Below are 115,343 nucleotides of genomic sequence, written 5' to 3' on the forward strand. Positions count from 1 at the left end.
TTGACCTCATTGGACACTTTCTGGCAGGAGTTGAAGGACAGCTACAAGCATGACCTCAATCCTGCCAGTTATGATGCTTGGGTAGGCAGTGCTAAGCCCTTAACATTGACAAATAATCAACTAACCATCGAAGTTACCAGTGATTTGCATAAAAACTATTGGGAAAAACATCTAGCTGCCAAAATCGTCGAGATCGGCTTCAAATTAACCGGCGACGAAATCATGCCGCTCTTCGTTACACCTGATGAGGCTCCACCAGTTAGTATTGTGGAAAAAGAAGAACCACCAAAAATAGAGTTAACCAAGCGGGCCTTACTGAATCCCAAATATACATTTGATACCTTCGTTATTGGGAAGGGAAACCAGATGGCTCATGCTGCCGCGCTAGTTGTTGCTGAAGAACCCGGTTCCATTTATAACCCGCTCTTCTTTTATGGAGGCGTTGGTTTAGGGAAGACCCATTTGATGCACGCGATCGGCCATCAAATGTTGGCAATCAATCCGCAAGCAAAAGTCAAATACGTTTCTAGCGAGACCTTTGCAAATGATTTTATTAATTCCATTAAAAATAAAACCTCGGAAGAATTTCGCCAAGAATACCGCAAAGTTGATCTGTTATTAGTCGATGATATTCAATTTTTTGCTGACAAAGAAGCAACTCAGGAAGAATTTTTCCATACTTTTGAAAACTTATATAATGAAAATAAACAAATTGTCTTAACTAGTGACCGTCTGCCAAATGAAATTCCTAAACTGCAGGAACGGTTGGTTTCTCGCTTTGCTTGGGGCTTATCTGTCGATATTACACCGCCCGATCTTGAGACTAGAACGGCGATTTTACGGAAAAAAGCGCAAGCTGAAAAACTGGAGATCCCAGACGACACCTTAAGTTATATTGCCGGCCAGATTGATTCAAATATCCGCGAATTAGAAGGTGCACTAGTCAGAGTGCAAGCTTTCGCTACGATGAATAACGCTGATATTACAACAAGTATCGCAGCAGATGCCTTGAAAAGTCTAAAAGGCACTAGCAATACACAATTATCCATCAGTAAGATCCAAGATGAAGTGGCTAAGTTTTATCACATTCAAGTCAAGGATCTAAAAGGGAAGAAACGAGTCAAAGCAATCGTTGTCCCACGTCAAATCGCCATGTATTTAGCTCGTGAAATGACTGAAAGCTCTTTACCTAAGATTGGTGCTGAATTTGGTGGTAAAGACCATACAACCGTCATCCACGCACACGAAAAAATCAGGCAATTAATGAAAAATGATAGCAGCACGCAACAAGAAATTGCCGAAATCAAAAATCTGCTGTTAGGTTAGCATGTGGAAATCCTAAACTAAAAGAGTCGTTTTATCCACACCTTATCCACAAGTGGAAAACCTTTTGCAGCAAGCTTTTATTCTTTTTTTCCACATGATCAACAGGCCCTACTACTTTTATTACTTATATAACTTAAATAAATAAAAAGGAGTTTCATTATGAAATTTACGATTAATCGTTCCCGCTTCATTCAAGAATTACAAACTGTTCAACGAGCTATTTCAACGAAAACGACAATCCCAATCTTAACTGGGGTAAAGATCGAATTAAATCAAGAAGGATTAAACTTGACCGGTAGTAATGCGGATATCTCAATTGAAACTTTTTTAGCTGCAGATGATGAAAAAGCTGAGTTACAAATCAATCAGACAGGAACGATTGTTTTACAAGCACGTTTCTTTAGCGAAATCATTCGCCGTTTACCAGAAAATACTTTTACGTTAGAAGTTCAGGAAAATCATCAAGTCTTGATTACTTCAGGCGCTGCTCATTTTACGGTGAATGGATTAGACGCCGATAATTATCCACATCTACCGGTTGTCGAAGAACAAAACCAATTAAAATTACCTGTCCACATGTTGACAAAATTAATTGGCGAAACGGTCTTTTCAGTTTCTCAACATGAAAGTCGCCCCATTTTGACCGGTGTTCATTTTACGATGTCTAACGGTCAGCTATTAGCAGTGGCAACAGACTCTCATCGTCTGAGCCAACGGGTCGTTCCAATTGAAAATGCGAATAATGATTTTGATATTGTAATTCCAGGTAAAAGCTTAGTTGAATTGTCGCGTTCGTTATCAGATGAAGAAGCGGAAGTTGAAATCAGCATCATGGAAAACCAAGTATTGTTTAAAACACCAACGATGTATTTCTATTCTCGTTTACTAGAAGGCAACTATCCGGATACCAATCGCTTGATCCCATCAAGCTTCAATACAGAACTGACCTTTTCTGTGCCAACTTTCTTAGCAGCGATCGAACGGGCTTCTTTACTTTCTCATGAAGGAAGAAACAATATCGTTCGACTAGCGATTGCGGATAACTCGGTCATCCTTTACGGCAACTCGCCTGAAATCGGGAAAGTGGAAGAAGAATTGGTTTACGAACAAGTTAACGGGGACCCATTAGAGATTTCCTTTAATCCTGATTATATGAAAGACGCGTTGCGGGCTTTTGGAGATATGAGCATCAAGATCCAATTTATTTCAGCGATCCGTCCATTTACGTTGGAGCCTAGTGAAGGGGACGTATCCTTTATTCAATTAATCACTCCAGTTCGGACAAACTAAGTGTTTTTTCAAGAGTTTCACAGATTTTTTGAAAAATATGAAACAATTGTGTAAACAAACAGAATTCAAGTAAAAGGTCTTAAAATCGATTTTAAGACCTTTTACTTTTTTTTGAGTAAATTAATTAAAATGCCTCAGAACTTCTTAAATCGAAAAATACAACGAGTTCATTTGTTTTCTTCCTTTAAAAAGGGTATAATGAAGAGGTGTTTCTGGAATGAAAATGAGGGATGAATGTGAAACAAAAAATTTTTTTGGAAACAGAGTTTATGACGCTAGGCCAGTTATTAAAAGAGATCAATTTGATCTCTAGCGGAGGACAGGCCAAATGGTTCTTGGCGGAGGAAACTGTATTTGTAGATGGCGAGTTGGAAAATCGCCGCGGCCGAAAGCTCTATCCGGGAATGATGATTGAGATTCCTGAGGTAGGAACTTTTTTTATGGTCAAAAATAAGGAAGAACAAGATGCGGCTGAATAAGCTTGAGTTGAGAAATTATCGCAACTATTCTGAGCTTTCACTAGCTTTTCCAAACCGATTGAATATTTTTCTAGGGGAGAATGCACAAGGCAAGACCAATCTCTTAGAAAGCATCTACGTTTTGGCTTTGACCCGCAGTCATCGAACCAGCAGTGAACAAGAATTGATCGGCTGGCACGAAGATTTTGCTCAGATCAAAGGGCGGATCGAACGGGGAACTAGCGAATTAGAGCTGGAGCTGCTGTTGACTAAAAAAGGTCGAAAATCGAAAGTCAATCACATCGAACAAAAGAAGTTAAGCAGCTACATTGGCCAGCTGAACGTCATTTTATTTGCGCCAGAAGATCTTTCCTTAGTCAAGGGTAGCCCACAAATGCGCCGCCGCTTTATTGATATGGAGTTAGGTCAGATCAATCCCGTTTATCTTTACGATTTGGCACAATATCAGCAGACCTTGAAGCAGCGTAACCTTTATTTGAAGCAGCTGTCTGAAAAGAAACAAACCGATGAAATTTATCTGGATATTTTGACGGAACAGCTAGTTGATTTTGGCAGCAAGGTATTGGCTAATCGTTTGCAGTTCATTAAAAAACTAGAATATTGGTCGAACGATCTCCATAGTAAGATTACGAATCAAAAAGAGACGCTGGCGATTCAATATGACGCCAGCATTCCTTTAGAGAGTGAAGCTGTTGAAGCGATTCGAACCGTATTCATGAATGAATTAGTAAAAAACCGTAAACGGGAAATCTTCAAGGGCAACACCTTTTTAGGGCCTCATCGAGATGACTTGATCTTTATGGTCAATCAACAGAATGTTCAGACCTATGGGTCGCAAGGCCAGCAACGAACGACTGCTTTAAGTGTCAAATTAGCAGAGATTGATTTAATGAAAGAAGAAACAGGAGAATATCCGATCTTACTTTTAGATGATGTCATGAGCGAATTAGATGATAGTCGTCAGATCCATTTATTAGAGACGATTGAAAATAAAGTGCAGACTTTTTTAACTACGACCACTTTAAATCACGTCAAGGGCAAAATGACGGTCCATCCGGATATTTTTTACGTCCAACAAGGGCAGATAGAAAGGAAAGAGACATAGATGACAGAAGAGGAAAAGAGTTTACTAGAACGGGCTCAAGAGTACGATGCTAGTCAGATTCAGGTACTAGAAGGGCTAGAAGCCGTTCGAAAACGTCCTGGGATGTATATCGGCTCCACCAGTACAGAAGGATTACACCACTTAGTGTGGGAAATCGTGGATAATTCGATCGATGAGGCCTTAGCAGGATTCGCGAAACATATCCATGTGGTGATCGAAGAAGATAACAGCATCACAGTCAGCGATGACGGTCGTGGAATTCCTGTCGATATCCAAGCAAAAACAGGTCGTCCGGCTTTGGAAACCGTTTATACGATTCTACATGCGGGAGGAAAATTTGGCGGCGGCGGCTATAAGGTATCCGGCGGACTTCACGGTGTAGGGGCTTCCGTAGTAAATGCGTTGTCACTAAGTTTAGATGTTCGGGTTTTCAAAAATGGTAAAGTCTATTTCCAAGAATATCGTCGCGGCGCGGTTGTCGATGATCTGAAAGTGATCGGCGAAACTGAGCAACATGGGACGACTGTTCATTTTATTCCAGACCCTGAGATTTTCACCGAGTCAACGGTGTTTAACTTTGATAAATTGGCTACTCGTGTCCGGGAATTAGCTTTCTTGAATCGTGGCTTAAAAATTTCGATTGAAGACAAACGTGAGGAAAAAACGGTTCTGCGTGAGTATCACTATGAAGGCGGGATTAAAAGTTATGTTGAACATTTGAACCACAATAAAGCGGTCATTTTTGATGATCCCGTTTATGTGGAGGGTGAACAGCAAGACATTACCGTAGAAGTAGCGATGCAATATACGGACGGATATCATACCAATATCTTGAGTTTCGCCAATAATATCCATACGTATGAAGGCGGAACCCATGAATTCGGATTTAAAACCGCATTAACTCGGGTAATCAATGATTATGCCCGTAAGCAAAAAATCATGAAAGACAACGATGAAAATCTTTCAGGTGAGGATGTTCGTGAAGGCTTGACAGCTGTTATCTCCATCAAGCATCCGGAACCGCAATTTGAAGGACAAACAAAAACGAAATTAGGAAATTCCGAAGTTCGTACTGTTACAGATCGTCTATTCTCAGAAAATTTCAACAAATTTTTGATGGAAAATCCTTCTGTGGGACGTCGAATTGTTGAAAAAGGGATGCTAGCAGCGAAAGCTCGTTTAGCCGCTAAAAGAGCTCGTGAAGTGACTCGTCGTAAAGGCGCGCTAGAAATCAGCAATCTACCTGGTAAATTAGCCGATTGTTCAAGCAATGATCCTGAACGATGCGAATTGTTTATCGTCGAAGGAGACTCTGCCGGTGGTTCTGCTAAACAAGGACGTAACCGGGAATTCCAAGCGATTTTACCGATACGTGGGAAAATCTTGAATGTGGAAAAAGCTTCAATGGATAAAATCTTAGCCAATGAAGAAATCCGTTCATTGTTTACTGCGATGGGGACTGGTTTTGGGGCTGATTTTGATGTCTCAAAAGCACGCTACCATAAATTAGTTATTATGACCGATGCCGATGTCGATGGTGCTCATATTCGGACATTATTATTAACGCTATTCTATCGTTATATGCGTCCAATTGTGGAAGCTGGCTATGTTTATATTGCACAACCACCATTGTATGGGATCAAGCAAGGGAAAAACATCACTTACGTTCAACCTGGGAAAAAAGCGGAAGAAGAACTAGCTCAAAAAATGTCCGAACTTCCAGCGTCACCAAAACCCAATGTTCAACGTTACAAAGGGCTAGGGGAAATGGATGATCATCAGTTATGGGAAACAACGATGGACCCAGAAAATCGCTTGATGCTACGAGTCAGTGTGGAAGATGCGATCGAAGCCGATCAAGTATTTGAAATGTTGATGGGGGATCGTGTAGAACCACGCCGAGCATTTATCGAAGAAAATGCCCATTACGTTAAAAACTTAGATATTTAGTGAGGCTATCGGCTTCTCCTACACGTTTACGTGTTTAGAGAAACGAGATAAGTGATGAGAACAAGCTTCATTTTTCGATTTAAGAAAAATGAATACCTTAATACGAGCTAGGATGTCAGTTCCGCTTTTTCCAGTGTATACCGAGGAGAAGTAAGCAGGGATTTAAAACAAACTAGGAAATCCCACTTTAGCGGAATGATATACGTGGTGAGAACAAGCTTCATTTTTCGATTTAAGAAAAATGAATACCTTAATACGAGCTAGGAGGATCAATTTGGAAGATCGAAGAGAGAACATACATGACGTCAATCTAACCAGTGAAATGCGTGAATCTTTCATTGATTATGCAATGAGCGTTATCGTAGCACGGGCGCTTCCCGATGTCCGGGACGGGCTGAAACCTGTTCACCGTCGGATACTGTATGGGATGAATGAATTAGGTGTAACACCAGATAAAGCACATAAGAAATCAGCGCGGATCGTCGGGGATGTTATGGGTAAATACCATCCCCACGGTGACAGTGCGATTTATGAATCAATGGTCCGGATGGCCCAAAGCTTCAGCTACCGTAATATGTTAGTGGATGGACACGGAAACTTTGGTTCTGTCGATGGTGACGGAGCAGCGGCGATGCGTTATACCGAAGCACGTCTAAGCAAGATTGCTATGGAAATGCTACGAGATATCAATAAAGATACCGTTGATTTCCAAGGCAACTATGATGATAGTGAGCAAGAACCGGAAGTTTTACCAGCTCGTTTTCCTAACTTATTAGTGAATGGGGCAACGGGGATCGCAGTCGGAATGGCAACCAATATCCCACCTCATAACTTGCGAGAAGTATCAGCTGGAATCGAATTGTTGATGGAAAATCCTGACGCAACAACTCAGGAGTTGATGGAAGTCATTCCTGGACCAGATTTTCCAACAGGCGGCTTAGTGATGGGGAAATCCGGTATTCGCCGGGCTTATGAAACAGGTAAGGGCTCGATCACTGTACGGGCGAAAGTTGAGATTGAGGAACAAAAAAATGGCAAGGAACGGATACTCGTTTCGGAATTGCCATATATGGTCAATAAAGCGAAATTGATCGAACGTATTTCGGAATTACACCGAGACAAACGGATTGAAGGAATCACAGATTTACGGGATGAAACGTCACGTGAAGGTATGCGGATTGTGATCGAAGTTCGTCGAGATATGAGTGCGTCTGTCATCTTGAACAATTTATACAAGCTGACTTCACTGCAAACCTCTTTCAGTTTCAACATGCTAGCAATTGAAAAAGGCGTTCCACGGATTTTAAATTTAAAACAAATCTTGGAAAACTACATCGAACATCAAAAAATCGTCATTACTCGTCGGACGATCTTTGATAAGAAAAAAGCGGAAGCACGGGCACATATTCTAGAAGGGTTACGAATTGCGTTAGACCATATTGATGAAATTATTGCGACGATTCGTAGTTCAGCTTCAGACGATATTGCTAAGGCTACTTTGATTGAACGGTTTGAATTATCGGATCGACAAGCCCAAGCAATCTTGGATATGCGTTTACGCCGTTTAACAGGCTTAGAACGCGAGAAAATCGAAAATGAATACCAAGAGCTATTAAAGACGATTAACGACTTAGATGACATTTTAGCGCGTCCTGAGCGTGTAGTGGAAATCATCCGCACAGAATTAGCGGAAGTGGCTACTAAGTTTGGCGATAATCGCCGTACAGAATTACTCGTCGGCGAAGTCTTGAGCTTGGAAGATGAAGACTTGATCGAAGAGGAAGACGTTGTTATCACGTTGACTAACAATGGCTATATCAAACGTCTTGCTTCAAGCGAGTTCCGTGCACAACGTCGTGGTGGCCGCGGTGTCCAAGGAATGGGCATTCATGATGATGATTTTGTGAAAACGCTGATCTCTTGTTCTACCCATGACACACTCCTGTTCTTTACTAACAGTGGTCGCGTATACCGGGCGAAGGGCTATGAAGTTCCAGAATATGGACGGACAGCTAAAGGGATTCCGATCATTAACTTGCTAGGAATCGATTCTAACGAAACAATTCAAGCAGTAATCTCAGTCAATGGGCAGGCCGAAGATGGTCATTTCCTATTCTTCGTAACGAAAAATGGAACGGTAAAACGGACGACTGTGACGGCCTTTTCAAACATTCGAGCCAATGGTTTGATCGCTATCGGTTTGCGTGAAGGCGATGAATTAGTCAACGTCATGTCGACAGAAGGCGATGAAACGATCATTATCGGTACGCACGATGGTTATTCTGCAACGTTTAAAGAACAAGCGGTTCGTGATATGGGCCGCACGGCCAGTGGTGTACGGGGAATTCGTCTACGCGATGAAGACTATGTGATTGGTTCAGCCGTTCTGAAAAAAGACCAAGAAGTCTTAGTAATTACCGAAAAAGGCTATGGAAAACGGACAAAAGCTGCTGAATATCCAATTAAAGGCCGTGGCGGTAAAGGAATCAAGACAGCGAACGTTAAAGAAAAGAATGGTCCGTTAGCTGGTTTAACAACAGTCAATGGCGATGAAGATATTCTTTTAGTGACCAATCGTGGTGTCATTATTCGTTTCAACGTAGATAGTGTTTCACAAACCGGTCGTGCAACCTTAGGTGTCCGTCTGATGAAGATGGAAGAAAATACGAAAGTTGCGACGATGGCAATTGTTGAAAAAGAAGAGGAAGTCGAAGCTTCTGAGAGCCAAGACGTACTTGAAGAAACGCCGAATGATACGGAAGAATAAGAATATTTGAAAGGCTGGGAGAAATCCCAGCCTTTTTTCGTAACTTATAGAAAAGAAACATTTGATTTTTGTAAGACGATTATGTATAATGAATATTTGTGAGTAGTCTATATATTTTTAGATCGCTCTCCTTGCTCTTAAAAAAATTTAAGAGCCTTATAGTCCATAGGGAGGTGAAAATCAATGAGTCAAAACACGAAGTATGAAATCACATACATCATTCGTCCGAACATTGATGAAGAAGCAAAAACTGCTTTAGTAGAACGTTTCGATACAATCTTGAAAGATAATGGCGCTGAAATTATCGATTCAAAAGATTGGGAAAAACGCCGTTTCGCGTACGAAATGAACGGATTCCGTGAAGGTATCTACCATATCGTCAATGCAACTGCACCAACAACAGCTGCTGCAGTTAACGAATTCGATCGTCTTGCAAAAATCAATGACGATATTATTCGTCACATGATTGTTAAGATTGAAGAATAATTGTTTCACGTGAAACAATTGACGAGAAGGGAGCTGGCTTTACTTTGATTAATAATGTTGTACTAGTTGGTCGTTTAACAAAGGATCCTGATTTACGTTATACTGCAAATGGGACAGGTGTTGCAACGTTTACTTTGGCTGTGAATCGTAATTTTACGAATCAAAGCGGAAATCGCGAAGCAGACTTTATCAATTGTGTGATTTGGCGGAAATCGGCTGAAACTTTAGCTAATTATGCGCGCAAAGGAACTCTTTTAGGTGTGACTGGCCGTATCCAAACCAGAAATTATGAAAATCAGCAAGGGCAACGTGTCTATGTGACAGAAGTTGTTGCTGAGAACTTCCAATTATTGGAATCTCGTTCTGCTAATGAACAACGTCAACAGAACCCAAGTTCTAATGATAGTTTCCAAGGCGGAGGGAATAATTTCAACAACAATAGTAATCAATCCTCTCAGTCAGCTAAGAACACTATGCCTGACTTCGATCGAGATTCAGATCCATTTAGTGGGTCCTCAATCGACATTTCAGATGATGATTTACCATTCTAACAATTGAATAGGAGGGAAACGGAATGGCACAACAAAGAAGAGGTCGCAAACGTCGTAAAGTAGACTATATTGCTGCTAATCATATCGAATACATCGATTACAAAAATATCGAATTATTAAAACGTTTCATTAGCGAACGTGGTAAAATTTTACCTCGTCGTGTAACTGGAACAAGTGCTAAAAACCAACGTAAATTAACGATTGCTATCAAACGCGCTCGTATCATGGGGTTATTAGCCTTCGTATCAGAAGAAGCATAATCAAATTATCACAAGAGACTTCAAATTTTTGGAGTCTCTTTTTTTGTTTCACGTGAAACATTCAATAAAGTCGCCTGCTAAAAGAGTTTGTGATAAAATTACACTGTTAGGAGGCCGAAGATGAAAAAGAATCCTCGTTTAAAGTGGTCCTTTTTATTATTCTGTTTACTGTTAATTCAATTAACGGCCATTTTTTTACTGCCCTTCACTGTTTTGACAGCGGCAATTGTTATAATAATCGATCTGTTACTATGGATTTATACCATTGCCTTACGTAATCGGATCGAATTAACCAATCAACAAAAAATCCAGTACGCTTCAAGCAAAGCACAAGAAGCAATGGATTATGTTTCTGTTGATATGCCCGTAGGAATCATTGCTTGGGATGAGTCGCAAAATTTTACTTGGATGAATCCTGCAATCACGGAAAAGGTGCAGCATTTGTCACAAGCAGATCAGCAAGATATGGTAAATGAATTATTGCAGCGAGCGGAAAAAGGCAAAAGTATTTATAAAATAGATGATATTCTCTATCATTTTGAGTTAGATAAGGAAAAACGGGTTGTCTATTTAATTGATATCACGAAGGAATATGCACTAGAAAACAAAGAGAAGCAGCAACAAGCGGTTGTTGGAATCCTGTCAGTCGATAATTATGATGATGTGATTGATCGTCGAGATGATAAAGAAATTTCAAATTTGAATTCATTTATTACAACGATCATTTCTGATTGGATGGATTCCTATCGAATTTTCTACAAACGCGTAAATGCCGAGCGCTTTTTCATTTTTGCACGGTATGATGATTTAGAAAAAATGATCGAAAATAATTTTGATTTATTGGAACATATTCGAGTGTCTGCCGAAAAGCAAGATATGTTGATTACTGTCAGCATGGGAATCAGCTATGGAACAGAGTCGTTGGAAGTAATCGGTGACGAGGCTCAGAATAATTTAGATATCGCTTTGGTTCGCGGCGGCGATCAAGTGGTGGTAAAAAATGCTGCTGAAGACCAAAAGCCAGTCTTCTATGGAGGCAATTCAGCCAGTGCCGCAAAACGGACAAGAGTACGCTCACGGGCGATGTCAACGGCCTTGAAAAACGTATTTAATCAAACGGGCAATGTTTTTGTGATGGGACATCGTTTTCCGGATATGGACGCGATTGGTTCAGCGTTTGGGGTGGCTTGTCTCGCTCGTTACCATGATAAAAAAGTACGTATCGTGATTAATGAAGAGGAAACCATTCCGGATGTGGAACGCTGTTTAGAAGAGATTCATGGGAATGGTGAACTAGAAGAACTATTGATCTCTCCGGATGCTGCTAAAAGATCGCGAAAACCAGGTGATCTGTTAGTGATGGTGGACTATCATCGACCGTCTTTATCGATTGACCAAGATTTGTATGAACAGTTTGAGAATATCGTGATTATTGATCATCATCGTAGAGGAGAAGAGTTTCCTGGGAATTCTTTGCTGACCTATATTGAATCATCGGCCTCGTCAGCTTCTGAACTAGTGACGGAACTGATCCAGTTTGAAAGTAATGAAGGGCAGCGGATGAGTAAGATGGAAGCTACTTTGCTACTTGCTGGGATCACCGTCGATACGAAGAATTTCGCCGTCCGAACGACTGCTCGAACATTTGATGTCGCTAGTTATTTAAAGACTTGTGGAGCGGATGCTTCTTTAGTACAATATTTATTGAGTACCGATATTCAATCCTATTTAGAGATTAGTAAGCTAGTGGGTGAAAGTGAATATGTAAGAGACGATATCGTGGTCGCTACAGGTACAGATAGCCAAGAATATGACAGTGTCACTGCAGCGAAAACGGCTGATACCCTTTTATCGATGGCGGACATCAATGCAGCGTTTGTTATCATTAAGCGAACGGATGGAGTCATCGCTATCAGTGCACGAAGCTCTGGGACGATTAATGTCCAAGTAGTGATGGAAATGTTAGGCGGCGGCGGTCATTTTACCAATGCGGCGACACAGTTATCCGATAGTACGATCGCTCAGGCAAAAGAGCAACTGCTAGAGGCTATTAATAAGCAATTAACGGAGGGGACAGAAGAATGAAAGTAATTTTTTTGCAAGACGTTAAAGGTAAAGGGAAAAAGGGCGATATCAAAGAAGTCCCAACAGGCTATGCACAAAATTATTTATTGAAAAATAACTTGGCGAAGGAAGCAAATAAAAGCAGTATTTCTGAGTTAAGTGGACAGAAGAAAGCTCAAGATAAAAAAGCAGCTGAAGTCTTAGCCGAAGCCAAAGAGCTAGCTGACTTTTTAGCAAAAGAAACAACCGTCGTTGAAATCAAAGCCAAAGGTGGCGAAGACGGCCGTTTATTCGGTTCGATCCCGTCAAAACAAATTGCTGAAGGCTTGAAGAAACAATTTGATTTGAAACTAGATAAACGCAAAATCGAATTGGAAAATCCAATCCGCACGTTAGGCTATACGAAAGTCCCTGTCAAACTTCATCCAGAAGTTGAAGGAATCATTAAGGTCCACGTGGTGGAAGAATAATCCATTAGCTGAGTAAATACTAAAGAGTATGAGTATTCCTGAATTTCAGAGAATCCCTCATACTCTTTGTTGTATTTAGGCGTTAGATTCTGTAAAATAGATGGACGTAGAGGAGCGTAAACAAACATGAGCGAAATGTTACAAGATCGTGTGCCACCCCAAAGCATTGAAGCCGAACAAGCGACTTTAGGCTCTATTTTTTTGGAGACTGATGCTTTGATTACGGCCATGGAGTACATAGTTCCAGAAGATTTTTATCGCCGCGGCCATCAGCTGATTTTTCGCGGAATGATTCAGTTAAATGATCGCAATGAAGCCATTGATGTGATCACGGTCAAAGAATTATTGGAACAACAGAATCAATTAGAAGATGCCGGCGGATTAAGTTACCTATCCGAATTGGCTTTAAGTGTTCCCACCGCGGCTAATGTCGGTTACTACGCGAAGATCGTGGAAGAGAAGTCACTGTTACGAAATCTGATTCAAACAGCTACGAACATCGTAACAGAAGGTTTCGAGCAAGGAGACGACGTTCAGACGATCTTAGACACTGCTGAGCGTAATATTATGGAAGTCTCCGAGAGACGCAATAAGAGCGGTTTTTTGACCATCAGTGAGGTCTTGAATACGGCGATCGAAAATATCGATCAATTAGCCCGCAACGATGAGGAAATCACCGGGTTACCGACCGGTTATGCGGCACTTGATAAAATGACCGCAGGACTGCAATCGGAAGAATTGATCATCCTAGCAGCTCGTCCAGCCGTAGGTAAGACGGCGTTTGCGTTAAATATTGCGCAAAATGTTGGGACTAAAACCGATAAATCCGTGGCGATCTTCAGTTTGGAAATGGGAGCGGAATCCCTTGTTAACCGGATGCTTTGCGCGGAAGGATCGATCGAGGCGAGTCATTTGCGAACCGGCCAACTTTCAGAAGAAGAATGGCAAAACTTGATCGTTGCGATGGGGAGCTTGTCGCGAGCCAATATTTTTATTGATGACACACCGGGGATCAAGATTTCTGAAATTCGAGCAAAATGTCATAAACTAGCGAAAGAAAAGGGCAATCTAGGATTGATCCTGATCGACTATCTACAACTAATTGAAGGAACCGGTCGCGAAAACCGACAACAAGAGGTTTCGGAGATTTCACGTCAGTTAAAAAAATTAGCAAAAGAATTAAAAGTACCGATCATTGCGTTGTCACAGCTTTCTCGTGGCGTAGAGCAACGTCAGGACAAACGTCCAGTTCTAAGTGACATTCGAGAATCAGGGTCAATTGAACAAGATGCTGACATCGTAGCCTTTTTATATCGTGATGATTATTACGAGCGTGAAGGTGAAGAAGAGGAAGATTCAGTTGCTAATCGAAATGTCATCGAAGTGATCATTGAGAAAAACCGGAGCGGTGCACGAGGAACGGTAGAATTACTCTTTATTAAGGAATACAATAAATTCTCGTCACTGTCACCAAGAGCAGAATTTTAATGTTAGACTTTTGTTATAAATGAAAAGCATTCTCCGTTAGTAGAAACTGGCGGAGTTTTTTTATCTTTACAGGAGTATAAGAGGTTAGCCTGATTGCTCAGCTGACTCCTAATTAGGGAATCATTTTTCCAAAAACAAAAAATGATTCTGATTATCGTTACGCCTACCTTTTTTCTAATCTCAATAAAGCGAGCAGAAAAACTGGTAAAAAGCTGAGCGAGCTCGTGTAGGCTTTCTCTTATCTTGAGTTAACCAGATTTTTTCTTAGTTTCAAAAATAATGTTCGTGATTTAGCCGTTTTTTAGAATCATTCAATTTTAATATTCGAATTTTCATTGAAAGATTGCGCTATTCTTGTTACAATGGTTCAGGATTAAATAAAATAAAATGAGGTGTTCAGATGTCATCTGTAGTAGTTGTAGGGACGCAGTGGGGCGATGAAGGAAAAGGAAAGATCACGGATTTTTTAAGTGAGAATGCGGAAGTCATTGCTCGTTATCAAGGTGGAGACAATGCAGGTCATACAATCAAATTTGACAATGAAACATATAAATTACACTTGATTCCGTCTGGTATTTTCTATGCGGATAAAACCAGTGTCATTGGAAATGGTGTAGTCGTCAATCCGAAATCATTAGTGACAGAATTAGCTTATTTACATGAACGCGGGATCAAAACAGATAATTTACGCATTTCTGACCGTGCCCATGTTATTTTGCCATATCATATTAAATTGGATCAATTACAAGAAGATGCCAAAGGCGAAAACAAGATCGGTACAACGATCAAAGGGATCGGACCAGCTTATATGGATAAAGCCGCGCGCGTTGGTATTCGGATCGCGGACTTGCTAGACAGAGAAATTTTTGAAGAGCGTTTGAAGATCAACTTAGAGGAAAAGAATCGTCAATTCGTCAAGATGTTTGAGGATGAAGCGATGAACTTCGATGATATCTTTGAAGAATATTATGACTACGGTCAACAGATCAAGCAATATGTGACGGATACTTCCGTGATCTTGAATGATGCACTGGACCAAGGCAAACGTGTCCTTTTTGAAGGGGCGCAAGGAGTTATGTTGGATATCGATCAAGGAACGTATCCTTTCGTGACATCTTCTAACCCGGTAGCCGGTGGAGTAACGATCGGTAGCGGCGTTGGACCAGCGAAGATCAATAAAGTGGTAGGCGTATGTAAAGCCTATACCTCACGAGTCGGTGACGGACCATTCCCAACAGAATTAAATGACGAAGTTGGAAATCAAATTCGTGAAGTTGGTCGTGAATACGGAACGACGACTGGACGTCCACGTCGGGTTGGCTGGTTTGATACGGTCGTGATGCGTCACTCTAAACGCGTTTCAGGGATCACGAACCTATCGTTGAATTCGATTGATGTCTTAAGCGGACTTGAAACCGTTAAAATTTGTACCGCTTATGAATTAGATGGTGAATTGATCTATCATTACCCAGCGAGCTTGAAGGAATTGAATCGCTGCAAACCAGTTTATGAAGAATTACCTGGCTGGAGTGAAGATATTACTGGTTGTCGTACGTTAGCGGACTTGCCGGAAAACGCTCGGAACTATGTGCGTCGGGTTTCTGAACTGGTTGGTGTTCGGATCTCAACCTTCTCAGTAGGGCCAGATCGGACACAAACGAATATTCTTGAGAGTGTCTGGGCACAAATCTAACATATTGTGAGACAAGCAACCGAATATCTAGTAAAATAGATTTACTATTATAAGCGGGTATTTGGAGGATTTTAAAAATGTATCAGATTCTGACGGATTCATGTTGTGACCTGCCATATACATTATTAGAAGAAATCAAGGTTGATTTTATTTCGATGTATGTGGAAGTTAATGGGACAGAGATGGCCGATGATTTAGGTCGTAATTTTAAGATTGACGAGTTCTATCAAAAGATCAAAGATGGCGCGATGCCGACGACTTCACAAGTCAATGTAGGGCGCTATGTTGAATTTTTCCGTAGCTACGCGGAGAAGAGTATTCCTGTTTTATATATTTGCTTCTCGTCTGGTTTAAGCGGCTCTTACCAAAGCGCGATGCAGGCAGTCGAAATATTGAAAGAGGATTTACCTGAGGCGGAAGTCTTGGTAGTGGATTCTTTGGCAGCCAGCGGCGGCGAAGGACTAATGGTCTATGAAGCGGCTCAAAAACAACAAGCAGGCATGTCGCTGCAAGAGTTGTATGAATGGCTGGAAGAGAATAAATTGACGTATCATCATTGGGTGACTGTGGATGATTTGCATCATTTACAACGAGGCGGGCGTATTTCTAAAACCAGCGCTGCGATTGGTGGTTTAATGAATATTAAGCCGATCATCACCGTTGATGTGGAAGGCAAGCTGCAAAATGTCGAAAAAATCCGAGGCCGCAAAAAGGCGTTGCAATTAGTCGCTGATAAAATCAGTGAAGCAACGACGGATCCAGCGAACCAAACGATTTTTATTACGACTAGCGCCGACCAAGTTGGGGCAGAAGAGGTTAAACGTCATCTAGAAGAGAGTATCCAACCAAAAGAGGTTCGGATCTTTCCGTTAGGGACCACGATTTCTAGTCACACTGGACTTGGTTGTATTGCCGTCTTTACTCGTGGTGAAAAACGCAACTAATAATAAAAAAACGAAGAAATTCCGTTAACGGATTTTTTCGTTTTTTTTATTGATGTCGTTTGTGCTGAATTCACGGATCAATTCAATTAATTGTGCGCGAATAGTAGAATCTAAAATTTGTTCTCGTTGAACCAGTGAGATCATAAAAGTAGGCTGTGGGCTATCGGTGATAGGGATCGTCACTAACTTATCCTCAGGCGAGATTGCCAGCTCCGCTAAAAAGCCAATTCCGATTTGTTCCCTGATCATGCCTTTTAAAATATTTAAATTGCTATTTTGATAAATAATTTGTGGTTCAAAATGCGCCTGCTGGGCCATTTTTTTAAAAGCGGTAGGGTGGACATAGTGTTCATTCAGTAGAACAAAGTGTTCATCTTTAAGTTCAGCAAAGGCGACTTCTTTGCGGGCTGCCAAAGGGTGCTGCGGGCTGACCACAATCATAAATTTCTTCTCGACCAGCAGTTCACTGGTTAATTCATCATCACGAATTGGCTGAGTAGAGCCTAAAAGGGCCAAATCGATCTTGCCGCGGCGTAAAAGACCGTAGAGATCACGGGAACCACCATCGACTAAATGGATGTGGCTCATCAAATTATTTTTAAAAAGGTAGGAGGACAATTTTGGAAAATAGAAATTACCAATGATCGGTGGCAGACCAAAATCCAAGGTTTCTTCCTTCAAGCGATCAATTTCGGTTACGGCGATCGTCAATTCTTTCAAGATATTTGAAATATGGCGAGAAAGAACTAAACCAGATTGAGTAATAATCAATTGTTTATGAGATTGGTCACGATAAACGAGTTCAGTTCCCAGCTCATCTTCCAGCCGTTTCACGGCGTAGGTAATCGTGGGCTGACTTACTTGAAAGGCTTTTGCGACTTTCGTAAAATTTTTCTCACGAACTAAGCGTTGGAAGTATTCTAAGTCTTTAAAATTCATAATAATCTCCTTTTGTGAAATCAGATTATCATATAAATAAAATTTATTACAATCATTTGTTTTGACTATAGCCGGCAAAGGCGCGTATTCTCCTAAGTGTAATCAATAAGGAGGAAGACAAAATGAGAGGAATCGAAATTTTAAACAATCCATTTTTAAATAAAGGTACTGCGTTCACGAAAGAAGAACGGAAACAATACGGTTTAACCGGCATGTTGCCAGCAAAAGTTCAAACACTCGAACAACAAGCCGTCCAAACCTACGGTCAATATTTAAGCAAGACGACGGATTTAGAAAAACGTCTCTTCTTGATGGAAATCTTTAACACCAACCGTACACTGTTTTACAAATTAATGGGCCAACACGTCGTTGAATTTATGCCAGTCGTTTATGATCCAACAGTGGCTGATTCAATCGAACAATACAATGAATTATTCGTTGAACCACAAGATGCGGCTTTTCTTTCTGTTGATGATCCTGAAAGTATCAAAGACAGCTTGAAAAATGCAGCCGCAGGTCGTGATATTCGTTTAATTGTTGTAACTGATGCGGAAGGAATTTTAGGCATCGGCGATTGGGGCGTGAACGGTGTCGATATCGCCATCGGTAAATTGATGGTTTACACGGCTGCTGCCGGAATCAATCCCGCCCAAGTATTACCGGTATCTATCGATGCAGGGACAAACAATCAAGAATTATTGAATGATCCATTGTATCTAGGTAATCAACATGAGCGTATCTACGGAGACAAATATTATGCCATGATTGATCAATTCGTCGAAGCAGTAGAAGATTTATTTCCTGAAGTGTTACTACACTGGGAAGACTTCGGTCGTTCAAATGCTGCAAAAATTTTAGAAAAATACCAAGATAGAATCACAACGTTTAATGATGATATTCAAGGGACTGGGATCGTTGTTTTAGCCGGTGTTCTAGGCGCATTGAATATTTCCCAAGAAGATTTGACGAAACAAACAGTCATGACCTTTGGTGCCGGAACAGCCGGTGTCGGAATCGCTAATCAATTATTGGATGAAATGAAACGTCAAGGCTTATCAGAAGCAGAAGCGCGGAAACATTTCTACATGGTGGACAAACAAGGGGTCTTGTTTGAAGACACAGAAGAATTGACACCTGGCCAAAAAGATTTTGTCCGTCAACGCAGTGAGTTTTCAAATGCAGATGAATTAACGAATCTAGCTGCCGCAGTCAAAGCGATCCACCCAACGATCATTATTGGGACTTCCACTCAACCAGGCGCCTTTACTGAAGAAATTGTGAAAGAGTTAGCGGCAAATACAGAACGTCCAATTATTTTCCCATTGTCTAACCCAACAAAATTGGCTGAAGCAACAGCGGAAGACCTAATCAAATGGACAGACGGCAAAGCGTTGATCGGAACGGGGATTCCGGCGGCTGACGTAGAATACAAAGGTGTGACTTATCAAATTGGTCAAGCCAATAATGCCTTGATGTATCCAGGCCTAGGTTTAGGGATCATTGCTTCAACGGCTACTCGTGTAACAGGCGAAACCTTGTCACAAGCCAGCCATGCGCTAGGCGGAATCGTTGATACAAGCAAACCAGGAGCCGCTGTCTTGCCACCTGTATCAAAACTAACCGAATTCTCTCAAACAATCGCTGAAGTCGTAGCAAAAAGCGTTGTGGATCAAAAATTAAATAAAGAAGAAATCAAAGACATCAAGCAAGCGGTAGAAGAGATGAAATGGTATCCAGAATACCAAGTGCTTGATGCTGAATAATTGAATAAATAGGGGGAAAAAAAGATGATTTTCTTTCAATCGATCCAAAGTGTCCTGAGTATCATCATTATGATCGCTTTAGGCTACATCTTAAAAGGTCAAGGTTGGTTTGATGAAAGTTTTGGTAAAAGTATTTCGTCATTAATTACACGTGTCGCTTTGCCAGCTTCCATCTTTGTCTCAGTTTTAAAGAATTTAACAAAGGAAAGCTTGTTCCAACTATCGGGTAGTTTGATCTACCCGGTTGGAGCGGTGATTATTTCTTATATTTTGGCATATGCTTTAGTCAAAATTTTGAAGATCCAACCAGGACGTCGCGGGATTTTCATGAATGCAGTCGTGAACGCCAATACGATCTTCATCGGTTTGCCTTTGAATATCGCCTTATTCGGTGAAAAATCACTGCCTTATTTCTTGGTTTATTATGTGACTAACACCGTTTCAACTTGGGCTTTTGGGGTCTTCTTGATCTCAAACGATGACCCAACGAAAGTGAAAGGCGAAAATAAAGCGAAGTTAAATTGGAAAAAATTATTGCCACCACCATTATTAGGATTCATCGTTGCGATCCTCTTCTTATTGATCGGGATTCCTGTCCCAGGATTTATCAATGCGACTTTAGGCTATGTTGGTAGTATCGTTACGCCGCTGTCCTTGCTTTACATTGGGATCGTCTTACATGATGCCGGATTGAAGAGTATTCGTTTCGATCGCGATACGGTCGTTGCTTTATTAGGTCGGTTCGTCTTAGCACCTGCTGTTTTGATTGCCTTGATTACGATCGGTAGCAAAACCTTCGGCACAGATTTGGCTCCTTTGTTGAAACAAACCTTAATTGTTCAATCAGCAACACCAATGTTGGCCGTCTTACCAATCTTAGCCAACGAAGCTCATGGTGATGTTAAGTACGCAACGAACTTGGTAACGACAAGTACGATTCTATTCGTGGTCGTTGTGCCAATCTTGATGCAGCTTGTACAATTTATTTAATCGCTTCCCCCACTCTTTATTGAGTGTTGCAATACTAAAAACCCTTGCGAAAAATTTTTCGCAAGGGTTTTTGCTTTACGCTAATTGCTTCATTTGTTTTTGAACTTCTGGATTCTCCAAGAATTCATCATAAGTTGTTTCTGCACGATCCACCACGCCATTTTCTGAAACGGCGATGATGCGATTGGCGATGGTTTGAATGAACTGATGGTCATGAGAGGCAAATAAAAGCGAACCTTTATAAGCGATCAAGCCATCATTTAATGCGGAGATCGATTCTAAGTCTAAGTGATTGGTTGGATCATCCAGCACTAAGACGTTTGATTTAGACAGCATCAATTTCGATAGCATACAACGAACTTTTTCGCCACCGGATAAGACATTGACGGGTTTCATGACTTCGTCACCTGAGAATAGCATCCGTCCTAAGAAACTACGCAAGAAGGTGTTGTCGTCTTCTTCTTTACTAGCGTATTGACGCAGCCAATCAAGGATCGGCATGGAGCTGTCAAATTCTTTCGTCGTATCTTTTGGCAAATAAGCTTGAGTGGTGGTGACGCCCCAACGAATACTACCGCTGTCAGGCTGTAAATCGCCCATAATAACTTTAAACAAGGTTGTGGTGATCAAGTCATTTTCAGCAACGAAGGCGACTTTATCGTCACGGTTCAAGGTGAAGGAGATATTGTCTAAGATTTTTTTGCCATCGATCGTTACGCTGACATTGTCAACTTGCAGTAAATCATTACCGATTTCTCGTTCCGGTTTAAATTGAACGAAGGGATAACGGCGAGAAGAAGGCTGGATGTCATCAAGGGTGATCTTATCCAACATTTTCTTTCTTGAAGTCGCTTGTTTGGATTTGGACGCGTTGGCACTAAAACGCGCGATAAAGTCTTGCAGTTCTTTGATTTGTTCTTCTTTTTTCGCGTTTTGTTGTGATTGTAATTTGGTTGCTAACTGGCTTGATTCTAACCAAAAGTCATAGTTACCAACGTACAATTTGATTTTACCGAAGTCTAGGTCAGCCATGTGGGTACACACTTTGTTTAAGAAGTGGCGGTCATGGGAAACGACGATGACGGTATTATCAAAATTGATTAAGAATTCTTCTAGCCAATTGATTGATTGGATGTCTAATCCATTAGTTGGTTCGTCTAGTAATAGTACATCAGGCTTGCCGAAAAGTGATTGCGCTAAAAGCACTTTGATTTTTTGTCCGGCCGTCAATTCGCTCATTTTTTGTTGATGCAGATCTTCAGGGATGTTTAATCCTTGCAGTAAAACGGCTGCTTCCGGTTCCGCTTCCCAGCCATCTAGTTCGGCGAATTCGCCTTCTAATTCAGCTGCGCGAATGCCGTCTTCATCAGAAAAATCTTCCTTCATATAGACAGCGTCTTTTTCCTGCATCACTTGATACAAGCGTTCGTGCCCCATAATAACCGTTTCAAGTACGGTATATTCTTCAAAGTCAAAATGATTTTGTTTTAAAACAGCCATCCGCTCATTGGGTCCTAAGGTAATAGAACCGGTGGAAGGCTGGATATCACCTGCTAAAATTTTAAGGAAGGTCGATTTACCGGCGCCGTTAGCACCGATCAACCCGTAACAATTGCCGGGAGTGAATTTAATATTTACGTCATCAAATAATTTACGATCAGGGAATTGTAAACTAACGTCACTTACTGTAATCAATGAATTTCCTCGCTTTATCAGTATTGGCTCAAGGCCTCTTTGCATTATATCGGGGAACATCTGAAGTTTCAAGTCAACCGTTAAGAATTTACTTGCGATTTAAAATAAGCTAAACTTAAGTCTCGAAGGGATGTGTCAGTATGATCGGGATAATTATCGCGACCCACGACCATTTAGCGGATAGTCTGTTAAAGACGGCGGAAGCCATTTTGGGTGAGCAAAGCTGTGTCGAAACAATAAATATCGAGCCGGGGGCTACCGGACTCCAAGAAAAAATAACGGATTTGGCCAATGATGTATTGATGAAGACAGACGAGCTTGTTTGGCTCGTGGACATTTTTGGTGGAACGCCTTTTCGCTATGCCAGTTATTGTGTGATGAACGATGATCGGCAAGCGTTAGTAACAGGGGCGAATTTGCCGATGGTGCTGCAAGCATTGGTCAATCGTGAGTTAACAGCTGACGAGCTGACGGAACAGTTGGAAAAAGAAACCAAAATGACCATCAGAAGAATGTAAAAAAAGTTGTGCCATTGGCACAACTTTTTTTTAATTCTTGAAAGAAAGTATAAAATTTTCACAGGAATAAATCGCTTTACAGCAGGTCTAGCCATGTCCGGCTTCGCGAAAGCCTTTCTTATGAATCAGCGTAGCTTGTCACGCTCTTTGATTATTTCAAGAGTTCACGCAAGGTTGGCATGTCGTGGACTTGATATTTTTCTTTGAAGGCCTTGATTTGTTCGGCTGAGAATTTTTCAGGCTCTAATTCCAACGCTTCGACTGGCAAAGGCCGTTCGTCTTTGATCTTGATATCGATCACGACTGGACGTTTGCTTTCCTTCGCTGCGGTAAACGCAGGTTCAAGTTGGCTGTATTCAGTGATGGTAAACCCATCAGCTCCCAGGGCTTCACCAACTTTACCGAAGTCCGCACCTTCTAGGAAAACGCCGAATTTTTGTTGTTCGGTATCTTCTTGTTCCGCTTCGATGAAACCAAAAGCATTGTTAGAAAAGACCACGTTGATGATTGGTAAATTGTATTTTACTTGGGTGATGATGTCTTGCATTTGCATAGCAAAGCCACCGTCACCACTGAAGGTAAAGACTTGTTTGTCTGGATAAGTCAATTGCGCAGCAATCCCGCCTGGTACGCCATTACCCATGGTTGCGAACCAACCTGAAGTGGTAAATTGTTGTTCGCCATTCATTTCTAAATGACGGATTGAATTGACCGTTACATTACCGACATCACTAACGTAGACAGCGTCTTTTTCGGCGATGCGGTTGATTTCTTTAAAGACCGGTTCTGCTCTTAACGGAGTAGAGTCATCGTTATAGAAGCTCTTGCGCCAAGCATGCCAGTTCTGAATGTTCTCTTGGTTGGCTTTCAACCAAGCATCTGCTGGACGTGCTTCACCCAGTTCCACCCAACGACGTAATGCAGTCGCTCCGTCACCTAAAACAGATTGGTCAACATTGTGGCGACGACCAAATTTTGTCGCATCGATATCAACTTGAATGAATTTTGCTTCCGGATTAAAGAAGTAACGGCCAAAGGGGAAGTCACTGCCGACAAAGACAATCAAATCCGCGTCAGCTAACGCTTCATTGGCTGGCTTGGTTGCGACACGGGCGGCAAAACCTAAGAAATTTTCATAGAGATCAGGAATGATCCCTTTGGCAAGTACGGCTGCTGCAACGGGCATTGAGAAATGCTCAGCGAAAGCTTTCACTGCATCAAAACCACCACGGACACCTTGACCAACGTAAAGCACCGGTTTCTTCGCTGCTTCAATTAAAGGAAGCGCGGCTTTAAGATCTTCTTCATCAGGCATGATAACGCCAGTTTTATGATTTTTCGCGGTTGCGATCTCGACTTCTTCGATCTCTTCAAAACCAAGGTCAACGGGAATCGTTACGACTGCGACACCTTTTTGTTGATAAGCCGCTTTAATAGCTTCATCAATGACATGAGGCAGACTTTCGGGAGTCATAACGGTCCGATTGTAGACACTGACATCCGCGAACATTGGATTTTCGTTTAATTCTTGGAAAGAGTTGTAGTTCATGGCAGTTGTAGCAACTTGACCTAATAACGCCAAAACAGGAACATTGTCCATTTGCGCGTCATAAAGTCCGTTGATTAAGTGGCTGGCACCAGGACCAGCAGAACCGAAGACGGCACCGACTTTACCAGTTAGTTTTGCATCTGCTGCTGCGGCTAAAGCGCCGGCTTCTTCGTGGCGTACTTGAATATATTTTACGGATTCGCGTTCGTGATATAGCGCATCCATTGTTGAATTGAATGAGCCACCGGGAATTCCATAAATATGATCGATTCCCCAAGCTTCAAAAACATTCACCATTGCAACGCCTGCATTAATTTTTGACATCTTCTTCACTCACTTTCTTTTTGTAAGCTTCCTACCTTGAAAGTATACCGCGTCTAAAAAAAACCGGCAAAGAAAGTGTCTTTTGAAAGTATACGGGCATGCCTAAAACATGATATTATTATGACAAATATTAAAATTAGCGATAACTACTGACACAATTCTTTGGATCTGCGTTACTTTTACGAAGTCAGTTACATAAATAAAAATTTTATGGGAGGTTTCTATGACGGAATGGCTACTAAGCCTTGCTGCCTGGCAGCAAGCTTTAGTTGGAACAATATTTACTTGGGGGATGACTGCCTTAGGTGCGGCAATGGTTTTCTTCTTCAAAAATATCAATCGCAATGTATTGAATCTCATGTTAGGCTTTGCTTCGGGGGTCATGATCGCCGCCAGCTTTTGGTCCTTATTAGATCCAGCGATCGCTGCGGCGGAGGAAAATGGTTCGATTCCGTGGCTAGTTGTCAGTATCGGTTTTGGCTTAGGCGGTGTGTTCCTTTATATCGCCGATAAGCTGATTCCCCATATGCACTTTGGCCCAAATAAAGAACGGGAAGGCTTACCCAGTCATTTAAAACGGACAATTTTATTAGTCTTTTCCATCACACTACATAATATACCTGAAGGGTTAGCGGTAGGGGTCGCTTTCGGTGCAGCTAGTGAAGCTGCCAATCCCACTGTTGCAGTCTTAGCAGCAATCTCGGTCTCACTGGGAATCGGTATCCAAAACTTTCCAGAAGGTGCGGCCGTTTCGATCCCCCTAAGACAAGAGGGATTGAGTCGGACAAAATCCTTCGTGTATGGTCAAGCATCGGGAATCGTTGAGCCTATTGCGGCCGTTATCGGAGCTTTGCTGGTTACTAGTGTTCAGCCGATCTTGCCTTATGCGCTGTCGTTTGCTGCAGGAGCGATGATCTATGTCGTCGTGGAAGAATTAATTCCAGAGGCTCAGGCGACGACAGACAGCAAGCATCATTTTGGCGTTTTTGGCGCGATGTTGGGTTTTATTATTATGATGATTTTAGACGTGGCACTAGGGTAGTGAAAAAATAAAAAGAGGACTTTTCGTTGCTAGAAAAGTCCTCTTTTTTAGATCAAATTTTATTAGTAGGTTCTGCGATCCCGACGTTTAGTCAACCAGTTGACTAGGAAATACGCGATCGCCAACGGAATCGCGATTCTAAAGAATAAACCGATCAAGCTGGAAATAACTGGAACAACAATACTCAAAATCAAACTAGCAACTAGGAAAAAGCCGATAACAGCTAAAATACGCACAACCATATGATATTCTTTCATCATTTTTAATTCCTTCTTTCCATTTGTTTTATCATAAACCTAGTGTAGCAAAAAAAAATTTGACTTTCGTCCAACTTAAGACGTATTTATGGCTAAACTTTTACTTGTTGTATTCTTTCAATTAATGAGAGCTAGCTGATAACTAGCTGGATATGATGGCGTTATTCTTGATATTTTGGTCGATTTTTTGTTTAATAGAAACGATAACGAAAAACTTATTTTTTGTTAGTAATAAATGCAGCGAGTTAGGGGTTAGAAAAAATGCCAAAATCACGAATTGAAGCTTTTACCGATGCAGTCATTGCAATTATTATGACGCTGCTAGTGTTAGAATTACATGAACCGAATTCACCTAATTGGTCCGCTTTCTTGAATATGGAGCATAAATTCATCGTTTATTTGATTAGTTTTGTTAGTCTGGCGATTTATTGGAACAATCATCATCATCTTTTTCAGTTGGTGCGAAAGGTCGATGGTTGGGTACTGTGGGCGAATAATTTTTTGATTTTAATGATGACGTTGTTTCCTTATGTGACCGCTTGGGTCGGGGATTATCCATTTGATTGGGCACCTCAAGCGTTGTATGGAATGATTACTTTGGGAACGGATATCGCCTATTATTTATTAGTGCGGGCGCTGGTACGAGCGAATGGTGAAGATTCAAAGATCGGCCAGTTGTTCAAGCATTATCCTAAATCGTATTTATCGATTGGATTAGCCCTCTTAGCGTTAATTTTAGGAAAATTGATCGCGCCGATCATGGTCTTGATCGTGAATGTACTGATCCTATTAATGTGGTTCATCCCAGAAAAAGCTATCGAAAAAATCCTGTAGTCTGCACAAGTTGCAGACTTTTTTTGCGAGTTTTTCTTCCTGCTTTGCCAGTTTTTCTAATTATGCTTTAGCATAATTAGAAAAATGGTATGTCATCGAAAACGAAAGATAAATTCTGAAAGTAATTTATCTACTTTTAACGAGTGATGGCCAGCAGGTTAGAAAAATCGTATGCGAAATGAGAATGGAATCAATTTTTTGTTTTGAAAAAATTGACTCCCTGAAGTGAATTAGTGTCAGTTATGCTTTTTGCAGGACTTGTAGTTTGAGAACTAAAATTGATGATTTTACTATTAAGAGTAGGGCTGTTTAGCATGATGATATGCCGACGAAGATGGGAATCAATTTTCTCAAAAATTGATTCTTCTTTTTAAACGGAGTCGGCTGCGAGTTTTTCTTTAGGCTTTAACTGAATTTGCTGTCCGTTATGTTTTCCTTTAGATCTGCCGCTAAAAAAGCTACATTAACGTTTAATTGTGTGATAGAGTTTAAGCAAAGGTTTTTGATGGAGGGTATTTATGTTAGAAGCAATCATTTTTGATATGGACGGCGTGTTAGTTGATTCAGAGTACACTTATTTCCAAAGTAAATCAGCGATTTTAGCTGAAGCGGGGCATCCAGTTGAGGAGAGTTACCATTTTCAATTTATGGGCACTACGAGCGAATATATGTGGGCGCAAATGAAGCAGGCGTTCGATTTGCCGTTGTCGGTACCAGAATATGTGGCTGAAATGACCGCTCGGCGTAGGGCAATGATTGAGCGTGATGGCGTTCGGGTGATTCCTCATGTCCAAAGTTTTGTCAAAAGACTGCATGAGTCTGGCTTAAAGCTAGCAGTAGCTTCTTCGTCTTCATTAGCGGAGATTAAGGAGAATTTGCTAGAAATCGGTTTAGCGGATTATTTTTCAGAAGTGGTCAGTACCGAGGAGGTCAAACACTCAAAACCAGCTCCTGATGTTTATTTAGCAGCGGCGGAGCGAATCGCGGTTGATCCTAAAAACTGTCTGGGAATCGAGGATACAAAAAACGGTACAGGCGCGGTGCGCAATGCGGGAATGGTTTGTGTGGGCTTCGCCAATCCAGCGTTTCCTAAACAAGATCTAGCTTTTGCGGATGTTGTTGTAACGTCATTTGTTGATTTGGATCAGCCAAAATTAAACGAGATTTATCAGAAGGTGCGTGAAATAGATGCTTAAAGCAGCAATTACAAGTAAAGTTTTTTTAATTGAAGGTGGCTGTAATGCCTGCGGATTGCAAAATACGGAGTCTTTGACAATTCATTTCGAAGATCGTCGGTCTGCAATGTTAGATCATTTTGATGTTCCCTCGCTTGTTCAAGTATTGGCTCAGAAAAATGGTTGGCGAGAGACCGCTGTTCCAGTTGGGATCGGGGAAGAAGAGCTTGTTTTTCAAAAAGGAACGGCTGTGGTCAAGCCACAATATTTAGGTGATCAAATGGTTTATCAAGCTGGGACTCAGCGAATTCAAACAAAGCAGCGATTTGAAGATGACGAAGAATTGTTTGATCAAGTCAATCAGATTTTAGTTCAGCTTTTTAAAATAGAACCTTATGAAATTAAACTAGCAGCAGAGTAAATCCTAGAAAATCTAGGATTTTTTTATTTTATTTTCATTTTGAGGAGTCACTTCTTTGTTATGATTAAGGAATAAACGAACGGGGAGAAACAATGAAACGAAGACTATTGATCGGACTGGGAATGTTTTTTTTGACAGGCTGTTCCGGAGTAAAAGAGCCAGCCGCAATCACCGTGACTTCCAATGATCCGGCGGAGGTTCGCAAAATAATTGCAGAGGATCAAGCAGAATCGACTAAAGACGATTACTTAAATCGCACCTATATGGAAGAAAATCCGGTCAAGTTTGATCCTCAGCAGGATTTAGCCACTTTATTGTTGAGTTATTCTTGGAATAATGAGTCTTACATTTTTACCTTTAAACCAGATTCAAAAATTAGAACCACTATGTTTCGTGGTTCAAAAGAGCAGCGTTGGGATACAGAAAACTTTGCTAACTATCAAGTTATTGATGATACGACAGTCAAATACCACATCAATGGAAATTTCAGCGAAAATGTGATGAATGACTATACTCTTACAGTCAAACGCTCGGCTGAGGGTCTTCAGCTAGAGGATGCAACAGTCAATCCGCCATATCGAATGGAGCTGAGTCCGGTTAAAAGGTTGGATTAAAAAAATAACTTATCAGACTACCTTGAGGCATTCATTTGCTTTTGGGTAGTTTTTTGAATTTAGAAATTAGTGTATTTTTTTTTTGAAGTTAAAAAAAAAGATGCTATTAATTATTTTTAGAAAGCGCTTTATACTCATCTTGTATCAATGAGGAGGAAAACAGATATGACAGATTGGTTAGGTATAGAAGACAAAAAAGTAATTGTTACTGGGGGATCATCTGGAATAGGTGCCAGTATTGTGGACGAATTATTAGCGGTAGGTGCGCAAGTCGCTAATTTTGATATCAAAGACGGCGAGAAAACCCATGAAAATCTATATTTTTTCCAAACAGATATTTCTTCACGAAAACAGGTAGAGGCAAATGTTGCGGCGGTCAATGAATTATTCGGGACAGTTGATGGGTTAGTTAACAATGCAGGAATCAATGTTCCAAGATTATTAGTGGATGAGCAAATGCCACATGGAAAGTTTGAATTATCGGATGGGGTTTTCGACAAAATTTTCGAAATTAATCAAAAAGGACTCTTTCTAATGACCCAAGCAGTTGCTAGAATAATGGTGAAAAACAAACGCGGAGTAATTATCAATATGTCTTCTGAAAGTGGTGTCGAGGGTTCGGAAGGGCAAAGTCCTTACGCAGCGACCAAGGCAGCAGTGAATAGCTATACACGCTCTTGGGCGAAGGAGCTAGGCAGACATGGGGTTCGTGTTGTAGGTATCGCACCTGGAATCATGGAAGAGACAGGTCTACGGACGATCGAATATGAAACAGCCCTAGCTTATACTCGAAACATAACGATTGATGAATTACGTAAAAACTACAGTAAAACAACTACGATTCCATTGGGAAGAAGCGGAAAGCTAAAGGAAGTCGCTGATTTGGTATGCTATTATTTATCTGATCGTGCAAGCTATATAACAGGAGTAACGACAAATGTTGCAGGTGGTAAAACAAGAGGTTAATTGAAAGCGGGTGGTAATAAGATGGCATTAGTCAATCGTTGGTACCAAGTATTGCAACATTTTATTACGCATGATCGCCTAAGTTTAGAAGACTTGAAACAAGTCACCGACACTAGCACCCAAACGGTGAAAAAGACGATTCAATTATTGAATGAACAACTGGAACATGTATTGAAAATTGTTGATATAGGAGGTTTTTATCAATTAAAAGTGATTGATCCCACACAGTTTGATGAAGTGATGGATGGAAGTTTGAAGCAACAGATGGACTTTAATTCTAGTTCTAAACGGATGGCGGTCCTAATCAACTGCTTTATTAATCAGACGGAGCATATCATGATCGATGATCTCTCTGAACTGTTGGATGTCAGCCGTTCTACAGTGAACAAGGATCTAAGAAATTTAAAGCATGTATTGGCAGCTTTTGAGATTGCGTTGATTGGCACGCCGAATAAGGGATTGATCATTCATGGAAAAGAGGAAAATCTAAGGCTTGTATACCTTTATCATGCCTACGACTATTTAGAGAATCAACCGTTATTTGAAAGTAGTCTTGCCCTGATTCAAAAAATTTGCTTAGCGAAAAAATTGGATTTTAGAACTGCCGGCTTGCTAAAGAAAGTGATTGTTCTAACATTGGACCGGATACGTCAAGGAGCGTTGTTGCTTGAACGAATTCCTTTTTATGTCAATTATTTTTCGGAGGATCCGCTATTAGAGGAGCTGCGAATTGCCTTAGAGGAAGACTACAGTGTGACCCTTAGTCAGGCGGAATTTGATTTCCTTTGTTTTCCTTTAAATATTTTCAATAACAATATGGTAGCAGAAAACAAAGGCGACCATGAAGTCGTTCAGAAAATGTTTAAGCTGATGATGCGAAAGATCCACGAAGCCGTAATTATCACAGTCGATGAATCGGAATTATTTAATAATTTACATGCGCATTTTATGTTCCTGATTAATCGAATTCTGTTTCATGTGAAGACTTATGATATTTTTGGTTCGGATTTTAAAAACAAACATGCTTTTTCATATGAGTTAGCGGATATTGGTATCCAGGCGCTGGCAGATTTCTTAGGAAAACCAAAACCTGCTACTGAGGTTTCTTATTTGGCAATTTATTTTGAATTGGCACTAAAGGTCGAAAAAAGTGATTCGACAAAAGAAATTGCGGTCGTTTGCAACACCGGAAAAGGAACTGCTTTAATGATTAAACGACAGCTTGCCAATGTATTGGGGCCAAATGTCCAAATAGCCCACTACTCAGAGGATGAATACCGAACGAAGGACTTGGATCGGTATTTTGCAATTTTTACTACGATCCCTTTAAAAGAGACGGAGGTACCGACGACCCTTATCAAGCTGACGGATCTGTTCAATGATTATTGGCTGTTGAGTGAGTGGAAGAGAATAATAGCCTCTAAAGCCGCATCTTTTGATACGATCCACCTTACCTTTGAACGACTGGATGCGGAAAAGTCTTATGAGGAGAATCTGTCTCAAATGTTGATGCAATTACAACAAAAGTCCTTAGCCAATGATGCATTCAAAAATTATATTTTGAGAAAAGCTCAAGAGGAATCGGCCGTGATTGAAAACGGCATCGCTTTTCCTCATGGCATCAATACGCAAAGTGATCAAATCATCGTCACAATCGGCTCCTACCAGCAACAGACCTCCATCGAAGAGATTGAACTAGTCTTTTTAGTGGCTATACCTGCTGAATTAACATTGGAAACGGAAGACGAATTATTAAGTTTTTATGATACGATTTTTACTATTTCCTCAAACCCTCGTTTAAGAGAACAAGTAAAGGTTATTGCTTCAAAAGAAGACTATACACGATTGTTGATGGAAGGAGAGGTTTAAAGGTGAACATTCTATTTTTAGGAATCATTGCAATTGCCGCTTATATTATCCAAACATGTTTAGGATTAAAACAAATTAAAAATTTCAGTATGGTCTATGCTCGCTTACGAAAAAAAGGCAAGGTGGCGATTGGCCGTCGACCTGGAAAGCTGACGTCAGGAACAATTTTGATGTTTTCAGTTAATCAAATGGGCCTAATCGATGAAGCGGAAATGATGCAGGGTATTACGATCCTAGCTCGTTTTAAGCCGAAAAAACAATTTGTCGGTTTGAATATCCGTGAGTTAAACGAACAGCATCCGGTGTTTGAGAAGGAGAACAGATTGACAAGACAGGCTGCTTTGAATGCGAAAAAAATCTATTTAGAAGTGGAAAAAGGCAATTATCAAGATACGAAGCCTGTATCGCCAGTGATGAATGTGGGGCTTCACCTCTCAATGCTTAAACAATCGATTCAAACAAAATTTTCTAAAGGAAGTGTTTAAAAATGGAATTTCTTATTAAATTTGCGGAAGGCTTTATGGGGCTTTTCCAAACAGGTGCAGAAACATTTATCAGCTGGATGACGGGGATCGTTCCTGTCGTATTACTTTTAATGGTGGCGATGAATACGTTAATTGCCTTCTTGGGTGAAGATCGAGTGACGAAGGTTGCGAAGGCGTCTTCAAAAAATCCATTGACTCGTTATTTGGTTTTGCCGTTCATTTCAGCTTTCATGTTAGGAAATCCGATGTCATTTACGATGGGCCGCTTTATTCCTGAATACTACAAACCAAGCTACTATGCTTCTTTGGCTCAGTTTTGTCATACAAGTAACGGTGTATTTCCTCATATCAATCCAGGGGAGTTGTTTGTTTGGATGGGGATTGCTCAAGGAATTACCGCATTGGGGTTGAACTCGATGGAGCTGGCAATTCGTTACATGTTAGTGGGATTAGTGATGAACTTTATTGGCGGTTGGATCACCGATTTTACCACCGCATTTGTCTGCAAGCAGCAAGGGGTAGAATTGAGCAAAACAGTCAAAATGGTAGACTAATTCGAAAATTTGGAGGGCGAAAAAATGACCTATAAAAGTATCAAAGTTGTAAAAGGGAATGGTGGATTCGGTGGACCGTTAATCATCACACCGACCGAAGAAAAACATAAATTTATTTATGTGACGGGTGGTGGAGAAAAGCCGGCAATCGTTGATAAGATCGCTGAATTGACAGGTATGGAGCCGGTCAATGGCTTCAAAACCTCTATCCCTGATAATGAAATCGCTTTAGCGATCATTGATTGTGGCGGTACATTACGTTGCGGTATCTATCCGAAAAAAAATATTCCGACAATTAATATTGTTCCCACCGGAAAAAGTGGTCCTTTGGCGCAATATATTACCGAAGAAATCTATGTTTCGGCTGTTGGCGCGGACCAAATCACCTTAGCAGATGAGAATGAAACTACTTTCAGTGCAACGGCTGCACCGACGGAAGAAAAGAAGTACAAATATTCTACAGATAAAAAAATTACCGAACAACGTGCCGAACAGCAAAGTTTTATCGCTAAGATCGGTATGGGTGCAGGGAAAGTTGTAGCGACCTTCAATCAGTCAGCTCGTGAAGGTGTCCAAACCATGATCAATACCGTGATTCCATTTATGGCCTTTGTATCCTTACTGATTGGGATCATTCAAGGCTCTGGAATCGGAACAGTTTTCGCCAACATGATGAAACCTCTTGCTGGTAATATTGTTGGTTTAGTGATCATCGGCTTTATCTGTTCCTTGCCATTCTTGTCGCCATTGTTGGGGCCTGGCGCGGTTATCAGTCAAATCTTAGGGACCTTAATCGGTGTGGAAATCGGTAAAGGAAACATTCCTCCGCAACTTGCCTTGCCGGCATTGTTTGCTATCAATACTCAAAATGCGGCGGACTTTATCCCGGTTGGATTAGGACTAGAGGAAGCGGAAGCGGAAACCGTAGAGGTTGGCGTTCCGTCTGTATTGTATTCACGGTTCTTAAATGGTGTTCCACGCGTGATTGTAGCATGGTTGGCAAGTTTCGGGATGTATAGTTAAAATAGAAAGAAATGCAGTCGTTGGGAGAGATGAAAATGATTTATGAGACACAAGTGACAAAAATTGGACCCGAAGCGGAGATGTTTCAGGCAGAAGGAATGTTGATTTTCTTTGGAGATGAAGCGCCGGATACATTAGCCGATTACTGTTACAATATCGACTTGATTCCGTCGACTGGGGAAATCCTTCCAGGGATGAATTTTTTCTTTGACGATCAAGTTTTTGAGATTACGGCGGTGGGAGATGTCGTTAAGAAAAACCTTGATGATTTAGGGCATATTACGTTGCGCTTTGATGGTTCGACATTAGCAGAACTGCCAGGGACACTCTATGTAGAAGAAAAGACAATGCCAACAATCCAAATTGGAACGAGGATTGGCATTCAATAAATGATAGCCTTCTTTGAAACGTTTGATCCATTCAATCAGATTTTATCTTATCTTTTAAGGCGGAGTGCTATGAAAGAAAATTATCAGCAGTGTAAGACTTAGTTAACATTAGGATTTTCATTAAGAAACAAGAGGAGACGCGAGGGTGTCTCTTTTTTTGAGCCTATTTTTTGCCTTTTGTTGAAAGCGTATTCTATGATGAAAGGATAGAGAGGTGGAGAATATGGAAAAACGATTCGAAAATCAGTTTATTGGCGGAGTTTGGCAACGAGGGAATGACTCAGAGCATGTAAATAAAGATCAGAATCCCTACACACAAGAAACGATTCTGAAGATCCAAGGTGCGAACTCGGAAGATGTTGATGCAGCCTATCAAGCGGCTCAAAAAGCACAAAAAGAATGGATGGCTAAAACACCGCAAGAGCGCAGCACGGTCATGGAAAAAGCGGCGGCACTAATCGAGGAGCAGCAGGCTGAAATCATTGAGTGGCTGATCAAAGAAGGTGGCGCCACGAAGATTAAGTCCGGGCTGGAGGTCAGTTTAGCAAAAGGGATCACCGAGGAAGCTGCCAGCTTTCCGATGCGATTAGAAGGCCAGCTTTTACCTACCAATACGCCAGGAGAGGAAAGTTTTGTGACCCATCGTCCCGTTGGGGTAATCGGGATCATTAGTCCATGGAATTTTCCCTTTCACTTGACGATGCGTTCCTTAGCGCCTGCGCTAGCTGCGGGAAATGGTGTGGTGATCAAGCCAGCTAGTGACAGCCCGGTAACTGGTGGACTGCTGCCAGCTAGAATTTTTGAAGAAGCCGGTGTTCCGAAAGGTTTGGTCAATGTAACTGTCGGCAGCGGTAGTGAAATCGGGGACTATTTCGTCGGTCATCCGATTCCTGGTTTTATTTCCTTCACGGGTTCAACGCCAGTCGGTAAAAACATTGCCAGTCAGGCCATGAGTGGTGAAAGAATCAAACAGGTTGCTTTGGAATTAGGCGGGAACTCGCCGTTTATTGTATTGGAAGACGCAGATCTTGAAGAGGCCGCTCATGCATTAGTCGTAAGTAAATTCATGCATTCAGGCCAAATTTGCATGGCTGCCAATCGAGCAATTGTGGTTGATGCAGTCTTTGATGAATTTGTTCAAAAAGTAGTAGCGCGAGTCAAGGCGTTAGTCACGGGAAATCCTGCAGAGGAAAGTACAATCGTTGGACCAATTATTAATCAAAAGCAAACAGATCAGATTCAAAAAATCATTCAAACAGCACAGCAAGCTGGTGCTAAATTTTTAGTCGAAGGAAAGATCAATGAGCAATTAGTGGAACCTTTTGTATTAGTATCAGAAGATGCGGCGTTAGAAATTTTCCACGAAGAAATTTTTGGTCCAGTTCTGCCAATTTTGAAAGTCAAAGATACGGAGGCTGCGATCAAAGCTGCCAATGATACAGAATACGGCTTATCTAGTGCATTGTTCACGAAGGATTTAGACAAAGGAAGAACAGTGGCTAATCGGATCGAGGCAGGGATGTGTCATATCAACGGCTTGACCGTGGATGATCAACCCAACGCACCTTTTGGTGGAGAAAAAAATTCTGGGATCGGACGCTTCAATGGGCAGTGGGTCTTAGAAGAATTTACTCGGGTTCAATGGGTGACGACGAAATCAGGAAAAGGCCAGTATCCATTTTAAAGAATGTAAAACTAAGGGGACAAAAGAACGATTTATTGGTTCTTTCGTGCTCTTTTTTTATGTAATAGCCAAGATTACTAAAAAAAAACAGTAAAGTCTTACTTACATAAAGAACAGACAAATAATGGGACTCCTGTTAAAATGAGTGAAGAATTACAGTACCAAGTTGCATAATAATTAGTGAAAAACCAGAATGCAATGTTTGATTTTTACTAGTATTCAAATGTTTTTGAAGCTTGCTTCTTTTTTTTTGTGAAAAATTGTATTAATCAGTATCAAGTTGCATAAAAAACACTGAATTATTTGGGAACAAAGAAGCTACCAATGTAAGCGTTTTTAGTTTAAATTGAGGATGTAAAGAGGGATGACAATGAATTTAGAAGAACGAACCAATCAAATTTTTGTTGAGCTGATCAACAACCCCCAGATTACTAGCAAGATGTTATGTAAAAAATTTGATTTGACGCGAGGCCAATTGAATTACGCCTTGAAGAAAATCAATGATTCGTTGTTGGATGAGAAGCTGAGTGAGATTAAGCGTACGAAAAATGGTCATTTTCTAATTGCTAATGAAATTCTTTCAATCTATAAGGGTGGTGATGAGGCGTTAGGGGAGGCGACAGAGGATTATGTCTTTTCAAGTAAAGAACGCGCAGCTTTGATCCAGCTGATGTTACTGAGTAAAGAAGATTATCTATCTTTGAATCATTTCATTGATGAATTGAAAGTCAGCCGTAACACAGTTCTACGAGATTTAAAGGAAGTGACGCAAGCGATTCAGGGCTATGAGCTTGATTTGAAATACACCCGTCAGAAAGGCTATTTCATTCATGGTGATGAGTGGAACAAACGCAATTTACTGTCGGACTTATTGAACAATTTAGCGACGACCTATAATGGAATCCAGTTGATTATTCAGTTTGCCAACATAGATGCCCAGCAGATTCAGACCTTTAACAAACGGGTAGAACTGGTTGAGGAAGAACTGGAAGTTCAGTTTACGGATGAACGCTTAAAGACCTTGCCATTATTGATTATATTGATGATTCGGCGGGCACAGCGAGGGAAATTGATTTCTTACAGCTTTAAGATCAATTATCGCGAACTGACCGATACGAAGGAATATTTAGCAGCGGATCGCGTGATTTGGGATGTCGATGGCTTAAGTGAAAATGAGCGCGTCTACCTGACAATGCTGCTGCTAACGACGAACTTGTCGCGAGGCGATATCCTTTCCGTTAAAGAGATCAATAAAATGAAGGAAGCACTGGAAGGCGTCATCGCTAATTTTGAAAAAATCGCCGGTGTGAGTTTGGAAGACAAAGAAAAACTGTTAGATCGTCTGCTGGTCCACATGCGGCCGGCCTACTATCGAATCAAGTATCATTTGAATCTGCAAACGAAGTTTTATCAGGAGAACAAGGATGCCAATCTTTTTTCACTCTTTTATCTAGTGAAAGAAGCCAGTGGTCCGTTGGAACGATTTTTTGAGCAACCGATTCCGGATACCGAATTATTTTTCATTTCCTTGTTTATCGGCAGTCATATCGTAGAAAGCAGTGAGATCATTCATCCAGAAAATCGTAAACGAGCGATTATCGTGTGTCCGAATGGTATCTCAATCGCGGTCTTGTTGGAGAATACGTTGAAAAATCTATTGCCGGAAATTGATTTTGTCGCAACCATGTCAGCACGGGAATTTTATCGTACAGAGCATGAAACGGAATTTATTTTTTCGGCAGTACCGCTAAAGACAGAGAAAAAAGTCTTTGTAGTTAGTAACTTTTTATCTGAACAAGAAAAGCGCCAACTAAGAGAACGGGTCTTACGTTCTACAGCAATTGTCCAATCCGAGATTGTGACGCCAGAAAAGATTTTAGCGGTGGTAAAGAAACATGCTGAGATTATCGACGAAGCAAGTTTTTACGAAGAGCTATTGGATTTATTCGCACCGAAAGAGTCGAAGATTTTAGAAAAGAAGCGGCCACATTTGATTGACCTGTTAAAAGGAGAAACGATCCAAATTTTTGAAGAGGCTATCAGCTGGAGCGACGTCTTAGATGCGTTGGCTATACCGCTGGAGCGCCAGCAAATCATTACAGAAGATTATATCCAAGCACTGAAAAAAGAAATGCCGTCGTTGCCGCCGTATACGGTTTTAAGAAATAAAATAGCCTTGCCTCATACGGTATCAGAAGCGGGGGCAATCGGTGTCGGAATCAGTTTAGGGATTGTAAAAAAAGGCATACCAACTGAAGATGGCGGAAAAATTCATACGGTAATCTTGCTAGCTTCGAATGATAAGGAGGAGCATTTAGATTTGATTTTTGAAATGATGAGCCTGGCAGGAGAAGAACAGTTGGTAGCTATGGAAGAGGCAAAAACAAAGGAAGACATTCGTAAAGCGTTGAAGAAATTCAACGATGACTATTGGAGGGCGAAATGATGGGAGAAACGACACTAAGTTCGTATGTGAAGGCACCATTGGTTTTCACACAGGAAAATTTTTCTTCCCGAGATGAGCTATTTGAGCAGATTGCTGCCAAAGCTTCAGATCTTGGTTGGGTGCGGGAAGACTTTTTAGAACGAATTAAAAAACGAGAAGCGACTTTTCCAACCGGAATTCAGTTAGTGAATTTTGGTGCGGCGATTCCACATACAGATGCCGAGTGCATCTTAGAAGAATTCGTTGCGGTGATTACCTTGCAAGACCCAGTGAGTTTTTACAGCATGGAGGACAATAATCAACAAGTCAAAGCACAGATCGTCTTTGTCTTAGGACTAAATCAACCCCATGCGCAACTGGAAATGTTGCAATCTTTGATGGGACTTTTACAAAATGAAGCCGTTTTAGCAGAGCTATTATTGGCAACAACAGAAACTGAATTAATCACGATCATCGAAAAAAAACAGTTATAGTTGAACCACTTTTTTAACTGAAAGAAAAATACATTAAAAAGAAAAGGTATTTCAGTCCAACTTTTCGCAGTTAACTAAATAACAAAAAGAAAAAGGAGATATTTATCATGAAAAAAATTCGCGTATTAGTAGCTTGTGGAGCAGGAATTGCAACATCAACGGTGGTAATGAAAAAAGTCGAGGATCTATTTGCTAGAAATCAAATGCCAGTGGAAATTATGCAGATCAAAATTTCCGAAGCAGCCTCTAAACAAGATGAAGCAGACATGTTGATCTCAACGACGATGTTGCCGACTGAGTATAAGATTCCAGCAATCAAGGCGATGGCGTTTTTGACAGGAATCGGTGCGGATAAAGTGGAAGCACAAATTATTGAAGCCGCAAAGGCCATTCAATAAATGAGTAATTTCTCACGTTTAACGTGGGAAATTGCGGCCTAAAAACAGGTTCAAAAAAATTAATTTATAGCATAGGAGGAAAAATGTATGGATGGTTTAATGGATGTGGTACAGAGTATTTTAGGTGCCGGACCCAGTGTGATGTTGCCGATCATTATTTTTATCGTTGGACTCATTTTTAGAGTGTCAGTCAAAAAAGCAATTATTTCGGGGATTACAGTAGGGATTGGAATGATCGGGATCAACTTGGTCATTACCGTCTTGACCACCAATGTTGGTCCCGCTGCGCAGGCGATGGTTGAACGATTCGGTTTGAATCTAACGATCATTGATGCTGGCTGGCCAGCAGTCTCAGCCGGGACTTGGGCGCAACCAATCGCGGCTGTGATGATTCCAGTGATTTTAATCGTGAATTTAATTATGTTGGCGTTGAACCGGACCAAAACATTAAATATCGATATCTGGAACTACTGGCATGTTAGTTCTGTGGCAGCAACTGGTTATATTGTAACAAAAAGTTTTTTCTTTGGCATCCTGTGCGGGATCTTGTTTACGATCATCATCCAAATCATCGCTGACAAAACCGCACCAAAAGTCCAAGAATATTATGGTTTAGAAGGGATCAGTATCACGACTGGATCAGCGCAAGGATACGCCATTTTAGCATTACCAGTTGGTTGGTTAGTAGATAAAATCCCTGGTATCAATAAATTAGATGTAAAACCAGAAACGATTCAAAAACGCTTTGGTATTTTCGGCGAACCGATGATCATGGGGATTATTATCGGGATGTTCTTAGGTTTATTAGGGGGCTACGATCTGATTGGCATTCTGCAAATCGGAATGAACATGGGTGGTGTGATGTTCTTAATGCCACGGATGGTTAAAATCTTGATGGAAGGTTTGATTCCGATCCAAGAAGGCGCGCAAAAACTGCTACAAAGTCGTTACGGCGATCGCGAAATCTATCTAGGAATGGATGCCGCTTTAGCAACAGGTTCCCCGGCGGCCTTATCTACAGGTCTGTTGATGGTACCGATCACTTTATTCTTAGCGGTCATTTTACCAGGAAACCGTGTCTTACCTTTTGGTGACTTAGCAACAATTCCATTCTTCGCAGCGTTGGTGGTGCCAAGTCGTAAGGGAAATATTTTACACTCAGTTATTTCATTGACCGTCGTTATGGCAGCAGCGTTATTGATGGCAACGAACTTTGCGCCAGTTATTACGGAAATGGCTCAAGGAATCGTCAAATTCCCAGAAGGCGCTGCTGAAATCACTAACTTAGATACCGGCGGAAACTTCTTAAAATGGATCTTCTTGAAATTCTCAGAATTAGTTGCACAAGTAATGTAGGGGGCTTATTGAAATGAGTAAAATGATGAAGGGCGTCTCGAAACAAGCGCCCGGTTATGACCAAATGGAATTTATCGACTTACCAGTACCAGAGGCAGCAGACGACAAAGTACTAATCAAAGTCGCGTATACCGGTATCTGTGGGTCAGACATCCATACCTTTAAAGGTGAATATAAAAATCCAACGACACCGGTTGTCTTAGGTCATGAATTTTCTGGTGAAGTCGTTGAAGTCGGAGAAAAGGTCACAAAAGTCAAAGTAGGCGATCGAGTAACTAGCGAAACAACGTTCTATGTCTGTGGCGAATGTGATTACTGTAAAGAAAAACAATACAATTTATGTCCTCATCGTAAAGGAATTGGTACGCAGCAAAATGGCAGTATGGCAAATTATGTCTTAGCTCGCGAAGAAAGTATCCATCTTTTACCGGATCATTTAAGTTTTGAAGGTGCGGCTATGAGTGAACCCTTGGCTTGCTGTGTCCATGCGATGTATCAGAAGAGTCACTTGGAATTACGAGATACGATCATTATCATGGGGCCTGGACCAATTGGCTTGTTCTTACTGCAGATCGCCAAGGAAATCGGTGCCTTCGTTATTATGACTGGGATCACAAAAGATGCCCATCGTTTGGAATTGGCAAAGAAACTCGGTGCGGATATCATTGTGGATACAATGAAGGAAGATTTAGCAGCGATGGTCAACGAAGTGACCGATGGCTACGGCGTCGATAAAGTTTATGATGCTTCAGGTGCCGTGCCGGCCGTTAACGCCAGCCTGCCGTTGATTCGGAAGCAAGGTCAATTCGTACAAGTCGGACTTTTTGCCAACAAAATGGTGGATCTTGATACGGAGTCGATCATTCAACGTGAGATCCAATATATTGGCAGCCGCTCACAAAATCCTTATGATTGGCCGATCGCGATTCATTTATTGGCTAAAGGTGCGATTAATATCGATGAGATGATTACGAAAAAATACCCATTGGAAGAATGGCGGACAGCCTTTGATAAAGTGATGGAAGGCAACGAGATCAAAGTCATGATTGAGTCGAATCCGGGAGAATTTTAAAAGTAAGGAAAGAGATTGGGACAGAAGTGTTCAACTTATTTCCGAAGAAGCTACTTCTGTTCCACTGTTTATACGTGAATAGGAGCTGAGACAAATGAATGTCCCAGTTCCTTTTTTGTTGCAATTTTTTTCGGTACAAGTATCGACCAAATAAATCAAAAGTTATTTTTGAACGTTTAAAAAAATAAAAAAGGTACGCATTTGCCTGAAAACTTTCGTTAATACTAATGAAGAGAAAAAAGGCGGTGACGACTATGCAGGAACATCCATTTACAGCGAAGCAGTTATTTAGCTTAAAGCCCCAAACGTTGGAAAAAAGAATTACGTTGTATTACCAGGTCAGCAAAAATAAAAACTGCGTGATCAAGCTGGTTCGTGTATTGCAGATTCGTGACCAATTAGGGACAGAAGCGCTTAAGACCCCGTGTCGCGAATTGATTCGTACACTTTATATAGATGCACCCACAAGCAGTATGAAACGCTATTTTTACTATTTTCGAGAGTATTTTTCCTTGGCAGAATGGGCGTTGTTACTGCTACACATTTTTAGCAAGCAGCCAGTGTTTCGTAATTGGAAAACAGCAATCATTCAAAAAATTTATCGAGAAATAAGGTATTATGGGACCGTTCCGTAAATCTTTAAAAATAACAAAACATCGTTATTTTAAGCATTTGAGCAAAAAAGAAACCGTTTACTATTCTTAACATTCAAGCTAGACTAAAAGAAAAATTGGATAGGAGGATAGCCAATGGAGTTAGATAATCGCAGTGTACAAATTTTACAAGCGGTGGCCTCAACCGTAAAGATATCTTCAAAGGAACTCTTAGAAAAGTATGCTTTGACCCGGAATCAATTGGATTATGCAGTGAAGAAAATCAATGAATACCTCCGTGGGAATCAATACCCGCCAATTATTCGATCACGGAATGGCAGCTTTATTGTCGATACAAAGGTTGTGGATGCCTTTTCCGGAATCATGAATAATGAAAGTCAGCTGAAGGCAGATGAGACTAGTTATTTGGATGAGGAGCATCGCTTACTAGTTATTTTACTATTGATTTTTTCAGCGGACTATCTTTCTCTTTACCATTTTTCAGAGAGTTTGGAAGTGAGTAAGAATACGATTATTTCTGACATCAAAAAGTTGAAGCAGCAATTAAGAAAATACAAACTGACGATTGATTATTCTCGAAAGGAAGGCTATTATTTCCGTGGAAATGAAGAAATTATTCGTGGACTGATCTTAGGAGTGACGGATCAGGTGATGGAGTCTATCTATAATCGGGTAATTTTTGAAAAGTACTTATCGATTGCTTCAGTAGAGGTGAATCATCAGCGGGATGTCTTACAACAAGTCGAGGCTGAGCTACATGTACAATACACAGATAATCGTATCCAAACAGCTCCTTATTTTTTGGTCTTACTGAATCGGCGAGTTCAAAACCGACATTACATTGAGCAGCGTTTTGGACTTTTAGCGAAGGAAATCATGGATACCAACGAATATGCTGCGATCGTTAAAGTACTGGCAGGTCAAAAGAAACTGCCTAAATCGTATACGGAGCATCTTTACTTATGTTTGTATATGCTTTCTCTAAAGATCACTGACTTAAGTAATACTTTCTCTCTTAATACAGATGCTTTACGGAAGCAGATTGAAGCTTTTATTACGGTTTTAGAAAAGAATACGATCATCCAATTAAACGATAAGACACAGCTGATTGAGAATCTAGCACTACATTTGACTCCGGCCTATTATCGGATCCGTTATGGTTTGACTTCGGATTATACGATCACGGATATGGTTAAGCATCAACTGGACCCGCTGTTCTTTATCGTAAAGTCTTCCATTGCTCCCTTGGAAGAATTTTTTGAAGAACGGATTCCGAATGACGAGATTTATTTAATTACGATGTTTATCGGAGCCTACATGCAAAAGGAGAAGCCCATTAATTTGGATAATACGGTGGTCAAGGCGGCGGTCGTTTGTCCCAATGGCATCATCAGCTCGAAATTATTGGAAAACACCCTAGATAATTGGTTTCCGATGATTCATTTTGTCAGCTCTTTTTCGATTAGAGAGTTTTATGAAAAGGAACGAGAATTAGATGTCCAACTGATTTTTTCGACGAATCCTTTAGAGACCCAGCTTCCCGTAATCGTAGTAGGGAATGATCTTTCCAGTATGAATAAGACGTTGATCGTAAATGAAGTCATTCAATTGATTTACAAAATCGACAGCTATAAATTGCAGCCAGATCATATTTTGGCGATTGTTAAAAAGCATTTACCAATGGATACAGAGATTGAAGAAAAGATTCGTAAAGAATTGATGATCTCCTACAACTCAATTTTTCAGATTCAGGATCAAGAGGTATTGACCAATGAAATGAAATTGAATTTAGCCGATGTCGTAAACGCAGAGAGTATCTTGATTTTAGACGAGGCGTTGGATTGGCCCCAGGTATTGCGGCTAACGACAGAAAATCTAATTGAGCGAGGGATCGTTGAACCAGGCTATTTGGCCCAGCTTGAAGCGCAATTTCCTGAAGTAACGCCAAGTATTTTATTAGGAAATCGAATCGTCATCCCTCACACTGTTCCAGAGCATGGTGCTCGGAGTTTAGGTATGTGCTTTGCGAAGATTACTCAAGGCTTTGTCAGTCAAAACCAGCGATATTACTATGTGGTGGTTATTTCCGCGACTGATCGCAAGCAGCATATCCAACCAATGATGCAGCTACTGAAAATCGCCAGCGATCCTAAAATAATTGAACGATTGGATCAAGCGAAAAACAAGCAAGCTATTTTAGCAATCATTGAGGAAAGCAAGAAAAAATAGAATCCATTAGGCGGTTGGGCCAGAAGTGTTCGGCTTATTTCCGAAGAAGCTACTTCTGGACCACTGTTTATCCGTAAAAAGAGTTGGGACTATATTAATGTCCCAGCTCCTTTTTTGCATAGAAAATAGGAGTTAAAAAGCTTGTGTAATCAATGTTTTCAGCAAGTCATCCAAGTGTTCCGGAATCGGTTCAGTAAAAAATGAGTTCAAAAGAAATTTAAAAGAAAGCGGTTCCGTGCTATCTTTTGATTAGCAAGAAGCAATAAAGAGATAGAGTAGGAGGGATAGAGTGATCAAACGCGAGTTGCTTTTTAGCAAGTTAAAACCACAAGATTACCAAGAAATGATTACTTTTCTAGGAACCCGCATGGAGGAACTGGGCTATGTTAAAGAGACCTATGTTTCAGCGGTACTGGAAAGGGAAAAAGGCTTTCCCACGGGATTGAAAATGGGTGATTATGGAATCGCGATTCCCCATACGGATCGCATTCATGTTCATCAGTCGGTCTTAGCGATCGCCACCTTAAAAGAACCGATTGCTGTTCATTCCATGATTGATCCGACGGAAGTGGTTCCTGTTTCATTGGTTATCTTGATGGCGGTTGAAGACCCAGATGGGCAAGTGAAAATGTTGAGTAAATTAATGGGCTTATTTCAAGATGTCGAGACGTTAAAGAGATTGGAGAAGGCGAAGTCAGCTACTGAGATGTACGAGATTGTTGCAAAAATGGAATTAGAAAGTGTCTAGAAGGAGGAAATGGAAATGAGAAATTATCATGTTTTATCAGTTTGTGGGTCAGGAACCGTGACGTCATCCATGGTGGCGGAGAAATTAAGAGAAACGTTGGAGGAGAAGGGCTATGCAGTAGCGACGACAGAAGCAAACCCTAATGAGGCACTATCATTAGCGAAAACCGGCAAGTTTGATTTTATCACCTATACGAGCCCTTTACCTGACGGTGATTATGGCATCCCAGTTGTGAATGCAATCGGCTTTTTGACTGGTTTCGGCGAAGATGAATTTTTGGAAGAAGTAGATGGCGTACTAATGGCATTGGAAAAATAGGCATTCACTAATTTGAAGAGGGTTCAATCGATTTTTCAAAAATAAAGACATTAAAACGAAAAAGGAGTAATGAGATGTTAGAAACCTTAAAAAGCGTGTTTGATACGTTTGGATCGGCAGTCTTTGTTCCGGTAATGATTTTTGTTGTGGCAAAAGTGTTAAAGGTTAAGACGCAAAAAGCTTTCTTGTCCGGCTTGTACGCAGGGGTGGGGCTGATGGGCTTCACATTGATCTTGAACTCATACACCCCGATTATTTCTAAAGTCGTTCAGCAAATGGTCGATCAAACGGGAATTAATTTACCAGCCTTCGATGTAGGGTGGCAGGCGACAGCTTTAGTGGCCTACTCGACCGAAGCCGGAATGATTTATCTAGTGATCGCCTTGGTATTACAAACAGTACTGTTCTTAGTGAAATGGACCAATGTTTTCCAACCATCGGATTTGTGGAACAATTATTCCTATATGGTGTGGGGGTCAATGGTGTATCTGGCAACTAGAAATATGATTTTAGCCGTTGGCTTGATGTGCTTGCTAAATATGTACAGTTTGTTGTTATCTGAAATGTTAGCTAGAAGATGGTCCAGTTATTATCATTATCCCAATTGTACGATTATTGCGATGCACAATATCGAGCCCGGAATTTTTGCGATGTTGATGGACCCGATTTGGAACATGCTTGGTCTGCATAAAGTTCGGTTGAACCCACAGGGATTGCAGAAAAAATTAGGCTTCTTGGGCGAACCGATTTCACTGGGATTGTTCTTAGGGTTGTTTTTAGGAATTCTAGGAAATCTTAGCAATGTGACTGAATTATCTGCTTGGGGACAAATTACTGAAGTAGCAATCGCAACCAGCGCTGTGATGGCGATCTTCCCGAAAGTAGCGGGGATCTTCTCACAAGCCTTCAATCCGATTTCACAGGCGGCTAGTAAAAATGTACGGGGCAATAACGAAGGCCGGGAATGGTATCTGGGCGTGAATGATGCTACTGGTTATGGTGAGCCGGCAACCTTGATTTCGGGGATCTTATTGATTCCGATCATGGTCTTTATCGCAATGATCTTGCCAGGCAACCAAACGTTACCGGTAGTGGATTTGCTAGCGATTCCTTACATGGTTCAAGCGTTAGTCTGCTTATCCAACGGTAATATCGCCAAGACGTTGATCAATGGTGTGATTTGGTTCAGCTTAGGATTGTATATGTGCTCTTATACGGCGCCAATGTTTACGGAAATTGCTCAAACAGTCGGTGTAACCTTACCAGCGGGTGCGTTGATGGTCACTAGTTTCAATATTTTAGGAAAACCAATCTTTGGTCTGATTTTCTTGGCCTTTTTAAGTCAAAATCCATTATGGATCGGTTTGACGATCCTTGCTTACTTTGTAGTTTACTTCTTGTTCCGCAAAAATAAAGAAGCCTTTTACGACTACATCGAACGCTCAGCGGCTAAGAATAATGGTGAAGTACCAGAAGTCAAGACAAAGGTAGCTTAATAAAATGGAGATGGAACGATGACAAAAAAGATGAAAGCAAGTGTGTTAGTAAAACCTGGCGTGTTGGAAGTGCAAGAAGTGGATATTCCCGAAATTGAGGCAAATGAAGTATTAGTCAAAGTAGCTTACGCGGGGATCTGTGGCTCAGATGTGCCCCGCGCAAACCTAGAAGATGGTGCAAGAATGTATCCGCTCATTTTAGGACATGAATTTAGTGGAACCGTTGATCGGGTAGGATCACAGATTACTAAAGTTCAAGTCGGAGACAAGATCGCAGTCGCACCATTGATCCCCGATCCTAATTCCGAATATACAAAAGAAGGATCATACGGGCTTAGTGATAATTATAACATAATTGGTACCGGCAGCAACGGCGCCTTCGCGGAATACGTTAAAGTTCCGGAAGAGCATTGTGTAGTGATGCCTGAAGATTTAGATCTATTGTCTGCGGCTGGGTTAGAACCAGCGACGATCAGTTGGCATGCCTTGCAGCGTTCAAACATGAAAGTTGGCGATACGGTAGCCGTTCTGGGCTGCGGACCAATCGGACAGTTCGCCATCCAGATTGCCAAAATATTCGGAGCGAAAAAAGTGATCGCCGTTGATATTTTTGATGAAAAATTGGCCTTGGCCCAAAAACTAGGAGCGGATGTAACGATCAATAGTCAAACACAAGACTTGGAAGCAGCCATCAAGGAAGAAACGGGTCTTGGTGTCCATGTAGTGATCGAAACGGCCGGCAGTAAATTTACTCAAAAACAAGCGCTATTAATCACTCGCAAACACGGGACCATCGTATTGGTGGGGATTTCTCACCAAGATTTACCTTTATCTGAACAAGAGGCGGAACGAATTATGCGAGCGGAGTTAACCATCACCGGTTCATGGAATTCTTACACAGCGCCGTATCCCGGCCGTGCTTGGGAAGCGACGCTAGAGGAAATGTCTAAAAGCCGGATTAAATTCAAAGAGATGGTGAGTAATGAGATTTCATTAGCCGAGCTCAGTGATGTGTTGCCTAAAATGTTTAAACGGGAAGTTGCCTACAACAAAATTGTCGTAGCTGTCAATCCCGAGTAAGGAGCCGAAATTATGTTAGAACAACTAAAAGAGGAAGTTTTCCAAGCGAATCTCGCTTTACCGAAACATGGATTAATCAAATATACTTGGGGCAATGTCAGTGCTTATGATCCTGAAACCCAATATTTTGTCATCAAGCCCAGTGGTGTCAGCTACGAAGAAATGACAGCGGCTGATATGGTAGTGGTTGATTTAGACAACAAAGTGATCGAAGGGGAAATGAATCCCTCATCAGATACACCGACTCATGCAGTTTTATACAAAGCTTTCCCAGAAATCGGCGGAATCGTCCATACCCATTCTACGTGGGCGGCGGCTTGGGCTCAATCAGGCCTAGATGTTCCAGCGATGGGAACGACTCATGCGGATACCTTTTACGGGTCAGTCCCCTGTGCGCGTTTTTTATCCCAATACGAGATCGACGAAGGTTATGAGCACGAGACCGGTAGCGTGATTGTTGAAACTTTCCGGGAAAGAGAATTGAAGCCGTTAGAGGTACCCGGCGTGCTGCTTCATGGACATGGTCCCTTTACTTGGGGAAAAGATGCCCATAGTGCCGTCATGAATGCTGTAGTTTTAGAGGAAGTCTGCAAGATGAACTTGTTGACTCGTCAATTAAATAGCTTCGCGGAAGAACTGCCACAACGGGTGCTGGACAAGCATTATTTACGAAAACACGGTGCAAATGCCTATTATGGGCAAAAATAAGTGAAGCGAGCTGAGGTTGGGACAGAAGTATTCAGCTTCAAGAAATTTCGGTTTATTTCCGAAGCAGCTACTTCTAGACTGCCGTTTATCCGTAAAGCGGGGCTGGGATTGTATTCATTTCCCAGCTCTGGCAGGTATTAAATTAAAATAGAATTCAAAAAGGAGGATTCGTATGATCAGCGATTTGTTTATTTTGATTGGATTGGCTTTTTTTATCAAAGTCTTTTTTGATGGTGCCAAAAAATTGGTTATCGGGGCTGACGGTGATGTAGTAAAAACTAAAACATTCATGATTCATGGCGTGCTGGGTATTGCATTTATGATTGCTGCTCGTTTGCTCACGGTCCTCCTTTAATAGCTGAATGAAGGAGAGATAAAATGGCATTGCATGATATCACTCAGGCTCCTTTTATAACAGAAATATGCGAGGCGGCTAGTCAGTTGTGGTCCTATGGTTGGGCTGAACGCAATGGCGGCAATATTAGTTATCGGCTACCGTCAGAAGAAGTAAAGCAGTACTTAGATGTAACCCACGTAAAGCGAAGAGAGGCTTTAAATTTTACGATCGAATCGCTGGCAGGAGAAATCTTTTTAGTCACCGGTTCGGGAAAATACTTTAAGCATCTGCATAGAAATCCGGCGGCTAATTTGGCGCTTATTCGGGTCACTGAAGATGGTCAATATTATGAGCTGTTGTGGGGATTAGAGGGCGGCGATTTACCTACTAGTGAACTAGCTTCTCATTTGGAATGTCACAGGGTTCGTTTAGCACAAGATCCTCAGCATCGCGTGATTCTCCACACCCACGCAACCGCGATTTCGGCGATGACCTTCATCCATGAATTGGAGGATAAAAAATTTACTAAAACCTTGTGGCAAATGATCACGGAATGTTTGGTAGTCTTTCCTGACGGTGTGGCAGTGCTGCCATGGATGGTAGCGGGGACCCAGCAGCTAGGAAAAAAATCGGCTGAAAAAATGAAAGACACCCGGATCGTTATCTGGGCGCATCATGGGATCATGGGCGCTGGTCAAACGATGGACGATGCTTTTGGGCTAGTGGAGACCGCAGAAAAAGCGGCGGCGATTTACTTGCAAATCTGTTCTACTAGGCAAGCAATTCGGCAAAGCATTACCGATCAGCAGTTGTGGGAATTAGCGGATGCCTTTCAGGTTACACCTAGAGAAGGGATTCTAGCGCCGCGGGAGGTAGGTCATGAGTAAGGTATTAGTGATCGGCGATCCTTTTGTCTCAGCAGAAAACTTAGCAAAAGCAGCTGCAAAGTTAGCGATTGACCCGCCGATTGATATTTATCAGTTTGATTGGTGCCCTGAGTTGTCCCGATCTGAATTTAGAGAAATCATTAAAAAACTAGAGCGGAATGGTCCGTCAGGCTTCGAATTGCCAGCGGGTGTACTAGAGGTGCTACCACAAGTGGAGTATTTGCTAGTCCATTTGGCTCCAATCTCAGCAACAACGATTGCCAAAGCGGAGCGTTTGAAAATGATCGGCACTTGTCGCGGCGGATTGGAACATCTTGATCTAGCAGCGATTCGAGAAAAAAAGCATATTCCCATCATCAATATTATTCGTAACGCGGAACCAGTCGCTGATTTTACGATCGGTTTAATGTATGCAACGGTTCGAAATATTGCGGCGGCGGCTATTCAAGTCAAGCAAGGCAAATGGCCACAGAATTTTGCGAATGACAGCTACAAATCCTCCTTCTCTAATATGAAGGTAGGCCTGGTCGGCTTGGGTCATATCGGAAAAATCGTGGCAAAAAGATTAAACGCCTTAGGAATGTCCGTTAGTGCTTTCGACCCATTTGCTAAACAAGCTGATCTAACTGCGGAAGGCTGCCTAGTAAATTTATGCAGTCTGGAAGAGCTTTTTCAAAATTCTGATGTCGTCTCTTTGCACCTGCGAGTCGTTCCTGAGACAGAAAATTTAATAGATGCTTCTTTATTAAAGCTAATGAAGCCAAGTGCGTATCTAATCAATACGGCGCGACCAGAAATCTTGAATCAAAAGGATTTTATTGAAGTACTCCAGACTGGAAAAATTGCCGGTGCGGGGATCGATGTCATGTGGCAGGAGCCAATCGCTCCAGATGATCCGCTGCTTTCATTGGATAACGTCGTAATCACATCCCATATCGCAGGAGATACCGTTAATGCGATCGAACGGTCGCCGCAGCTTTTACAAAGGGCGATTAATCAGTATTTGGAAAAACCGTAGTTAAGAGAATCAAATCAAAATCTCAAGTCATTGAGTACTCAACAAAAAGAGGCATGGCATACTAAAAAGCTCACTTCTTGGAGGTATTGAAATAAAAACAGCGCAACGAGAAAATCCTCGTTGCGCTGTTTTTATTTCATATACGTCTCCAAAAATTCAGTGACTTTTTCCTGATACATAGCCGGATCAGTACTCAAGGCTTCGGCATGTTTCGCGCCGTGAACGACATATTTTTCTTTGGGTCCTTTGGTCGCTTCGTAGACTGTATCCAGCATTGAAAAGGGCACAAAGGCATCCTTGTCTCCATGAATGAAGAGCATCGGTTTCGTATTATTGTGGAGCTGCTTGACGGCATTGGCTTCACCAAAGAAGTAGCCTGCACGGATTTTTGTAATTAGACTGGTTACGGGAATCAATGGAAAGGCTGGCAAGTTGAACATATCCTTTAGCTGATAGCTCAGTTCATCTTTAGCAGAGCTATAGCCGCAATCCTCGACGAAGGCTTTGACATTTTCTGGTAACTTTTCGCCGCTAGTCATCATGACTGTCGCTGCCCCCATGCTGACTCCGTGAAGGACGATTTCTGACTGGCTGTCACCCTTAACGATGCGATCGATCCATTGAAGATAGTCTTTTCTTTCGGGCCATCCAAAGCCGATATAATCGCCTTCGCTCTTACCATGACCACGAGCATCGGGCATCAGGACATTGTACCCGAGGTCATGATAAATTTTAGCGTATTGCGGCATATCGCTGGCTTGTCCCATATAGCCGTGAGCGATGATAGCGGTTTTGTGCTGATCTTTTTGTGCGGGTAAATAGTACGCGGATAATTTCAGTCCGTCTTTTGATTGCAGCTGCCATTCACTGCGGTTATTTTTATCGTTGAACCAGTCTTCGGCTGCGACCAATTCAGCCGATTTTTTCTCTGAGCTGTCAGATAAAAAATCCTTTTCTGTTGGAACGACGGCGTAAGAGTAAAAATAATTTCCGGCAGCAATTAGAGCGATAACTAATAGTAAGATGATTCCTAAGATAATTTTTGTTTTTTTATTCATTCTTTCACTCCTATAAACGTATCATAAGCAGTATAGAAAAAATATCTCGGAATGGCAAGTTCACAGCGAGTGTATTTACAGGAAAACTCTTTCGTGAGAAAATGTAGCAGAGTTTAAAGCAGGAGAGAATTAAATGACAAATAAAAAAATTACGATTAAAGATGTTGCGAAACAATCGGGAGTCTCAATCGCAACGGTTTCCCAGATTCTAAATGGAAATGACAGCAAATTCAGTCCTAAAACGGTAGAGAAAGTTTTAGCCGCGAAGCAGGCATTGAATTATGAGCCGGATTATTTTGCGCGCCGTATGATCATGAAAAAAAGTAAGACCATCGGTGTGCTAGTCCCAGATATTACGAACCCTTTTTTTAGTCGATTGATTCGCGGGATTGAAGGTGTATTGTATCGGGAAAATTTCGTGACCTTGTTATGTAATGCAGATCTGGACTCAAAAAAAGAGATTGATTATTTAGAAGAGTTGAGTCGTCGGGGCGTAGATGGTTATATTATTGCTAGTTCGGCGATCTCGAATCAAGCCATTAACGAAACGTTGCGAGCAAAAAATCTACCTTTTATCGTATTGGACCAAAAAAAAGCAGAAGGCTTCAGCGATGCAGTCTTGACAGATGATTATACCGGCGGGAGACTCGCAGGCGAGTACTTACAAGAGCTGGGACATCAAAAAGTTGCTGTGGTCTTACCTGAAGGTGCCACTGAAAACATTGCGACTCGATTGATTGGTTTTCGTGAAATTTTTCCTGAGATAACGTTGATTCACAGTGAGTTATCAAAGCAAGGCGGGCGTCAAGCTGCTAAAAAAATTATTGAGACAGATATAACTGGGATTTTTGCTATTAATGATGAACTGGCATTTGGGCTTTATTTAGGTTTAGCAGAAGCGGGCAAGAAAATTCCGCAAGATTATAGCGTGATCGGCTACGACAATATCGACATGTGTGAATACGTCACACCACAGCTAACGACGATTGCTCAGCCAATCTATGAGTTAGGTCAGACCACCGCAGAATTATTGTTAAAAAGAATCCAAGAACCTGAAAAAGACTGGGAAGAAAGAATGCTTTCGGTTCAACTAGTAAAACGTTTTTCAGCAGCACGCTTGAAATAGCTTTCAAGCTGTGCTATATTTTTGGTGTCGAATTAAAACGTTTTAATAAAACGTTTTAATCTTTTGTAAATTGAGTGAACTTTAAGACTACGAAACGGAGTGAGCAAAATGAATACGATTACAGTAATTGGCAGTATCAACCTTGATCGGACGATCCGAGTGAAACAAATGCCCAAGCCTGGAGAGACGATGCATACGAAAGAAATTTTTTCAGCAGGTGGCGGAAAAGGTGCCAATCAAGCCGTAGCAGCGAAACGGGCGGAAGCGAAAACAAATTTCATCGGTGCAGTTGGCAACGATGAAGCAGGTGAAATGATGCTAGAGCTTTTGAAAGAAGAAGGTATCGGATTAGCTGGTGTAGAAACGTTAGAAAAGCAAGCGACCGGCCAAGCCTATATCATTGTTGATGATCAAGGGGAAAACAGCATTATGATTCATTCAGGTGCGAACAATGCCTTTACCCCTGAGCATGTAGAAGAATATAAAGAGCTGATCGAAGCCAGTGATTTTGTGATCGCGCAATTTGAAAGCACCTTAGAAAGTACGATTGAAGCCTTCAAAATTGCCCGTAAAGCCAATGTAAAAACGATTTTAAACCCAGCTCCAGCCTTAGAAAAAGTACCGACTGAATTATTGGAAGTGACCGATATGATCGTTCCCAATGAAACAGAAACTGAAATTTTAACGGGAATCAAAGTAACCGATGAAGCCAGTCTAAAGGAGGCAGCAGATCAGCTGCATCAATTAGGAATCGAAGCCGTAATTATCACGATCGGCAGTAAAGGAGCCTTTTATGACGTAGCAGGTCACAGCGGAATCGTACCGGCCTTCAAAGTGCACGCGGTTGATACGACAGCTGCAGGCGATACCTTTATTGGTGCCTTGAGCAGTGTATTGAAAAACGATTTCAGCAACTTAGCTGAGGCTATTAAATTTGGAAATCAAGCATCTTCCTTAACCGTTCAACGCTTTGGTGCCCAACCATCGATCCCTTATAAAAACGAATTAGTGTAGAGAAAGGATTTTTTACTATGAAAAAAACGAAAGTCATCAACTCAGATATCTCACGGGTGATTGCCCAAATGGGTCACTTTGATCAATTAAGTATTGGAGATGCTGGCATGCCAGTTCCTAAGACGACAGAAAAAATCGATCTTGCCGTCGATAATGGTATTCCAAGTTTTATGGATGTTTTAAATAATGTTTTGGAAGAATTAGAAGTTCAACGAATTTATTTAGCGGAAGAAATCAAAACAGAGAATCCAGCTATGTTGAAAAAAATCCAAGACCGCTTGCCAGAAACACCAGTGACGTTTATTCCTCATAGCGAAATGAAAGCTAATCTAAAAGATAGTCATGCTTTTATTCGAACTGGAGAAATGACGCCTTACGCAAATATTCTATTGGAAAGCGGCGTTGTTTTTTAAGCAGGCTAAAAAGGAGGAAGTAACATGAATGCAACAGCAATTTTGATCGGTCTAGGACCGTTACTTGGTTGGGGTCTCTATCCAACCATCGCTTCAAAAATCGGTGGGCGACCGGTCAATCAAATTCTAGGCTCCACCATCGGTACCTTGATCTTCGCATTAATTTTTGCCATGATCAATGGTATGGGTCTGCCAGGTGGCATGGATCTAGTCTTCTCCATTCTCTCTGGTGTTGGTTGGGCGACGGCACAGATCATTACGTTCCAATCGTTTACCTTGATCGGCTCATCACGGGCGATGCCGATCACTACCGCTTTTCAACTGTTAGGCGCGTCGCTTTGGGGCGTGTTCGCGCTAGGGAATTGGCCAGGAATGAGCGCTAAATTATTAGGCGGCTTCGCGTTGATCTTAATCATTTTAGGTGCGTGGATGACGGTTTGGACAGAGGAAAAGACGCAGGAAAAAGCGAGTATTTTGAAAAAAGCCGTCCTATTGTTAGCTGTCGGTGAAATTGGTTATTGGGCTTATTCAGCTGCTCCCCAAGCGACTTCGATCAATGGGATGCAGGCTTTCTTACCACAAGCGATTGGAATGCTACTAGTCGCTGTCGTTTACTCGGTATTTCTAGGCTTCAAAGATAAAGAAAAATCGGCCTTTACTGAAGTGGTTTCATATAAACATATATTTTCTGGCTTCTTCTTCGCCTTTGCGGCGTTGACCTATTTGATCTCTGCTCAACCAGATATGAATGGCTTAGCGACCGGCTTCATTTTATCGCAAACCTCGGTGGTACTAGCGACCTTGACGGGTATCTGGTTCTTAGGACAAAAGAAAACTAAAAAAGAAATGACTATTACGATTATCGGCTTAGTACTAATCTTAGCTGCTGCGGCGATTACTGTGATGATTTAAAAATAAGAAAAAGGCTGGGGAAAATCGATTCCTCAGCCTTTTTTGAGATTAAATTAGCTAAGAAATGACCTAGTGAATGCTATAATAATCCTAGAAAAGAGGAGATGTTATGAAGCTGACGATCTCAATGGATCTTTTGGAAGAGATGTTTTATTATGTTTCTCCCGTGAAGCCTGTGTCCACGGTTCCTTTGATCTACGCGACCTTCTTGGCAAGCAAGGATCAGCTCGCCTATACGACGGAGAATGAAGCGAAGTTTGCGCGAAAAATTGAGCGCTCATTCAAGGCGGCGTTTCACGAGGTAATTGAAAAAAACCGAGCTTATGGCGAAATGCTTGATCAAGATACGCTGTTATCACCACAGGAACATGGCAATCAGCAAGGGAAATTGATCAACTCGATCATAGTCGCGCTTCAGCAATATTCTGAGTTAAAGTTGATTCGCTTAGAGTTGGCGGGGAGTTGGCCACTGTTTCAAACCGAAGCGGGCCGGTTAGATTTAACAGAGTAAACAGGGTTATTTAGTAAATGAATGACAAAAAGATTAAGAGCATTTGAAAGGGTGAAGAAAATGGAAATGACATATTTTGAAGGACAGGCAGCTTTTTTTAAGGATTATCAAAAGGTCGCAAAGGCAGAAAAAATAGATCAGCAGCAGGTGATTGATGCGGTCATGAATGACTTGAACAAGCCGACACCAGATGACAGCTTATCCTATATTTTACCGGGATCTGAAACAAAAACAGGGCACTCGGTACGCTTTCCTTTCCGCAAAGAATTAATTGCAACGGACAATGAAGCGACTGTTTCCACTCAATTTTTCTATGAAGGTTCGCCTTATGAGTATGAAGTATTGGAAGATGAACAATTATAAGCGCAGTCGCGCCGAATAATCAAAAGGGATCAGGTCTGTATTCAGCCCTGATCCCTCTTTCATTTTAAAAAATCAAACCCGTGATAATCGCGCTTAAAAAGCTGACGAGACTTGCACTTAATAGAATTTTCAAGCCGTGCTTGGCTACCAGATTGCCTTTTTCTTCATTCAAACCTTTCATCGCACCGGAAATGATCCCAATCGACGAGAAGTTTGCAAAGGAAACTAAAAAAACGGAGACGATGGCAGTCGTCCGTGGGGAGAAATGCCAATTGCCTTTGGCTAATTCGGTCATGGCGACGAACTCATTGGTGACTAATTTAGTCGCCATCAAGCTACCGGCATCAACGGCTTCTTTCCAAGGAATCCCAGTAATGAAGGCCAATGGGGCGAAGACATAACCAAGAATCTCTTGGAAAGTCAGTCCTGTGATCTTAGCGAAAATGAAGTTGATCATCGCGATCAAGGCGACAAATCCGATCAGCATTGCCGCAACGGTAACTGCGACATGGAAGCCGTCTAAAATATATTCCCCGAGCATTTGGAAAAAGGTTTGTTCTTTGTCCTCTTCAATCACTAATTCATCGTTCTCCAATTGATAAGGATTAACGATGGAGGCGATGATAAAGCCGCCGAATAAGTTCAACACTAAAGCCGTAATGACATAGCGTGGTTGAATTAAAGCCATATAAGAACCAACGATCGACATGGAGACTGTTGACATTGCTGAGATACTCATCGTCGTTAGGCGTTGTTCTGACAAGGTCGGTAATTCCTTTTTGATGGAGATAAAGACTTCCGACTGTCCTAAAATCGCAGAAGCGATTCCGTTGTATGATTCCAGCTTGCCCATGCCGTTGATTTTACTTAATGCCAGACCGACAGCTTTCATAAATAACGGCAAAATTTTAATGTAACGCAAGATTCCGATGATCGCAGAAATAAAGACGATCGGCATCAGAACGTTTAAGAAAAAGGGGAAGCTGCCTTTGTTGGCAATTCCGCCAAAGACAAAGTCCACACCTGAACCGGCAAAACTTAGCAAAGCATCAAAAACGCTGGCCAAACTACCAACGATCTTGGTTCCCACTGATGTACGTAGTAAAATAAAACCTAATAAAAATTGCAAGACCAGCATGATCAAAAGTGGCGTAAAACGAATCTTTTTCCGATCATTGCTGATTAGAAAACTTAACGCCAGGACCAATACCAACCCAATAATACCCATTAAAAAATGCAAACAATCACTCCTGTTTCTATTTAATTTTTTTAGCGCTGAATAGATCGGCACAAAAAATAATCTGAACCAGTCTAGCCTTTTTTTGACAAAAAGGCGAAAGATAGCAGCGAAAAAAGTGCTTCTATGAAAAAAAACTAAAAGAAAAAGCACTAACATCTTCATTTAAGCGGTCATAGAATGGTTACAGCTTTTCTAAAAAAAATATGCTATGCTTGAAAAGAATTCTGCAAAAAAAGGTCAGTTCTGTTTTTCGCAGTGTGCAGTTCTAATAGGCTGTTCTATAGTAGTTAGTCTGACGGCGTTTGCCGCTTTACCGGAAGGATCGATCCGGTAAGAATCAGACTCATTTTTTGAAAAATAGAAAATATTTAGACGAACTAGGAGGGGTCGAAATGGAAGGGGAAAACAAGAAGCGGGTCTTACTGCCTCGGTACCAACAAGTAGCGGTGGAGATCGCCGAGCGGATCGCGGACAATCGCTATCGAGTAGGCGAAAAAATTCACGCTCGTTCTACGCTGGCTAGTAATTTCAATGTTTCACCAGAGACAGCTAGAAAAGCCATCAATGTCTTAGTTGACCTTGGCATCATGGAAGTTCGTCATGGCAGCGGCGCTTATGTACTTTCGCGAGAAAAAGCCAAAGTCTATTTCGAAAAATATCAAGACGTTCAATCCGCCCAAGAGATCAAAAATGATATTCAAACCAGTATTGAAAATCAAAAACAAGAATTAAATAATATGACGCAATTATTGGATCAATTATTTGCGCAAACCAAGCGGGTTCACAACGTCGCACCCTTTGTTCCTTACGAGCTGACTTTAACAGAAGCAGCGGAACATTTAGAACAGACCGTCAATGAATTAAATATTTGGCATGAGACGGGCGCAACCATTATTGCGATTCAGCAAAAAGAACAGCTGCTGCTATCACCAGGCCCCTACGCCAAAATTTGCGCAGGCGACACTTTGTTTTTTGTCGGTAATGAGCTGGTGCTGCAACGCATGCAGCATTTATTTTATCCAGATAAATAAAGCTAATAGAACCTGTGACAAAACGTTTGTCACAGGTTCTATTTACGCATAAACGGGGAGAAGAAGCTTCTTCTTCAATAAGTCGAAATTTCTTGAAGCTGACCACTTCTGCCTCATTCTCCGGTAGCTTATTTTGTTCAAAGGGCAAAATATTAAGAAATGATAACGCTTTCTTAATTACAAAAGTTATTTTTTTACTATTGGTTCTCTCCATGAGACACTTTGTTAACCCCTAATAACTTTTTGAATTTACGAACGGAGGATTTACCATGGAGAAAAAACTAACAGAATTACCACATTCACTGAAGGATGTTGCAGTATTTCCAGAAGACCCTCGCTATGATGATGTTCGTTCAAACGATTATAAAGTAGGTCAGCCCAAAATTGTCATTTTAGCAGAGAACGAAGAACAAGTCCGAGACGCGATCACCTATGCTGCTAAGATCAAGCAAGGGGCAGACTTTCCCTTTTCTGTCCGCTGCGGTGGTCATGGACTATCCGCGACTTCCGTGAACGACCAAGGAATGATCTTAGACCTCTCCCAGATGAATCAGATTCAAGTGATTGATAAAGAAAAAGGCATTGTTAAAATCCAAGCCGGTGCCCTCTGGTCAGATGTAGCGACCAAGCTGCTAGCCGATCAATTAGTGATTTCAAGTGGGGATCATGGTGATACCGGTGTCGGCGGCTTGGCGGTATCCGGTGGGATGGGGATCATTTTACGTTCTTTTGGCTTGACGATCGATCGGGTCATTGGCGCGACACTGATCACGGCGGACGGTGAACGACGTGAGCTTGATGACCTGAATGAGCCGGAACTTTTTTGGGGCATTCGTGGAGGCGGCGGACAATTTGGTGTAGTAACGGAATTTCTTTTTCAAGCGGATAAAGTGACCACAACCGATTCGGAATTTTCGATTCCTATGGTTGTTCAAACCATCAATTATACGATCACGGATCTTTATGGCTTTACGCAAGCGTGGCATGCATGGTTCAAAAATTCTTCAAATAAATTGACAAGTATTCTTTTGCTTAACAAAGGTGCAGATCAAACGATCACGGTACAGACGAGAAACTTTTGGTACGGCGAGGAAACTCCTGAAGCAAGAGCGGTGCTGGCTGAGGCTCTTCATTTAGGCAACGTTTCCGCTAAAACAGAAGTAGCGATGAACTACGCCGATTTCTTTCCCGATGAGCATGCCCGTATCGATGGAAAAAATACGGCTTTTGGGAAAAATACGTTGGTAACAGATATTCCGCAAGCAATAGCGGCCGAAATGGAAAAACTGCTGGAGCCGCCTTTTGTCTATGGCGTAGAATTGCGGGCGCTCGGCGGAGCGATGAATGATAAAGCCGCCGATTTCAACGCATGGTCTTTTAGAGAAGCAGAGATTATGATTGCCTATTGGGTGAATCAAGCACATGCGGATGAAGCGCTTCGGCTTTTCCAACCGATCCAGGAATTTGGTCAAGGTATTTATGGCGCCTATTCAAGCGATACGAGTACGGCGGAAAATCTCCGCGTTTGGTCCAACCAAACCGCGACTAGATTAAAAAAAATGAAACAAGTATACGACCCGATGCATTTCTTTACTCAAAATCGAGAAGTCTAGCTAATCCTTGTAGCGAAAAAATCTAAGCAGAAAAGCTTAGATTTTTTTTGCTTTGAATTTGTTTTCCTGAAAACTTTCTGCATCATTTTTGACAAAGTGACCACACCGTGTTAGTGTTGTATGGTCACTTTTTCAGTGAGAGCATTTTTTAATGCAGATGAAATTTGGTTTCGCGAACGAGGTTCGTAAAGCTTTTTAATAAGGAGGATACATTTTGAGTAAAGTTAAGGTTGAACATCTGACGAAAATCTTTGGCAAGAAGCAGCAACAAGCCCTTGCGATGATCCAAGAGAATCGCAGTAAGAACGAGATCGTCGAGCAAACGGGTGCGACAGTTGGTGTGTATGATGCCAGTTTTGAAGTCAATGAAGGAGAAATATTTGTTATTATGGGGCTTTCCGGTAGCGGAAAATCCACGATGATTCGTTTGTTAAATCGGCTTATCGATCCAACTTCTGGTGAGATTTATATTGATGGTGAGAATATTGCCCAAATGGATAAAGAAGCACTGCGGGAAGTGCGCCGCCATAAAATCAATATGGTCTTTCAAAATTTTGGATTGTTTCCACATCGAACGATTTTAGAAAATACGGAATACGGACTTGAAGTCCGGGGTGTACCGAAAGCGGAACGTCAAGCCAAGGCGGAGCAAGCCTTAGACAACTCCGGTTTGCTGACCTTTAAGGATCAATACCCTGATCAATTATCCGGTGGGATGCAGCAGCGGGTCGGTTTGGCGCGGGCCTTAGCCAACGATCCAGAAATCTTATTGATGGATGAAGCTTTCTCAGCGTTAGATCCATTGATTCGCCGTGAAATGCAAGATGAGCTATTGGATTTACAATCAAATGTGCAAAAAACGATTATCTTCATTACCCATGACTTGAATGAAGCCTTACGGATCGGTGATCGAATCGCCTTGATGAAGGACGGACAAATCATGCAGATCGGTACGGGGGAAGAAATTTTGACCCATCCAGCCAACCAATATGTCCGCGACTTCGTGGAAGACGTGGATCGTTCAAAAGTCCTGACTGCGCAAAATATCATGGTACCGGCTTTGACGACCAATATCGAAGTCGATGGTCCAAATGTGGCCTTGAACCGAATGCGGAAAGAAGAAGTCAGCATGCTGTTAGCCGTTGACCGCAAGCGTAAATTAAAAGGCAGCCTGACGGCGGATAAAGCCTTAGAAGCTCGGAAAAATAATCTAACCTTAAAAGAAGTCATTGATAAAAATGTCCGCCGCATTCCTAAAGACATGCTGGTGACCGACATTTTTAATCTGATTTTTGATTCGCCAGCTCCTTTAGCTGTGGTTGAAGGCGACCGCTTAGTCGGCGTCGTGATTCGCGGCAGTGTCTTAGAAGCGTTGGCAAATACAGAAGAAGAGGTGACGACGAATGTTTAGTTTTTTACAACAAGCTTTACCCGTTGCAGATTGGGTTGAAAATTTCACCGACTGGTTAACTAGCACCTTCGCAGGATTATTTTCAGCATTGCAACAGGCCGGACAATTTTTGATGGATGGCATGACGGGAATCTTAACAATGATTCCGCCACTCTTATTTATTTTAGTTTTGACAGTTGCCGCATTTTTCATCTCCAATAAAAAATGGGGATTAACCAGCTTTACCTTTATCGGACTATTATTCATTTATAATCAAGGGTTATGGGCGGATTTAATGAGTACCGTTACGCTTGTGCTTTTATCTAGCTTGCTATCGATCATCATCGGGGTACCGTTAGGGATCTTGATGGCGAAAAACGAGACGGCGAAAAAGATCATTACACCGATTTTGGATTTCATGCAGACGATGCCTGGTTTTGTTTATTTGATCCCAGCCGTTGCCTTCTTTGGAATCGGCATGGTGCCAGGGGTCTTCGCGTCAGTGATTTTCGCCTTGCCACCAACGGTCCGCTTTACTAACTTAGGGATTCGTCAAATTCCAAAAGAGTTAGTCGAAGCTTCTGATTCATTCGGTGGTACTGCCAAACAAAAATTATTCAAATTAGAATTGCCGTTAGCTAAAAGTACTATTTTAGCCGGGATCAACCAAACAACGATGTTGGCTTTATCAATGGTAGTAATCGCCTCAATGATCGGTGCTCCCGGTCTAGGACGTGGGGTCTTATCTGCCTTGCAACGAGCACAAGTCGGAAATGGGTTCGTCAATGGTTTAGCACTAGTTATTTTAGCAATCATCATTGACCGCTTTACCCAAAATATCAATAAACCGAAACAACAAGCCGCTGAAAAAATGCCGAAGAGCAAGAAGAAAAAATTGGGCATTGCAGCCGGTGTGGTCGCTGCTGTTGTGTTGTTGGCGTCATTTGGTTTTGGCGGGGCGTCTGAGAAAACCAAAGGTACAATCAATCTTTCTTACGTGGAATGGGATACCGAAGTCGCTTCAACCCACGTTGTGGGAGAAGTATTGAAAGAAATGGGCTACAAAGTCAACACGACCCCATTAGATAATGCGATTATGTGGGAATCCGTTGCAAAAGGCGAATCGGATGCAATGGTTGCAGCTTGGTTGCCAAATACCCACAAATCACAATATGCTCAATATAAAGATCAAGTCGATGATTTAGGCGTCAACTTGAAGGGTGCCAAAGTTGGGATCGTTGTACCGGATTATATGGATGTAAATTCCATCGCAGATCTATCCGACCAAGCCAATAAAACCATCACCGGGATTGAACCTGGTGCGGGCGTCGTCAACGCGGCAGAAAATACGTTGAAGGCTTATCCAAACTTAGCGGATTGGAAAGTTTCAACCTCTTCTTCTGGAGCTATGACCGTAGCTCTAGGCCAAGCAATCAAAAACAAACAACCCATCGTAATCACCGGCTGGTCACCCCACTGGATGTTTGCAAAATATGGTTTGAAATATTTAGAAGATCCTAAAAATGCAATGGGCTCAGCCGAATCGATCCACACTATGGCTCGTCAAGGTCTAAAAAAAGACCAGCCCGAAGCTTATAAAGTATTAGACAACTTCCACTGGACCCAAAAAGATATGGAAAGTGTTATGTTAGCAATCAACGAAGGTGAAGATCCATCGCAAGCAGCGAAGGACTGGATCAAAGATCATCAAAAAGAAGTTGATGAGTGGAAAGAATAGAATCCAAAAAAATTGCTGATCGATATGATCAGCAATTTTTTTGTGACTAATTATTTCTTTCCTAGTTCCTCATCTTTTCGAATCGTCGCATCGATTCCTTTAATAACGGTCGAGATAAAGGCGTTGTCTTCTAACTCCACGATCCCTGCGACTGTCGTTCCGCCTGGTGAGCTGACCCGATCGATCAAGGTCCACGGATTTTCTTGACTAGTGGCCAAAGTTTGAGCGCTGCCTAGAATGGCTTGGGTCGCCATTTCTAGAGCGAGATCCTTTGGCAAGCCATTCTTCACTGCAGCCCGAGCGATTGAGTCGATAAATAAGAAGGTATAGGCTGGTGAGCTGCCAGCGATCGCAGTAAAGATGGAGAAATATTTCTCTTCTAAAGGCCAAGCTTTCCCTACAGCGTTGAATAGATCAATGATTTGTTTAACATCTTCCTCAGTCGCGGCACTGTTTCCGCAGACTGCCGCCGCCCCTTCACCAACCATTGCGTTCATATTCGGCATGACTCGGACGATGCGGATCGGCTGATCGGTCTCGAAAACGTCATATAACGCAACTGTGCTAGTTCCCGCTGCGATAGAGACGATCAGTGGATCATTGGCAATGATCGCTTCTTTGGCTGCTAACAAGATGCCTTTAATGACATTCGGTTTGACTGCTAGGATCAACGTGTCGACAGTTTGAATAACAGCTTGTGGATCTTTCAGCGCATGCGCGCCGATTTTTTCCGCGAAGGCTTGGACTTTCTCCGTTGCGATATCATATAAATAAATGTCTTCTGGCTTGCTGAAGCCCTTTTGTACGATTCCTTCCACGATTGCCGTAGCCATGTTGCCGGCACCGATAAAACCAATTTTCATAATAAATCCCCCTTAGAAGTGTTTGAATCTAATGTAATGAAACGCTAAAAATGCTACAATCAATAAAGAAATTATATGCTGATAAGCAGCTGTTTGAAATAGTGTAGATAAAGAAAAAAGTGTTCGATTCTAAGGTGGTGGAAAAGTGAAGGTAACGGAGCAGCAATACGATCAGTTTTATCAGTTTTTGGAAACATTGGATTGCTATCTTGCTGAGGATAAAGAAATGAAAAACGAGGTCCGGCAGTTTGCGGAAAATCCCAAGCGTGAGATCGCGGCTTTTGTAACGCGTAAGAGCGAACAGCGGATCGAAGTTTCTTCGGAATTTATTCGGGTGTTCTATGTACTGAAAGGCTCGGTTGAGGTGAAACTTGATACCTCTGAAAGACGGCTTGATGTGGGTGGATTAATCTTGATGAATGGCGCGGCGCGACTTTCTTTTCAAGGAGACCAGAACGCGGAAGTCATCACGTTTTATTTTAAGGCTAGCTATTTCACCGATTCATTATTAGGTCAATTTTTTGAAGAACCACTGTTGTATCGCTTTTTTATCGAGGCAATAAGTTCAGAATTTCTAGGAGTTAGCCGTTATTTGGTGTATGATTTTGCGACATTAACGGATGTTCATTTTTATGCGTTGCTGTTGTTAAAACAAGTGGTCAAGATGGCTTATTTCAATAATAAGGTAACGAAGGCGGCCTTTGTGCTGCTGATTGTTGAGATCAGTCAGGCCGAGACGGGACATCTTGTCGCCAGAGACAGCTTCGTGTCCAGCGGTCAATTAACGGAAGAAATTTTAGCCTATATCGATGCTCGCTTGGAGCAAGTGACACTAGAAGAGGTCGCTCAGAAATTTCATTTTCACCCGAATTATTTGTCGAGCTTATTAAAGGAAAAAACGGGGCAGGCCTTTACGGAGATCGTATTGCTGCGCCGCATCCAGCGCTGTAAGCTCTATTTAGAGCAAACAGATCTGACTATCCAAACAATTGTCGAACGCTTAGGCTACAAAGATAAGGCCTTTTTCTATAAACGTTTCAAGCAAATCGAAGGCCTTACCCCGCGTCAATATCGAAAAATTCAGGAGGAAAAAACCAATGTATGAAGATATTTTTGCTGACGTTCAACTGACCGTCGTAGAACAACCGATCGAGTGGCTGGAAAACTTGCCCCTTTATCGCGGTCATTTGAAGGAACTGCCATTTATTACTGGCGAAGGTTCTTCGAAAAAAGCGCTGTACCGTCAATTAGCGGAGCAGTACCAAGAATATGTCGCGTTGAATCAAGTGGAGGAAGAAAAGGACGAAGAAATGACCTCTTCTTTATTAACGGCAGATCAATTATTGAAATATTATGATGGCGAGACCTTTGACGGCTTTTCTTTAGGGGAGAACGTGAAGGAAGAATAGAGCAGTTTTGTATCCCTTTTCAGTCTTTTCCGCTAGACTAAAAGAAAAAAGGATGTGAAGCGATGACAGCAATCGAAGAATATATCAATGAGGCTGAAAAAGATCAGCAGCCAAAGCTAAAAGAAATTTATCAAGTAATTAAAGAAACGGTTCCACCCGAAACGAAAGAGAAGATTTCTTACCAGATGCCCACCTTTTATTTAAAAGAAAATCTGGTTCATTTCGGGGCAATGAAAAAGCATATCGGCTTTTATCCGACACCTAGCGCTATGGAAGCTTTTGAAAAACAATTAAAGGACTACAAGACCTCTAAGGGAGCCGTTCAGTTTCCTTATGACCAAGATTTGCCAATTGATTTGATTAAAGAAATGGTGCGCTTTCGTTTGCAAGAAGTCATGGAAGATCAATAAATGAAAAGCTGTAAGGAGGTTGGGACAGAAGTGTTCAGCTTCAAGAAATAAGAAGGAATTTCCGGAAATTGCTCCTCAAATTTTTGTGAAATTTCGGCTTATTTCCGAAGAAGCTACTTCTGTCACACCGTTTATACGGAAAAAGGAGCTGAGACAAATTAATGTCCCAGCTCCTTTTTTTGTGTGAAGCTTAGCACTTTTTATAAGATTTATTTGACGAATATCATCAAATTGTTATTTAATTTCAGTCAAAAAGTATGTGAATTGTTGTACCATCTTTACAGGTAAAAGAGCTTTCATTCAATTAAATATTCAAAGGAGAGAATTATGGTACAGATTTTATTGGGACTTTTAGCAGTCCTCTTGGTTTACTATCTTTTTTATTTTATTCGCGATTTGGTTGCGGAGCGAAAAAATTTAGGCGGCGGGAATTGGCTTGTTGCCGGGTTGATCGGCTTGGTGACGGACGCGATGGACACGCTGGGAATCGGGAGTTTTGCACCGACGACGATGCTATTAGAAACGACGAAGCAATTAGACAATGACCGTCAATTACCGGGAACATTGAATGTTTCTCACACGGTACCGGTGATTATTGAAGCGTTCATTTTTATTACGGTGGTAAAAGTAGCGCCGTTGACTTTATTTTCGTTAGTCATTGCCGCAATTGTCGGTTCTTACATTGGTTCGAAAACGGTCAGCAAGCTACCTGAGAAAAAAGTCCAATTTTACATGGGAATCGCCTTGATCGTCACAGCCGCACTAATGGCGCTAAAACAATTAGGGTTATTGGATCTATTAGGAACCGGTAATCATTTAACCGGTTTGACGGGTTCAAAATTAATCATTGGTATTATAGGTAATTTTATTTTGGGTGCCTTGATGACGATTGGTGTAGGACTTTACGCACCGTGTATGGCCTTGGTTTATATGCTCGGCTTAAGTCCATTGGTAGCTTTTCCAATTATGATGGCTTCATGTGCGGGTCTAATGCCAGTTGCTGGTACAAACTTTATTAAATCGGGGGATTATTCTCGTAAAGTTAGTTTGGGGATTACGATCGGTGGGATTATCGGAGTGATCATCGCGACGCGCTTTGTCACCGGTTTGAACATGAACGTTTTGACATGGATTGTTATCGTAGTCGTGCTTTATTCCGGCTTTACCTATATTCGTAAAGGGAAGCAGGCCTTTGCGGGGAATTTGAAGAAGAGCTAAAAACGAAGCCACTGAAAAGTTCACTTTTCAGTGGCTTTATTTTTTTAATTAATAACACTTCGCACAGGCGGTTAATCCGCGACCTTGTGCTTCCTCTAGTGTAGCGGGGCTGTAAGTGCCGTTGCCGCACTTGTGCGTATGATATTTGCTGCCTGTCGGTGTGACATAAACGGTCTGACCTTGAGCCGGCTGGGCTGCTTGCTGAAGCTGTGCTTCTTGTTGGGCACGAGCATCCGCCTCTGCCTGTGCTTGAGCCGCGACTTGTTGCTCTTCGGCTTGTTTTTTTGCGACCGCTTCTTGTGCGACGCGCTGTTCTTCCATCTTACGAGCTTCTTCCGCAATTCTTTTTTCCTCGGCCTGTTTGGCAGCCTCAGCTTGTTCAGCTGCTTGTTTCTCGGCGGCAGCCTGAGCTTCTTGTTCTTTGCGTTGCTGTTCTTCTTCGGCTTTCTTCGTATTGGCTAATTCCCTTTGTTTTTGCTCTTGCTCGGCGTTCTGTGCTTTTTCTTCTTCGGCTTTTTCTTTTTCAAAAGGATCCACGGTTTTCTCTAAAGATGAGACCGTCGCCTTTAAGTCTTGATTGCTTTTTTCCAGCGAGCTAATTGTTTGTGATTGACTGGTAGTTGTTTCGTTAGTGGCATTGTCACCACAACCGCCAAAAGTCAATCCTAACGCGAGAATCAGTCCTAACTTAATAAATTTATTCATATCCGTTCCTCCTAATCTGATTTTTTTCGGGGAAAATAATGATCAAACAACAAAAAAAGTTTTATTATAAATAAATTATACTATAATTAAGTTTTTGTTAGAAATAAAAATGATTTTAGATGGATTAAATACAATGAACGATATTTATTTAGGAAGAATGAGTTTTTCTTCAACCTAGAATAGGTTAATAAAGTTAGAACTCTAATTTTTAGAAAACGAATCTTTTCCGTTGACTTTTATTTTAACGGCGTGTATATTCTTTTCGAACAGTTAGATATCTAATAGTTAGCGAGGAGGAATTCTTTTGGATAGAATGGTCGTTTCCAATCTACTGCGCTCGATTATGCACAAATCTCGTGAATTGATGAAAGATCGTGCGGAATCGTTAGGTGTCAGTCCGCAACAAGCTCGAATGATTGCGTATATTGCGCAGAACGAAGACAAAGGCTTGATCCAAAAAGATTTAGCGGAAGTCTTTCAACGACGCGGTGCCAGTATTACCAGTATGCTGCAAGGCTTAGAAAAAAAAGGGTATATCGAACGTCGAATTCCAGCCGATAATGAGCGGCAAAAAAATATTTATGTTCTTCCTAAGGGAAAAGCGATCGTCAATGAAACCAATGAGGCGTTTTATGCGGCGGAAAAAGAATTGGTCAAAGCGCTAGACCCGGAAGAAGTGCAAGAATTGACCGAACTGCTTAGAAAAATCGACCGCAGTTTATAAGAACAAGCAGCGCAAAACTGCTTGCACCTAAATAGTTAGAATTCTAACTATTATAAATGAATAGAAGAAGGTAGTATCATGGAAGAATTTGAAGTCAACGAATCGAATATTTATTATTTAAAGGAAAGTCCCATTCGCAAAGCCATCGCCCATTTGTCGATCCCGATGATGGTGGGGATCTCAGCCACGACGATCTACAATTTGATCAACGCTTATTTTATTGGTCGGATCCATGACACGAATATGATGTCGGCGATTACGTTGGCGATGCCGATCACGATCATTTTGATGGCGGTCGGAAATATGTTTGGTGTCGGTGGCGGCAGCTTTATTACGCGGCTATTAGGCAGCGGGGATACTCAGAAGGGGAAGAAAGTCGCTGGCTATTCCTTTTACACAAGCATTATTCTTGGGTTGGTTATCGGAGCAGTCGCTATCTTATTTATGACACCGTTTGTTCACTTACTTGGCGCCGACGGACAAACACTGCTTTACACAAAACAATATTCAACGATTTTATTTGCTGGTGGATTTGCCTTTATTCTGAACTTTGCCTTGGAGCAAATGGTTCGCTCAGAAGGCGCCTCAAAGGAATCGATGTATGGAATGTTTATTAGTGTGGCTGTTAGTATTGCGCTGGATGCGCTATTGATCTTGGTTTTTAACCTGCATGTGATTGGGGCCGGAATCTCAACAGTTATTGCCAATTTGGCTTCCACCGCTTATTATGTTTGGTTTTTAGAAAATAGAAGCGAATCCTTGAAGGGCTTCTTGAAACATTTCAAACTTTCTTTCAGCGATCAATTAGAAGTCTATAAAATCGGTGTTTCAGAACTGTTTAAATCAGCCTTTATGATCGTAACGACGTTATTGTTGAACAATTTTTCAGTTGAATACGGCGATAATGTTGTCGCCAGCTTTGGGATCGCGGTACGGATTACACAGTTGCCTGAATTTTTGACGATGGGCTTATTTTTAGGCGCCATGCCGTTATTTGCTTATAGTTTCTCCGCCCACAATACCAAACGTCTAAAAGAAGCGCTGAAAGAAGTTTCTTTATGGATCGGCGGTATCTCAATCATTTTCGCGGTCGCCGTTTATCTCTTCCGAGTGCCCGTATTAAGCTTATTTACTAGCGACCCTCGCGTGGTACAAGTTGGTTTAACGATTTTAGCAGCACAATTAGTTTCTTCCGTCTTTAACGGATTCTCTGGTTTATTTACCGGAATCTTCCAATCCTCAGGTTTTGGCGCTCAAACGGGAATCATGTCTACGATCCAAGGAACCTTTTTCATTCCAGTCGTTCTTTTGCTGCACCATTTTTATGGTTTGAACGGCTTGATTTGGTCCATGACTATTACCGAAGGGATCGCCTTTATCGCTGGTGCAATCATGATGATCCCTTACTTGAATAAATTAAATAAAAACGAATTACCGGCGATGCAAGAATAATCAACGGTTGAATAAAAAAAGAACGTGCTATTAAAGGAAAAGAGATCCTTTAGTAGCACGTTCGTCTTTAAAAAATTATTCTGTCTCGTCATTTTTTTCTGACCAATGCAAGGCGAGATAGTATCCAGTAATTCCCATACCTAGCAAAAAGCAGGCTGCATCAAAGCTATTGATGTCTGGCTTGAAGAGCGCAAACAAAATAATCACCACTAACCAATTCGTGATCGCCCACAAAACATTCGTTGGAGCGGATGCGAATGTTTTCCAAGGAACAGGCCATTTTTCTGCGGTAATCCCTTTGACAAAATGGGGGATGCCGTTTGCGAAGATCATTCCTAGAACGATACAAATAATTGAATCCATCGCCATCTTCTCCTCTCATTGCTATTCAATTTGTAGTATACCTCTTTCTTACTTTTTTTTCTGCCGATCTAAGAAAAAATTGCTTACGCTGAGCAGAGAATTTAACAAGGCCAAGAATTTGGGGGTAAGGTGGAATGGTGATGAGAAGATACACTTAAAAATGAGTATTTTTTTACCTTGTGGAAGGATAAATAAAAATTAGGAGGAATTTGCTGATGACTGCACCATTGATAACATTGAATGACGGACATTTTTTACCGGCTGTTGGACTGGGAACCTATCAAATCCGAGGAGGTCAAGGGGTGGATCAAGTGTTGACAGCGATCCAAGATGGCTATCGCTTGTTAGACACGTCAACGAATTATGACAGTGAAGGAATTGTGGGGGAAGCGATTCGCCGTTCTGGACTTCCTCGTTCGGAATTTTTTGTAACGACGAAGCTACCAGGAAAATACCACCATTATGCTGATGCCTTAATGATGATTCAAGAATCCTTATTTCGGATGGGCTTAACGTATTTTGATCTGTATTTGATTCATTGGCCATTACCTAAGCGGGGTCTGTATACTGAAGCGTGGCAGGCATTGGTTGATGCACAAAAGTTAGGCTTGATTCGCTCGATTGGTGTTTCTAATTTTGAGCCAGAGCATTTGGATAAAATTATCGAAGCAACAGGTGTGACACCGGCGGTCAATCAAATCGAGATCCATCCTTACTGGGTCCAAGAACGAATGGTTGCTGAAAATAAAAAACGTGGCATTCTAACAGAGGCTTGGAGTCCGTTAGGCCGCGGCAATGACGCGCTAACGGAATCGGTGATTCAAGAACTCGCAGAAAAATATCACAAGACTCCGGCGCAAATCGTTTTACGTTGGCATCATCAACGTGGAATTGTGCCGATCCCAAAATCGCGCAACTTGCAGCATCAACGGGAGAATTTAACGATCTTTGATTTTGAATTGTCGCAAACAGAGCTTGAAAGAATCAATCTATTAGAAAAAGCAAACGGTCGAATCGACGATCAAGACCCAAATGAATACGAAGAATTCGAGTAAAAAACACAGCTAAGAACCCTTACAGGTTTTTAGCTTTTTTTGATTCAGTCAAAGCCTATTTATCGAGAAAGACTGCTTTTCATTCAAAAACGCTTTCAATTATGGCATACTAATAATAAACAGAATCGTTGGAGGCGGATTGGATGAAAAAAATTGCAGCGCTTGTTGTTGTGTTAGCAGCCGTTTTACTCTTTTTTTGGTTTGATCAGAAGGACCAAGTCGCGGTCGAACCGACGACGGAGTTTTCACAAACCGAGCCAGAGGAGCGAATGGAGGATTTTTTCACGAATCGCGATCTCAATGAGTTGGAGGCCGTCGTTTATCCAGAGTACAAAGCGTTGATGGATGATTTAAGCGGCGAAGGTGATGTAGTCAGAAAATCAACTCAAAAAACCTTCGTAGGAGCAAAGGTCAATGAAGAAGATCGCTCTTGGACGGGGTATTTTGAAAAGTAGCATTTAACTATAAAAGAAGGGACAAACTCGATGAACGATGTTTGCCCCTTCTTTTTTTAGCTTCCACCCATTAGGAAGTCTAGAATATTCCAACCATCCGACGTTGCTCCGCGATAGAGTTCGGTGTAGCCGCATTGTTTGCAGCTGATAGTCGTGAATTTTTTATTTTGTACATCGAAGATCTTTGCGAAATTTCCCCCCGTTGCTTGGAATTGGTCAGATGTATAATGCTGGCATCCGCACTTATCACAAACATATTGTTTTCTTTCCATCTTTCATTCTCCTTATCTGACAGTACAGCTAAATCATTTCCGACTGAAAAAGTAACGAACAGCTGTTGTTATGTCTAAAAGTATAGCAAATTCTCAAATGACGTCATCCGTCTTTAGAAGTATCTCACAAGAAAATTTTTGACAAAGAAGACTTTCTTTGGTTAAATAAGAACATACGTTCGGTGAAAAGGAGGGTTTTCGATGGAGCTGGAAAGAAAAATTGAAATTTTGGCTGAGTCAGCGAAATATGATGTTTCCTGTTCCAGCAGTGGTGTGGAAAATAATACGCGGCAGGGGACGGTAGGTAGCACGCAAGTCTCTGGGATTTGTCATTCCTTTACGCCCGATGGACGGTGCGTATCGTTATTAAAATTATTGTTCACTAATGCCTGCATCTTTGATTGTCATTATTGCATCAATCGAAAATCGAATGCGATTCCGCGAGCGACTTTCACGCCGCAAGAGGTGGCCGATTTGACGATGGATTTCTATATGCGTAATTATATCGAAGGCCTGTTTTTGAGCTCTGCAATTATTAAGAATCCGGACTACACTTGCGAGCTCTTAATCAAGACGCTAAAAATTTTAAGGGAAGAAAAAGGCTTTCGTGGCTATATCCACGTTAAGGCGATTCCTGGCGCGGATGAAAAATTAATCGAAGAACTTGGTTTTCTGGCGGATCGAATGAGCGTCAATGTTGAACTACCTTCCCGCGAAAGTCTAAAATTGCTGGCTCCAGATAAAGATCCCTTTGACTTATATAAGCCGATGAAGCAGATTACGACGGTAAAAAAAGAACAGGAATTCTTACCAATGGTGCGGAATGCACCAAGTTTTGTGCCAGCCGGACAGTCAACCCAGATGATCATCGGAGCTAGCCCTGAGAGTGATCGCTCGATCGTGAAGATTTCGGAGAATTTATATCAAAAATATCAATTGAAGCGGGTCTATTATTCGGCCTATATTCCCGTCAATCAAGATAGTTTATTGCCGGCAGTGACGACAGATCCACCACTATTAAGAGAACATCGCTTGTATCAGGCGGATTGGTTGCTGCGCTATTACAAATTTACCGCGGACGAGATTTTGTCTGAGGACAAACCAAACTTTAATTTGTATCTCGATCCGAAAGCCAATTGGGCGGTCCAAAATTACCATCGCTTCCCCGTTGACGTCCAGACGGCATCCTACGATCAGTTGTTACGCGTTCCTGGGATTGGGCCGAAAAGTGCGCAAAACATCGTAAAAGCAAGAAAATATTATCGATTGCATCTAAACGATTTAAAAAAATTGGGTATCGTAATCAAGCGGGCGCAATATTTTATCGCCTGCAATCATGAAACGCCTGCCGGATTGATCAAAGATCCGGAATGGATCATCACCTCGTTGATTTCTTCAAAGCAATATGAGGTATTAAAGAAACACAACACGCAATCCACCAGTGAACAGCTATCCTTATTTGATGTGGAACGTTTTGAACATGCGAAAAGTAGGTGAGTTTCATGGAAGAATCCGCGGACCATTGGGAATATGACGGCAGCTTTTTAGGGTTTATGACCATCGTGGATCGTAGCTTTCGGGAGAAAAAGTTTCCGACACTGATCTTATCACCGGAGACAGCGGTCGAAAATTTATTTTTGGCGGAGTGGATCGAAACCGACGTGCTGAGAGGGGAAAAAATCTATCGCCGTCTGCGTCAACGCTTGCGATCAGAAAATTTTCAATTTATTCAAAATGGTTTTTACGCCACACTAGAGGGGAAAGAACGCTATTTATTAGAAGCGATCGAGATTGCGTTACAAACAAAGGATCTATTAGAAAACCATTTAGGGCACCCTGCGATCCTAGCGTTAGCCAAAAGTATTCGGACTCTGCTTGGAGAAAATCATGCATTGACGGGGTTTGTTCGGTTTGAATATGTTGGCGACGTGTTATTTAGCAAAATCCATCCAAAGCACTATGTCATGCCTTATCTGTGTCCTCATTTCGCTGAGCGTTATCCTCAAGAAAAAATCATGATTTATGATGAGACACATGAGCTTTTGGGCATCATTGATCAGGGGGACATCCATTTGATGGAAAATACTAGCTGTCCCGAGTTTTCGGAAGCCAGTGATGAACAGGATATTCGCCAGCAATGGAAGACTTTTTTACGAGCAGTGACGATTGATGAACGAGCCAATTATCGGGCTCAACGAAATCATTTGCCTTTGCGTTTTCGCGGGGATATGACCGAGTTCAAGGCTTAGTCAAAAAGATGCCTTTTTGCGCCAGATTCAGCAGACATTCTGTTAGATAATCTTCATTATGTTCGGGATAGATCGGACGAGTGAGGGCCAATGGCTGGATCGCTACTAAAGGAGATAAGTTTTTCCCGCGGTACAGCGGATCGAACCATAAGGAATCAGGCTTGTAGCCACGGCGCTTCATTTCCTCCAGAACCAACAAATGAAATTGATACAATTTGTAATAAGGATGAGTGAAAACATAATCCACCGTGGCGTGCTTTTTGCCCCAACCTTTGCCCCGCAACGCCGCAACTTCGCGATGCTGTCCTAATAATTGTTGTCGCGGAAGCGCGGGTATTAGTGCTTCATGCCATAGACGCATAAAAATCCCTCCTAGCTTTCTTTTGATTTTTCCACAATTTAGCTTTAAAGACGAGCGATTTGCTTCACGAAAGGAAAGAGATATGTTTTTATGATTTTTCCTTTCTGATTTATAATAGATACAATCAGGAAGTGAGTGAATCAAATGGAAGAGAAAAAAACGCAAGGGTCGATGGCCGTATTGGCTGCGCTATTAGCGAATATTTTAGTAGCAGTCAGCAAATTTGTCGGCTATATGCTTAGCGGTAGTGCCGCAATGATGAATGAAAGCATCCATAGTGTGGTGGATTGCAGCAATCAAATTTTATTATTATTCGGCAATCGCCGGGCGAATCGGGGCCAAAGTGAGCTGCATCAGTTTGGTGAAGGCCGGGCCAAATATTTCTTTAGTACCATTGTAGCAACAATGCTGTTTTTTGGTGGGGGTGCTTTAGGGATTTGGGAGGCCGTGGAAAAATTGTTCCATCCTAGCCATGAAGTAGAAAATCCTTTAATCATCTTAGCAATCCTCGTTTTCGGGATTCTAGTTGAAGGCAGTTCGTTGCGGGTTGCGATCAAGGAAATTCATGAGCTGAATACGGAAAAGCTGCCGCTATTCCAATTTTTACATGAAAGTCGTCACAGTGAAATCTTGATTATTTTCACAGAAGATTTTTGTGCGGTGATCGGGTTAGTTTTAGCGATTATCGGAACTATTTTAACGATGCTGACTGGCAACCCGATGTTTGACGCATTGAGTGGGTTGTTGATCGGGATGATGCTTTTGTTTGCCTCAATCTTTTTAGCACGAGAATTTTACAGCTTGATTATTGGCGAAAGTGTTTCAAAAGCAGACCTGTTGAAAATTCAAACGGCCTTCAACCGCGAAGAAGTCAAAAAAGTCATCGACATCAAAACGGTGCATTTAGGCCCAACTGAAGTGATGATCGCCGCCAAGATCGATATCGCGGATTCTTACGAAGGTGTCAGTTACGATGTCGTCAATCAGATCGAGCGAGTGATCCGCCAAGCACTACCAGATAAAAAAGCCTATATTTATATCGAAACCGACGAATTTGATCCCAACTACGATCAAAAACGCCAAGCCCAATCGGACACATAACCATTCTGTGCCCGATTATTCTTGTCAGTCCAACTTTTCGCAGTTCTTAAATTTCAATTTCAATACTAGGATTTGAATGAAAATAATAGTATAAGCTGTTTAGTTGGATGATATGCGTACGAGGATCACCTTTCTTTTTCCGATTTTGGAAAAAGAAAAACCATAAAACGAGTTAGCGGTCAGTCCAACTTTTCGCAGTTCTTAAGTTTCAATTTCAATACTAGGATTTGAATGAAAATAATAGTATAAGTTGTTTAGTTGGATGATATGCGTACGAGGATCACCTTTCTTTTTCCGATTTTGAAAAAAGAAAAACCATAAAACGAGTTAGCGGTCAGTTATGCTTTTCGCAGTTGCTTAAAGTGTTTTATCTTTATTAAGGAGGGATGCAGAGTGTCTTCACTTCGGTTTTTCTTTACCTATTCACGGGAATTTCTGCGTCATTGGGGCAGCTATATTCTTTTGATTGTTGGTACGAATATTGTTTTAGAGATGCTGGTAATTCCCGTGGTCCAATTTTTAGTGGCCTTTATTTTACAACGGGGCAATATTCCTTATGTTTCTAACACAAATATTTTAACGATCATCACGAAGCATCCAGCCGTCTTGATTGCGTTGCTCTTGTTGCTTGCTTTAGTTTTGACCTTAGTTTTTTTACAATTTACGTTTCAATTATTTGGTATCAAAAGTATTCAAACGAAGGAAGATCGGTCGCTGTGGGGGATTTTTAAGCAATCGCTCTATCACATGCGGCATCTACGTCCAGCGACGTTCTTTTTCTTTCTATTTTATTTTCTCTTGATTTTGCCTTTTGCTAATGCAATTTTTCGAACGCCTTTATTAAGTAAAGTCACGATTCCGGTTTTTATTTTGGAATATTTGAATGAAAATGTGGTTTTCGCCCTTTTACTAGTAGCGGGCTCGATCGTAGTGTCTTATATCGGAATACGATTATTATTTGTCTTGCCGTTAATGATTTTCTCTGACGAAAGACCAAAGGCTGCGATTGAAAAAAGTTTAAAACTAACACATCATCGGTTCTGGCACTACGGTTGGCGTATTTTTATTTTGACGATGTTCTTGACCTTTATTTCTTATGTTGGTTACGGATTCAGCTATCTTTGTCAAACAATCTTTGATTTATTGCCCGCACCTTTTCCAGCGGTGGGAGCGATGCTGACTTTGACGAGTATTCAATTTTTTAGTCAATTAATGCTGGCTTGGGCGACAGTCCTTTACTTCAGTATCTTAGTACAAAAATTTTATCCGCTGATGATTAGCGGCGAACGGCCTTTGCGCTTGATTCGTCCGAGTCTTTGGACGCGAATCGCAGCCGGAGCATTGTGCCTCTTTTTTGGCGGTTCGATTCTAATCAGCAATGCCCTTTATCTCACTGGTTTGGCTGATGCGATTCCGCTAACCATTTCTCATCGAGGAGTGGATGATGGAAACGGTGTTCAAAATACGATTCCCGCGATGGCTGAAACAATCAAAGAAAAGCCGGATTATATTGAGATGGATATTCAAGAAACCAAGGATCATCAATTCGTTGTGATGCATGATAAAAATCTGAAAAATTTAACTGGGCAAGACAAAACGACCCATGACTTGACCTTAGTGGAATTACAGGATTTGTTTGCGACGGAAAATGGTCATGTGGCACCGGTGGCAAGTTTTGACGATTATTTAGCTTATGCCAATCAGCATCAGCAAAAATTATTGATTGAAATCAAAACAAGCGCTGCAGATTCGAAAGATATGGTGAAAAATTTTGTCAAAAAATATCAAAAAAATATTTTGACCCACCATCATCGCATTCATTCGTTAGACTATGATGTAGTGGTAGATTTGAAAAAGGAAGCGCCAAAGTTGTTTGTCAGCTACATCCTGCCGTATAATTTAGTATTCCCTCAAACAGTGGCGAATGGTTATACGATGGAGGAAACGACACTGACGAGTGATTTTGTTCAACGAGCCCATCAGGAGAAGAAGAGCGTCTATGCTTGGACAGTGAATGATGCGGATTCAATGGATCGAATGATCTCGTTAAACGTGAATGGCATCATAACAGATGATTTGGGAACATTGAAGAATCAAATCAAAACGTATGAGGAAAAACCTTCTTATGCGAAGCGGATCGAGATGTATATTAATCGGATTCCGGCACTGGATCAACGGATCAGTGAAAATTAATAAAAAAGAAAAAAATCATTAAATTTACCCAGAGTTTTCGTAAAAGAATGACGAATCCAAAGGCTCACTATGTTAAAATAGCTATATGTTTCACAAAGAACGAGCGTCTTATTTTGACCAGAGTTTCTTTAGGTTTTCGGACGATTCGTTAAATCGTCTGAGCAATGATCAAAAAAGCATTTTTGTTTTTAAAAAAAGGGAGTCTAACATGACAGTAAGAGGGTTTGAAATTACAACCGCATATCAAGCTAAAGGCATCAATTTGCCAATACGGGCAACAAAAAATGCCGCTGGCTATGATTTTGAAGCGGCAGAGGATATCGTTATTCCGGCAATTTGGAAGCAAGTGATCCAACATTTCACGAAAGGCGCAGAAGCTTCAGCGAAAATCCTTAAGCCAGTTTTGGTCCCAACTGGAATCAAAGCTTATATGGGCGAGGATGAGTATTTGCAGTTAGCCAATCGCTCTAGCAATCCGTTGAAACGTTTCATTACCTTAAGCAACGGGATCGGCGTGATCGATAGTGATTACTACAACAATCCTGATAACGAGGGTCACATCATGTTCCAATTTTCGAATTTTGGTTTAACTGATGTAAAAATTAAAAAAGGTGAACGCATCGGCCAAGGCATTTTCTTGCCATTTCTTAAAGCGGATAATGACCGGGCTGAAACGCTTCGGACTGGCGGATTTGGTTCATCTGATCAACAATAAAATTTAATCTGAGTGAGGCGAAAGTTTTGGCAAAAAAATCCAAGACGCAATTTATCTGTCAAGAGTGCGGTTATGTTTCGCCTAAATATCTGGGGCGCTGTCCCAACTGTGGCAATTGGAATACGATGGTGGAGGAAATCGAACAAAATCATCCAGAAGATCGCCGCAACCGGGTCAGTTTAACCGGTGAACGAGCACAACCAACCAAATTAAAAGACGTGGTCTTCAAAAAGGAGACGCGTGTTCAAACGGAGCTCGCCGAATTGAACCGCGTGCTGGGCGGTGGCGTGGTACCAGGTTCGCTCGTCTTAATCGGTGGTGATCCCGGAATCGGGAAGTCGACACTGCTTTTACAAGTTTCGCATCAATTAGCGGCGACTGGCGGTACAGTTTTGTATGTGTCTGGTGAGGAAAGCGCGCAGCAAATTAAGTTGCGGGCAGAACGTCTAGGTTCTAGCGATACTGATTTTTACTTGTATGCCGAGACAGACATGGGAGAAATCAGCCGTACGATTGAAAATCTGAAGCCGGATTATGTGATCATCGACTCGATCCAAACCATGACCCAGCCAGACATTACCAGTGTGGCGGGTTCGGTCAGTCAAGTGCGAGAAACGACCGCGGAATTATTGAAGTTAGCGAAGACCAATGGCATTGCGATCTTTATCGTCGGTCACGTAACTAAAGAAGGAAACATCGCTGGTCCGCGAATGTTGGAGCATATGGTGGATACCGTGTTGTACTTTGAAGGCGAGAAGCACCACAGCTTCCGTATCTTACGAGCGGTGAAAAATCGTTTTGGTTCGACTAATGAGATCGGAATTTTTGAAATGCGAGAAAGCGGCTTAGTTGAAGTGGCCAATCCTTCGCAGGTTTTCTTAGAAGAACGCTTGGAAGGAGCTACCGGTTCGGCGATCGTCGTCGCCATGGAAGGCAGCCGACCAATTTTAGTGGAGGTCCAGGCCTTAGTCACGCCAACGGTTTTCGGCAATGCTAAACGGACGACGACGGGACTCGATTTTAATCGCGTTTCATTGATCATGGCGGTTCTAGAAAAACGGGCCGGCCTACTGCTGCAAAACCAAGATGCCTATTTGAAAGCCGCTGGCGGCGTCAAGCTGAATGAGCCGGCGATTGACTTGGCGGTAGCGGTAGCGATTGCTTCCAGCTGCAAAGAAAACGGTACGGAGGCCACCGAGTGTTTTATCGGTGAAATTGGTTTGACCGGCGAGATTCGCCGCGTTAGCAGTATTGAACAACGTGTCAAAGAAGCAAGTAAATTAGGCTTCAAAAAAATCTATTTACCGAAGAATAATATGGGTGAATGGACACCGCCGAAGGGTATCGAATTGATTCCAGTGGCGACCTTAGGGGAAACCTTGAGAAAAGTATTTCGTTAATCACGGGTGTGGAGATCTTTCTCCGCACCATTGAATAATTTTTTAGGAGGGATGGCATGCAAAAACGTGTGTTGACAGTGATCGTTACCATTGTTGGGATTAGTTTAGGGATTACCTTATTACCCATAGCATGGTTAGCGGTCGGTTATGCAAACAACATGTGGTTGAATAATTCATTTACGAACGGCCTGATCGGTGCAATTATTTTTTATCTTATTTCTTTGGCGATCGTAGAACCAATCACAGTTGGTGTAAAGAAAATCGAAAAACAATTAAATGAACTGAGCTTAACTTATATCTTATTTGGAGTGGTCGGTGCGATCTTAGGATTGACGCTAGGATTGATTGGTACGACGCCGTTGTATCAAATCCCGATCCCCTTCATTAATAGCGCGTTACCGATCTTGATTATGCTGCTATTAGGTTATTTAGGTTTTCGGATGGGGACGACCCGGATCGATGAATTAAAAAAATTCTTCGGTGGCCGGAATAAAAAAGCCGAGACGAACGATGGAGAAGTGTTAGAACGTAAAGCCGATGATCATTTTCATAAGTACAAGATCTTGGATACTAGCGTGATCATCGATGGTCGAATCTACGATATTGCGAAGACTGGTTTTTTAGAAGGCGTCTTGATGATTCCGAATTTTGTCTTATATGAATTGCAATATATCGCGGACTCTGGTGACAGCTTGAAACGTGTTCGTGGGCGTCGCGGGTTAGATATCTTGAACGCTTTGCAAAAAGAAGAAGGCATCGCTGTTGAAATGTATGATGGCGATTTTGAAGATATTAGCGAAGTCGATAGTAAATTGATTAAATTAGCAAAATTGTTAGATGGTGTGATCGTAACCAACGATTATAACTTGAATAAAGTATCCGAATTTCAAAATGTCGCGGTCTTGAACATTAATGCCCTAGCCAATGCGGTGAAGCCGGTTGTGATTCCAGGGGAAAATATGAATGTCTTAGTCGTCAAAGCCGGAACAGAACGGCAACAAGGGGTCGCTTATTTAGACGACGGTACGATGGTAGTGGTAGAAGATGGTCAGCATTACATGAATGAGCATATCGAAGTCGTCGTGACTAGTGCCTTGCAAACAGCCGCTGGACGGATGATTTTTGCGAAACCTGCCCATTCGAGTCGCAATATCAAAGACGATTCACCTGAAAAGAAATTAGATTATACCAATGATAAGACAGCAAAGTAACGCTGTGACTTTACTAAACAATGGATTGATTGTACAATTTGAGCTATGGAGCAGACGTTTCGTTTGCTAAAAAAGCGGGAAAGAGGAACCAAATATGTCAAAAATTCGTGTACGTTATGCACCAAGTCCAACTGGACACTTACACATCGGAAATGCTCGAACAGCATTATTCAATTATTTATTCGCTCGTCACAATGATGGAGAATTCATCATTCGGATCGAGGATACTGACTTGAAACGCAACATTGAAGATGGTGAAAAAAGTCAGCTAGAAAACTTGGCATGGTTAGGGATCGACTGGGATGAATCACCAGCAAATCCAGGAGAATACGGACCTTACCGTCAATCTGAACGCAGAGAGATTTATCAACCATTGATCGACCAATTACTGGCTAGTAATTTGGCTTATAAATGTTATTGCACCCCAGAAGAATTAGAAGCCGAACGTGAAGCACAACGCGCTCGTGGTGAGATGCCTCATTATGGCGGCAAATGTGCCAACTTAACACCTGAACAACAAGCTGAAAAAGAAGCACAAGGTTTAGAACCAGTGATTCGTTTCCGAGTTCCTCGCAATACTAGCTTTGCTTTTGACGATATGGTCAAAGGCGAAATTAGTTTTGAATCGGATAATGTCGGTGGCGATTTTGTTATTCAAAAACGTGATGGCATGCCAACCTATAACTTTGCGGTAGCCGTGGATGATCACTTTATGAAGATCACACATGTATTACGTGGGGACGATCATATCGCCAACACACCAAAACAACTAATGATTTACGACGCTTTCGGTTGGACACGTCCAACCTTTGGTCACATGACGTTGATCATTAACAGTGAAACAGGTAAAAAATTAAGTAAACGTGATGAAAGTATTCTACAATTCATCGAACAATACCGTGAGTTAGGTTATTTGCCAGAAGCAATGTTTAACTTCATTACTTTACTAGGCTGGTCTCCAGTTGGCGAAGATGAAATCTTTTCTCAAGAAGAATTGATTAAGCTGTTCGATACAAAACGTTTAAGCAAATCACCAGCGGCCTTTGATCCGAAGAAACTAGAATGGGTCAATAATCATTACATCAAAGCAATGGACTTAGACAAATTAACTGAAATGTGTCTGCCATTCTTGATCAAAGCTGGCAAAGTTGAAGAAAATCCAACACCTGAACGCAAAGATTGGGTGAAACGGGTAGTCAGTTTGTATCAACCACAAATGAGCTACACCGCAGAAATTACGGAAGTCTCAAACTTATTCTTTGAAGAACACCCCGTTTTGGATGACGCTGCTAAAGAAGTTTTGGCGGAAGAAGATGTACCAACGGTATTGAAGGCTTTTAAAGCCCAATTAGAAGCAATGGAAATTGTGGATGCAGCGAATGTTTTGGCTGCGATCAAAGCTGTTCAAAAAGAAACCGGCGTTAAAGGGAAAAAATTGTGGATGCCGATTCGTGTAGCCGTCAGCGGCGTGACCCACGGACCTGAATTACCTGAAACTGTTGAATTATTAGGCAAAGAAAAAGCCTTAGCACATTTAAATCAAGTTATGTAAACACATAGAAGAGAAGAAGTAGCAACGAAGGATTTTTCAGAGAGACTGCGGCCGGTGCAAGCAGTCAAGTCAACCGTTGTGAAATGCATCTCGGAGTGGCCTTAGCGATACGTAGCTAAGGACGATTCACAGACGTTACCTGTTTCAAGGCAAGCAATTGCAAACAAAAGTGGGACCACGTCTAAGCGTCTTTTGAGGAAACTCAAAAGACGCTTTTTTTGCCAGTTCCACTTCGCGTCTTTAAAGCGACTAGAGGAATGGTATGCGAAGTGAGAATCAGAATTATTTTTCGAATTTTGAAAAATAATTACTGTATAGTGAGATAGCTGCGAGTTGGACTTTTTGCAGTGTATTTTTTTAAAGATTAAGTTGATTATATTAAGACTAAAAATGAACAGAAATGTTTAGTCCAATCGTATGCGCTGTGAAAATCCATTACATTTTTCTGTTTTTCAGAAAAATGAGTTCATACAAACGAAATAGCTGCCAGTTCCACTTCGCGTTTTTAAAGCGACTAGTGGAATGGTATGCGAAGCGAGAATCAGAATTGTTTTTCGCAGTTTACTTGGTTCAAAAATAAAAAATGAAGGTTGTTACTCAAGGCAAGGCGCAAACGTTGGGAACGTGGCGCCGCTCAGAAAAGGAGTTGAGGTTAATGGGATGGTGGCAAGAAGCGATTGTAGCAGCAAAACGTAATGATCCAGCGGTTCGTTCAGGTGTTGAGGTAGTCCTTACCTATCCGGGTGTCCACGCGTTGTTCTTTCACAAGTTTTCGCATTTTCTCTATCGACACAAGCGGTTTTTGTTGGCACGGATTCATTCGCAATTTTGGCGTTTTTTGACCGGAATCGAGATCCATCCTGGTGCTAAGATTGCTCCCGGTGTTTTTATTGATCACGGAATGGGTGTCGTGATTGGGGAGACAGCGGAAATCGAACGGGATGTGGTATTGTTCCATGGCGTAACGTTGGGTGGAACCGGCAAAGACACCGGCAAGCGGCATCCTACCGTTCGGCAAGGGGCGTTTATTTCCGCCAACGCACAAATTTTAGGACCAATCGAGATTGGTGCAAGGGTCAAAATTGGTGCTGGTGCCGTCGTATTGAAAAGTATACCAACAGATGCAACAGCCGTGGGTGTCCCAGCAAAAGTAGTAAAAATAAATGGAAAGAAGGTTCCTCATGATTAAAATACACAATACATTAACACGAGAGAAAGAACTTTTTAAACCAATCGAAGAAAATAAAGTTCGTATGTATGTCTGCGGACCAACAGTGTATAACTATATCCATATTGGTAATGCCCGTAGCTCAATCGCTTTTGATGTGATTCGCCGCTATTTTGAGTACCGCGGTTATGAAGTGAATTATGTTTCGAATTTTACCGATGTGGATGACAAGATCATCAAAGCAGCAAAAGAATTAGCAGTCACCGCACCAGAGTTGGCCGATCGTTTTATCGCCGCCTTTGAAGAAGATACCGCCGCTTTGAATGTCAAACCGGCGACACTGCATCCTCGAGTAATGGATCATATTCCAGATATCTTGTCCTTCATTGAAGCCTTGATTGAAAAAGGCTATGCCTATGAAGTGGCTGGTGATGTCTATTACCGGACACGCAAATTTGAGCATTATGGTGAGCTAAGCGACCAATCGATTGATGAACTAGAAATCGGTGCTAGCCAACGAACGGGCGTGGAGCAAGCAATCAAAGAAGATCCCTTGGACTTTGCTTTGTGGAAGAGTGCGAAGCCAGATGAAATCTCGTGGGAATCTCCGTGGGGCGCTGGTCGTCCAGGCTGGCATATCGAGTGCTCGGTAATGGCAACGAAGCATTTAGGTGAAACCATCGACATTCATGGCGGCGGCCAAGATTTAGAGTTTCCCCACCATGAAAATGAGATCGCCCAAAGTGAAGCGAAGACCGGCAAACGTTTCGCCAATTATTGGATGCATAACGGTTATGTGACGATTGGTGAAGATGACGCTAAGATGAGTAAATCTCTAGGCAACTTTGTCACGGTTCATGATCTAGTGAAAGAGATCGATCCGCAGATTTTACGTTTCTTTATGGCGACGACTCAATATCGCCGTCCGATCCGTTATAGCGAAACGACGATGAAGGATGCACAAGCAAATCTACAAAAATTGCGCACGGCTTTTGAAAACGCGACTTTCCGGCAAGCGACGGCAGAAAATGAATTAGCTGACGATCAAGCAAAATTAGTTGAACTGCGCACCTTGAAAGATCGTTTTATTGAAGAGATGGACGATGATTTCAATGCAGCCAATGGAATCACTGTGGTTTATGAAGTAGCAAAATGGTTGAATCACTACAGTGAGCAAGACCAAGTTTCGGCGGCGGTCTTGACTGCAGCGTTGGAAGAATTTACGAAGCTTTTGTCTGTTTTTGGCATCGAGTTTCAAACGGCTGGTTTATTAGATGAAGAAGTTGACCAATTGATCGAAGAACGGAATCAAGCGCGGAAAGATAAAAATTTTGCCCGCAGCGATGAGATTCGTGACCAATTGAAAGAACAAGGAATTATTTTAGAAGATACCCCACAAGGTGTCCGTTGGAGAAGAGCCTAATGACTGATTACAAACAATTAAATGCCTTAGCATTAGCCTACGTAGGCGACGCGATTTATGAAACGTACATTCGCGATCATCTCGTTCGTTCGGGACAAACCCGTCCGAATAAATTGCATCATTTGGCGACTCATTATGTTTCAGCTAAGGCGCAAGCAATGTTGATCCAAAAAATGCTGGAAGATGATATGCTGACAGAAGAAGAAGCCGGCATTTATCGGCGCGGACGAAATGCGAAAAGCTATACCTCCGCTAAAAATACCGATATCATGACCTACCGGATGTCTACGGGCTTTGAAGCCTTGATGGGCTATTTACATTTATTGGAACAAACAGAGCGTTTAGAAGAATTAATCGCTTGGTGTATCGAGAAAGCGGGTGAAACAATTGAAGGATAAAAAACCACGTCGAAGCTATGATCGTCGGAATCAACGAAAAAATGATCGGCCAAAAGAGCGACGGGTCGAACCAATCGTACCAACGGAATCAGAAGAAAATAATTTTGTCTTTGGTCACCATGCCAGTGTGGAAGCATTGCAAGCTGGCCGCGGTAATAAATTATTTATGCAAGAAGATGCCCACGGTGATAAAATCGATCAGTTAAAAAGCTTAGCTAAAGAGCAAGCTGTACCGGTGAAATGGGTACCAAAGCAAAAATTAGACACGTTAAGTGACGGTGGTGTCCACCAAGGGATCGTTTTAGGCATCACGCCTTATGAGTATTTAACGTTGGATGAGCTACTAGGAAAAACGTCTGCCGAAGAAGCGCCTTTTCTGTTGATTTTGGATAGCTTGGAGGACCCACATAATTTTGGGTCGATCTTGCGAACCGCAGACGCTAGTGGCGTCTCTGGCGTGATTATTCCCAAACATCGTTCTGTCGGCATTACACCGGTGGTGACGAAGGCTTCAACAGGCGCGGTGGAATATGTACCGATCGCGCGAGTGACGAATCTCGCTCAAAGTATCAAGCAATTGAAAGATGCCGGTTATTGGATTTTTGGTACCGACATGGAAGGAACAGATTATCGTCAGTGGAAAGTGACGGGACCGATCGCGTTGATCATCGGAAATGAAGGCAAAGGCATGAGTGCCGGCTTGAAAAAAGATGTCGATGAAATGCTGACGATTCCAATGACCGGGCATGTCCAAAGTCTAAATGCCGGTGTGGCAGCGGGGCTTTTGATGTATGAGGTGTTCCGAAAGCGAAGTGAGCTCTAATGAAAAAGCAATTACTGATCGTGGATGGCTACAATATGATTGGTGCTTGGCCGGAGCTCGTGAGCTTGAAAAATCAAGATCGTTTGGAAGAAGCTCGTGAAGCCTTGCTATTCCGCTTGTCGAATTTCGCGAAATACCAAGGCTTGGAAATCATCATTGTTTTTGATGCGCAATTTGTTCCCGGTGTGACTCAAAGCTATAAGAAATATTTGCTGACAGTGGTCTTTACAGAAGAAGGCGAAACCGCGGATAGCTATATCGAACGGGTCGCCGGAGAATTAAATGATCGGTTGACGCAAGTGACTGTGGCGACTAGTGATTTGGCTGAACAGTGGACGGTTTTTTCTCAAGGAGCCTTACGAACCTCTGCGCGGGAGTTGTATAAAACAGTGCAACAAACCGAAGCATTGATCGCTGGTGACACAGAAGATACGCATTATCAAAATTTTCGCCGGAATTCTCCTTGGAATAATGCACAATTACAAAAATTGTCGCAAAAATTGGACGAACTTAGTCGAAAAAAATAAATTTCCCGAATATACTCCTCTCTTATTTTAGTTACGTGTATGCTTTTACGTGACGAGAGGGGTGTAAAAATGGAAAACGTTGAGTATCTGGAAACAATTGATAGTATGGTCTTTGAAGAAATGTTTCAACAGTATGTGCCGATCATTTATAAAATGGAGTCTCGCTATCTTATTCGGGACTTTGAACATGATGATTGGTTGCAGGAGGGCCGAATTGCTTTGAACAGTGCGTTGAGGAGCTATCGCGAGGATCGCGGAACAACATTCGGTCTCTACTACAAAATGATTCTAGAAAATCGGATTCGGTCACTTTTACGACGTCAGCAGGCGAAGAAACGCCTTGCTCAGCAGCAGGCTGTGTCGATTGAAAAAGTCGGCAGCGAGACCTTCAGCGAATATTTTCACTACCACCAACAGTTGGAGGAAAGTCTTTCAATTAGCGAACTCCTATTGAAGGGCGAAATTACCTTGTCTCAGTTAGAAACGTACGCGCTTTATTATTATATTAGAGGCGAAGAACCTTTTGAGATCGCCAAGCGCTTGGGAGAAACGGAAAAAGCGATTCGTAATGCCTTGAATCGAACCAAGAACAAAATCAAGAAAGAGCTAGCTGCGGAGCTTTCATAAAATGAAAACTGATTCTTTTTAACGACGCCATTAAAATCAAAAATAATAAATCATAGTCCAGATCTGTCGCTAACAGATCTGGACTATGATTTTTTTTAAGCCGTTTTCGAATATGTTACAATTATTGTATGGAAGCGATTGCGAATAAAAAACTAGCTTCTCCAAGAAAAATAGTGGAGCTAGTGATGTTGATGCCGTAATTAGTCAATTGAAGGATAACAAGTGAAATTGTAAACAAGCGGAAGAATGCAAGATTAAAAATGGCTGCTGAATAATCGTAGAAGACAAAAGGGAGTAAATGTATGGAAGTGAAGAAGGTTGGTTTTACTGAGACTGTTTTACGAGACGCCCATCAAAGTTTGATGGCGACTCGCATGTCGATTGAAGACATGCTGCCGATTTTGCCGGTATTAGATGAAATTGGTTTCGATTCGGTGGAGTGTTGGGGCGGTGCGACGTTTGACGCCTGTATTCGTTTTTTAAATGAAGATCCGTGGGAACGATTGCGAGTGATCAAAAAAAATATGCCTAAGACGCCGCTGCAGATGCTGCTACGGGGACTAAACATTTTAGGTTATCGCCATTACGCAGATGATGTTGTTGAAAAATTTGTTCAAGCCTCAGCTGAAAATGGGATCGACATTTTTCGTATATTCGATGCCTTAAATGATTTAAGAAATTTAGAGACCGCATTGCGAGCCGTAAAAAAAACGGGAAAAGAAGCTCAGCTGGTCTTAGCCTACACAATCAGTGAAGTGCATACTATTGATTATTTTGTGGAATTGGCTCAAAAAATGGAAGTGATGGGAGCGGATTCCATTTGCATCAAAGATATGGCGGGAATTTTGACGCCGGTCAAAGGCGCTCAGCTAGTCCGTCGCCTGAAAGCAGCTGTGGAGGTGCCAATCATCGTGCATACCCATTGTACTAGCGGAGTGGCAGCCATGACTTATCAAGCTGCCGTTGAAGCCGGCGCGGACCGGATCGATACGGCTCTTTCTCCTTTTAGCGAAGGAACTAGCCAGCCTGCCACCGAAACGATGGCGATGGTTTTGCAGGAGGAAGGTTACCATGTTTCTTTAGACTTGGAAAAGCTAGAAGAGGCAGCCAGCTATTTCCGAAAAATCAAAGATCATTATTTGGAGGCAGGTATCTTAGATCCAAAGATGCTGTCACCAGACCCCCGCGCGTTGATCTATCAAATTCCTGGCGGCATGCTGTCTAATATGTATTCACAGCTAAAAAAAGCGAATGCGGTAGATAAGTACGAAGCCGTTTTAAAGGAAGTCCCTCATGTTCGTGCAGCTTTGGGCTATCCGCCATTAGTGACACCATTGAGTCAAATGGTAGGCACACAGGCGGCGATGAATGTAATTACCGGAACGGCCTATTTAATGGTCTCCAATGAAATCAAAGCTTATCTCGCAGGAGAATACGGCAAGCCGCCGGTCCCGATTGCGGATGATTTTCGCCGCAGTATCATCGGGGATAAAAAAGTGATGACGGATCGTCCCGCCGATCATTTGAAACCTGAGTTCGCTGTCTTGCAATCAGAGATTGGCTCATTGGCTAAAAACGAAGAGGACGTCTTAATCTACGCACTATTTCCAAAAGTTGGCAAAGAATTTTTAACGGCGCGCACAATGCTGAAAAAAAATGATTCGGTCATTAAAGTAGCGGGCTTTTTATAAAAAATGATGAGTTGAAATGAGGGAAATTAGATGCACTATTCATTAATAGAGGTTTTAAGATTAACGGTATTTTCGATGGCGGTCGTTTTTCTGATCTTGTTAGGCATCATGGGCTTAATGATGCTCAGTGCCAAGTTTTTCGCTGAAAAGCCAGCAGAAGATGCACAGACGTCCTTTAGTGAAGAGGCGACTGAGCTATCAACGAAGGAACTATTTGCCCAAGATCCGTTAGCCAAAGCTGCGGCGATTATTGCTTTGGCCGAAGCTAGCGGCGAGAAGGATGGGAAAAAATTTAAAATTCAAACGATTAGAAAGATTAAGTAAGCGGAGGCGAAAACATGACGATGAAAAAGTATGAAGTAACCATTGAAGGACAAGTGTATCAAGTGACGCTAAAAGAATTAACCGCTGAGGAAGCAGAGCAAATGCCGCAAACAGCAGCTCCTTCTGCGGCTCCCGTGGAAAAGCCGGAGGCCGCTTCAACGGGTTCACCGGTTGTTGCGCCGATGGCAGGTACGATTTTGTCTATTAAAGTGAAGCTGGGAGAAACCGTTAAAAAAGGCGATACCTTGTGTGTGTTGGAGGCGATGAAGATGGAGACACCGGTCTTGGCCCCAGTCGACGGTAAAGTTGCCAGTATTGAAGTTTCTGAAAACCAAACGGTCGAATCCAATCAGCAGCTTTTAGCGATTTAGGAGGTAGCATATGAGTGAAATAGTCCAGCAATTGATTGATACCTCAGGTTTTGCCAACCTAACCTTCAATAATTTATTTATGATTGTGCTGGCTTGCTTTTTTCTTTATTTAGGAATCAAGAAACAGTACGAGCCGTATCTAATGATTCCGATTTCTTTTGGAATCTTATTGGTGAATCTGCCTTTGGCTAATTTGATGGCTAGTGGCTCGGAAGGGACACCAGGAGGCTTATTATATTATCTTTATCAAGGAACCAATTTAGGGATTTATCCACCGTTGATCTTTTTATGTTTAGGGGCATCAACGGATTTTGGTCCGTTATTGGCCAATCCCAAAACGATTTTGTTAGGCGGTGCGGCACAATTTGGGATTTTTGCGGCTTTCTTCTTAGCGGTAGTTTTAGGCATGACTCCTAACGAAGCCGCCTCGATTGGAATCATCGGTGGGGCAGACGGACCGACGTCGATCTTTTTGACGACTCGCTTAGCTCCTCATCTGCTTTCGGCGATCGCTTTAGCCGCTTATTCGTATATGGCGCTGGTGCCGATCATTCAGCCGCCGATCATACGTTTATTAACGACCAAAAAAGAGCGGCAAGTGCAAATGAAGGAAGCTCGGAAAGTCAGTCAAAAGGAAAAAATCGTTTTTCCAATCATCGTCACGATCTTCGTTAGTCTGCTCGTACCGAGTGCGACGACCTTGATCGGGATGCTGATGCTAGGAAACCTGATTCGTGAATGCAAGTTTGTGCCGAAATTGACAGACGCTTTACAAAACTCATTGATGTATATTGTGACGATTCTTTTAGGTGTTACCGTCGGTGCAAAGGCGGACGGCGATATCTTTTTGTCGGTCACGACCTTAAAAATCATTTTCTTAGGCTTGCTGGCTTTTTGTGTCGGAACGGCGGCCGGGGTACTGTTAGGGAAGGTAATGTATCGTCTTAGCGGTGGGAAAATCAATCCGATGATTGGAGCCGCCGGAGTCTCAGCGGTCCCAATGGCTGCGCGAGTTGTACAAAATGAAGGACAAAAAGAAAATCCCCATAATTATCTGCTGATGCATGCGATGGGACCAAATGTCGCTGGAGTCATCGGTTCGGCGGTAGCAGCGGGTGTGCTGTTGGCCTTTTTTGGTAGGTAAGGTCTTTATGGAGAAAAATGCCTTAGGATCATCGTTTTGTTCGAGAATAATTTGCAAATTATTTTATCTTATGATACATTGAAAAGTTTTGGATTTGTGCTATAATGTATGTTGAGGTGAACTGTATGCCAACAACTTTAGCGACTATCAAGAAAAACTTGGAAGATCGTATCGGCGCTCCAATTATGCTTGTAGCTCAAACGGGACGTAAGCGTCAAACGCAACGTAAAGGGATTTTAACTGAAACATATCCTTCCGTCTTTGTTGTCGATTTGGACCCAGAGGAAAATTCTTTCGAACGTGTTTCATACAGCTATTCCGATGTATTGACTCGCACAGTAGAGATCGAATTTTTAAGTGAAGCAATTTAAAAACCATGGAGCGTTCGCTCCATGGTTTTTATTTGTCTTCAGTTTGGTCGAAGTTTTCTCGCGTGGCTTTTTTTTGTTCGACTAAGAGGTCGCGAATGTCCGCTAAGTAATCTTCGGCCGTCGGCATTTTAACTTCTGGAACTACTGCTTCTTCCTCTTTGGTACCTTTTTCTTTGGCTTTATTAGCCGCTTTGACGATTAGAAACAGCACAAAGCCGGTAATCACAAACGTAATCAGCGCACTGACCACATCTCCAAAGGCAAAGGTAACGCCTTTAACTGGCTTCCAGTCTAATACAGACATCGCTTCGTTTAAATCTTTTCCTTTAGTAAACAACGAAACGATCAGTCCTACCAATGGTGTGATCAAGCCGTTTACCACGTTGGTCACAATCGCCGTAAAAGCAGTCCCAATAACGACACCAACTGCTAGATCAAGGACACTGCCTCGCATCAAAAATTCTTTAAATTCTTTAATCATCGTGTCACTCCCTATCTTAAATAATATTCCCGCCTGTTTCCGCCAGTGCTTTTTCCAAGTAGGTTTTCTCGTAAAGCTCAGTACATTGGCTCGGCATCATTTTCTTTATATTTTAGTATAGCGAAAGAAGAAAAAAATTTGAAATAAAAGCGACTATTCGCTGAAGCTGATTTCAGTCCTTAAAGAGCGCCTGTGCTATAATTGTTCTTAACGATGAGACGAAGGAGCTTTGTGATGATCGAACTAAAAAAAGGCGTACGCTTGCACGTTATCGCCACAAAAAAATATAAAACGATTCAACTCTACGGGCGTTTTACGACTCGTTTAACGAAAGAAATTATGACCAGACGGGCACTCTTAGCAAATTTATTAGAAACAAATTCGCTACATTATCCCGATCAAACTAAATTAAGCGGGAAATTGGCGGAGCTTTACGGCGCCAGCTTTGGTTTAAGTGTTGGACGCAAAGGCAATCTGCATTGGCTAGATGTCGGTCTTGGGGTCGTGAACGGAAAATATGTTGAAGATCCGCAGCTATTACCTGACGCATTAGACTTTTTACAGGAAATTTTATTCAATCCCAATATTCGTGAAGGGAAATTCGATGAGCAGACCTTCCGTTTAGAAAAGGAGAATCTGCAAAGCTATATCGAGACGCTGCAGGAAGATAAACAAACGTTGGCCTCTTTAAAGATCAAAGAGACCTATTTCACTGACGACGCGCAAAAACTGCCAAGCTTCGGTACGGTCGAAGACTTGGCTAATGAGACCAGCGAAGGCTTGGCGGCGTATTATCAGGAAATGATCACGCAGGATCAAGTAGACTTGTTTGTGATTGGGGATGTAGAAGAAGCAGAGATGTTAGAGCTGTTCAAGCGCTTGCCCTTTACTGAGCGCGAAGAAAGTTTCCCATCAATTTATTATCATCAAGCCCATGACAATGTGATTCGCCAACAACAGATTCAAGAAACCGTGACGCAAGGAAAGCTGAACTTGGCTTATGCGACAGACGTCTATTACGAAGACCTCGATCGTTTCGCGCTGTTAGTCTTTAATGGCCTGTTCGGCGGCTTCCCTCATTCAAAATTATTTATGAATGTACGAGAAAAAGCTAGTCTGGCATATTACGCCTCCAGCTCCTTTGATACCTTCCGGGGCTACTTGCAAGTTCAAACTGGGATCAACAGCGACAATCGCGAAAAGGTTCTGCACTTGATCGCAGAGCAATTGCTTGAGTTACAGGCGGGAAAATTTACTGAGTTGGCCTTCCAGCAAACCAAAGCGATGCTGAAAAATCATTATTTGTTAGGTTTGGATAGTATGCAAAATACGATCGAGACAACTTATTTGGCGCAATGGCTGCCGCAAAGTAAACTGACAGACGAAGAATGGTTGAAACGGTTAGCGGCTGTGACACCGGAAGATGTCCAACGAGTCGCGAAAAAAATTCGTTTGCAGGCGATCTTCTTCTTAGATGGAGGACAGCAACATGGATAAAGTAGCGTATCAAAAAATCAATGAGACCTTGTATAAAGAAATTCTGCCCAATGGCTTGACGGTCTATCTTTTGCCGAAAGCCGGCTATCATAAAACGTACGGGCTATTTAGCACTAATTATGGTTCGATCGACAATGAATTCATTCCCCGCGGTGGACAAGACTATGTCAAAGTACCAGACGGGATCGCGCATTTTTTAGAACATAAAATGTTTGAAAAAGAAGATGGGGATGTCTTCCAAAAATTTGGTGAGCAAGGGGCATCAGCCAATGCCTTCACCAGCTTTACCCGGACCAGCTATCTATTTTCAACGACGGATCAATTGGAATTAAACTTAGGAACGTTGTTAGACTTTGTTCAAGCGCCCTATTTCACGGAAGAATCGGTGCAAAAAGAGCAAGGCATCATCGGTCAAGAAATTCAAATGTATCAAGACGATCCAAGTTGGCAGCAGTTTTTCGCCATTTTGAAAAATATGTATCCGAAGCATCCGCTGCATATCGATATCGCCGGAACGATTGAGTCGATCGCGGAGATCACAGCGGAGGATTTGTACACCTGCTACAATACCTTTTATCATCCTAGCAACATGACGTTGTTTGTTGTGGGGAATCTAGAACCGGAAGCTTTGATGGACTTCATTCGGGAAAATCAAGCCGCGAAAACGTTTGAGGCACCGGAAACGATCCAACGTCGCTTCCCGCAAGAGACACCAGCAGAGATTATCAAGCTCAGTGAAGAAAACATGCCGATTACGATTCCTAAAGCGATCGTCGGTGTCAAAGGTCTGGCGGAATTACCAACAGATGACAAGGAACGATTGATCTTCAAAGTTTCGCTGGATTTATTGTTCCAAATGTTGCTAGGGACGACCTCACAAAATTATTTACAGCTGTATAATGAAGGTCTGCTAGATGATAGCTTCGGCTATGAATTCTCGCTAGATCGCAGTTTCTATTTTGCGGATTTTGGCGGCGATAGTGAGGAACCACAAAAATTAGCGGATCGTTTGACGGAGATTTTACTGCATTTTGCGACGGACCCAGAGCTTAATCAAGCAAATTTAGACTTACTGAAGAAAAAGATGTTAGGAAAATATTTCCAATCTTTGAATTCCTTAGAATACGTTGCAAATCAATTCACGCAATCATTGTTTGGTGATTGGACGTTGTTTGATATGCCGGAAATTATTCAGGAAATCGAATTAGCGGATGTGTTAGCGGCGGGGAAATTATTTATTAAAGAAGAGGCCTTCACCCGTTTTTATATGGAAAAGGAGGCGTAAGATGCCTTACGCGTTAGTCATGGGTGCCAGTGGAGATATCGGCCAAGCCATCTGTGAGAAATTGGCAGGAGAAGGCTGGTCCCTTTACTGCCACTACAATCAACAAAAAGCGAAAGTCTTAAGTTTCGTTTCAGACTTACAGAAACGTTATCCTCAGCAAGATTTTTTTATGGTATCCTTAGACATGTTGAGGGAAGCGGAAATCCCTCATTTCTTAGATCAACTCTTTCAAGTGGACGGGATCGTTTTTGCCTCAGGTTTTACTTTTTATGAGTTATTACCAGAGACCAAAGCTGATCAGATGGAAGCTTTATGGCAAGTTCATTTAAAGACACCGTTACTTTTGCTACAAGCCTTACAGGAAAAATTGGCTAGAAATAACAATGGGCGCGTGGTCTTTATCGGTTCAGTCTATGGTCATCGTGGCAGCAGCATGGAGACGGTCTATAGTGCTGTCAAAGGGGCGCAGGAGGCTTTTGCTAAGGCGTATGCCAAAGAAGTTGCCACCTTGGGAATCACGGTCAATGTGGTGGCGCCTGGAGCGGTTCAGACAAAGATGAACACGAATTGGACGGAGCAGGAATTAGCGGAGTTAAACGCGGAGATTCCTTTGGGACGGTTAGCCGATCCGAAAGAAATCGCAGCAGCCTGTCAGTATTTATTTTCAAAAGAGGCCAGTTATACGACCGGGATCGTTTTGCCGGTAGCTGGTGGTTGGATGGAATAAAATCCCTTGTTTAGTGAAAGTCTGCAGTGTCTGTGAGAAAATGATCGAAGAATGACAGTGAGATGAATGAGCTGCCAAATTCATTTTATGAATGGGCAAGCATAATGAAAATAGGATATAGGAGTCGAGAATCAAGTGGCTAGTATTAATATTGGAGAAACGTTACGCAAAGCCCGTATCGATAAAAAAATCAGTTTAGATGAACTGCAGCAGCGCACAAAAATCCAAAAGCGCTATTTATTAGCGATTGAAGAAAATGACTTTCATGAGTTGCCGAGTGATTATTATTTGCGGACGTTTATTCGCCAATATGCAGATGAGGTAAACGTGGACGGCAATCATTTGATCGATGTTTTAGACGGTAAGGATCGGCCGTTGCCGACGTATCCGGAGCTTCAAACCGTCGATGAGTTGCGAAAAAATAAACACGCGGAGAATCCTACTCGGGCTCGTTTTAGAGCGACGCTGCCGATGGTTGTTTTAGGCTTGGTAGCTTTGGCAATCATTTCAGTGGTTGGGTATATGACTTGGCTGGATCATCAAGAGACCGCTATTATTCCCGAAAACAGTTCTGTCCAAGTCGAGCGCTCAGAAAATACGTCATCACAGGCAGAAAAAGTTTCGTCGTCACAGCCAAAACCAACGGTGGAATCTTCTAAGCCGCCGGAAAAACCAAAAATGGCCTTAGCGATGGAAAACAATACCGTCAATGCTGCAACAATGAAGGTCGATCACGCGGAAAAACCATTGAAGCTTACTTTTACAGGTAAAGAACGCGTGTGGATCGGGGTGCAAGTTAACGGTGCTTTGATTTATCAATATACCTTACAGCCGGGTGAGTCACAAACGACCGAATTACCCGCGGATACTGCCCAAGCGCTGATCACTATCGGGATGGCGAAATACGCAGACATCAAGGTCAATGATCAAGGTCTGGATTTTCAACCGGGAGACTCTTTGCTAAAAAAAGACATTACCTTAAATATCGCCTACGCTGCTTAAAAGCCGTAGGAAAGTTACATAGGAGGAATCAATGATGAATTTACCAAATAAATTGACGGTCGTCCGAATCTTTATGATCCCATTATTTATGGTTGTTGTCTTAGCGCCATGGGATTGGGGCACGTTACAAGTTGGCAATACGACTTTAGCGGTCACACAATTAGTCGGTGCGATCATCTTTGCTATCGCTAGTTACACGGACCATTTAGATGGGAAAATCGCTCGCGCTCGCGGACTGGTGACCAACTTCGGAAAATTCGCTGATCCTTTAGCGGATAAAATGTTAGTGATGACCGCCTTTATTATTTTAGTTCAACAAGGCAAGGCACCTGCGTGGGTCATCGCGATTATCGTCTGTCGAGAATTAGCGGTAACCGGCTTGCGTCTTCTGATCGTTGAGCAAGGTGGCGGTGTAATGGCAGCGGCGATGCCAGGGAAAATCAAGACTACTACACAAATGGTCGGAATCGTTTTATTATACTTAAACAATGTACCTTTCAATTATATCGGGATTCCGATGGATCAAATCATGCTGTATATCTGTTTATTCTTTACAATTTATTCAGGGTATGATTATTTCGCTAAAAACACTGGACTATTTAAAGGCTCTATGTAAAAAATGCTTAGGACGTGCCGTGAGGGTGCGTTCTTTTTTTTATTTTTGAGCCAATTCTCAAAGCCTTTTTGAAATAAAAATGATATAGTTGAGAAAAATGCGTATCTTAATGTTAGAAGGAAGAGGATTACATGAAAGCAGAGATCATTGCTGTAGGAACGGAACTTTTATTAGGACAAGTAGTCAATACGAACGCGACTTTTTTATCAGAAAAATTAGCGGATATGGGGATCGAAGTTTATTTTCATACAGTCGTCGGTGATAACCCCAAACGTTTGGAGGAATTATTGCATTTGGCCGATTCACGCAGCGATTTGATTCTTTTATGCGGCGGCTTGGGACCAACCGATGATGACTTGACGAAAAATGTTTTGGCTGATCACGTCGGCGTGCCGCTCGTGCAAAATGCAGCAGGCTTAGCAGCGTTAAACGCCTTTTTCGCACAGCGTCAAAGTACGATGACACCGAATAATCTACGGCAAATCGAGACCCTGCAAGACGGGATTCCATTACCGAATCGGACGGGGCTAGCCATTGGCTGTTTGTATAAAGGAACAAAGAACAATTATATTCTGTTACCGGGGCCACCTAGCGAATTGAAACCAATGTTTTTGGAACAAGCGCGTCCGCTACTAGAAAAAGAATTTCCGACGACGGAAAAATTGACCTCACGCGTCCTACGTTTCTTTGGTATCGGCGAATCAAAACTAGTGACGGATTTAGCAGAAATGATCGAACATCAATCCAATCCGACGATTGCTCCCTACGCCAAACCCAATGAAGTCACGTTAAGAGTCACAGCTAAGACGGAAGATGAACGCTCAGCGAACGCCTTATTGGATCAAACAGAAGCAGAGATCTTAGCGAAGGTCGGCGAATTTTTCTATGGATACGGCGAGGAAAATAGTTTGGTTGAAGTGGTCGTTGAACTATTGAAAAAGAAAAAAATGACGATTACGGCGGCAGAAAGTTTGACGGCGGGAGAGTTCCAAGCGACCTTAGGAACGATTTCAGGCGTTTCAGAGGTCTTTCCCGGTGGTTTTGTAACTTATTCCAAGGCGACGAAGGTAAGCTTCCTAGGGCTTGATCCTGAGCATCTAGAGCAAACGGGTGTTGTTAGCGAGGACTGCGCGAAAGAAATGGCAGAAGCTGCGCTGCGTTTAGCTGGGACAGACTATGCATTGTCCTTTACGGGTGTTGCCGGTCCTAACGAATTAGAAGGGCAACCGAAGGGAACGGTTTATATTGGCTTGGCGCAAAAAAATGGACCGACCGTAGTGACAGAAAATCACTTCACTAGAGATCGTTCGTATGTTCGTCATAGCTCCGTGATGAAGGGTTTAGACATGTTGCGGCGAGCAATTCTAAACAAAAATTAAAAATGCGAATGTTTGTTCGTTTTTTGCTTGCTTTTTTGATTTTAAACCGATAAACTAAGACTATTGAAAAAGCAATAATGATGTGAGCGCATTGCCAGTTCTATTTCTTGCTTTGGCAAGATCAGTAGAAGGGTATGCATACGAGAATTTTTGGATTTTTACGTTAGAGAAATTCATCCATTGTTAACGAGCAAGCTCTTTAGCAAAATAATATACGTGTTGAACATCAATTTCATTTTTCGTTTTTTGAAAAATAATTACATTATAGGAAATAGGAGGATCAGCTATTGGCAAATGATCGCAAGGCGGCTTTAGATGCTGCAATGAAGAAGATTGAAAAGAACTATGGAAAAGGCTCGATCATGAAATTAGGTGAAAAGGTTGATCAACAGATTTCAACGATCCCAAGTGGTTCTTTAGCATTAGATGTAGCATTAGGTGTCGGTGGATATCCACGAGGACGGATCATTGAAGTCTATGGACCAGAAAGTTCTGGTAAAACGACGGTTGCCTTACATGCTATCGCAGAAGTACAAAAACAAGGCGGTACAGCAGCTTTTATCGATGCTGAGCATGCGTTAGACCCGCAATATGCGCAACGTCTAGGTGTTAATATTGACGAACTATTGCTTTCACAGCCAGATACTGGTGAGCAAGGGTTGGAAATCGCTGATGCGTTGGTTTCTAGTGGCGCTGTTGATATCATCGTTATTGACTCTGTAGCAGCGTTGGTTCCTCGGGCTGAAATCGATGGTGAAATGGGTGACGCTCACGTTGGTTTACAAGCACGTCTGATGTCACAAGCATTGCGTAAATTATCTGGTTCTATCAATAAGACGAAGACGATTGCGGTCTTCATCAACCAAATTCGGGAAAAAGTCGGCGTAATGTTCGGTAACCCAGAAGTTACTCCTGGTGGACGTGCGTTGAAGTTCTACGCGACTGTACGGTTAGAGGTCCGTCGTGCGGAACAATTGAAAAACGGTACAGATATTGTTGGTAACCGGACGAAGATCAAAGTCGTGAAAAACAAAGTGGCTCCTCCTTTTAAGGTGGCTGAAGTGGATCTGATGTATGGCCGGGGAATTTCACAAGAAGGCGAACTCTTAGACATGGCTGTAGAGCAAGATATCATCGACAAGAGCGGTGCTTGGTATGGCTACAAAGAAGATCGGATCGGTCAAGGTCGTGAAAATGCGAAGAAATATTTAGCGGACCATCCAGAAATGATGGCTGAAGTCGATACACGTGTGCGGGCTGCTTACGGTATCGGTGAAGCAGGTGAAGCGGCTGAGGCAGACGAAGCAGGACAAGAAGAACTGCCATTAGACGAATAAAAAACAAATCGACACTAATGACAAAGGCTATTTGCTCGGTCATTAGTGTTTTTTTGTGGAATTTTCAAAACAAAGCAAAGCGCTTTAACGGGAAGTCTGCCAAAAGAGAAATAAAGTTGACACGCTATCAGACAAACATTAGAATAAAGTTGTGTGACACCACACATATGCAAGTAGGCATATTGATAATTTGACATTCGTTTATCAAAAAACTACAGATAGGTAAATAAGATAGTACGGAGGTGGATTTAATGTTAGTTCCGATTCTCCTCGCTATCATCGGTTTAATTGTCGGTCTTGGTTTGGGTTTCATGGTGGCAAAATCACGCCATGAAAAAGAAATTGATGGGGCACAAAACACAGCTAGAGGGATCATTACGCATGCTAATAAAGAGGCGGAGACCTTAAAGAAAGAAGCTTTGTTGGAAGCCAAGGAAGAAAACCAGCAGTATCGCGCACAAGTTGAAAGTGAGTTGAAAGAAAGCAGACAAGAATTAAAATCGCAAGAAAATCGCTTGCTTCAAAGAGAACAAACCTTAGATCGTAAGGATGATTCTCTTGAAAAGCGTGAGCACTCACTTGAAGAAAAAGAAACAAAAATCAGTGCTAGACAGCAATTAATTGACGAGCGAGAAAAAGATGTAGAACAACTGATCGATGAACAAAAAACAAAACTTGAACAAGTTGCGTCATTAACTAAAGATGAAGCAAAAGAAATGATTATGAAGACGACGGAGGAGGAACTGAACCATGAATTGAACGTCATGGTCAGAGAATCTGAACAACGGGCCAAAGAAGAAGCTGATCGCAAAGCGAAAAATCTTCTGGCAATGGCTATTCAACGTTGTGGTGCGGATGCCGTTTCTGAGACAACCGTTTCAGTGGTAACTTTACCAAATGATGAGATGAAAGGTCGCATCATTGGACGTGAAGGCCGTAATATCCGGACGTTAGAAACATTGACGGGGATTGATTTGATCATTGATGATACCCCAGAAGCAGTTGTTTTATCAGGCTTTGATCCAATCAGACGGGAAATTGCCCGCATGACTTTGGAAAAATTGATTCAAGATGGTCGAATCCATCCAGCACGAATCGAAGAAATGGTCGAAAAATCGCGTAAAGAAATGGATGAACGCATTCGCGAATATGGGGAACAAGCAGCCTTTGAAGTGGGCGCTCATACCTTGCATCCAGATTTGATCAAGATTTTAGGACGTTTGCATTTCCGTACCAGCTACGGTCAAAATGTTTTGAACCATTCCATCGAGGTTGCCAAGTTGACGGGAGTCCTTGCCGCAGAATTAGGCGAAGATGTTCAGTTAGCACAACGCGCTGGCTTGCTTCATGATATTGGTAAAGCGTTAGATCATGAAATCGAAGGCTCACACGTTGAAATTGGGGCAGAACTTGCCGCTAAATATCGTGAAAACTCAGTAGTCATCAATGCCATCGCTTCTCACCATGGAGACACCGAAGCCACTTCAGTGATTTCCGTATTGGTTGCCGCAGCAGATGCCGTATCAGCTGCACGACCAGGGGCACGAAGCGAATCACTAGAAAACTATATTCGCCGTTTAGAAAACTTGGAAAATATTTCCAACAGCTTTGACGGAGTAGAATCAAGCTTCGCAGTTCAAGCTGGGCGAGAAGTTCGTGTCATGGTTAAACCAGAAGAAATTTCAGATTTGGATTCTGTTCGCTTAGTCCGCGACATCCGTCGTAAGATCGAAGACGAATTAGATTATCCAGGACACATTAAAGTCGTGGTTATCCGTGAAACACGAGCAACCGATTATGCAAAATAGCTAAAAGCCTCAGAAATGAGGCTTTTTGTTTTGCCAGTTCTGCTTTTAGCAGTGACTATCGTTTAATTAGTAAACTTTGTTTTAATCAAGATTAGAAACAGACAGTTTAGCAGAATGGTATGTCAACGAAGGTGGAAATAAATTTTGTTAAAAATTTATCTCTACCCTTTAGAGTTGACTGCCTATTTTTCTTCGCGCTTCAGCGCTTAGAAAAATCGTATGTGTGCTGAGGATCAAATTTATTTTTCACGGGCTTCGAAAAATAAAAACCTTAAAGTGAAATAGCTGCCAGTTCTGCTTTTCGTAGTGACTATCGTTTGATTAGTAAACTTTGTTTTAATCAAAATTAGAAATAGGCAGTTTAGCAGAATGGTATGCGTACAAAAAAAGCGTCCTTAGTTTGAGCTAGTTGCCAGCAGTTTTTATGTTTTTGATTTTTAAAGGGAACAACCACAAATCGTAGATTAAAAATAACTAATCATATTTGATTGGAATCATTAATTTAAAAGGATGGCTTCAAAACAAGAATTCATTTAGAATAGAGTAACAAGAAAAGGAAGAACGGGAGAAGAAGGATGACGACTATTAGTCGCTGGTTCAAACGATATGCCACGTTGCTTAAAATTATTTTTTTCGGGGTTGTCTTATTTTTCGTCGCTAATCAGGTGAAAAATATTGCCCATGGAATGAGCTGGCAAACGGTTTGGCAAACAATCAAACAACAGGATCAAATCGCATTACTAAGTATGTTCGGAATCGGCCTTTGCGGCGTTCTCCCCATGCTTTTATATGATCACGTTGCCATCACGACGCTGGAAGCGTCGGGGCGTCCGCGGATGAATCGCAGAGAGTGGTTGGTGTCTGCGTGGACGACCAATACGATCAATAATTTAGCCGGCTTTGGCGGTGTGGTCGGCGTGAGTTTGCGCTCAAGTTTTTATGGCAAAGGGATGGAAAGAAAAAAAGTGCTGGCGGTGATTTCTAAGATCGCTCTGTTTATGTTGGCAGGTCTTTCGATCATGGCATTTTTTACAGCATTGGATTTGTTTTTCATTCAAACACAAAGTCCGTTTGTTCGTTATCGTTTTTGGCTGTTAGCAGGAGGGGCGTTTGCGCCGATTCTTTTCGGTTTTGTTTATGGCCGGCGCCGGACGATTTTTAAAGAGTTCCAGCTGAAACAAGTTTTAGAATTGTATATCGCTTCGATTGGTCAATGGCTGGGGGCTTTAACAGTCTTTTTAGTAGTCGGCTACTTGATGGGAGCGAAGGTGAATGTGGCTGAGGTTTATCCGATGTTTGTGATCGCCACCGGCTTAGGGATGCTGACGATGGTCCCAGGGGGCGCTGGGACCTTTGACGTCATGATGATCTTAGGGCTGGGGCATCTTGGTCTCAGTCAAAGTACGGCTGTGGTTTGGATTTTATTCTATCGAATTTTCTATTATCTTGTGCCATTTGTTACAGGCATCGCGATCTTTTTGACCAATACGAGTGTCAAAATGAACCGCTATTTTGATAATCTGCCGCGCCTGCTTTCCCAAAAATTTGCTCATGTAATGATGGTCAGTGCGGTTTATTTTGCTGGGATCATGATGATTTTATTATCGACGTTAACGAATTTATCTAATATCAGCCGCTTGTTTCAAGTGCTGCTGCCCTTCTCTTTTGATTTTCTAGACCAGACCTTGAATTTATTGATTGGTTTCTTACTGCTAGGCTTTGCCCGCGGCATCTCGCAAAAAGTCAAACGGGCTTTTTGGCCGACGATCTTATTATTGATTTTCGGGATTGTTAACACGGTGGCTCGGACGGCATCGATTCGCCTGATCGTCGTTTACTTGGTGATTTTATTGATCGTCTGGATGTCACGGAAAGAATTTTATCGTCAACGGTTTGTCTATTCATGGGGCGCATTGCTGTTTGACGGCGTGTTGTTCGGTCTACTATTTATTTTCTACGCAGTGGCAGGTTATCACAGTGGACAAATTTGGAGCACCGAACGGTTATCAACGAAGTATTTCGCCTTTCCTTCTGAAGAAATTTGGTTTTCCGGTCTGCTAGGATTGATTCTATCTATTTTGTGCTTAGCGATCTTATACCAATATTTGACGCAGAGCGAGGAAAAAATCGGAACGACTTGGGACGAGAAACGTTTCAACTATTTAATCAATCGTTATGGTGGGACTGCAGCCAGCCATTATTTACGCGTCACCGGCTACCGCTATTTTTATTATCAAGAAAATGGCAACGATCAGATCGTTTTTGGCTTCCAAACGAAAGCAAATAAATGTTTTGTCTTAGGTGATCCAGTGGGAAATCCGAAAAAATGGCAGGCGGCGACATTGGCGTTTATGGAGTACGCCGATCAGCATGGCTACCAACTAGCGTTTTATAAAATTTCAGAAGAATATGTTTTGCTGTTGCATGATCTAGGCTTTCACTTTGATAAGATTGGTGAGACAGGGGTAACCGATTTTACTCAGCATAAACTGGAAGTATTCTCTGATCGTTTTGAATTCAAACGCTTAACTAATGAAGGTTATCAATTCATTTATTTTGAAAAGTTGCCTGACGAAGTTTTCGATGAACTAGAAGAAATTTCGGATGAGTGGTTAAATGGGGAAAAAGAAAAATGCTTCTCTGTGGGTCGTTTTGATCGCGGATATATCGAAACCAGTAATGTTGGGATCGCTCGTGATCCGCAAAATCGAATCGTTGGTTTTATTACGGAACAACCAATTAATCAGGAAAATGCCTCTTTTGACTTACTGCGTTTTCGGAACGATGTACCGAATGAATTGCCGACGTTTCTAAAATTGCATTTAATGGATGAATTGAAAAAGCAGGGCTATCATGAGATTTATCAGGGGATGGCGCCGCTAGCCAAAGTGGGGGAGACCTCCTTTGCCTTTTTCGGAGAGCGTATCATGAACTTGATTTATAAATATGGTCATTCAATCTACGCCTTTCAACAAGTCGCTGAGGAAAAAACGATCTACGTGGATCAATGGCGGCCGAGATATTTTGCTTATATGAAGGACAGTAACTTCTTATTTTCTGCCCTACAGCTATTATTATTGATTGGCCGTGGAAAGAATAAGGGTGCGACTATCTCAGAAGAAATGATTGAACTGTAAAAGAGGACCTGACAGAAGTATTCGGCTTATTTCCATAGCAGCTACTGCTGGAATGTCGTTTATTCGTAAAAAGAACCTGTGACAAAATTTTGTCACAGGTTCTTCTCGTTTAAACAGCAGTTAATCAATCGAGATCGCTTTGCCTTTTTTCTCTTCGTAATCGGTTTTTGGCAGCTTCAAGGTTAGGACGCCGTTTTCAAATTTTGCGTTGATTCTTTCTTCGTCAATGCTTTTTACGACAAATTGCCGGTGAAAGGCACTGCTAGAACGTTCTCTGCGTACAAAACGGCCATCATCTTTGACTTCGTGTTCACTGGTGTGTTCGGCATCAATCGAAAGAATTTCATTGTTGTACCGAACGGAAATTTCTGATTTTTCAAAACCGGGCAAGTCTGCTTTGACTTCATAGTGATCATCGAGATCGCGAATATCAACACTCATTTTTCGATCATCCCAAAACGTGTTCATGAGGCGTCCCATTAAATCTTCTCCATCTAGCCAATCATTTTTCGGCAGTAGATTCATAACGCATTCCTCCTTGACTCCTATTTTTTAGCTTAAACAGTAACCGTCTTCATCACTGACAACTTCTTCTATTATAATGGTAAGACCTGAAAGCGAAATTTTCAACTATTTTGTAAGCCCTATGCTAGAATGAAGTATCTATACATTTTTTATAGGCTATGATAGAATCGTCTAGTGAAAAATTTGAACGGGTGAGAAAATGGAAGTTACGGAAAAAGCCCCAGCAAAAATCAATCTAGGTCTTGATATTTTAGGTAAGAGACCAGATGGGCTGCATGAGTTATCAATGGTGATGGCCAGTATTGATTTGGCTGATCGCTTACACTTGGAAGAAATTCCGGAAGATACGATCATTATTGAGACGAATAAAGCTTTTTTGCCCACGGATAAAAAAAATCATGTCTACGAGGCGTTGGATTTAGTCAAGCAGCGCTTTGACATAAAAAAAGGCCTACGGGTCAAAATTCATAAAGAAATACCAGTAGCAGCTGGACTCGGTGGTGGTTCAACGGATTCCGCCGCAGCACTGCGGGCGGTCAATCGCTTGTGGAATCTCGACTTATCGATTGAAGAATTGGCTAGTTTAGGTGCTGAAGTTGGTTCGGATGTTCCTTACTGTGTTTACGGTCAGACATCGCTAGTCGAGGGTTTCGGTGAAAAGGTTACGCCGCTTGCTCCGATGCCGCAATGTTGGGTGGTCGTTGTAAAACCTCGCATGAGTGTCTCCACCCGTACGATTTTTTCAAAGATTGTGATGGAGGAGATTTATCATCCGAATATCTCTGCTTTAGTGGAGGCAATCGAAGCCGATGACTATCAAAAGCTGACGGAGAATCTTGGAAACTCGATGGAAGTTGTCACGATCAAAAAGCATCCTGTCATTCAACAATTAAAAGATCGAATGTTGAAATACGGAGCGGATGCAGCGATGATGAGCGGCAGCGGACCGACCGTTTACGCGCTCTGTCATAAATACTCGCGCGCTAAGCATGTTTTTAATGCGCTGAAGGGCTTTTGCGATGAAGTCTATCTAGTGCGTACGTTAAAGTAGATCCTTGAGGGTCTATTTTTTTTGATTATCAGCTGTCTGAATGCTTGGAAAAAAGTGACAAGCTTAGCTTAAAATAACAAAACGATCATATGAAAGCAGATGCAGGTAGAAGCTTTCATATGAACCGAAAGTCATCTGTTTTACGGTTTAACAAAGTTTATCGAATTCAAATCGTAAATTTTACGCTTTGGGTTGACGGATAGAAAAACATCTGCTAAATTAATTCTTGTCTTAAAAAGAGAAGAAGGTGTATTAATAGATGAAAAAACAAAAAGGACTACTTATCTTAGGAACTGTGCTACTATCGATTCTATTGGCTGCTTGTGGTACGCAGGAAAAAAAGGAGGCATCCTCGAATGATAAGATTCAAGTGATGACGACTTTTTATCCCATGTATGAATTTACGAAGCAAGTGGTAGGAAATAAAGGGAATGTTGAATTATTGATCCCAGCTGGAACCGAGCCTCATGATTTCGAACCTTCCGCCAAAGACTTGGCGAAGATCTCGGATTCGGATGTGTTTGTTTACAACAGTCCCGAGCTGGAAACTTGGACGGATAATTTGACGGATACAATCGACACGAAAAAGACAGAGATCATTCAAGCGTCGAAAAATATTACCTTAATGGAAGGTGCCGAGCATGATCATGAAGAAGCCCACGACCACGATAGAGAAGAACATGAGGAACATGGACATGACCACGAGTTAGATCCCCATGTTTGGTTAGATCCTGTCTTAGCTATTAAAGAAGTGGAGACGATTCGCGATCAGTTAAGCAAGAAGTATCCAGAGGACAAAGCGACTTTTGAAAAAAATGCGGAAAGCTATATCGATGAGTTGAAGGCAGTAGATCAAGAGTATCAAACAGCTTTCAAGGATGCAAAAGAGAAAACATTTGTGACCCAGCATGCGGCGTTTGGTTATTTGGCAAAGCAATATGGCTTGACTCAAGAAGCAATCGCCGGAATTTCACCAGACCAAGAGCCTTCACCAAGCCGCTTGAGCGAGTTGAAGCACTATGTGGAAGACCATCAAGTTAAAGTAATTTATTTTGAAGAGAATGCCTCCTCGAAAGTCGCAGAAACGTTATCAAATGAAACAGGCGTAAAATTAGAAGTGTTGAATCCCTTAGAAAGTCTGACCGACAAGCAGATTAAGGACGGGGAAAATTATCTTTCAGTGATGCGTGAGAATTTGACGGCGCTAAAAGAAAGTATTCATTAAAGGAGAGACGAGAATGTCGTATATCGAGGTGGAAGGCCTCTCATTTTATTATGACAATGAACCGGTGTTAGAAAACGTGTCTTATCACGTAGATCCAGGGGAATTCGTCATTTTGACAGGAGAAAATGGTGCCGCAAAATCGACATTGATCAAAGCGACATTAGGCTTATTAAAACCTAGCAGTGGGAAGATCACGATTGCTAAAAAGAATACCCAAGGAAAAAAATTAAGTATTGGCTATATTCCACAACAGGTGGCGTCATTTAATGCTGGATTTCCTAGTACCGTTTTGGAATTGGTGGAATCGGGACGTTACCCTCAAGGAAAATGGTTCAAAAAATTATCTGACCGCGACCACGAACATGCGAAGAAGGCGTTGGAATCGGTCGATATGTGGAATATGCGGCATAAAAAAGTTGGGGAATTATCCGGCGGTCAAAAACAACGGATCAGTTTGGCGCGATTATTCGCCAAAGATCCAGACTTGTTTATTTTAGATGAACCGACAACGGGAATGGATGAAAAATCCCGCAATGACTTTTATGGCTTATTGCAGCATAGCGCCCATGCTCATGGGAAAAGTATCTTGATGATCACCCATGATCATGATGATACAAAAAAATATATTGATCGTCATATTCGATTGGTACGGAAGGAGAATTCAAAATGGCGTTGCTTTCATATGAATTCATGAGACGAGCGTTCCTAGCGGCGATCTTCATTGCTGGAATCGCACCTATGCTAGGCGTCTTTCTTGTTATTCGGCGGCAATCGTTGATGGCGGATACTTTGTCTCATGTGTCGCTAGCAGGTGTGGCGCTAGGCTTTTTCTTAAACTTAAATCCAACCGGTACAACGTTATTAGTCGTCGTAATTGCGGCGATCATTATGGAGTATCTGCAAAATATGTACAGCTCCTATTCAGAAATCTCGATTGCGATCTTAATGGCGGCTGGTTTAGCGGTGGCGCTAGTTTTGATGAGTTTAGCACCAGGTAGTTCGGCAGTCAGCATTCAATCGTATTTGTTTGGTTCGATCGTAACGATTACTTGGCAACAGGTTGTTTTTCTAGGGATTTTATTTGTCCTTGTGGGGATTTTATTTCTTTTATTTAAACGACCAATGTATGTCCTGACTTTTGATGAAGATATTGCGGCAGTCGATGGCTTACCTGTCCGCATGATGTCTATGATCTTTAATGTGGTCACTGGTGTCGCCATTGCGATCATGATCCCGATTGCGGGAGCCTTGTTGATCTCAGCGATTATGGTGTTACCGGCGGCGATCGGGATGCGAGCTGGAAAAAGCTTTAATATCGTGATTTTGATCAGTGTTTTAGTCGGTTTTATCGGTATGATCGGTGGTCTGACAGGATCTTATTATTTGGATACACCGCCAGGAGCGACGATCACTTTAGGCTTTATCATTTTATTTTTATTAGTTAATGGAATTCGACAATTGAGGTTTTTAATTCAGCGTAGACAGCTGCAAAAATAGAGGAAAGCGAAAGCTTTTCCTCTTTTTTTGTGGAATAATTAATAAATTCCGAACTTTTGCACTTTAAAACAAGAAAATACTCGAATTTTATTCGCTAAACCCTTATAATGGGAAACGATAAATCAGAATAGAGTGCTATTTGCTTATCATAAGTTTTGTGAGCACAACGAGGAGATTCGTTGAGAATCAAAATTTTTTAATGAATAAAATAAATACTTAGGAGTGAATTATGTGAAAGTGCGTCGAAGTGAACGTTTAATCGACATGACACAATATTTATTGGATCATCCACATGACTTGATCCCATTGACTTTTTTTGCGGCCCGCTACGGTTCGGCCAAGTCTTCCATCAGTGAAGATTTAGCGATTGTTAAAAAAACTTTTAAAGAGCGAGGAACGGGATTTTTAGAAACGATTCCCGGAGCTGCGGGAGGCGTCGTCTTTACACCGAGTATCACCGACGAAGACGCGCGAGAATACATTGAATCCTTAGCTGAACGCTTGTCAGAGGAAGACCGCTTGTTGCCAGGTGGCTATGTGTATTTATCCGATATGTTAGGTCAACCAGACTTATTAAGAAAAGTCGGCCGGATTATCGCTGCACAATATTTAGATAAAAAAGTTGACGCAGTGATGACGGTAGCGACAAAGGGTGTACCAATCGCTCAAGCGGTGTCCTACTATTTGAATGCGCCATTTGTCATCGTTCGTCGGGATTCAAAAATCACGGAAGGTTCAACGGTCAGTGTCAATTACGTTTCTGGCTCGTCTGAACGAATCGAAAAAATGGAGCTTTCAAAGCGCAGTCTAAAACGCGGTTCAAAAGTTTTGATCGTGGATGACTTCATGAAAGGCGGCGGGACCGTCAACGGGATGAAGAGTTTGATCGAAGAATTCGAAGCTGAGTTAGTGGGGATCACGGTCTTTGCGGAATCGAAATTCAAAGGTGAACGGGCCATCGACGACTACAATTCATTGCTATTTGTCCAAGATGTTGATACAAGCACCAAGACGATCACGGTTGTACCAGGTAACTGCTTCGATAAATAAATTCAAAGCTAGTTTTTTCAGACTCTCTCCACTTTTTTAATCGGGAGTCTAATGAGCTAGCCTTTTTTACGTTCAGCTAGTAAAATGATATACGTGTTGAGAATCAGACTTATTTTTTATCTTGGGGAAATAAATCTATTAAATTGAAATAGGATGTCAGTTCTACTTTGAGCTTTAGCCCATTAGTAGAATGATATACGTGTTGAGAATCAAACTTATTTTTCTCTTAGAAAAATAAATCCATTAAAACGAAATAGGATGTCAGTTCTACTTTGAGCTTTAGCCCATTAGTAGAATGATATACGTGTTGAGAATCAAACTTATTTTTCTCTTAGAAAAATAAATCCATTAAAACGAAATAGGAGTGACTTCTTTTGGAAAATCGTTATGCGATTATTTTAGCGGCGGGTAAGGGAACTCGCATGAAATCAAAATTATACAAGGTTTTGCATCCTGTAGCAGGCAAACCGATGGTGGAACATATTATTGAACGAGTAGTTGAGACTGAGCCAACAGAGATTGTGACGATCGTGGGCCACGGGGCGGAAATGGTCAAAGAGCAATTAGGGGACCGTAGCGAATATACGCTGCAAGCAGAACAATTAGGGACTGGGCACGCAGTCATGCAAGCGGCGGAATTTTTAAAAGGTAAGCAGGGCACCACGTTAGTCATCAGCGGCGATACGCCTTTATTAACCACGCAAACCTTGAACAATTTATTTGATTATCATCAAGGCAAGAAGGCTAGTGCAACGATCTTGACTGCTCATGCAGAAGATCCTACGGGCTATGGCCGGATTTTACGGGATCATGTTGGTATCGTTGAAAAAATCGTGGAACAAAAAGACGCAACACAAGAAGAAGCCCGGACACAAGAAATCAACACGGGCACTTATTGTTTTGACAACGAAGAATTATTCGCCGCCCTTGAAAAAATCGGCACGAATAATGCCCAAGGCGAATATTATTTAACCGATATCGTAGAAATCTTAAAAAATGACGGTCAAACAGTCGCAGCGTATCAAACAGAAGACTTTGAAGAATCCCTAGGTGTTAATGATCGTATCGCTTTAGCTAACGCGAATGCAATCATGCGTCGCCGCATCAATCGTCAGCATATGGTCAATGGTGTTACCTTTATCGATCCAGCGACAACCTACATTGACGCCGGCATTGAGATCGGTTCAGATACGATCATCGAACCCGGTGTACAGCTGCAAGGCAAGACAGTGATTGGCTCTGATTGTGTGATTGGGGCTCATTCAAAGATCGTAGACAGTATCATTGAAGACAATGTTGAGATCAAGTCTTCCGTCTTAGAAGAAGCGATCGTTCGCAAAAATGCGGATGTGGGTCCACATGCCCATCTACGTCCACAAGCGGATATCGGTGAAAATGCGCATATCGGCAACTATGTCGAAATTAAAAAAGCAACCATCGGAGAAAATACGAAGGTTGGTCATTTAACCTATGTCGGTGACGCAACACTAGGCAAAGATATCAATGTCGGTTGCGGCGTGGTTTTTGTCAATTATGACGGGAAAAATAAACATCATACAACAGTGGGAGATCATGTCTTTATCGGATCGGGAACCAATATTATTGCCCCAGTCACTATCGCAGACAATAGTGTCACAGCGGCAGGTTCAACCATTACAGAAGATGTCAAAGAAGGCGATATGGCTATAGCTCGAGCTCGTCAAGTAAACAAAGCTGGGTATGCCAGTCACTTGCCTTTTTAAGGGAAATCTCTTGATTTCTTAAATGGAAATGACTAGTATTTTATTTGAAATGGTATATAATCGGTAGCGTATGCTTAAAAAGAAAGTGGAGGTCCTCATGTCGAAACATTATTTTGATCCAAGATTGAAAATTTTTGCTTTGAACTCAAATCGTCCCTTAGCTGAAAAAATTGCTGAAGAAGTTGGTGTAGAGCTGGGAAAAAGTTCTGTCACTCAATTTAGCGATGGCGAAATTCAAGTAAATATTGAGGAAAGTATTCGTGGCTGTCATGTCTATGTCGTTCAGTCAACAAGTAGTCCGGTAAATGATAATTTAATGGAACTTTTGATTATGATCGATGCCTTGAAACGCGCGAGTGCAAAAACAATCAACGTCGTAATGCCTTATTACGGTTATGCACGTCAGGACCGTAAAGCACGCGCACGGGAACCAATTACTGCAAAACTAGTTGCCAACATGATTGAAAAAGCAGGAGCAACACGTCTGTTAACGTTAGATTTACATGCTTCACAAATCCAAGGTTTCTTTGATATCCCGGTTGACCATTTGATGGGTGCGCCATTGATTGCAGATTATTTCTTAGAAAAAGAAATCTGCGGCGATGATGTCGTAGTTGTCTCGCCAGATCACGGCGGCGTAACACGCGCTCGTAAATTAGCCGAATTCTTGAAAGCTCCAATTGCGATTATCGACAAACGTCGTCCGAAAGCGAATGTTGCCGAAGTGATGAACATCATCGGAAAAGTCGATGGCAAAACGTGTGTGATTATCGATGATATGATCGATACAGCAGGTACCATCACACTAGCTGCTAATGCGTTAAAAGAAGCTGGCGCGAAAAAAGTCTACGCTTCATGTACTCATCCCGTTTTATCTGGTCCAGCAATGCAACGGATTCAAGATTCAGCGATCGAGCATTTAGTTGTGACTGATTCAATCTACTTATCTGATGAACGTAAAATCGACAAAATCGATGAAATCAGCGTTGGTGAATTAATGGGCGATGCTATCAAACGCATCCATGAAAATAAACCCGTTAGCCCGTTGTTTGAAACACATAAAAAATAAACTTATTACTAGGCACTCCATGCGGGTGCCTAGTTTTTTGTACTGATAAAGAGATGAAAAAATAAAGCCGTGGATCGTTGGATGACAATCCATGGCTTTTGAAAGTTAAAGTGACAAATTTTTTTTGAGAAAAAAGGATTAACGATCCGCCTGCGATTAATAGAAGCCACAGCTAATTCACGTTAAGGGGTTTCATTTTACAGATAAAAAAAAGGAGCTCATCGGTGGGTGGCCGATGAGCAAAGGAGTTAAAAAATGAAAAAGTGTTAGGGTTGTTTGTTGGTATGCTTATATAATAGCAACTAGTTGTGAATAAATTGTGAACGATGCTCGACGATAAATAAGATAATAAGTTAAGAAAAAGTAATGGCATTTTAACTGAATTAGTTTTGTCAAACATTCGCAAGCAAAAAAAGAGCTCGTCGGTGGGTGGCCGACGAGCAAAGGAGTTAAAAAATGAAAAAGTGTTAGGGTTGTTTGTTGGTATGCATACATAGTAACAACTAGTTATGAAAAAAATATGATGAAAGACTAGCGAATCCGTTAACTTTAAGAAAAATGAAGTCAATAAGTAACATTAGATTAGTTTTTGGTAAATGGAGTCAAACGTATTTTAGACAAAAACCGCCCGACAAGAAGTAATAAAACTCTTGTCGGGCGGTTCATTTTTTTATTCATAGACGCGATTTTTCTTATCGTAGATTCTACGCAATTCAATATACAATGGAACTAATTCATTTTTTGTATACGGAAAATCTAGTTGATACAATGGAATATGTGGTTTTTCCTTTTTCAATAATGAAGAAGAACTAATGATTAAATCATAATCATCCTTCAATGAAACATCGTAAGGCTCGGCATTGATAAAACGTAAATCTTCTAAAAAGCGATACAGATCGCGAACAAAGATTGCATTATGCTCCAAAGCAATACCGACACTCAAATTTTTTGCATAAGGGAATTGATTGAAGTATGGCAGCAGCAGTCGTTTGAATCCTCTTGTTAGCATCGGATGAACAGAACTAATGAAGCTGTAAGAAGGATTGTCTTTAGCCATCTGCATAAAGTTTTGGATATTTTGGAACAGGATGTATTCGCCGCGTGTTTGTTTTTCGTTTGGATCCATTACTAATTCAATGATGCTTGGGAAAGGCTGGCGGAAAATAAAGTAGCCAAACGTGATGTTCAAAAGATTTGATACAACGAGCGGATCATCCATTACTTCAGGACGGTCAGGAAATAGTGCCTTTTTAGCGAACAATCGAAACTCCATCACAAAATCATTGACTGGATTTGGCCGCGCATCAAAATCGTGGATGGCTTGTTTCATACTTGGATCGTCGCGAATCGTGTAAAATGGTGAATAGTGAGCAAGAAAATAAATAAAACTCGATTCCCCTTTGACTTGGCGAGTCGTTAGTGGTTCTTCAATGAGCTCTCGTAATGAAGTGAAATCATAATAAGGATTGTCCTTCATTAAGAAGTTGTAACGAGGATCGTATTTAACGAACTTTTTATTTTTGATGCGGATCAAATTGATACAACTAAATAATTTAATTTCTTGCGTACCAAAATAAGTCCGAGCCAGTGGGTAATAATCTTTATAAGTATTCATGACTTGCTCAAGCTGGTGTTGATCCACGACTAGCGGACATTCGATTCCCCGCGTTCCTAACCATAAAAGATCAAACAACGCTAGACGAATCAAACGTTCATCACCAGACATGCCAGCTTCTGTATATGTAAAACGGATATTGAAACGCTTCAGATGCTTTTTTAATTTATCG

At 41.8% G+C, this 115,343-nt stretch carries 111 protein-coding genes and 1 other annotated feature (1 of these 112 running past the window's edge); of the genes, 97 read left to right on the forward strand and 14 right to left on the reverse strand.

All coding sequences use genetic code 11. The features are described 5' to 3' along the window. From dnaA to IGI54_RS00070, 14 genes are all read left to right on the forward strand, one after another. Entirely contained in the window at positions 1-1,326 is a 1,326-nt protein-coding gene (gene dnaA, locus IGI54_RS00005) for a chromosomal replication initiator protein DnaA (RefSeq protein ID WP_071863077.1), read from the forward strand. Between the two features lie 159 nt (positions 1,327-1,485). Then, on the forward strand, positions 1,486-2,616 hold the full coding sequence (gene dnaN / locus IGI54_RS00010) for a DNA polymerase III subunit beta (protein ID WP_313631102.1): 1,131 nt from the start codon (positions 1,486-1,488) through the stop codon (positions 2,614-2,616). Positions 2,617-2,852: 236 nt separating this feature from the next. After that, positions 2,853-3,095: a S4 domain-containing protein YaaA gene (gene yaaA, locus IGI54_RS00015; protein ID WP_010747417.1), complete on the forward strand. Its 243-nt coding sequence runs from the start codon at positions 2,853-2,855 to the stop codon at positions 3,093-3,095. Then, positions 3,082-4,200 carry a DNA replication/repair protein RecF gene (recF, locus tag IGI54_RS00020; protein ID WP_313631103.1) on the forward strand — a complete coding sequence of 373 codons (1,119 nt, stop codon included), beginning with the start codon at positions 3,082-3,084 and terminating at the stop codon, positions 4,198-4,200. The genes yaaA and recF overlap by 14 nt, the downstream gene beginning before the upstream one ends. Further along, a complete protein-coding gene (gene gyrB, locus IGI54_RS00025) occupies positions 4,201-6,150 on the forward strand; it encodes a DNA topoisomerase (ATP-hydrolyzing) subunit B (protein WP_071863074.1) in 1,950 nt (649 codons plus the stop codon). It abuts the gene before it with no gap. Between the two features lie 241 nt (positions 6,151-6,391). Next, positions 6,392-8,917 carry a DNA gyrase subunit A gene (gene gyrA, locus IGI54_RS00030; RefSeq protein ID WP_430620809.1) on the forward strand — a complete coding sequence of 842 codons (2,526 nt, stop codon included), beginning with the start codon at positions 6,392-6,394 and terminating at the stop codon, positions 8,915-8,917. Positions 8,918-9,100: 183 nt separating this feature from the next. Continuing rightward, a complete protein-coding gene (gene rpsF / locus IGI54_RS00035; protein ID WP_067626613.1) occupies positions 9,101-9,403 on the forward strand; it encodes a 30S ribosomal protein S6 in 303 nt (100 codons plus the stop codon). A 44-nt stretch (positions 9,404-9,447) separates the two neighbouring features. Beyond that, positions 9,448-9,954, forward strand: coding sequence for a single-stranded DNA-binding protein (ssb, locus tag IGI54_RS00040; RefSeq protein ID WP_071863072.1), 507 nt, complete (start codon positions 9,448-9,450; stop codon positions 9,952-9,954). Between the two features lie 23 nt (positions 9,955-9,977). Continuing rightward, positions 9,978-10,214, forward strand: coding sequence for a 30S ribosomal protein S18 (gene rpsR / locus IGI54_RS00045; RefSeq protein ID WP_071863071.1), 237 nt, complete (start codon positions 9,978-9,980; stop codon positions 10,212-10,214). Between the two features lie 120 nt (positions 10,215-10,334). Further along, complete coding sequence (locus IGI54_RS00050; protein ID WP_379946217.1) at positions 10,335-12,299, forward strand: DHH family phosphoesterase; 1,965 nt, start codon at positions 10,335-10,337, stop codon at positions 12,297-12,299. Continuing rightward, complete coding sequence (gene rplI, locus IGI54_RS00055) at positions 12,296-12,748, forward strand: 50S ribosomal protein L9 (protein ID WP_071863069.1); 453 nt, start codon at positions 12,296-12,298, stop codon at positions 12,746-12,748. Before IGI54_RS00050 ends, rplI begins: the two co-directional genes overlap by 4 nt. Positions 12,749-12,874: 126 nt before the next feature. Beyond that, complete coding sequence (gene dnaB / locus IGI54_RS00060) at positions 12,875-14,236, forward strand: replicative DNA helicase (protein WP_071863068.1); 1,362 nt, start codon at positions 12,875-12,877, stop codon at positions 14,234-14,236. 400 nt (positions 14,237-14,636) lie between these two features. After that, complete coding sequence (locus IGI54_RS00065; RefSeq protein ID WP_216429826.1) at positions 14,637-15,929, forward strand: adenylosuccinate synthase; 1,293 nt, start codon at positions 14,637-14,639, stop codon at positions 15,927-15,929. A gap of 77 nt (positions 15,930-16,006) precedes the next feature. Next, positions 16,007-16,873: a DegV family protein gene (locus tag IGI54_RS00070; RefSeq protein WP_430620810.1), complete on the forward strand. Its 867-nt coding sequence runs from the start codon at positions 16,007-16,009 to the stop codon at positions 16,871-16,873. 24 nt (positions 16,874-16,897) lie between these two features. Here the strand turns inward: IGI54_RS00070 and IGI54_RS00075 are convergent, their stop codons facing one another. After that, entirely contained in the window at positions 16,898-17,812 is a 915-nt protein-coding gene (locus IGI54_RS00075) for a LysR family transcriptional regulator (protein ID WP_430620811.1), read from the reverse strand. A gap of 122 nt (positions 17,813-17,934) precedes the next feature. Here IGI54_RS00075 and IGI54_RS00080 point away from each other — a divergent pair, with 122 nt between their 5' ends. Both IGI54_RS00080 and IGI54_RS00085 read left to right on the forward strand, forming a co-directional pair. Then, complete coding sequence (locus IGI54_RS00080) at positions 17,935-19,575, forward strand: malolactic enzyme (RefSeq protein WP_430620812.1); 1,641 nt, start codon at positions 17,935-17,937, stop codon at positions 19,573-19,575. 24 nt (positions 19,576-19,599) lie between these two features. Next, positions 19,600-20,565, forward strand: a complete 966-nt coding sequence (locus IGI54_RS00085) for an AEC family transporter (RefSeq protein ID WP_430620813.1) — start codon at positions 19,600-19,602, stop codon at positions 20,563-20,565. 75 nt (positions 20,566-20,640) lie between these two features. On the opposite strand, the gene IGI54_RS00090 is transcribed toward IGI54_RS00085, so the two are convergent. Then, complete coding sequence (locus IGI54_RS00090) at positions 20,641-22,260, reverse strand: ABC-F family ATP-binding cassette domain-containing protein (protein ID WP_071863062.1); 1,620 nt, start codon at positions 22,258-22,260, stop codon at positions 20,641-20,643. Between the two features lie 140 nt (positions 22,261-22,400). On the opposite strand from IGI54_RS00090, the gene IGI54_RS00095 reads away from it, so the two are divergent. After that, positions 22,401-22,778 carry a PTS sugar transporter subunit IIA gene (locus IGI54_RS00095; RefSeq protein ID WP_430620814.1) on the forward strand — a complete coding sequence of 126 codons (378 nt, stop codon included), beginning with the start codon at positions 22,401-22,403 and terminating at the stop codon, positions 22,776-22,778. Positions 22,779-22,929: 151 nt separating this feature from the next. Here the strand turns inward: IGI54_RS00095 and spxB are convergent, their stop codons facing one another. Then, positions 22,930-24,651: a pyruvate oxidase gene (gene spxB / locus IGI54_RS00100; protein WP_216429822.1), complete on the reverse strand. Its 1,722-nt coding sequence runs from the start codon at positions 24,649-24,651 to the stop codon at positions 22,930-22,932. Between the two features lie 223 nt (positions 24,652-24,874). On the opposite strand from spxB, the gene IGI54_RS00105 reads away from it, so the two are divergent. Beyond that, positions 24,875-25,693: a ZIP family metal transporter gene (locus IGI54_RS00105; RefSeq protein WP_071863059.1), complete on the forward strand. Its 819-nt coding sequence runs from the start codon at positions 24,875-24,877 to the stop codon at positions 25,691-25,693. Positions 25,694-25,755: 62 nt separating this feature from the next. Here the strand turns inward: IGI54_RS00105 and IGI54_RS00110 are convergent, their stop codons facing one another. After that, positions 25,756-25,953 (reverse strand): hypothetical protein, encoded by a 198-nt coding sequence (locus IGI54_RS00110; RefSeq protein ID WP_430620815.1) that lies wholly within the window; start codon positions 25,951-25,953, stop codon positions 25,756-25,758. 258 nt (positions 25,954-26,211) lie between these two features. Between IGI54_RS00110 and IGI54_RS00115 the strand changes: the two genes are divergently transcribed. The 26 genes from IGI54_RS00115 (at position 26,212) to IGI54_RS00240 (ending at position 51,144) form a co-directional block, all read left to right on the forward strand. Further along, positions 26,212-26,784 carry a TMEM175 family protein gene (locus tag IGI54_RS00115; RefSeq protein ID WP_071863058.1) on the forward strand — a complete coding sequence of 191 codons (573 nt, stop codon included), beginning with the start codon at positions 26,212-26,214 and terminating at the stop codon, positions 26,782-26,784. Positions 26,785-27,302: 518 nt separating this feature from the next. Then, positions 27,303-27,980 (forward strand): HAD family hydrolase, encoded by a 678-nt coding sequence (locus IGI54_RS00120; RefSeq protein ID WP_430620816.1) that lies wholly within the window; start codon positions 27,303-27,305, stop codon positions 27,978-27,980. Further along, a complete protein-coding gene (locus IGI54_RS00125) occupies positions 27,973-28,380 on the forward strand; it encodes a DUF4809 family protein (RefSeq protein WP_430620817.1) in 408 nt (135 codons plus the stop codon). Before IGI54_RS00120 ends, IGI54_RS00125 begins: the two co-directional genes overlap by 8 nt. Positions 28,381-28,472: 92 nt before the next feature. Then, positions 28,473-28,994, forward strand: coding sequence for a hypothetical protein (locus IGI54_RS00130; RefSeq protein WP_430620818.1), 522 nt, complete (start codon positions 28,473-28,475; stop codon positions 28,992-28,994). A gap of 165 nt (positions 28,995-29,159) precedes the next feature. After that, the gene (locus IGI54_RS00135; RefSeq protein WP_430620819.1) at positions 29,160-29,960 is read left to right on the forward strand and encodes an SDR family oxidoreductase; all 801 of its coding nucleotides are present in this window, start codon (positions 29,160-29,162) and stop codon (positions 29,958-29,960) included. Positions 29,961-29,981: 21 nt separating this feature from the next. Next, positions 29,982-31,829 carry a BglG family transcription antiterminator gene (locus IGI54_RS00140; RefSeq protein WP_430620820.1) on the forward strand — a complete coding sequence of 616 codons (1,848 nt, stop codon included), beginning with the start codon at positions 29,982-29,984 and terminating at the stop codon, positions 31,827-31,829. A gap of 2 nt (positions 31,830-31,831) precedes the next feature. Then, positions 31,832-32,314, forward strand: coding sequence for a transcriptional regulator GutM (locus IGI54_RS00145; protein ID WP_071863053.1), 483 nt, complete (start codon positions 31,832-31,834; stop codon positions 32,312-32,314). A gap of 2 nt (positions 32,315-32,316) precedes the next feature. Further along, the gene (srlA, locus tag IGI54_RS00150; protein WP_071863052.1) at positions 32,317-32,868 is read left to right on the forward strand and encodes a PTS glucitol/sorbitol transporter subunit IIC; all 552 of its coding nucleotides are present in this window, start codon (positions 32,317-32,319) and stop codon (positions 32,866-32,868) included. Between the two features lie 24 nt (positions 32,869-32,892). Beyond that, positions 32,893-33,891 carry a PTS glucitol/sorbitol transporter subunit IIB gene (srlE, locus tag IGI54_RS00155; RefSeq protein ID WP_071863051.1) on the forward strand — a complete coding sequence of 333 codons (999 nt, stop codon included), beginning with the start codon at positions 32,893-32,895 and terminating at the stop codon, positions 33,889-33,891. Between the two features lie 35 nt (positions 33,892-33,926). Continuing rightward, positions 33,927-34,280: a PTS glucitol/sorbitol transporter subunit IIA gene (locus IGI54_RS00160; RefSeq protein ID WP_315306170.1), complete on the forward strand. Its 354-nt coding sequence runs from the start codon at positions 33,927-33,929 to the stop codon at positions 34,278-34,280. Between the two features lie 223 nt (positions 34,281-34,503). Beyond that, a complete protein-coding gene (locus tag IGI54_RS00165) occupies positions 34,504-35,964 on the forward strand; it encodes an aldehyde dehydrogenase family protein (protein WP_430620821.1) in 1,461 nt (486 codons plus the stop codon). Between the two features lie 370 nt (positions 35,965-36,334). After that, positions 36,335-38,410: a BglG family transcription antiterminator gene (locus tag IGI54_RS00170; RefSeq protein WP_216429819.1), complete on the forward strand. Its 2,076-nt coding sequence runs from the start codon at positions 36,335-36,337 to the stop codon at positions 38,408-38,410. After that, positions 38,410-38,883 carry a PTS sugar transporter subunit IIA gene (locus IGI54_RS00175; protein ID WP_430620822.1) on the forward strand — a complete coding sequence of 158 codons (474 nt, stop codon included), beginning with the start codon at positions 38,410-38,412 and terminating at the stop codon, positions 38,881-38,883. Before IGI54_RS00170 ends, IGI54_RS00175 begins: the two co-directional genes overlap by 1 nt. 107 nt (positions 38,884-38,990) lie before the next feature. Beyond that, on the forward strand, positions 38,991-39,281 hold the full coding sequence (locus IGI54_RS00180) for a PTS sugar transporter subunit IIB (RefSeq protein ID WP_071863046.1): 291 nt from the start codon (positions 38,991-38,993) through the stop codon (positions 39,279-39,281). A gap of 87 nt (positions 39,282-39,368) precedes the next feature. After that, on the forward strand, positions 39,369-40,637 hold the full coding sequence (locus IGI54_RS00185; protein ID WP_071863045.1) for a PTS galactitol transporter subunit IIC: 1,269 nt from the start codon (positions 39,369-39,371) through the stop codon (positions 40,635-40,637). A 13-nt stretch (positions 40,638-40,650) separates the two neighbouring features. Continuing rightward, positions 40,651-41,709, forward strand: coding sequence for a zinc-binding dehydrogenase (locus IGI54_RS00190; protein ID WP_430620823.1), 1,059 nt, complete (start codon positions 40,651-40,653; stop codon positions 41,707-41,709). Between the two features lie 227 nt (positions 41,710-41,936). Then, entirely contained in the window at positions 41,937-42,344 is a 408-nt protein-coding gene (locus tag IGI54_RS00195) for a hypothetical protein (RefSeq protein WP_430620824.1), read from the forward strand. Between the two features lie 114 nt (positions 42,345-42,458). Then, positions 42,459-44,552, forward strand: a complete 2,094-nt coding sequence (locus tag IGI54_RS00200) for a BglG family transcription antiterminator (RefSeq protein ID WP_216429816.1) — start codon at positions 42,459-42,461, stop codon at positions 44,550-44,552. A 289-nt stretch (positions 44,553-44,841) separates the two neighbouring features. After that, on the forward strand, positions 44,842-45,300 hold the full coding sequence (locus tag IGI54_RS00205; RefSeq protein ID WP_071863041.1) for a PTS sugar transporter subunit IIA: 459 nt from the start codon (positions 44,842-44,844) through the stop codon (positions 45,298-45,300). 15 nt (positions 45,301-45,315) lie between these two features. Next, the gene (locus tag IGI54_RS00210; RefSeq protein ID WP_071863040.1) at positions 45,316-45,618 is read left to right on the forward strand and encodes a PTS sugar transporter subunit IIB; all 303 of its coding nucleotides are present in this window, start codon (positions 45,316-45,318) and stop codon (positions 45,616-45,618) included. A 74-nt stretch (positions 45,619-45,692) separates the two neighbouring features. Further along, positions 45,693-47,114 carry a PTS galactitol transporter subunit IIC gene (locus tag IGI54_RS00215; protein ID WP_430620825.1) on the forward strand — a complete coding sequence of 474 codons (1,422 nt, stop codon included), beginning with the start codon at positions 45,693-45,695 and terminating at the stop codon, positions 47,112-47,114. A gap of 18 nt (positions 47,115-47,132) precedes the next feature. Next, positions 47,133-48,194: a galactitol-1-phosphate 5-dehydrogenase gene (locus tag IGI54_RS00220; protein WP_430620826.1), complete on the forward strand. Its 1,062-nt coding sequence runs from the start codon at positions 47,133-47,135 to the stop codon at positions 48,192-48,194. A 12-nt stretch (positions 48,195-48,206) separates the two neighbouring features. Further along, complete coding sequence (locus IGI54_RS00225; RefSeq protein ID WP_216429814.1) at positions 48,207-48,902, forward strand: L-ribulose-5-phosphate 4-epimerase; 696 nt, start codon at positions 48,207-48,209, stop codon at positions 48,900-48,902. Between the two features lie 172 nt (positions 48,903-49,074). After that, on the forward strand, positions 49,075-49,257 hold the full coding sequence (locus IGI54_RS00230) for a hypothetical protein (RefSeq protein ID WP_071863036.1): 183 nt from the start codon (positions 49,075-49,077) through the stop codon (positions 49,255-49,257). 23 nt (positions 49,258-49,280) lie between these two features. Continuing rightward, on the forward strand, positions 49,281-50,126 hold the full coding sequence (gene rhaD / locus IGI54_RS00235) for a rhamnulose-1-phosphate aldolase (RefSeq protein ID WP_430620827.1): 846 nt from the start codon (positions 49,281-49,283) through the stop codon (positions 50,124-50,126). Next, on the forward strand, positions 50,119-51,144 hold the full coding sequence (locus IGI54_RS00240) for a 2-hydroxyacid dehydrogenase (RefSeq protein ID WP_430620828.1): 1,026 nt from the start codon (positions 50,119-50,121) through the stop codon (positions 51,142-51,144). Before rhaD ends, IGI54_RS00240 begins: the two co-directional genes overlap by 8 nt. Before the next feature lie 131 nt (positions 51,145-51,275). Here the strand turns inward: IGI54_RS00240 and IGI54_RS00245 are convergent, their stop codons facing one another. After that, positions 51,276-52,202 (reverse strand): alpha/beta hydrolase, encoded by a 927-nt coding sequence (locus IGI54_RS00245; RefSeq protein WP_430620829.1) that lies wholly within the window; start codon positions 52,200-52,202, stop codon positions 51,276-51,278. Between the two features lie 133 nt (positions 52,203-52,335). On the opposite strand from IGI54_RS00245, the gene rbsR reads away from it, so the two are divergent. From rbsR to IGI54_RS00275, 6 genes are all read left to right on the forward strand, one after another. After that, complete coding sequence (gene rbsR / locus IGI54_RS00250) at positions 52,336-53,328, forward strand: ribose utilization transcriptional repressor RbsR (RefSeq protein WP_071863032.1); 993 nt, start codon at positions 52,336-52,338, stop codon at positions 53,326-53,328. A gap of 108 nt (positions 53,329-53,436) precedes the next feature. Further along, positions 53,437-54,342, forward strand: coding sequence for a ribokinase (rbsK, locus tag IGI54_RS00255; RefSeq protein ID WP_430620830.1), 906 nt, complete (start codon positions 53,437-53,439; stop codon positions 54,340-54,342). A gap of 17 nt (positions 54,343-54,359) precedes the next feature. Continuing rightward, positions 54,360-54,755 carry a D-ribose pyranase gene (gene rbsD / locus IGI54_RS00260; RefSeq protein ID WP_071863030.1) on the forward strand — a complete coding sequence of 132 codons (396 nt, stop codon included), beginning with the start codon at positions 54,360-54,362 and terminating at the stop codon, positions 54,753-54,755. Between the two features lie 24 nt (positions 54,756-54,779). Further along, positions 54,780-55,667, forward strand: coding sequence for a ribose/proton symporter RbsU (gene rbsU / locus IGI54_RS00265; protein ID WP_071863029.1), 888 nt, complete (start codon positions 54,780-54,782; stop codon positions 55,665-55,667). A 109-nt stretch (positions 55,668-55,776) separates the two neighbouring features. Further along, a complete protein-coding gene (locus IGI54_RS00270; RefSeq protein ID WP_430620831.1) occupies positions 55,777-56,178 on the forward strand; it encodes a hypothetical protein in 402 nt (133 codons plus the stop codon). Positions 56,179-56,238: 60 nt separating this feature from the next. After that, positions 56,239-56,541, forward strand: coding sequence for a DUF5960 family protein (locus IGI54_RS00275; protein ID WP_071861805.1), 303 nt, complete (start codon positions 56,239-56,241; stop codon positions 56,539-56,541). Positions 56,542-56,605: 64 nt separating this feature from the next. Here IGI54_RS00275 and IGI54_RS00280 read toward each other — a convergent pair whose 3' ends face one another. Then, the gene (locus IGI54_RS00280; protein ID WP_430620832.1) at positions 56,606-57,781 is read right to left on the reverse strand and encodes a NupC/NupG family nucleoside CNT transporter; all 1,176 of its coding nucleotides are present in this window, start codon (positions 57,779-57,781) and stop codon (positions 56,606-56,608) included. 392 nt (positions 57,782-58,173) lie between these two features. Here IGI54_RS00280 and IGI54_RS00285 point away from each other — a divergent pair, with 392 nt between their 5' ends. From IGI54_RS00285 to IGI54_RS00300, 4 genes are all read left to right on the forward strand, one after another. Next, positions 58,174-58,812 (forward strand): GntR family transcriptional regulator, encoded by a 639-nt coding sequence (locus IGI54_RS00285; RefSeq protein ID WP_216429802.1) that lies wholly within the window; start codon positions 58,174-58,176, stop codon positions 58,810-58,812. A 269-nt stretch (positions 58,813-59,081) separates the two neighbouring features. Then, complete coding sequence (locus IGI54_RS00290) at positions 59,082-60,425, forward strand: FAD-binding oxidoreductase (RefSeq protein WP_430620833.1); 1,344 nt, start codon at positions 59,082-59,084, stop codon at positions 60,423-60,425. Positions 60,426-60,639: 214 nt separating this feature from the next. Beyond that, the gene (locus IGI54_RS00295; RefSeq protein WP_071861801.1) at positions 60,640-61,836 is read left to right on the forward strand and encodes a quaternary amine ABC transporter ATP-binding protein; all 1,197 of its coding nucleotides are present in this window, start codon (positions 60,640-60,642) and stop codon (positions 61,834-61,836) included. Beyond that, positions 61,829-63,553 (forward strand): ABC transporter permease/substrate binding protein, encoded by a 1,725-nt coding sequence (locus tag IGI54_RS00300; RefSeq protein WP_430620834.1) that lies wholly within the window; start codon positions 61,829-61,831, stop codon positions 63,551-63,553. The genes IGI54_RS00295 and IGI54_RS00300 overlap by 8 nt, the downstream gene beginning before the upstream one ends. 50 nt (positions 63,554-63,603) lie before the next feature. Here the strand turns inward: IGI54_RS00300 and proC are convergent, their stop codons facing one another. Beyond that, positions 63,604-64,416 (reverse strand): pyrroline-5-carboxylate reductase, encoded by an 813-nt coding sequence (gene proC, locus IGI54_RS00305; RefSeq protein ID WP_430620835.1) that lies wholly within the window; start codon positions 64,414-64,416, stop codon positions 63,604-63,606. Between the two features lie 145 nt (positions 64,417-64,561). Between proC and IGI54_RS00310 the strand changes: the two genes are divergently transcribed. The 4 genes from IGI54_RS00310 (at position 64,562) to IGI54_RS00325 (ending at position 67,453) form a co-directional block, all read left to right on the forward strand. Next, positions 64,562-65,521, forward strand: a complete 960-nt coding sequence (locus IGI54_RS00310) for a helix-turn-helix transcriptional regulator (RefSeq protein ID WP_313631133.1) — start codon at positions 64,562-64,564, stop codon at positions 65,519-65,521. Next, positions 65,514-65,825, forward strand: a complete 312-nt coding sequence (locus tag IGI54_RS00315) for a hypothetical protein (protein ID WP_071861797.1) — start codon at positions 65,514-65,516, stop codon at positions 65,823-65,825. Before IGI54_RS00310 ends, IGI54_RS00315 begins: the two co-directional genes overlap by 8 nt. Before the next feature lie 62 nt (positions 65,826-65,887). After that, complete coding sequence (locus tag IGI54_RS00320; RefSeq protein ID WP_071861796.1) at positions 65,888-66,235, forward strand: iron chaperone; 348 nt, start codon at positions 65,888-65,890, stop codon at positions 66,233-66,235. Between the two features lie 327 nt (positions 66,236-66,562). Next, complete coding sequence (locus IGI54_RS00325; protein ID WP_071861795.1) at positions 66,563-67,453, forward strand: sulfite exporter TauE/SafE family protein; 891 nt, start codon at positions 66,563-66,565, stop codon at positions 67,451-67,453. A 48-nt stretch (positions 67,454-67,501) separates the two neighbouring features. Here IGI54_RS00325 and IGI54_RS00330 read toward each other — a convergent pair whose 3' ends face one another. Then, entirely contained in the window at positions 67,502-68,158 is a 657-nt protein-coding gene (locus IGI54_RS00330; RefSeq protein ID WP_430620836.1) for a hypothetical protein, read from the reverse strand. Between the two features lie 304 nt (positions 68,159-68,462). Between IGI54_RS00330 and IGI54_RS00335 the strand changes: the two genes are divergently transcribed. Further along, positions 68,463-68,882, forward strand: a complete 420-nt coding sequence (locus tag IGI54_RS00335) for a MarR family winged helix-turn-helix transcriptional regulator (RefSeq protein WP_084133247.1) — start codon at positions 68,463-68,465, stop codon at positions 68,880-68,882. 78 nt (positions 68,883-68,960) lie between these two features. Continuing rightward, positions 68,961-70,334 carry an MATE family efflux transporter gene (locus IGI54_RS00340; protein WP_430620837.1) on the forward strand — a complete coding sequence of 458 codons (1,374 nt, stop codon included), beginning with the start codon at positions 68,961-68,963 and terminating at the stop codon, positions 70,332-70,334. Positions 70,335-70,409: 75 nt separating this feature from the next. On the opposite strand, the gene IGI54_RS00345 is transcribed toward IGI54_RS00340, so the two are convergent. Beyond that, on the reverse strand, positions 70,410-70,697 hold the full coding sequence (locus IGI54_RS00345; protein ID WP_430620838.1) for a hypothetical protein: 288 nt from the start codon (positions 70,695-70,697) through the stop codon (positions 70,410-70,412). A 215-nt stretch (positions 70,698-70,912) separates the two neighbouring features. Here IGI54_RS00345 and IGI54_RS00350 point away from each other — a divergent pair, with 215 nt between their 5' ends. Both IGI54_RS00350 and IGI54_RS00355 read left to right on the forward strand, forming a co-directional pair. Next, positions 70,913-71,752, forward strand: a complete 840-nt coding sequence (locus tag IGI54_RS00350; RefSeq protein ID WP_430620839.1) for an aldo/keto reductase — start codon at positions 70,913-70,915, stop codon at positions 71,750-71,752. 143 nt (positions 71,753-71,895) lie between these two features. Further along, on the forward strand, positions 71,896-72,207 hold the full coding sequence (locus IGI54_RS00355) for a hypothetical protein (RefSeq protein WP_430620840.1): 312 nt from the start codon (positions 71,896-71,898) through the stop codon (positions 72,205-72,207). Positions 72,208-72,263: 56 nt separating this feature from the next. Here IGI54_RS00355 and IGI54_RS00360 read toward each other — a convergent pair whose 3' ends face one another. After that, positions 72,264-72,479: a zinc ribbon domain-containing protein gene (locus tag IGI54_RS00360; RefSeq protein ID WP_313631137.1), complete on the reverse strand. Its 216-nt coding sequence runs from the start codon at positions 72,477-72,479 to the stop codon at positions 72,264-72,266. A gap of 201 nt (positions 72,480-72,680) precedes the next feature. Here IGI54_RS00360 and IGI54_RS00365 point away from each other — a divergent pair, with 201 nt between their 5' ends. Both IGI54_RS00365 and IGI54_RS00370 read left to right on the forward strand, forming a co-directional pair. After that, positions 72,681-73,976: a putative DNA modification/repair radical SAM protein gene (locus IGI54_RS00365; protein ID WP_430620841.1), complete on the forward strand. Its 1,296-nt coding sequence runs from the start codon at positions 72,681-72,683 to the stop codon at positions 73,974-73,976. Positions 73,977-73,981: 5 nt separating this feature from the next. After that, positions 73,982-74,728 (forward strand): TIGR03915 family putative DNA repair protein, encoded by a 747-nt coding sequence (locus IGI54_RS00370; RefSeq protein WP_430620842.1) that lies wholly within the window; start codon positions 73,982-73,984, stop codon positions 74,726-74,728. On the opposite strand, the gene IGI54_RS00375 is transcribed toward IGI54_RS00370, so the two are convergent. Then, positions 74,718-75,089: a TIGR02328 family protein gene (locus tag IGI54_RS00375; protein WP_430620843.1), complete on the reverse strand. Its 372-nt coding sequence runs from the start codon at positions 75,087-75,089 to the stop codon at positions 74,718-74,720. The genes IGI54_RS00370 and IGI54_RS00375 overlap by 11 nt on opposite strands. A gap of 144 nt (positions 75,090-75,233) precedes the next feature. On the opposite strand from IGI54_RS00375, the gene IGI54_RS00380 reads away from it, so the two are divergent. The 17 genes from IGI54_RS00380 (at position 75,234) to IGI54_RS00460 (ending at position 92,128) form a co-directional block, all read left to right on the forward strand. Continuing rightward, on the forward strand, positions 75,234-76,190 hold the full coding sequence (locus IGI54_RS00380) for a cation diffusion facilitator family transporter (protein WP_313631141.1): 957 nt from the start codon (positions 75,234-75,236) through the stop codon (positions 76,188-76,190). A gap of 393 nt (positions 76,191-76,583) precedes the next feature. Continuing rightward, complete coding sequence (locus IGI54_RS00385) at positions 76,584-78,383, forward strand: glycerophosphoryl diester phosphodiesterase membrane domain-containing protein (protein ID WP_430620844.1); 1,800 nt, start codon at positions 76,584-76,586, stop codon at positions 78,381-78,383. A gap of 208 nt (positions 78,384-78,591) precedes the next feature. Next, a complete protein-coding gene (locus IGI54_RS00390; RefSeq protein ID WP_313631143.1) occupies positions 78,592-79,098 on the forward strand; it encodes a dUTP diphosphatase in 507 nt (168 codons plus the stop codon). A gap of 26 nt (positions 79,099-79,124) precedes the next feature. After that, complete coding sequence (gene radA / locus IGI54_RS00395) at positions 79,125-80,498, forward strand: DNA repair protein RadA (protein WP_430620845.1); 1,374 nt, start codon at positions 79,125-79,127, stop codon at positions 80,496-80,498. Positions 80,499-80,554: 56 nt separating this feature from the next. Further along, positions 80,555-81,709, forward strand: a complete 1,155-nt coding sequence (locus IGI54_RS00400) for a PIN/TRAM domain-containing protein (protein ID WP_071861781.1) — start codon at positions 80,555-80,557, stop codon at positions 81,707-81,709. A 94-nt stretch (positions 81,710-81,803) separates the two neighbouring features. After that, a complete protein-coding gene (gene gltX / locus IGI54_RS00405) occupies positions 81,804-83,261 on the forward strand; it encodes a glutamate--tRNA ligase (RefSeq protein ID WP_430620846.1) in 1,458 nt (485 codons plus the stop codon). Continuing rightward, positions 83,258-83,457 (forward strand) — a binding site (T-box leader). Its footprint overlaps the gene before it by 4 nt. Before the next feature lie 459 nt (positions 83,458-83,916). Then, on the forward strand, positions 83,917-84,450 hold the full coding sequence (gene epsC / locus IGI54_RS00410) for a serine O-acetyltransferase EpsC (protein WP_071861779.1): 534 nt from the start codon (positions 83,917-83,919) through the stop codon (positions 84,448-84,450). Continuing rightward, positions 84,443-85,852 (forward strand): cysteine--tRNA ligase, encoded by a 1,410-nt coding sequence (cysS, locus tag IGI54_RS00415; RefSeq protein ID WP_071861778.1) that lies wholly within the window; start codon positions 84,443-84,445, stop codon positions 85,850-85,852. The genes epsC and cysS overlap by 8 nt, the downstream gene beginning before the upstream one ends. After that, positions 85,852-86,250 carry a Mini-ribonuclease 3 gene (locus IGI54_RS00420; protein WP_430620847.1) on the forward strand — a complete coding sequence of 133 codons (399 nt, stop codon included), beginning with the start codon at positions 85,852-85,854 and terminating at the stop codon, positions 86,248-86,250. The genes cysS and IGI54_RS00420 overlap by 1 nt, the downstream gene beginning before the upstream one ends. Further along, entirely contained in the window at positions 86,240-87,073 is an 834-nt protein-coding gene (rlmB, locus tag IGI54_RS00425; RefSeq protein WP_430621461.1) for a 23S rRNA (guanosine(2251)-2'-O)-methyltransferase RlmB, read from the forward strand. The genes IGI54_RS00420 and rlmB overlap by 11 nt, the downstream gene beginning before the upstream one ends. Then, positions 87,073-87,600 (forward strand): NYN domain-containing protein, encoded by a 528-nt coding sequence (locus IGI54_RS00430; protein ID WP_071861776.1) that lies wholly within the window; start codon positions 87,073-87,075, stop codon positions 87,598-87,600. Before rlmB ends, IGI54_RS00430 begins: the two co-directional genes overlap by 1 nt. Positions 87,601-87,669: 69 nt before the next feature. Then, positions 87,670-88,227 (forward strand): sigma-70 family RNA polymerase sigma factor, encoded by a 558-nt coding sequence (locus tag IGI54_RS00435; protein ID WP_313631149.1) that lies wholly within the window; start codon positions 87,670-87,672, stop codon positions 88,225-88,227. 302 nt (positions 88,228-88,529) lie between these two features. Then, positions 88,530-89,918: an oxaloacetate decarboxylase subunit alpha gene (locus tag IGI54_RS00440; protein WP_430620848.1), complete on the forward strand. Its 1,389-nt coding sequence runs from the start codon at positions 88,530-88,532 to the stop codon at positions 89,916-89,918. A gap of 30 nt (positions 89,919-89,948) precedes the next feature. Then, complete coding sequence (locus tag IGI54_RS00445) at positions 89,949-90,242, forward strand: OadG family protein (protein WP_430620849.1); 294 nt, start codon at positions 89,949-89,951, stop codon at positions 90,240-90,242. A gap of 14 nt (positions 90,243-90,256) precedes the next feature. Next, complete coding sequence (locus IGI54_RS00450; RefSeq protein ID WP_430620850.1) at positions 90,257-90,613, forward strand: biotin/lipoyl-containing protein; 357 nt, start codon at positions 90,257-90,259, stop codon at positions 90,611-90,613. Positions 90,614-90,623: 10 nt separating this feature from the next. Next, complete coding sequence (locus IGI54_RS00455) at positions 90,624-91,757, forward strand: sodium ion-translocating decarboxylase subunit beta (RefSeq protein ID WP_430620851.1); 1,134 nt, start codon at positions 90,624-90,626, stop codon at positions 91,755-91,757. Between the two features lie 125 nt (positions 91,758-91,882). Further along, entirely contained in the window at positions 91,883-92,128 is a 246-nt protein-coding gene (locus tag IGI54_RS00460) for a Veg family protein (protein ID WP_071861771.1), read from the forward strand. 28 nt (positions 92,129-92,156) lie between these two features. Here the strand turns inward: IGI54_RS00460 and mscL are convergent, their stop codons facing one another. After that, positions 92,157-92,609: a large conductance mechanosensitive channel protein MscL gene (gene mscL / locus IGI54_RS00465; RefSeq protein ID WP_430620852.1), complete on the reverse strand. Its 453-nt coding sequence runs from the start codon at positions 92,607-92,609 to the stop codon at positions 92,157-92,159. Positions 92,610-92,843: 234 nt separating this feature from the next. Between mscL and yfmF the strand changes: the two genes are divergently transcribed. The 9 genes from yfmF to mprF all read left to right on the forward strand — a co-directional run bounded on the left by yfmF (position 92,844) and on the right by mprF (position 105,397). Next, entirely contained in the window at positions 92,844-94,106 is a 1,263-nt protein-coding gene (gene yfmF / locus IGI54_RS00470; protein WP_071861769.1) for an EF-P 5-aminopentanol modification-associated protein YfmF, read from the forward strand. After that, entirely contained in the window at positions 94,099-95,391 is a 1,293-nt protein-coding gene (gene yfmH / locus IGI54_RS00475) for an EF-P 5-aminopentanol modification-associated protein YfmH (RefSeq protein ID WP_071861768.1), read from the forward strand. The genes yfmF and yfmH overlap by 8 nt, the downstream gene beginning before the upstream one ends. A gap of 1 nt (position 95,392) precedes the next feature. Next, on the forward strand, positions 95,393-96,118 hold the full coding sequence (gene ymfI, locus IGI54_RS00480; protein WP_071861767.1) for an elongation factor P 5-aminopentanone reductase: 726 nt from the start codon (positions 95,393-95,395) through the stop codon (positions 96,116-96,118). 135 nt (positions 96,119-96,253) lie between these two features. After that, entirely contained in the window at positions 96,254-97,120 is an 867-nt protein-coding gene (locus IGI54_RS00485; RefSeq protein WP_071861766.1) for a RodZ domain-containing protein, read from the forward strand. Positions 97,121-97,154: 34 nt separating this feature from the next. Beyond that, positions 97,155-97,736 (forward strand): CDP-diacylglycerol--glycerol-3-phosphate 3-phosphatidyltransferase, encoded by a 582-nt coding sequence (pgsA, locus tag IGI54_RS00490; protein ID WP_071861765.1) that lies wholly within the window; start codon positions 97,155-97,157, stop codon positions 97,734-97,736. A gap of 131 nt (positions 97,737-97,867) precedes the next feature. Then, on the forward strand, positions 97,868-99,115 hold the full coding sequence (locus IGI54_RS00495; RefSeq protein ID WP_430620853.1) for a competence/damage-inducible protein A: 1,248 nt from the start codon (positions 97,868-97,870) through the stop codon (positions 99,113-99,115). Positions 99,116-99,402: 287 nt separating this feature from the next. Then, a complete protein-coding gene (gene recA / locus IGI54_RS00500; RefSeq protein ID WP_071861763.1) occupies positions 99,403-100,452 on the forward strand; it encodes a recombinase RecA in 1,050 nt (349 codons plus the stop codon). A 251-nt stretch (positions 100,453-100,703) separates the two neighbouring features. Continuing rightward, a complete protein-coding gene (gene rny, locus IGI54_RS00505) occupies positions 100,704-102,260 on the forward strand; it encodes a ribonuclease Y (RefSeq protein ID WP_071861762.1) in 1,557 nt (518 codons plus the stop codon). Between the two features lie 575 nt (positions 102,261-102,835). Then, positions 102,836-105,397: a bifunctional lysylphosphatidylglycerol flippase/synthetase MprF gene (gene mprF / locus IGI54_RS00510; RefSeq protein ID WP_430620854.1), complete on the forward strand. Its 2,562-nt coding sequence runs from the start codon at positions 102,836-102,838 to the stop codon at positions 105,395-105,397. 120 nt (positions 105,398-105,517) lie between these two features. Here mprF and IGI54_RS00515 read toward each other — a convergent pair whose 3' ends face one another. After that, complete coding sequence (locus IGI54_RS00515) at positions 105,518-105,922, reverse strand: Hsp20/alpha crystallin family protein (RefSeq protein ID WP_071861760.1); 405 nt, start codon at positions 105,920-105,922, stop codon at positions 105,518-105,520. Positions 105,923-106,121: 199 nt separating this feature from the next. On the opposite strand from IGI54_RS00515, the gene ispE reads away from it, so the two are divergent. The 7 genes from ispE to IGI54_RS00550 all read left to right on the forward strand — a co-directional run bounded on the left by ispE (position 106,122) and on the right by IGI54_RS00550 (position 113,556). After that, on the forward strand, positions 106,122-106,973 hold the full coding sequence (gene ispE, locus IGI54_RS00520) for a 4-(cytidine 5'-diphospho)-2-C-methyl-D-erythritol kinase (RefSeq protein WP_430620855.1): 852 nt from the start codon (positions 106,122-106,124) through the stop codon (positions 106,971-106,973). Between the two features lie 259 nt (positions 106,974-107,232). Further along, positions 107,233-108,198, forward strand: coding sequence for a metal ABC transporter substrate-binding protein (locus IGI54_RS00525; protein ID WP_430620856.1), 966 nt, complete (start codon positions 107,233-107,235; stop codon positions 108,196-108,198). Positions 108,199-108,211: 13 nt separating this feature from the next. Next, the gene (locus tag IGI54_RS00530) at positions 108,212-108,892 is read left to right on the forward strand and encodes a metal ABC transporter ATP-binding protein (RefSeq protein ID WP_071861757.1); all 681 of its coding nucleotides are present in this window, start codon (positions 108,212-108,214) and stop codon (positions 108,890-108,892) included. After that, complete coding sequence (locus tag IGI54_RS00535) at positions 108,865-109,695, forward strand: metal ABC transporter permease (protein WP_071861756.1); 831 nt, start codon at positions 108,865-108,867, stop codon at positions 109,693-109,695. Before IGI54_RS00530 ends, IGI54_RS00535 begins: the two co-directional genes overlap by 28 nt. Positions 109,696-109,926: 231 nt before the next feature. Continuing rightward, positions 109,927-110,745 (forward strand): pur operon repressor, encoded by an 819-nt coding sequence (gene purR, locus IGI54_RS00540; protein WP_071861755.1) that lies wholly within the window; start codon positions 109,927-109,929, stop codon positions 110,743-110,745. Positions 110,746-111,119: 374 nt separating this feature from the next. Further along, positions 111,120-112,487, forward strand: a complete 1,368-nt coding sequence (gene glmU, locus IGI54_RS00545) for a bifunctional UDP-N-acetylglucosamine diphosphorylase/glucosamine-1-phosphate N-acetyltransferase GlmU (RefSeq protein WP_430620857.1) — start codon at positions 111,120-111,122, stop codon at positions 112,485-112,487. A 97-nt stretch (positions 112,488-112,584) separates the two neighbouring features. After that, complete coding sequence (locus tag IGI54_RS00550; RefSeq protein WP_071858651.1) at positions 112,585-113,556, forward strand: ribose-phosphate diphosphokinase; 972 nt, start codon at positions 112,585-112,587, stop codon at positions 113,554-113,556. A 670-nt stretch (positions 113,557-114,226) separates the two neighbouring features. Here IGI54_RS00550 and IGI54_RS00555 read toward each other — a convergent pair. Then, on the reverse strand, positions 114,227-115,343 hold the 3' portion of the coding sequence (locus IGI54_RS00555; protein ID WP_311901261.1) for a helix-turn-helix domain-containing protein. 386 nt of this gene lie beyond the right edge of the window; 1,117 of the gene's 1,503 nt are visible here — the last part of the coding sequence; its start codon lies beyond the right edge, outside the window; its stop codon occupies positions 114,227-114,229.

This window comes from Enterococcus sp. DIV0800, from assembly GCF_050559735.1.
Taxonomy (GTDB): Bacteria; Bacillota; Bacilli; order Lactobacillales; family Enterococcaceae; genus Enterococcus_A; species Enterococcus_A devriesei.

Bases quoted from the DNA above. Each gene is read 5' to 3' on its own strand.
- rbsD (WP_071863030.1), top strand. From the start codon at position 54,360: ATGAAAAAAACGAAAGTCATCAACTCAGATATCTCACGGGTGATTGCC.
- IGI54_RS00215 (WP_430620825.1), top strand. From the start codon at position 45,693: ATGTTAGAAACCTTAAAAAGCGTGTTTGATACGTTTGGATCGGCAGTC.
- IGI54_RS00080 (WP_430620812.1), top strand. From the start codon at position 17,935: ATGAGAGGAATCGAAATTTTAAACAATCCATTTTTAAATAAAGGTACT.
- IGI54_RS00350 (WP_430620839.1), top strand. From the start codon at position 70,913: ATGACTGCACCATTGATAACATTGAATGACGGACATTTTTTACCGGCT.
- IGI54_RS00365 (WP_430620841.1), top strand. From the start codon at position 72,681: ATGGAGCTGGAAAGAAAAATTGAAATTTTGGCTGAGTCAGCGAAATAT.
- IGI54_RS00390 (WP_313631143.1), top strand. From the start codon at position 78,592: ATGACAGTAAGAGGGTTTGAAATTACAACCGCATATCAAGCTAAAGGC.
- proC (WP_430620835.1), bottom strand. From the start codon at position 64,416: ATGAAAATTGGTTTTATCGGTGCCGGCAACATGGCTACGGCAATCGTG.
- dnaN (WP_313631102.1), top strand. From the start codon at position 1,486: ATGAAATTTACGATTAATCGTTCCCGCTTCATTCAAGAATTACAAACT.
- IGI54_RS00210 (WP_071863040.1), top strand. From the start codon at position 45,316: ATGAGAAATTATCATGTTTTATCAGTTTGTGGGTCAGGAACCGTGACG.
- rbsK (WP_430620830.1), top strand. From the start codon at position 53,437: ATGAATACGATTACAGTAATTGGCAGTATCAACCTTGATCGGACGATC.
- IGI54_RS00380 (WP_313631141.1), top strand. From the start codon at position 75,234: ATGGAAGAGAAAAAAACGCAAGGGTCGATGGCCGTATTGGCTGCGCTA.
- IGI54_RS00430 (WP_071861776.1), top strand. From the start codon at position 87,073: ATGAAAAAGCAATTACTGATCGTGGATGGCTACAATATGATTGGTGCT.
- rhaD (WP_430620827.1), top strand. From the start codon at position 49,281: ATGGCATTGCATGATATCACTCAGGCTCCTTTTATAACAGAAATATGC.
- IGI54_RS00230 (WP_071863036.1), top strand. From the start codon at position 49,075: ATGATCAGCGATTTGTTTATTTTGATTGGATTGGCTTTTTTTATCAAA.
- IGI54_RS00355 (WP_430620840.1), top strand. From the start codon at position 71,896: ATGAAAAAAATTGCAGCGCTTGTTGTTGTGTTAGCAGCCGTTTTACTC.
- IGI54_RS00550 (WP_071858651.1), top strand. From the start codon at position 112,585: ATGTCGAAACATTATTTTGATCCAAGATTGAAAATTTTTGCTTTGAAC.
- IGI54_RS00070 (WP_430620810.1), top strand. From the start codon at position 16,007: ATGTATCAGATTCTGACGGATTCATGTTGTGACCTGCCATATACATTA.
- IGI54_RS00440 (WP_430620848.1), top strand. From the start codon at position 88,530: ATGGAAGTGAAGAAGGTTGGTTTTACTGAGACTGTTTTACGAGACGCC.
- mscL (WP_430620852.1), bottom strand. From the start codon at position 92,609: ATGATTAAAGAATTTAAAGAATTTTTGATGCGAGGCAGTGTCCTTGAT.
- IGI54_RS00325 (WP_071861795.1), top strand. From the start codon at position 66,563: ATGGTACAGATTTTATTGGGACTTTTAGCAGTCCTCTTGGTTTACTAT.
- IGI54_RS00175 (WP_430620822.1), top strand. From the start codon at position 38,410: ATGGGAGAAACGACACTAAGTTCGTATGTGAAGGCACCATTGGTTTTC.
- IGI54_RS00330 (WP_430620836.1), bottom strand. From the start codon at position 68,158: ATGAATAAATTTATTAAGTTAGGACTGATTCTCGCGTTAGGATTGACT.
- IGI54_RS00195 (WP_430620824.1), top strand. From the start codon at position 41,937: ATGAAGAGAAAAAAGGCGGTGACGACTATGCAGGAACATCCATTTACA.
- mprF (WP_430620854.1), top strand. From the start codon at position 102,836: ATGACGACTATTAGTCGCTGGTTCAAACGATATGCCACGTTGCTTAAA.
- IGI54_RS00220 (WP_430620826.1), top strand. From the start codon at position 47,133: ATGACAAAAAAGATGAAAGCAAGTGTGTTAGTAAAACCTGGCGTGTTG.
- IGI54_RS00115 (WP_071863058.1), top strand. From the start codon at position 26,212: ATGCCAAAATCACGAATTGAAGCTTTTACCGATGCAGTCATTGCAATT.
- IGI54_RS00270 (WP_430620831.1), top strand. From the start codon at position 55,777: ATGAAGCTGACGATCTCAATGGATCTTTTGGAAGAGATGTTTTATTAT.
- IGI54_RS00320 (WP_071861796.1), top strand. From the start codon at position 65,888: ATGACAGCAATCGAAGAATATATCAATGAGGCTGAAAAAGATCAGCAG.
- IGI54_RS00530 (WP_071861757.1), top strand. From the start codon at position 108,212: ATGTCGTATATCGAGGTGGAAGGCCTCTCATTTTATTATGACAATGAA.
- IGI54_RS00375 (WP_430620843.1), bottom strand. From the start codon at position 75,089: ATGCGTCTATGGCATGAAGCACTAATACCCGCGCTTCCGCGACAACAA.
- IGI54_RS00170 (WP_216429819.1), top strand. From the start codon at position 36,335: ATGAATTTAGAAGAACGAACCAATCAAATTTTTGTTGAGCTGATCAAC.
- IGI54_RS00065 (WP_216429826.1), top strand. From the start codon at position 14,637: ATGTCATCTGTAGTAGTTGTAGGGACGCAGTGGGGCGATGAAGGAAAA.
- IGI54_RS00450 (WP_430620850.1), top strand. From the start codon at position 90,257: ATGACGATGAAAAAGTATGAAGTAACCATTGAAGGACAAGTGTATCAA.
- IGI54_RS00120 (WP_430620816.1), top strand. From the start codon at position 27,303: ATGTTAGAAGCAATCATTTTTGATATGGACGGCGTGTTAGTTGATTCA.
- IGI54_RS00085 (WP_430620813.1), top strand. From the start codon at position 19,600: ATGATTTTCTTTCAATCGATCCAAAGTGTCCTGAGTATCATCATTATG.
- IGI54_RS00140 (WP_430620820.1), top strand. From the start codon at position 29,982: ATGGCATTAGTCAATCGTTGGTACCAAGTATTGCAACATTTTATTACG.
- gyrA (WP_430620809.1), top strand. From the start codon at position 6,392: ATGAATACCTTAATACGAGCTAGGAGGATCAATTTGGAAGATCGAAGA.
- IGI54_RS00105 (WP_071863059.1), top strand. From the start codon at position 24,875: ATGACGGAATGGCTACTAAGCCTTGCTGCCTGGCAGCAAGCTTTAGTT.
- IGI54_RS00050 (WP_379946217.1), top strand. From the start codon at position 10,335: ATGAAAAAGAATCCTCGTTTAAAGTGGTCCTTTTTATTATTCTGTTTA.
- IGI54_RS00185 (WP_071863045.1), top strand. From the start codon at position 39,369: ATGGATGGTTTAATGGATGTGGTACAGAGTATTTTAGGTGCCGGACCC.
- IGI54_RS00125 (WP_430620817.1), top strand. From the start codon at position 27,973: ATGCTTAAAGCAGCAATTACAAGTAAAGTTTTTTTAATTGAAGGTGGC.
- ymfI (WP_071861767.1), top strand. From the start codon at position 95,393: ATGCCTTACGCGTTAGTCATGGGTGCCAGTGGAGATATCGGCCAAGCC.
- IGI54_RS00190 (WP_430620823.1), top strand. From the start codon at position 40,651: ATGAGTAAAATGATGAAGGGCGTCTCGAAACAAGCGCCCGGTTATGAC.
- ispE (WP_430620855.1), top strand. From the start codon at position 106,122: ATGGAAGTTACGGAAAAAGCCCCAGCAAAAATCAATCTAGGTCTTGAT.
- IGI54_RS00130 (WP_430620818.1), top strand. From the start codon at position 28,473: ATGAAACGAAGACTATTGATCGGACTGGGAATGTTTTTTTTGACAGGC.
- IGI54_RS00315 (WP_071861797.1), top strand. From the start codon at position 65,514: ATGTATGAAGATATTTTTGCTGACGTTCAACTGACCGTCGTAGAACAA.
- rpsF (WP_067626613.1), top strand. From the start codon at position 9,101: ATGAGTCAAAACACGAAGTATGAAATCACATACATCATTCGTCCGAAC.
- IGI54_RS00200 (WP_216429816.1), top strand. From the start codon at position 42,459: ATGGAGTTAGATAATCGCAGTGTACAAATTTTACAAGCGGTGGCCTCA.
- gltX (WP_430620846.1), top strand. From the start codon at position 81,804: ATGTCAAAAATTCGTGTACGTTATGCACCAAGTCCAACTGGACACTTA.
- IGI54_RS00525 (WP_430620856.1), top strand. From the start codon at position 107,233: ATGAAAAAACAAAAAGGACTACTTATCTTAGGAACTGTGCTACTATCG.
- rplI (WP_071863069.1), top strand. From the start codon at position 12,296: ATGAAAGTAATTTTTTTGCAAGACGTTAAAGGTAAAGGGAAAAAGGGC.
- IGI54_RS00535 (WP_071861756.1), top strand. From the start codon at position 108,865: ATGGCGTTGCTTTCATATGAATTCATGAGACGAGCGTTCCTAGCGGCG.
- spxB (WP_216429822.1), bottom strand. From the start codon at position 24,651: ATGTCAAAAATTAATGCAGGCGTTGCAATGGTGAATGTTTTTGAAGCT.
- IGI54_RS00240 (WP_430620828.1), top strand. From the start codon at position 50,119: ATGAGTAAGGTATTAGTGATCGGCGATCCTTTTGTCTCAGCAGAAAAC.
- gyrB (WP_071863074.1), top strand. From the start codon at position 4,201: ATGACAGAAGAGGAAAAGAGTTTACTAGAACGGGCTCAAGAGTACGAT.
- IGI54_RS00455 (WP_430620851.1), top strand. From the start codon at position 90,624: ATGAGTGAAATAGTCCAGCAATTGATTGATACCTCAGGTTTTGCCAAC.
- rbsR (WP_071863032.1), top strand. From the start codon at position 52,336: ATGACAAATAAAAAAATTACGATTAAAGATGTTGCGAAACAATCGGGA.
- IGI54_RS00435 (WP_313631149.1), top strand. From the start codon at position 87,670: ATGGAAAACGTTGAGTATCTGGAAACAATTGATAGTATGGTCTTTGAA.
- IGI54_RS00370 (WP_430620842.1), top strand. From the start codon at position 73,982: ATGGAAGAATCCGCGGACCATTGGGAATATGACGGCAGCTTTTTAGGG.
- yfmF (WP_071861769.1), top strand. From the start codon at position 92,844: ATGATCGAACTAAAAAAAGGCGTACGCTTGCACGTTATCGCCACAAAA.
- srlE (WP_071863051.1), top strand. From the start codon at position 32,893: ATGACCTATAAAAGTATCAAAGTTGTAAAAGGGAATGGTGGATTCGGT.
- IGI54_RS00225 (WP_216429814.1), top strand. From the start codon at position 48,207: ATGTTAGAACAACTAAAAGAGGAAGTTTTCCAAGCGAATCTCGCTTTA.
- epsC (WP_071861779.1), top strand. From the start codon at position 83,917: ATGGGATGGTGGCAAGAAGCGATTGTAGCAGCAAAACGTAATGATCCA.
- IGI54_RS00095 (WP_430620814.1), top strand. From the start codon at position 22,401: ATGATCGGGATAATTATCGCGACCCACGACCATTTAGCGGATAGTCTG.
- IGI54_RS00180 (WP_071863046.1), top strand. From the start codon at position 38,991: ATGAAAAAAATTCGCGTATTAGTAGCTTGTGGAGCAGGAATTGCAACA.
- IGI54_RS00515 (WP_071861760.1), bottom strand. From the start codon at position 105,922: ATGAATCTACTGCCGAAAAATGATTGGCTAGATGGAGAAGATTTAATG.
- cysS (WP_071861778.1), top strand. From the start codon at position 84,443: ATGATTAAAATACACAATACATTAACACGAGAGAAAGAACTTTTTAAA.
- IGI54_RS00165 (WP_430620821.1), top strand. From the start codon at position 34,504: ATGGAAAAACGATTCGAAAATCAGTTTATTGGCGGAGTTTGGCAACGA.
- IGI54_RS00075 (WP_430620811.1), bottom strand. From the start codon at position 17,812: ATGAATTTTAAAGACTTAGAATACTTCCAACGCTTAGTTCGTGAGAAA.
- IGI54_RS00245 (WP_430620829.1), bottom strand. From the start codon at position 52,202: ATGAATAAAAAAACAAAAATTATCTTAGGAATCATCTTACTATTAGTT.
- recF (WP_313631103.1), top strand. From the start codon at position 3,082: ATGCGGCTGAATAAGCTTGAGTTGAGAAATTATCGCAACTATTCTGAG.
- rny (WP_071861762.1), top strand. From the start codon at position 100,704: ATGTTAGTTCCGATTCTCCTCGCTATCATCGGTTTAATTGTCGGTCTT.
- IGI54_RS00420 (WP_430620847.1), top strand. From the start codon at position 85,852: ATGACTGATTACAAACAATTAAATGCCTTAGCATTAGCCTACGTAGGC.
- IGI54_RS00135 (WP_430620819.1), top strand. From the start codon at position 29,160: ATGACAGATTGGTTAGGTATAGAAGACAAAAAAGTAATTGTTACTGGG.
- pgsA (WP_071861765.1), top strand. From the start codon at position 97,155: ATGAATTTACCAAATAAATTGACGGTCGTCCGAATCTTTATGATCCCA.
- IGI54_RS00285 (WP_216429802.1), top strand. From the start codon at position 58,174: ATGGAAGGGGAAAACAAGAAGCGGGTCTTACTGCCTCGGTACCAACAA.
- IGI54_RS00495 (WP_430620853.1), top strand. From the start codon at position 97,868: ATGAAAGCAGAGATCATTGCTGTAGGAACGGAACTTTTATTAGGACAA.
- IGI54_RS00345 (WP_430620838.1), bottom strand. From the start codon at position 70,697: ATGGATTCAATTATTTGTATCGTTCTAGGAATGATCTTCGCAAACGGC.
- IGI54_RS00290 (WP_430620833.1), top strand. From the start codon at position 59,082: ATGGAGAAAAAACTAACAGAATTACCACATTCACTGAAGGATGTTGCA.
- IGI54_RS00445 (WP_430620849.1), top strand. From the start codon at position 89,949: ATGCACTATTCATTAATAGAGGTTTTAAGATTAACGGTATTTTCGATG.
- yfmH (WP_071861768.1), top strand. From the start codon at position 94,099: ATGGATAAAGTAGCGTATCAAAAAATCAATGAGACCTTGTATAAAGAA.
- srlA (WP_071863052.1), top strand. From the start codon at position 32,317: ATGGAATTTCTTATTAAATTTGCGGAAGGCTTTATGGGGCTTTTCCAA.
- IGI54_RS00460 (WP_071861771.1), top strand. From the start codon at position 91,883: ATGCCAACAACTTTAGCGACTATCAAGAAAAACTTGGAAGATCGTATC.
- IGI54_RS00340 (WP_430620837.1), top strand. From the start codon at position 68,961: ATGGAAGAATTTGAAGTCAACGAATCGAATATTTATTATTTAAAGGAA.
- rbsU (WP_071863029.1), top strand. From the start codon at position 54,780: ATGAATGCAACAGCAATTTTGATCGGTCTAGGACCGTTACTTGGTTGG.
- rpsR (WP_071863071.1), top strand. From the start codon at position 9,978: ATGGCACAACAAAGAAGAGGTCGCAAACGTCGTAAAGTAGACTATATT.
- IGI54_RS00160 (WP_315306170.1), top strand. From the start codon at position 33,927: ATGATTTATGAGACACAAGTGACAAAAATTGGACCCGAAGCGGAGATG.
- IGI54_RS00360 (WP_313631137.1), bottom strand. From the start codon at position 72,479: ATGGAAAGAAAACAATATGTTTGTGATAAGTGCGGATGCCAGCATTAT.
- IGI54_RS00300 (WP_430620834.1), top strand. From the start codon at position 61,829: ATGTTTAGTTTTTTACAACAAGCTTTACCCGTTGCAGATTGGGTTGAA.
- IGI54_RS00275 (WP_071861805.1), top strand. From the start codon at position 56,239: ATGGAAATGACATATTTTGAAGGACAGGCAGCTTTTTTTAAGGATTAT.
- dnaB (WP_071863068.1), top strand. From the start codon at position 12,875: ATGAGCGAAATGTTACAAGATCGTGTGCCACCCCAAAGCATTGAAGCC.
- IGI54_RS00110 (WP_430620815.1), bottom strand. From the start codon at position 25,953: ATGATGAAAGAATATCATATGGTTGTGCGTATTTTAGCTGTTATCGGC.
- IGI54_RS00400 (WP_071861781.1), top strand. From the start codon at position 80,555: ATGCAAAAACGTGTGTTGACAGTGATCGTTACCATTGTTGGGATTAGT.